This is a genomic window from Hypnocyclicus thermotrophus (genome assembly GCF_004365575.1).
Lineage (GTDB): Bacteria > Fusobacteriota > Fusobacteriia > Fusobacteriales > Fusobacteriaceae > Hypnocyclicus > Hypnocyclicus thermotrophus.
This window is the reverse complement of record NZ_SOBG01000003.1, coordinates 57,672-173,014: the sequence shown is the minus strand read 5'-3', so window position 1 is coordinate 173,014 and position 115,343 is coordinate 57,672. Positions and strand designations below refer to the sequence as shown.

At 23.1% G+C, this 115,343-nt stretch carries 104 protein-coding genes, 2 pseudogenes and 4 riboswitches (2 of these 110 cut by a window edge); of the genes and pseudogenes, 50 read left to right on the top strand and 56 right to left on the bottom strand.

Translation table 11 applies throughout. The features are described 5' to 3' along the window. From EV215_RS04350 to EV215_RS04220, 27 genes are all read left to right on the top strand, one after another. A protein-coding gene (locus tag EV215_RS04350) for a DUF262 domain-containing protein (RefSeq protein WP_134112775.1) crosses the window boundary here: on the top strand, positions 1-59 show its 3' end. The gene continues 1,633 nt to the left of window position 1, outside the view; only the last 59 of its 1,692 coding nucleotides appear in the window; the start codon falls outside the window, past its left edge; it ends in the stop codon at positions 57-59. Positions 60-68: 9 nt separating this feature from the next. Continuing rightward, positions 69-572 carry a hypothetical protein gene (locus EV215_RS04345; protein WP_134112774.1) on the top strand — a complete coding sequence of 168 codons (504 nt, stop codon included), beginning with the start codon at positions 69-71 and terminating at the stop codon, positions 570-572. Positions 573-586: 14 nt separating this feature from the next. After that, positions 587-2,518 (top strand): tetratricopeptide repeat protein, encoded by a 1,932-nt coding sequence (locus tag EV215_RS04340; RefSeq protein ID WP_134112773.1) that lies wholly within the window; start codon positions 587-589, stop codon positions 2,516-2,518. A 499-nt stretch (positions 2,519-3,017) separates the two neighbouring features. Continuing rightward, positions 3,018-3,617, top strand: a complete 600-nt coding sequence (gene plsY, locus EV215_RS04335) for a glycerol-3-phosphate 1-O-acyltransferase PlsY (RefSeq protein ID WP_134112772.1) — start codon at positions 3,018-3,020, stop codon at positions 3,615-3,617. A gap of 10 nt (positions 3,618-3,627) precedes the next feature. After that, complete coding sequence (locus tag EV215_RS04330; protein WP_134112771.1) at positions 3,628-4,629, top strand: NAD(P)H-dependent glycerol-3-phosphate dehydrogenase; 1,002 nt, start codon at positions 3,628-3,630, stop codon at positions 4,627-4,629. 28 nt (positions 4,630-4,657) lie between these two features. After that, positions 4,658-5,482, top strand: a complete 825-nt coding sequence (locus tag EV215_RS04325) for a sigma-70 family RNA polymerase sigma factor (RefSeq protein ID WP_134112770.1) — start codon at positions 4,658-4,660, stop codon at positions 5,480-5,482. A 29-nt stretch (positions 5,483-5,511) separates the two neighbouring features. Then, the gene (locus EV215_RS04320; RefSeq protein ID WP_134112769.1) at positions 5,512-5,847 is read left to right on the top strand and encodes an STAS domain-containing protein; all 336 of its coding nucleotides are present in this window, start codon (positions 5,512-5,514) and stop codon (positions 5,845-5,847) included. Between the two features lie 16 nt (positions 5,848-5,863). After that, positions 5,864-6,985 carry a DNA polymerase III subunit beta gene (gene dnaN, locus EV215_RS04315; RefSeq protein WP_134112768.1) on the top strand — a complete coding sequence of 374 codons (1,122 nt, stop codon included), beginning with the start codon at positions 5,864-5,866 and terminating at the stop codon, positions 6,983-6,985. Positions 6,986-7,009: 24 nt separating this feature from the next. Beyond that, positions 7,010-9,208: a 1,4-alpha-glucan branching protein GlgB gene (gene glgB / locus EV215_RS04310; RefSeq protein WP_134112767.1), complete on the top strand. Its 2,199-nt coding sequence runs from the start codon at positions 7,010-7,012 to the stop codon at positions 9,206-9,208. Between the two features lie 102 nt (positions 9,209-9,310). After that, positions 9,311-9,904, top strand: a complete 594-nt coding sequence (locus tag EV215_RS04305) for a hypothetical protein (protein WP_134112766.1) — start codon at positions 9,311-9,313, stop codon at positions 9,902-9,904. A gap of 255 nt (positions 9,905-10,159) precedes the next feature. Further along, the gene (locus EV215_RS04300; protein ID WP_134112765.1) at positions 10,160-10,711 is read left to right on the top strand and encodes a DUF116 domain-containing protein; all 552 of its coding nucleotides are present in this window, start codon (positions 10,160-10,162) and stop codon (positions 10,709-10,711) included. Between the two features lie 7 nt (positions 10,712-10,718). Then, positions 10,719-13,541, top strand: coding sequence for a tetratricopeptide repeat protein (locus tag EV215_RS04295; RefSeq protein WP_134112764.1), 2,823 nt, complete (start codon positions 10,719-10,721; stop codon positions 13,539-13,541). Between the two features lie 13 nt (positions 13,542-13,554). After that, the gene (locus tag EV215_RS04290; protein ID WP_134112763.1) at positions 13,555-15,234 is read left to right on the top strand and encodes a porin family protein; all 1,680 of its coding nucleotides are present in this window, start codon (positions 13,555-13,557) and stop codon (positions 15,232-15,234) included. A gap of 96 nt (positions 15,235-15,330) precedes the next feature. After that, complete coding sequence (locus EV215_RS04285; protein WP_134112762.1) at positions 15,331-15,945, top strand: MotA/TolQ/ExbB proton channel family protein; 615 nt, start codon at positions 15,331-15,333, stop codon at positions 15,943-15,945. Positions 15,946-15,955: 10 nt separating this feature from the next. Then, positions 15,956-16,399 carry an ExbD/TolR family protein gene (locus EV215_RS04280; protein WP_134112761.1) on the top strand — a complete coding sequence of 148 codons (444 nt, stop codon included), beginning with the start codon at positions 15,956-15,958 and terminating at the stop codon, positions 16,397-16,399. 9 nt (positions 16,400-16,408) lie between these two features. After that, the gene (locus EV215_RS04275; RefSeq protein ID WP_134112760.1) at positions 16,409-17,356 is read left to right on the top strand and encodes a TonB family protein; all 948 of its coding nucleotides are present in this window, start codon (positions 16,409-16,411) and stop codon (positions 17,354-17,356) included. Positions 17,357-17,368: 12 nt separating this feature from the next. Next, positions 17,369-18,832, top strand: a complete 1,464-nt coding sequence (gene dnaX, locus EV215_RS04270; RefSeq protein ID WP_134112759.1) for a DNA polymerase III subunit gamma/tau — start codon at positions 17,369-17,371, stop codon at positions 18,830-18,832. 16 nt (positions 18,833-18,848) lie between these two features. Beyond that, a complete protein-coding gene (locus tag EV215_RS04265; RefSeq protein WP_134112758.1) occupies positions 18,849-20,513 on the top strand; it encodes a HEAT repeat domain-containing protein in 1,665 nt (554 codons plus the stop codon). Positions 20,514-20,529: 16 nt separating this feature from the next. After that, complete coding sequence (locus tag EV215_RS10615) at positions 20,530-22,086, top strand: sensor domain-containing diguanylate cyclase (RefSeq protein ID WP_134112757.1); 1,557 nt, start codon at positions 20,530-20,532, stop codon at positions 22,084-22,086. A gap of 173 nt (positions 22,087-22,259) precedes the next feature. Further along, positions 22,260-22,466, top strand: a complete 207-nt coding sequence (locus tag EV215_RS04255; RefSeq protein WP_134112756.1) for a YgaP family membrane protein — start codon at positions 22,260-22,262, stop codon at positions 22,464-22,466. Between the two features lie 3 nt (positions 22,467-22,469). Next, positions 22,470-23,552: a M28 family peptidase gene (locus EV215_RS04250; protein ID WP_134112755.1), complete on the top strand. Its 1,083-nt coding sequence runs from the start codon at positions 22,470-22,472 to the stop codon at positions 23,550-23,552. Between the two features lie 18 nt (positions 23,553-23,570). Then, the gene (locus EV215_RS04245) at positions 23,571-24,365 is read left to right on the top strand and encodes an O-antigen polymerase (RefSeq protein WP_134112754.1); all 795 of its coding nucleotides are present in this window, start codon (positions 23,571-23,573) and stop codon (positions 24,363-24,365) included. 20 nt (positions 24,366-24,385) lie between these two features. Further along, on the top strand, positions 24,386-24,835 hold the full coding sequence (gene rplI / locus EV215_RS04240) for a 50S ribosomal protein L9 (RefSeq protein ID WP_134112753.1): 450 nt from the start codon (positions 24,386-24,388) through the stop codon (positions 24,833-24,835). A 15-nt stretch (positions 24,836-24,850) separates the two neighbouring features. Further along, positions 24,851-26,767: a Lon family ATP-dependent protease gene (gene lonC / locus EV215_RS04235; protein ID WP_134112752.1), complete on the top strand. Its 1,917-nt coding sequence runs from the start codon at positions 24,851-24,853 to the stop codon at positions 26,765-26,767. A 100-nt stretch (positions 26,768-26,867) separates the two neighbouring features. Beyond that, positions 26,868-28,202 (top strand): replicative DNA helicase, encoded by a 1,335-nt coding sequence (gene dnaB / locus EV215_RS04230; RefSeq protein ID WP_134112751.1) that lies wholly within the window; start codon positions 26,868-26,870, stop codon positions 28,200-28,202. A gap of 26 nt (positions 28,203-28,228) precedes the next feature. Then, a complete protein-coding gene (locus EV215_RS04225) occupies positions 28,229-29,443 on the top strand; it encodes a peptidase U32 family protein (RefSeq protein WP_134112750.1) in 1,215 nt (404 codons plus the stop codon). A 46-nt stretch (positions 29,444-29,489) separates the two neighbouring features. Then, a riboswitch (glycine riboswitch) is annotated at positions 29,490-29,563 on the top strand. Positions 29,564-29,565: 2 nt separating this feature from the next. Further along, positions 29,566-29,625, top strand: a riboswitch (glycine riboswitch). 122 nt (positions 29,626-29,747) lie between these two features. After that, entirely contained in the window at positions 29,748-31,094 is a 1,347-nt protein-coding gene (locus EV215_RS04220) for an alanine/glycine:cation symporter family protein (RefSeq protein ID WP_134112749.1), read from the top strand. 28 nt (positions 31,095-31,122) lie between these two features. On the opposite strand, the gene EV215_RS04215 is transcribed toward EV215_RS04220, so the two are convergent. Next, entirely contained in the window at positions 31,123-32,340 is a 1,218-nt protein-coding gene (locus tag EV215_RS04215) for a GGDEF domain-containing protein (protein ID WP_134112748.1), read from the bottom strand. Positions 32,341-32,435: 95 nt separating this feature from the next. Here EV215_RS04215 and EV215_RS04210 point away from each other — a divergent pair, with 95 nt between their 5' ends. Beyond that, entirely contained in the window at positions 32,436-32,798 is a 363-nt protein-coding gene (locus EV215_RS04210) for a hypothetical protein (protein WP_134112747.1), read from the top strand. Positions 32,799-32,808: 10 nt separating this feature from the next. Here the strand turns inward: EV215_RS04210 and EV215_RS04205 are convergent, their stop codons facing one another. The 3 genes from EV215_RS04205 to EV215_RS04195 are packed head-to-tail and all read right to left on the bottom strand — an operon-like array spanning position 32,809 to position 35,813. Continuing rightward, on the bottom strand, positions 32,809-33,498 hold the full coding sequence (locus EV215_RS04205) for a glycerophosphodiester phosphodiesterase (protein ID WP_134112746.1): 690 nt from the start codon (positions 33,496-33,498) through the stop codon (positions 32,809-32,811). Positions 33,499-33,506: 8 nt separating this feature from the next. Next, positions 33,507-35,462, bottom strand: coding sequence for an ABC transporter substrate-binding protein (locus EV215_RS04200; RefSeq protein WP_134112745.1), 1,956 nt, complete (start codon positions 35,460-35,462; stop codon positions 33,507-33,509). Positions 35,463-35,516: 54 nt separating this feature from the next. Beyond that, positions 35,517-35,813 (bottom strand): hypothetical protein, encoded by a 297-nt coding sequence (locus tag EV215_RS04195; RefSeq protein ID WP_134112744.1) that lies wholly within the window; start codon positions 35,811-35,813, stop codon positions 35,517-35,519. Positions 35,814-36,007: 194 nt separating this feature from the next. Between EV215_RS04195 and EV215_RS04190 the strand changes: the two genes are divergently transcribed. Both EV215_RS04190 and EV215_RS04185 read left to right on the top strand, forming a co-directional pair. Next, positions 36,008-36,694 (top strand): response regulator transcription factor, encoded by a 687-nt coding sequence (locus EV215_RS04190; protein ID WP_134112743.1) that lies wholly within the window; start codon positions 36,008-36,010, stop codon positions 36,692-36,694. After that, positions 36,695-38,116, top strand: a complete 1,422-nt coding sequence (locus EV215_RS04185) for a sensor histidine kinase (protein WP_134112742.1) — start codon at positions 36,695-36,697, stop codon at positions 38,114-38,116. It begins immediately after the preceding gene. On the opposite strand, the gene EV215_RS04180 is transcribed toward EV215_RS04185, so the two are convergent. The 3 genes from EV215_RS04180 to EV215_RS04170 form a co-directional block, all read right to left on the bottom strand. Beyond that, positions 38,108-38,680, bottom strand: coding sequence for an ACP phosphodiesterase (locus EV215_RS04180; protein ID WP_134112741.1), 573 nt, complete (start codon positions 38,678-38,680; stop codon positions 38,108-38,110). The two genes, EV215_RS04185 and EV215_RS04180, sit on opposite strands and share 9 nt — an antisense overlap. Then, positions 38,677-39,366: a pseudouridine synthase gene (locus EV215_RS04175; RefSeq protein WP_134112740.1), complete on the bottom strand. Its 690-nt coding sequence runs from the start codon at positions 39,364-39,366 to the stop codon at positions 38,677-38,679. Before EV215_RS04175 ends, EV215_RS04180 begins: the two co-directional genes overlap by 4 nt. Before the next feature lie 257 nt (positions 39,367-39,623). Continuing rightward, on the bottom strand, positions 39,624-40,307 hold the full coding sequence (locus EV215_RS04170; RefSeq protein WP_134112739.1) for a hypothetical protein: 684 nt from the start codon (positions 40,305-40,307) through the stop codon (positions 39,624-39,626). A gap of 154 nt (positions 40,308-40,461) precedes the next feature. Here EV215_RS04170 and EV215_RS04165 point away from each other — a divergent pair, with 154 nt between their 5' ends. Further along, positions 40,462-42,666, top strand: coding sequence for an amino acid permease (locus EV215_RS04165; protein ID WP_166667346.1), 2,205 nt, complete (start codon positions 40,462-40,464; stop codon positions 42,664-42,666). Between the two features lie 43 nt (positions 42,667-42,709). On the opposite strand, the gene EV215_RS04160 is transcribed toward EV215_RS04165, so the two are convergent. The 17 genes from EV215_RS04160 to treZ form a co-directional block, all read right to left on the bottom strand. Beyond that, entirely contained in the window at positions 42,710-44,122 is a 1,413-nt protein-coding gene (locus EV215_RS04160) for a hypothetical protein (RefSeq protein ID WP_134112737.1), read from the bottom strand. Between the two features lie 126 nt (positions 44,123-44,248). Further along, positions 44,249-44,368, bottom strand: a complete 120-nt coding sequence (locus EV215_RS10725; protein WP_371682584.1) for a hypothetical protein — start codon at positions 44,366-44,368, stop codon at positions 44,249-44,251. Then, positions 44,361-44,996 (bottom strand): glycoside hydrolase family 17 protein, encoded by a 636-nt coding sequence (locus tag EV215_RS10575; protein ID WP_503465904.1) that lies wholly within the window; start codon positions 44,994-44,996, stop codon positions 44,361-44,363. Before EV215_RS10575 ends, EV215_RS10725 begins: the two co-directional genes overlap by 8 nt. A 34-nt stretch (positions 44,997-45,030) precedes the next feature. Further along, positions 45,031-45,153 (bottom strand): hypothetical protein, encoded by a 123-nt coding sequence (locus EV215_RS10665; protein ID WP_306767443.1) that lies wholly within the window; start codon positions 45,151-45,153, stop codon positions 45,031-45,033. A 207-nt stretch (positions 45,154-45,360) separates the two neighbouring features. Beyond that, positions 45,361-46,155 carry a histidinol-phosphatase HisJ family protein gene (locus tag EV215_RS04150; RefSeq protein WP_134112736.1) on the bottom strand — a complete coding sequence of 265 codons (795 nt, stop codon included), beginning with the start codon at positions 46,153-46,155 and terminating at the stop codon, positions 45,361-45,363. An 8-nt stretch (positions 46,156-46,163) separates the two neighbouring features. Next, positions 46,164-46,970, bottom strand: coding sequence for a histidinol-phosphatase HisJ family protein (locus EV215_RS04145; RefSeq protein ID WP_134112735.1), 807 nt, complete (start codon positions 46,968-46,970; stop codon positions 46,164-46,166). Next, positions 46,967-47,671, bottom strand: coding sequence for a DUF2161 family putative PD-(D/E)XK-type phosphodiesterase (locus EV215_RS04140; protein ID WP_134112734.1), 705 nt, complete (start codon positions 47,669-47,671; stop codon positions 46,967-46,969). Before EV215_RS04140 ends, EV215_RS04145 begins: the two co-directional genes overlap by 4 nt. A gap of 136 nt (positions 47,672-47,807) precedes the next feature. Further along, entirely contained in the window at positions 47,808-48,035 is a 228-nt protein-coding gene (locus EV215_RS04135) for a DUF6485 family protein (protein WP_134112733.1), read from the bottom strand. 1 nt (position 48,036) lies between these two features. Then, positions 48,037-48,648, bottom strand: coding sequence for a bifunctional phosphoribosyl-AMP cyclohydrolase/phosphoribosyl-ATP diphosphatase HisIE (gene hisIE / locus EV215_RS04130; RefSeq protein ID WP_306767442.1), 612 nt, complete (start codon positions 48,646-48,648; stop codon positions 48,037-48,039). A 123-nt stretch (positions 48,649-48,771) separates the two neighbouring features. Beyond that, the gene (gene hisF, locus EV215_RS04125; RefSeq protein WP_134112731.1) at positions 48,772-49,533 is read right to left on the bottom strand and encodes an imidazole glycerol phosphate synthase subunit HisF; all 762 of its coding nucleotides are present in this window, start codon (positions 49,531-49,533) and stop codon (positions 48,772-48,774) included. Positions 49,534-49,821: 288 nt separating this feature from the next. After that, the gene (hisH, locus tag EV215_RS04120; RefSeq protein WP_134112730.1) at positions 49,822-50,445 is read right to left on the bottom strand and encodes an imidazole glycerol phosphate synthase subunit HisH; all 624 of its coding nucleotides are present in this window, start codon (positions 50,443-50,445) and stop codon (positions 49,822-49,824) included. Next, positions 50,445-51,032, bottom strand: a complete 588-nt coding sequence (hisB, locus tag EV215_RS04115; RefSeq protein WP_134112729.1) for an imidazoleglycerol-phosphate dehydratase HisB — start codon at positions 51,030-51,032, stop codon at positions 50,445-50,447. Before hisB ends, hisH begins: the two co-directional genes overlap by 1 nt. A 9-nt stretch (positions 51,033-51,041) precedes the next feature. Continuing rightward, on the bottom strand, positions 51,042-52,100 hold the full coding sequence (hisC, locus tag EV215_RS04110) for a histidinol-phosphate transaminase (protein WP_134112728.1): 1,059 nt from the start codon (positions 52,098-52,100) through the stop codon (positions 51,042-51,044). 40 nt (positions 52,101-52,140) lie between these two features. Further along, positions 52,141-53,433, bottom strand: a complete 1,293-nt coding sequence (gene hisD, locus EV215_RS04105; protein WP_134112727.1) for a histidinol dehydrogenase — start codon at positions 53,431-53,433, stop codon at positions 52,141-52,143. Further along, complete coding sequence (gene hisG, locus EV215_RS04100) at positions 53,426-54,055, bottom strand: ATP phosphoribosyltransferase (RefSeq protein WP_134112726.1); 630 nt, start codon at positions 54,053-54,055, stop codon at positions 53,426-53,428. Before hisG ends, hisD begins: the two co-directional genes overlap by 8 nt. Beyond that, the gene (locus EV215_RS04095; protein WP_134112725.1) at positions 54,046-55,182 is read right to left on the bottom strand and encodes an ATP phosphoribosyltransferase regulatory subunit; all 1,137 of its coding nucleotides are present in this window, start codon (positions 55,180-55,182) and stop codon (positions 54,046-54,048) included. Before EV215_RS04095 ends, hisG begins: the two co-directional genes overlap by 10 nt. Positions 55,183-55,467: 285 nt before the next feature. After that, a complete protein-coding gene (treZ, locus tag EV215_RS04090; protein WP_134112724.1) occupies positions 55,468-57,183 on the bottom strand; it encodes a malto-oligosyltrehalose trehalohydrolase in 1,716 nt (571 codons plus the stop codon). Between the two features lie 251 nt (positions 57,184-57,434). Here treZ and EV215_RS04085 point away from each other — a divergent pair, with 251 nt between their 5' ends. Further along, complete coding sequence (locus tag EV215_RS04085; protein ID WP_134112723.1) at positions 57,435-58,325, top strand: DMT family transporter; 891 nt, start codon at positions 57,435-57,437, stop codon at positions 58,323-58,325. Between the two features lie 77 nt (positions 58,326-58,402). On the opposite strand, the gene EV215_RS04080 is transcribed toward EV215_RS04085, so the two are convergent. The 4 genes from EV215_RS04080 to EV215_RS04065 form a co-directional block, all read right to left on the bottom strand. Next, positions 58,403-60,223, bottom strand: coding sequence for an ABC transporter ATP-binding protein (locus tag EV215_RS04080; RefSeq protein ID WP_134112722.1), 1,821 nt, complete (start codon positions 60,221-60,223; stop codon positions 58,403-58,405). After that, entirely contained in the window at positions 60,213-61,940 is a 1,728-nt protein-coding gene (locus EV215_RS04075) for an ABC transporter ATP-binding protein (RefSeq protein ID WP_134112721.1), read from the bottom strand. Before EV215_RS04075 ends, EV215_RS04080 begins: the two co-directional genes overlap by 11 nt. Before the next feature lie 65 nt (positions 61,941-62,005). Then, positions 62,006-62,440, bottom strand: coding sequence for a MarR family winged helix-turn-helix transcriptional regulator (locus EV215_RS04070; protein WP_134112720.1), 435 nt, complete (start codon positions 62,438-62,440; stop codon positions 62,006-62,008). A 162-nt stretch (positions 62,441-62,602) separates the two neighbouring features. Further along, entirely contained in the window at positions 62,603-64,399 is a 1,797-nt protein-coding gene (locus tag EV215_RS04065) for an EAL domain-containing protein (protein ID WP_134112719.1), read from the bottom strand. Positions 64,400-64,647: 248 nt separating this feature from the next. Here EV215_RS04065 and polA point away from each other — a divergent pair, with 248 nt between their 5' ends. The 8 genes from polA to EV215_RS04025 all read left to right on the top strand — a co-directional run bounded on the left by polA (position 64,648) and on the right by EV215_RS04025 (position 74,898). Beyond that, the gene (gene polA, locus EV215_RS04060) at positions 64,648-67,341 is read left to right on the top strand and encodes a DNA polymerase I (RefSeq protein WP_134112718.1); all 2,694 of its coding nucleotides are present in this window, start codon (positions 64,648-64,650) and stop codon (positions 67,339-67,341) included. 21 nt (positions 67,342-67,362) lie between these two features. Beyond that, positions 67,363-68,259, top strand: coding sequence for a DNA-binding protein WhiA (gene whiA / locus EV215_RS04055; RefSeq protein ID WP_134112717.1), 897 nt, complete (start codon positions 67,363-67,365; stop codon positions 68,257-68,259). Continuing rightward, positions 68,260-69,210, top strand: coding sequence for a bifunctional riboflavin kinase/FAD synthetase (locus EV215_RS04050; protein WP_134112716.1), 951 nt, complete (start codon positions 68,260-68,262; stop codon positions 69,208-69,210). Further along, positions 69,203-69,889 (top strand): segregation and condensation protein A, encoded by a 687-nt coding sequence (locus EV215_RS04045; RefSeq protein ID WP_134112715.1) that lies wholly within the window; start codon positions 69,203-69,205, stop codon positions 69,887-69,889. Before EV215_RS04050 ends, EV215_RS04045 begins: the two co-directional genes overlap by 8 nt. Further along, positions 69,889-71,355 (top strand): murein biosynthesis integral membrane protein MurJ, encoded by a 1,467-nt coding sequence (gene murJ, locus EV215_RS04040; RefSeq protein ID WP_134112714.1) that lies wholly within the window; start codon positions 69,889-69,891, stop codon positions 71,353-71,355. The genes EV215_RS04045 and murJ overlap by 1 nt, the downstream gene beginning before the upstream one ends. Further along, positions 71,339-72,886 (top strand): Eco57I restriction-modification methylase domain-containing protein, encoded by a 1,548-nt coding sequence (locus EV215_RS04035; RefSeq protein WP_134112713.1) that lies wholly within the window; start codon positions 71,339-71,341, stop codon positions 72,884-72,886. The genes murJ and EV215_RS04035 overlap by 17 nt, the downstream gene beginning before the upstream one ends. Beyond that, a complete protein-coding gene (locus EV215_RS04030; protein ID WP_134112712.1) occupies positions 72,886-74,439 on the top strand; it encodes an NAD(P)/FAD-dependent oxidoreductase in 1,554 nt (517 codons plus the stop codon). The genes EV215_RS04035 and EV215_RS04030 overlap by 1 nt, the downstream gene beginning before the upstream one ends. 189 nt (positions 74,440-74,628) lie before the next feature. Continuing rightward, on the top strand, positions 74,629-74,898 hold the full coding sequence (locus EV215_RS04025; RefSeq protein WP_134112711.1) for a 4Fe-4S binding protein: 270 nt from the start codon (positions 74,629-74,631) through the stop codon (positions 74,896-74,898). Positions 74,899-74,907: 9 nt separating this feature from the next. On the opposite strand, the gene murI is transcribed toward EV215_RS04025, so the two are convergent. The 7 genes from murI to EV215_RS03990 form a co-directional block, all read right to left on the bottom strand. Further along, positions 74,908-75,720, bottom strand: a complete 813-nt coding sequence (murI, locus tag EV215_RS04020) for a glutamate racemase (protein WP_243832390.1) — start codon at positions 75,718-75,720, stop codon at positions 74,908-74,910. After that, positions 75,713-76,711, bottom strand: coding sequence for an NHL repeat-containing protein (locus EV215_RS04015; protein WP_134112710.1), 999 nt, complete (start codon positions 76,709-76,711; stop codon positions 75,713-75,715). Before EV215_RS04015 ends, murI begins: the two co-directional genes overlap by 8 nt. Before the next feature lie 20 nt (positions 76,712-76,731). After that, positions 76,732-79,560: an excinuclease ABC subunit UvrA gene (uvrA, locus tag EV215_RS04010; protein ID WP_134112709.1), complete on the bottom strand. Its 2,829-nt coding sequence runs from the start codon at positions 79,558-79,560 to the stop codon at positions 76,732-76,734. A gap of 162 nt (positions 79,561-79,722) precedes the next feature. Continuing rightward, a complete protein-coding gene (locus EV215_RS04005; RefSeq protein ID WP_134112708.1) occupies positions 79,723-79,944 on the bottom strand; it encodes a hypothetical protein in 222 nt (73 codons plus the stop codon). Then, complete coding sequence (locus EV215_RS04000) at positions 79,945-80,715, bottom strand: response regulator (protein WP_134112707.1); 771 nt, start codon at positions 80,713-80,715, stop codon at positions 79,945-79,947. 84 nt (positions 80,716-80,799) lie between these two features. Next, positions 80,800-81,579, bottom strand: a complete 780-nt coding sequence (locus EV215_RS03995) for an SDR family NAD(P)-dependent oxidoreductase (protein ID WP_134112706.1) — start codon at positions 81,577-81,579, stop codon at positions 80,800-80,802. A 21-nt stretch (positions 81,580-81,600) separates the two neighbouring features. Further along, a complete protein-coding gene (locus EV215_RS03990; RefSeq protein WP_166667345.1) occupies positions 81,601-82,356 on the bottom strand; it encodes an alpha/beta hydrolase family protein in 756 nt (251 codons plus the stop codon). A 79-nt stretch (positions 82,357-82,435) separates the two neighbouring features. On the opposite strand from EV215_RS03990, the gene EV215_RS03985 reads away from it, so the two are divergent. Beyond that, positions 82,436-83,872 (top strand): sensor domain-containing diguanylate cyclase, encoded by a 1,437-nt coding sequence (locus tag EV215_RS03985; RefSeq protein ID WP_134112704.1) that lies wholly within the window; start codon positions 82,436-82,438, stop codon positions 83,870-83,872. 53 nt (positions 83,873-83,925) lie between these two features. On the opposite strand, the gene EV215_RS03980 is transcribed toward EV215_RS03985, so the two are convergent. From EV215_RS03980 to EV215_RS03940, 8 genes and pseudogenes are all read right to left on the bottom strand, one after another. Further along, the gene (locus EV215_RS03980) at positions 83,926-84,774 is read right to left on the bottom strand and encodes an MJ1477/TM1410 family putative glycoside hydrolase (RefSeq protein WP_166667344.1); all 849 of its coding nucleotides are present in this window, start codon (positions 84,772-84,774) and stop codon (positions 83,926-83,928) included. A gap of 1 nt (position 84,775) precedes the next feature. Next, positions 84,776-87,874, bottom strand: coding sequence for an exopolysaccharide Pel transporter PelG (pelG, locus tag EV215_RS03975; RefSeq protein ID WP_134112702.1), 3,099 nt, complete (start codon positions 87,872-87,874; stop codon positions 84,776-84,778). 1 nt (position 87,875) lies between these two features. Next, complete coding sequence (gene pelF, locus EV215_RS03970) at positions 87,876-88,598, bottom strand: GT4 family glycosyltransferase PelF (protein ID WP_134112701.1); 723 nt, start codon at positions 88,596-88,598, stop codon at positions 87,876-87,878. Then, complete coding sequence (locus tag EV215_RS03965) at positions 88,599-88,964, bottom strand: DUF3492 domain-containing protein (protein WP_166667342.1); 366 nt, start codon at positions 88,962-88,964, stop codon at positions 88,599-88,601. Next, complete coding sequence (locus EV215_RS03960) at positions 88,924-89,298, bottom strand: DUF3492 domain-containing protein (protein WP_134112699.1); 375 nt, start codon at positions 89,296-89,298, stop codon at positions 88,924-88,926. Before EV215_RS03960 ends, EV215_RS03965 begins: the two co-directional genes overlap by 41 nt. 18 nt (positions 89,299-89,316) lie before the next feature. After that, positions 89,317-90,291 carry a hypothetical protein gene (locus tag EV215_RS03955; RefSeq protein ID WP_134112698.1) on the bottom strand — a complete coding sequence of 325 codons (975 nt, stop codon included), beginning with the start codon at positions 90,289-90,291 and terminating at the stop codon, positions 89,317-89,319. A gap of 8 nt (positions 90,292-90,299) precedes the next feature. Further along, positions 90,300-92,123, bottom strand: a pseudogene (locus EV215_RS10610) (DUF2194 domain-containing protein). Then, on the bottom strand, positions 92,113-93,432 hold the full coding sequence (locus EV215_RS03940; protein ID WP_134112695.1) for a GAF domain-containing protein: 1,320 nt from the start codon (positions 93,430-93,432) through the stop codon (positions 92,113-92,115). Before EV215_RS03940 ends, EV215_RS10610 begins: the two are co-directional and overlap by 11 nt. 300 nt (positions 93,433-93,732) lie before the next feature. Between EV215_RS03940 and EV215_RS03935 the strand changes: the two genes are divergently transcribed. Continuing rightward, on the top strand, positions 93,733-94,191 hold the full coding sequence (locus EV215_RS03935) for a ribonuclease H family protein (protein ID WP_134112694.1): 459 nt from the start codon (positions 93,733-93,735) through the stop codon (positions 94,189-94,191). A 51-nt stretch (positions 94,192-94,242) separates the two neighbouring features. Then, a riboswitch (SAM riboswitch) is annotated at positions 94,243-94,365 on the top strand. 50 nt (positions 94,366-94,415) lie between these two features. Continuing rightward, positions 94,416-94,593: riboswitch (cobalamin riboswitch) on the top strand. A gap of 104 nt (positions 94,594-94,697) precedes the next feature. Next, positions 94,698-96,962, top strand: a complete 2,265-nt coding sequence (metE, locus tag EV215_RS03930) for a 5-methyltetrahydropteroyltriglutamate--homocysteine S-methyltransferase (RefSeq protein WP_134112693.1) — start codon at positions 94,698-94,700, stop codon at positions 96,960-96,962. 22 nt (positions 96,963-96,984) lie between these two features. Here the strand turns inward: metE and EV215_RS03925 are convergent, their stop codons facing one another. After that, the gene (locus EV215_RS03925) at positions 96,985-98,043 is read right to left on the bottom strand and encodes a LacI family DNA-binding transcriptional regulator (RefSeq protein WP_134112692.1); all 1,059 of its coding nucleotides are present in this window, start codon (positions 98,041-98,043) and stop codon (positions 96,985-96,987) included. Between the two features lie 239 nt (positions 98,044-98,282). Between EV215_RS03925 and EV215_RS03920 the strand changes: the two genes are divergently transcribed. The 5 genes from EV215_RS03920 (at position 98,283) to EV215_RS03900 (ending at position 103,230) form a co-directional block, all read left to right on the top strand. Then, positions 98,283-99,314, top strand: a complete 1,032-nt coding sequence (locus tag EV215_RS03920; RefSeq protein WP_166667341.1) for an endo-1,4-beta-xylanase — start codon at positions 98,283-98,285, stop codon at positions 99,312-99,314. Positions 99,315-99,428: 114 nt separating this feature from the next. Next, on the top strand, positions 99,429-100,733 hold the full coding sequence (gene hflX / locus EV215_RS03915) for a GTPase HflX (protein ID WP_208320328.1): 1,305 nt from the start codon (positions 99,429-99,431) through the stop codon (positions 100,731-100,733). 106 nt (positions 100,734-100,839) lie between these two features. Beyond that, positions 100,840-101,694, top strand: a complete 855-nt coding sequence (locus EV215_RS03910) for a metal ABC transporter solute-binding protein, Zn/Mn family (protein WP_134112690.1) — start codon at positions 100,840-100,842, stop codon at positions 101,692-101,694. Beyond that, complete coding sequence (locus EV215_RS03905) at positions 101,691-102,425, top strand: metal ABC transporter ATP-binding protein (protein WP_134112689.1); 735 nt, start codon at positions 101,691-101,693, stop codon at positions 102,423-102,425. The genes EV215_RS03910 and EV215_RS03905 overlap by 4 nt, the downstream gene beginning before the upstream one ends. Continuing rightward, positions 102,412-103,230, top strand: a complete 819-nt coding sequence (locus EV215_RS03900) for a metal ABC transporter permease (RefSeq protein ID WP_134112688.1) — start codon at positions 102,412-102,414, stop codon at positions 103,228-103,230. Before EV215_RS03905 ends, EV215_RS03900 begins: the two co-directional genes overlap by 14 nt. 35 nt (positions 103,231-103,265) lie before the next feature. On the opposite strand, the gene kdsB is transcribed toward EV215_RS03900, so the two are convergent. Further along, complete coding sequence (kdsB, locus tag EV215_RS03895) at positions 103,266-104,009, bottom strand: 3-deoxy-manno-octulosonate cytidylyltransferase (protein WP_134112687.1); 744 nt, start codon at positions 104,007-104,009, stop codon at positions 103,266-103,268. Positions 104,010-104,012: 3 nt separating this feature from the next. Further along, positions 104,013-104,861: a lysophospholipid acyltransferase family protein gene (locus EV215_RS03890; RefSeq protein WP_134112686.1), complete on the bottom strand. Its 849-nt coding sequence runs from the start codon at positions 104,859-104,861 to the stop codon at positions 104,013-104,015. Between the two features lie 241 nt (positions 104,862-105,102). Between EV215_RS03890 and EV215_RS03885 the strand changes: the two genes are divergently transcribed. Then, entirely contained in the window at positions 105,103-106,518 is a 1,416-nt protein-coding gene (locus tag EV215_RS03885) for a hypothetical protein (protein ID WP_134112685.1), read from the top strand. A 9-nt stretch (positions 106,519-106,527) separates the two neighbouring features. Further along, complete coding sequence (locus EV215_RS03880; RefSeq protein WP_134112684.1) at positions 106,528-107,172, top strand: hypothetical protein; 645 nt, start codon at positions 106,528-106,530, stop codon at positions 107,170-107,172. 24 nt (positions 107,173-107,196) lie between these two features. Here EV215_RS03880 and EV215_RS03875 read toward each other — a convergent pair whose 3' ends face one another. The 10 genes and pseudogenes from EV215_RS03875 to hprK all read right to left on the bottom strand — a co-directional run. Beyond that, complete coding sequence (locus tag EV215_RS03875; RefSeq protein ID WP_134112683.1) at positions 107,197-108,531, bottom strand: S41 family peptidase; 1,335 nt, start codon at positions 108,529-108,531, stop codon at positions 107,197-107,199. A gap of 99 nt (positions 108,532-108,630) precedes the next feature. Continuing rightward, entirely contained in the window at positions 108,631-109,200 is a 570-nt protein-coding gene (locus EV215_RS03870; RefSeq protein WP_134112682.1) for an acetate uptake transporter, read from the bottom strand. 118 nt (positions 109,201-109,318) lie between these two features. After that, positions 109,319-110,188: a hypothetical protein gene (locus tag EV215_RS03865; protein WP_134112681.1), complete on the bottom strand. Its 870-nt coding sequence runs from the start codon at positions 110,186-110,188 to the stop codon at positions 109,319-109,321. Positions 110,189-110,209: 21 nt separating this feature from the next. Next, entirely contained in the window at positions 110,210-111,121 is a 912-nt protein-coding gene (locus tag EV215_RS03860) for a CsgG/HfaB family protein (RefSeq protein WP_134112680.1), read from the bottom strand. Positions 111,122-111,155: 34 nt separating this feature from the next. Next, a complete protein-coding gene (locus tag EV215_RS03855; RefSeq protein ID WP_134112859.1) occupies positions 111,156-112,070 on the bottom strand; it encodes a DHH family phosphoesterase in 915 nt (304 codons plus the stop codon). Between the two features lie 59 nt (positions 112,071-112,129). Further along, entirely contained in the window at positions 112,130-112,558 is a 429-nt protein-coding gene (locus tag EV215_RS10745; protein WP_442786023.1) for a 2-thiouracil desulfurase family protein, read from the bottom strand. Positions 112,559-112,618: 60 nt separating this feature from the next. After that, positions 112,619-113,008 (bottom strand): annotated as a pseudogene (folK, locus tag EV215_RS10740) (2-amino-4-hydroxy-6-hydroxymethyldihydropteridine diphosphokinase); the annotation flags it as partial. Continuing rightward, on the bottom strand, positions 113,001-113,369 hold the full coding sequence (gene folB, locus EV215_RS03840) for a dihydroneopterin aldolase (RefSeq protein WP_134112679.1): 369 nt from the start codon (positions 113,367-113,369) through the stop codon (positions 113,001-113,003). The gene folB and the pseudogene folK, both read right to left, overlap by 8 nt. Before the next feature lie 12 nt (positions 113,370-113,381). Continuing rightward, complete coding sequence (locus tag EV215_RS03835; RefSeq protein WP_134112678.1) at positions 113,382-114,251, bottom strand: YitT family protein; 870 nt, start codon at positions 114,249-114,251, stop codon at positions 113,382-113,384. A gap of 1 nt (position 114,252) precedes the next feature. Continuing rightward, positions 114,253-115,343: the 3' portion of an HPr(Ser) kinase/phosphatase gene (gene hprK / locus EV215_RS03830; protein ID WP_134112677.1), read on the bottom strand. 883 nt of this gene lie beyond the right edge of the window; the window shows 1,091 of its 1,974 coding nt (coding positions 884-1,974); the start codon falls outside the window, past its right edge — the gene reads right to left on this strand; the stop codon is at positions 114,253-114,255.

Below are 115,343 nucleotides of genomic sequence, written 5' to 3'. Positions count from 1 at the left end.
AGTTCTATGAAAAGAGAAAGACAATTCTTACGGAAAGAATTCGTGCTTTATTGGGATAGGAGGATAAAATGATGATTAATCAATTAACAGAACGAGAAGTACTGCAGCGATTGGATATTCCCGATTTTCGACATATTACAAAAGATAAAGTGATGACCTTTGCATCTATGTTGCAGAATATGGAACCAGAAGTTGCTAAGAAAGCATTAGAGCAATTTCCGGAATTTGCAAAAATGACTCTGGAGGTATTGAAAGATTATAAAGGGGTCATGGAAAAAACTTTGGATGAAAATTCAGCGAGTAGTAAGCAGTGCTATGACATATACAATGAAGTGATGGATGCTTTGAAAAGTTGTCTGGCGAAAGATCATGTACCTTTTGATGAGAAAAAATATTACATCGAGAAAATGATGGAAATTGCAAAAATGGCTGAAAGTAAAGATACAGAAAACAAGGAATTTAACTGGAAAATGATTTCATTAGGCGCAGTGGCTGTTTTTACGGTTATTGGTATAGGGGCAAGTATTCTTGGTAGTAACACTAATATAAAGTTGCCAAAAACAAAGCTGTAGAATGAAGGTGAACGATGAAAATTGGGAGAAATGACCCATGTCCTTGTGGCAGTGGGAAAAAATATAAAAAATGTTGTATTAATAAATTATCTGAACAAAATGTAGAAGAATTATATCTCAAGCAATTGGAGTTAACAAGAGGACTTAAAAATGAGAAAAATTGTCATACAATATTAGAGATCGGGAAGCGAATTGTATCAAAAAATTCAAGACATGCTTGTATAACCGGTACATATGTGAACATGGCTTTGGCAAAACGAGTACTTTATTGTTTAAATCATAATTTATCTGACTTGAAAGATGCAAAAATATACTGTAATAAGGCACTTGAATTAAAAGACACTAATCAAGCTGCCTTAAAAAACATGTATGGTATATGTTTGGAATTAAAAGAATACCAAGATGCCTGTTTATATTTAAGTAAATATAAGGACACAAATATTTTTAGTCCGATGAGTATACAAATTATTGAAGAATATCAGAATGCAATTGAGTATGCAAATAGAGATAATTACTCTCAAACAATAAAAGAAGGATTAGATAAAATTACGGACACGTTGTTCAATAAATTTGGCATGAATGCAGGTCTGTGCGGAGTAGCGATTATGTATTATCTTGGCATTGGAAATGATACAATAAGAGCGTACGAATTGGGAAAAAGATGCATTGAAGAGTGGCCTAATTCATCAACATATAATAGCCTGGGTTGGATATGTCTAAATTCAGAAATTAAAAGAAAAGAAGATGCGATATCTTACTTTCTCAAAGCGATAGAACTTTCAAATGATGATAAACAAAAAACTCAGATAAGAGGTAATTATTTTGTTGCATTAATGGAGAACAAGCATTTTGAAAAAGCAGAAAAATTAATATTGGATCTAATTAAAATAAATCCATGCAATCAAAACTTTTCTAATTATGCAGAGTTATTGAAACGTCAGGGTCGTTTTGAAGAAGCACTAGGTTGGGGAAACAAGGCACTTTTTTTAATAGAAGATGATACTACATTATTGGTGGTTGCCGATATTTATAAAAGAATGAAAAAATACAAAGATGCAGTTGAAATGTATCAGTTGTGTCTAGGACATATAAATGCTGGGGAAAATGTTTATAAGTTTAACGATACTAACAAATATAAAATGTATTCCATTGCATCCAACAATAGTTTAGATCTGATATTATATGAAATATTAAAAGGTTTAATATCATCTTTTAATTTACTAAGAGATTATGAGAATGCAAAAGCTTATTTAGAAATTGCAAAAGAAAAACTTCCCCAAAAGAGTGATTGGGAGATATGGGATCAAACATTGCCAGAAATCGAGGTAACCTTAGAAAAACATAAAGAAATTAAAATGAAACTTACAGAAATAGAGAAGTGCATTAGTGCTCAAAAAAATTTTATTAGAAATTGGGCATTTAAACTGATGCAACTTCAAAATAATTCGGAGCAATTAAATCTCAATGAAGATGATGACTGGACAGAGTATGAAAAAGAAATGGAAAACATATTAAATGAGATGTCTAAGATAATTAATAAAGAAAGCATTGTTTATAGAAATGCAGAGACCTTTGTTAATTCAACATTCGCGCATTTAAATAATGTCGCAAAAGAATTTTTAATCACTGCTGAAACACTGTATGAAATCCATAAATTTAGCATTATTGATTTTGCACCCATTGTTGTAGAATACTGTAAAGTTGTAGAAAAACAATTAAGAGTGCTTTTAGGGTCTAGAGTTCCTAGTGATGCAAAAACATTAGGTGGTGTACTTTATACAATCAGAAACAATAGAATTAGTCCTTATAATCAGTACTTAGGAGATTTATATAGTGTCAATAAATTAAGAAAAAGTGGTGCACATACAGGTAATTTAAGAAAAAATGATGTGGATAAAATAAGAAATATATTTTATACCAATAATTTATTAAATAGGCTTATATAACATTTTTAAATTAAATACATAAATTTTAATTAGGACATCAAGCCTATCGCCACAACCTTTTGGCTATCAACGATATGCCTTAGGTAGTTTCAACAATAATTACATAATATGGTAAATATAAGAGTGAAAAGCGGTCGAAGTTATTATAATATGTTACCTAAACGAAAGTGGGTTGAGTTGACATTATATAAGTCCTCTCGAGCCATGTGGAGTGTGTGGCATTGATTAAAAAGAAATAATAAATATTAACTAGAATAGAGAAATTAGCTTTAGAAAATCTATATATAAAATAAATACTTCATGTGTAGTTAGATTAAAAAATAAAAGAATAGTATAAAAAGAATTAAAAAATAAAAAGAGATTATTATCTCTTTTTATTTTTTTTATAAATTCTCTTAAAAGCTTATATTTTCTATATATTTAAAAAAAAATATTGTTAAAATGTAAAATTACATGTTATAATTGAACAAGAAAAAAATTATTAATTTTGGAGGTTAACGTGAAGTTTTTTATTTTCTTAATTGTGTCTTATATAATAGGAAGCATACCATCAGCATTAATTGTAGGTAAAATACAAAATATTGATGTTAGAGAGCACGGTAGTAAAAATATCGGTGCAACAAATGCATATAGAGTATTAGGAAGAAAATACGGTATTATAGTATTTTTAATGGATATGTTTAAAGGAATGTTACCATTAATTTTTGCATCTACTTTTGGAATAAAAGATAACTATTTAGTATTAATAGGCTTTATAAGTGTTATCGGGCATACTTTTTCTATATTTGCAAAATTTAAAGGTGGTAAAGGAGTTGCTACAAGTTTTGGAATGTTTATATTTTTAGCACCAATCCAATCATTAATATCAATTATTATATTTATAATTATAGTATATTTGTCGAGATATATATCATTAGGCTCTATAATTAGTGCGATAATATTACCAACATTAGTTTTATTATTACCTGTAAACAAAGTGATTAGTGATAAAAGATTAATATCAGTTTTAAGTTTATTATTAGGAGCGTATGTTATATACAAACATAAAGCTAATATAAAAAGATTAATTAATCATAATGAAAATAAATTTAATTTTTAAGGAGATGAAAATGAGTAAGATAGTTGTAATGGGAGCAGGAAGTTGGGGAACAGCATTAGCTCTTTTACTAGCAGAAAATGGAAACGAAGTTGTTTTGTGGGAATTTTTTGAAGAAAGAGCTAAAGAGATGCAAAAAACTAGAAGAAACAACTATTATTTAGGCGGTATTGATTTACCAGATAATATAACAATAACAAATAAAATCGAAAATATATTAGATGGAGCAGAATATTTATTATTTTCTATACCATCACAAAATTTAAGAAACGCTATTCAGCTTGTTTCATCACAATTGACAGAGGATATTATTATTATAAATACTGGAAAAGGAATAGAAGTTTCTACAAAACTTAGACTTTCTGAAGTAATAAAAGAGGAAATTTTAGGAAAGTATCATAAAAATATAGTAGCTTTATCAGGGCCTACTCATGCAGAGGAAGTTGTAAAAAAATTACCTACTACAATTGTAGCAGCTGGAGAAGAAGAAAAAGCACAAAAAGTACAGGAATTATTTAGTAATAATTATTTTAGAGTGTATTATAGTACAGATATAACAGGAGTTGAATTAGGAGGAGCTTTAAAAAATTGTATAGCAATAGCTGCAGGAATAGTAGATGGTCTCGGTTATGGAGATAACACAAAAGCAGCAGTAATTACTAGAGGTCTTGCAGAAATATCAAGATTTAGTAAAAATTTTAATGCTTTTGAGAAAACTTTTTCAGGTCTTGCGGGAATGGGGGACCTAATAGTTACTTGTACAAGTCAGCACAGTAGAAATAGATATGTAGGAGAAGAACTGGGGAAAGGTAAAAAAATAGATGATATATTGAATGGTATGAATATGGTAGCAGAAGGAGTACCTACTATAAAAGCTGTACATGAAATATCTAAAGATAAGAATATTGATATGCCAATAATAGAGTCTCTATATAGAATAATATATGAAAATGAAAACATTTTAAAAATAGCAAAAGTTTTAATGGAGAGAGATTTAAAAGAAGAATTTTATTAGAAATCAAATGAAAAAGTGGTGAAAGCTAGTGGAGAGAGAAAAAGACTTAGTTTCATTATATTTAAAAGATATAAGAAAATATGATATTCTTACAAAAGAAGAGGAATTTGAACTTTTAAAAAAAGCACAGCAAAATGATAAAGAAGCAAAACAAAAACTTATATTATCCAATTTAAGACTTGTAGTAAATATAGCAAAATCATATACTAAAAAAGGACTTAGTTTTATAGATTTGATAAGTGAAGGAAATTTTGGACTTATTCATGCAATAGAAAGATTTGATCCTGATAGAGGCTATAGATTTTCCACTTATGCTGTATGGTGGATAAAACAAGCTATATCAAAAGCTATAATAAGTAAAGGAAGAGAAATAAGAATTCCATCATATAAACATGATTTATTAAATAAAGTAAATAAATTTATAATGAATTATATCACTAAAAATAGTTCTTATCCTACTATTCAAGAAATTTCAAAAGGAACTGAATTAAGCATTGAAAAAGTGGAAAAAGTTATGCTAGAATTTCAAGAGATGATGTCTTTAAATTCTGTAATAGGTGAAGACATTTATTTAGAAGATACTATAAGTGATGATGATGAAGAAACACTAGAAGAAAAGATTATTAATCAAATTGCTAGAGAAGAAATAAACAAAATATTATCATTTTTAAAGCCAAGAGAAAGAGAAATAATAATATTAAGATATGGACTTGAAGGTAATGAAATGCATACTTTAGAGGAAGTAGGGCGAAAATTTAATATTACTAGAGAAAGAGTAAGACAAATAGAAAAGAAAACGCTTCAAAAGCTAAGAGATAAGTATAGTGATAAATTAAAAATATATTTGAAATAAATTTTAAAGTATAAAATAGGAGGTAATTAATGAATATAACAACTACAGATATAAATGAAAGTATAAAAAAAATTGATATTCAAGGTGAAATAGATGTATATACTTCTATTGATTTAAAATTAGAACTTAACAATTTAGTAGATAATGGTAGTCATAAACTAATAATTGACTTAGAAAATGTAACATATATGGATAGTTCAGGGTTAGGAGTATTAGTTGCTTTATTAAAAAGAATAAAAACAGAAGAAGGACAATTAAAACTTTTAAATTTACCTCCTAGTGTAGCTAAAATATTTGAATTAACAAGACTTACTAAATTTTTTGAAATCTATAATGATTTAGATAATGCTATAAATAGTTTTTAATTTTTAGGAGGAAATAATGCTAAATATTACTGTAAATAGAAATAAATTTATAAAAGCACTAAAAATAGTAGAAAAAGCAGTAAGCGAAAATAAAATAAGACCGGTTTTATCGGGAGTTTATTTAGAAGCAATAAATAATAAAATATATTTAAAAGGAACTAATTTGGAAATGACAATTAGTGCTTTTATGTTTGGTAAAATATTTGAAGAAGGTGCAATAGTTTTTTCACCTAGTTTAATAGATGAATATTTAAGAGAAATAAATGATGAAGAAATAAATTTATATGTTGAAAATAATATATTAATTATTGAGACAGAAGATTCATCATCAGAATTTTCTCTTTTTGATGTAACAGAATATCCAAAATTAAAAGAATTTAAAGAAGGAAAAGAGTACGAAGTATCGAAGATGTTATTAGAAGAAATGTTTGAAAAATCTAAAATTGCTGCAGCGACATCAAATGAAAATCCAGCAATTAATTGTGTTAGATTAGAATTTGAAGAAGGAAAAATAAAATTTGTGTCTTCAGATACATATAGATTACTTTATTTAGAAGATGATTTGGACGAAGCATATGGTGAATCATATAAAATAAGTATACCCCTTTTAAGTGTTGAAGCTCTTATTAAGACTTTAAAATCAGTAGCAGATGATTTTGTTAAAATTTTAATAAATGAAAATCAAATAGCGTTTAAGTTTGAAAAAGAAGTGTTTCAAACTCGGCTTGTTGATTTAGCATTTCCAGATTATGGGAATATATTGAGAAATATTAATTCTAATAAAGAAGTGTTAGTAGATACAGAAAAATTTATAGCACTTTTAAAAAGAGTAAGTGTATTTGTAAAAAATAATAATGAAAATAAAAATAGTGCTATATTTAAATTTAAAGATAATAAATTGATTGTAAAAGGAGTATCAGATATAGCAAAAATTATTGATGAAGTAGATATAAATAAAGTAGGAGAAGATTTATTGATATCTCTTAATGTAAAATTTTTATTAGATTATCTTCAATTTTTAGATAAAAACGAAAAAACAGAAATAAAATTATACGATTCTAAAAGTGCAGTAACAATAAAAAGTGTGAGTAATCCAAAAAGTATATATATAGCAATGCCTTTAGCATTAAGAGATTAAAGGCGACATGAAGGGGGAAGGAAAATGCAGTCAAGTAAAACAAATATAATATTATTACAAGAAGAGATAGAAAGGATAGTAAATGCATCACTTGCAGATCCATTTTTATTTTTAGGAATGCATAAATTAAATGAAGAGCAAGTTGTTGTAAGAGTATTTAATCCAGAAGCAAAAAAAGTGAGATTTTATTCTGATATAGAAGATAGATATCTTACTAAAATAGATGAAAGAGGATTATTTGAAGAAGTATTTGATTCAAAAAAAGTTTTTAAATATGAGATAGAATATGAGTATTTTAGTGGAAATACATTTAGAACAAGAGATCCTTATTCTTTTTTACCAGTTCTTACTGATTATGATTTATATTTATTTAATGAAGGAAATCACCATAAAATATATGAAAAATTAGGAGCACATGTAATTACTCATGAAGGAGTGAAAGGAACTCAATTTGCTGTATGGGCACCTGAAGCACAAAGAGTAAGTGTAGTAGGGAATTTTAATAATTGGGATGGAAGAGTTCATACAATGAGAATTCTTGGTGCCACAGGAGTATGGGAAATATTTATTCCTGAAGTATGTGAAAATGATATATATAAATTTGAAGTGAAAACAAAATCAGGAGCAATTAATTTAAAATCAGATCCATATGCGTTTAAAGGAGAAAAAAGACCATCAACAGCTTCTATTGTTTATGATATTGAAAATAAACACGAATGGAAAGATGAAAAATGGATGAATGAGAGGCCAAAAATTAATTGGTTAGAAAGACCAGTATCAGTATATGAATTGCATTTAGGCTCTTGGAAAAGAAAAAATGAAAATGAATTCTTAGATTATAAAGACTTGGCACATCAAATAATGGAATATGTTAAAGAGAATAATTATACACATATAGAAGTAATGCCAGTAGCAGAACATCCATTAGATGAATCATGGGGATATCAAGTAACAGGATATTATGCGGTTACTAGTAGATTTGGAGAACCACATGAATTTATGTATTTTGTAGATCTTATGCATCAAAATGGAATAGGAGTTATTATGGACTGGGTTCCAGGACATTTTCCTAAAGATGCTCATGGATTAGGGAGATTTGATGGTTCGGCATTATATGAACATGAAGATCCTAAACAAGGTGAACATATGGATTGGGGCACATATATATTTAATTATGGAAGAAATGAAGTTAAAAACTTTTTGATTTCAAATGCTTTATTTTGGATGGATAAATATCATATAGATGGATTAAGGGTAGATGCTGTTGCTTCTATGTTATATCTAGATTATTCTAGAAAAGATGGAGAATGGATACCAAATCAATTTGGTGGAAGAGAAAATTTAGAGGCAATTGAATTTTTGAAATACTTTAATTCAATAACACATCAGTATCATCCAGGGATACTTACAATAGCAGAAGAATCTACTTCATTTCCAGCAGTAACAAAGCCTACATATTTAGGTGGACTTGGATTTTCATTAAAGTGGAATATGGGATGGATGAATGATTCGCTTGAATATATATCTAAAGATCCTATATATAGAAAATATCATCAAGGAGATTTAACTTTTTCATTAATATATGCATTTTCTGAAAACTTTAAATTAGTTATATCTCATGATGAGGTAGTACATGGAAAAGGAAGCTTAATTAATAAAATGCCTGGTGATGATTGGCAAAAATTTGCAAATATGAGATTATTTTATTCTTATGCATATGCACATCCAGGGAAAAAGCTTTTCTTTATGGGAAGTGAATTTGGTCAATGGAATGAATGGAACTGTAATCAAAGTATAGACTGGCATTTATTACAATATGAACCTCATAAAAAATTATTAGAATTTGTAAAAACATTAAATAAAGTATATAAAGAAAACAAAGCATTATGGGAAATAGATTTTAGTTATGAAGGATTTGAATGGATAGATTTTAATGACTCAGATAATTGTATAATTTCATTTGTTAGAAAATCTAAAGACGGAGAAAAAATTATATGTGCGTTTAATTTTACGCCAGCAGTTCAAAATGATTATAGAATAGGAGTTCCTGAATCAGGATATTACGAAGAAATATTAAATAGTGATTCAGAAATATTTTATGGATCAAATGTTGGAAATTTAGGTGGAGTTTATTCAGAACCAATTCCTATACACGGAAGAAATGATTCAATAAGAATAAATATTCCTCCTTTGGCAGGAGTTTATTTTAAATTAAAAAAATAATTTTATAAGCAGGCTACAAGTCTGCTTTTTTTATATAGATATTAAAAAAAAAGAAAAAATGACGATAAATATATAGGAATATTAAGAAAGTAGGTGAAAATAATGAAAAAAATATTAATACTTTTTTTATTAATTGGAAGCATAAGTTTTGCAAAAATAAACATAAACATTAAAGCGGGATATCCGATAATGCAAAATGTTGCAGTAGATACTGCAGGAACATCAGCTATTCAAAAAGCGGATAGTTTATCAAAGTTAGCATTTGATACAGAACTTTCTATTCCTACAGGAGGGCCAACAGAATTTTTATTAGGTGCTAAAACAAGTTTATTTAGAATATCTAATACAGTGTCCTCGTTAGGAGAAGACTTAAAAATATTAGATGTTAGTCCATATGGTACATTTAAATTAAATGTATATGGGTATAATGACCAGGGTGAGGATTTGAATATAATTCCTTATTTTTATGGAACAGTTGGAAGGCCGGTTTTAGTAACAAATAGTGTAACTGGAGGAAGTGTAACTCTAAAAGGAGTAAGTTTTTATGAAATAGGAATGGGGATAGAATATTATGATATAATGTTAGAAGCGAGTTATTCAGAATCTAAATATGATATAACGACAGCAGCAGCGTTAACTTATCTTTCGTTAAAAACTTTAAATTTAAAATTTGGAATTAAATTTTTCTTTTTTTAAAAATATGGCCGTGAAATTTTTTTCACGGCCATATTTTTGTTTTGTATAGTTTTTTAATATTTCTTTTAAACTTAATTTATAAGTTTTTCTATTAAATAATTTAATAATTTAGTAATTTGAACTTATTTTTCACAACTATATAAATATTCTTTATAATATTTTTTAAAAATAAAAAATTCTCTTTTTAAACTCTAGAATATTGAGTTTAATTATGGTAGAATAAAACTAGTGTAAAAAATAAAGTGGGTGATAAAAATGAAAAAAATTAATATTATTCTAATTAAAATACTGTATTCTTTATATTATATAATTATATTAATTTTCATAAAAATTAGAAAAGAGGATTATACAAATTCTAATATATCAGAAAAATTTATTCAATTTAATAATAAAAGGGTAATGAAAATAATTAAGAATAAAAAAATAAAAAGCAATGAAATAGCATTATTATTGCCACATTGTTTGCAAGCATATGAGTGTACATTTAAAATAACTAGTGATATAGAAAATTGTAAAGAGTGTGGAAAGTGTGTAATAGATAAAATCATTAAATTAAAGAAAAAATATGGTATTAGTGTAAAAGTAGCTACAGGTGGAACTTTAGCGAGAATATTCTTAAAAAAGCATAGACCAAAATTAGTAATAGCTGTAGCTTGTGAAAGAGATTTAATATCAGGTATTTATGATTCAATTCCACTTCTTGTTTATGGAATATTTAATACAAGAGAAAATGGGCCTTGCATAAATACTAATGTAAATGTTGAAGAAATTGAAACTGTAATAAAAACTATAAGTGAAAAGGAGTAATAGCTATATGAAGAAAAAATTATTATTATTAATTTTATTTAGTTCTTTATATATTCAAAGTTTATCATCTGATTTAGATGATATGAAATATATACAAAAGTTATATCAAAATAAAGAATACGAAATAACATTAATGGAATTAGAAAATTTTATTTTAAAATATCCAAATTCAAAATATTATTCAACTGCAGTATATATGCTAGGAAACACTTATTATATTACAAAAGATTATGAAAATGCAGAAAAAAATTATAAAAAAATTTTAAATTCTGAATTTTCTGATAAAGCATATTATTATTTAAGTGTTATATATATTAATGAAGATAGAGAAGAAGATGCGAAAGTAGTACTAAAAAAAATATCTAGAGACAGTAAATATAGAGAAATAAGTACATATAATTTAGCACAATATTTATATAAAAAGGGTAAAGTAGACGAAGCAGAAATTTATTTTAAATCATTGATATCATTACAAGGAGAAAATAAAAAACAGGGGTTATTAAACTTAGGAGTAATTTCATATAATAAAGGAGAGTATATAAAAGCAACAGTTTATTTAGAAGAGTACATTAGTTTAGAAAAAAATGATAAAGATAATATAGCTAGAGCTTATTACATGCTAGGAGTATCTTATAAAGAATTAGAAGATGTTATGTCTGCTATTGATTATTATGTGAAAATAGAAAATGAATATAAAAATAGTGTTTATTATAATGAGACGCTTAGAGATTTAATGCTTATATACCGTGAGTTAAAAGATTATAAAGAGTTTGAAAACTATGCATTAAAATTAAAAGGTACAAAATATGAAATGCTAGCTAATATACTGTTAGCTGATTATAAATATGATATAAAAGAATATGCTGAAGCAGAAAAATACTATAGATTTGTATTAGAAAAAAATGAAAATGAAGATATAAGATTAAAATATTCATTAGTATTGCTTAATGAGAATAAAAAAAATGAAACTATTGAAAGTTTAAAAAAATTAAAAGATACAAAATATCATTATGAATATTTATACTATACAGCATATCTATTATATAATGATAAAAAATATAAAGAAGTACTAACATTATTAGAAGGATATGACAGTAATGGAAATGTAAAGTATGAAAATTATTTAGATATATTTTTAGCTGAATCTGCTTATGTATTGAAAGAATTTAATTTAGCAAAAAAATATTATAATAAAATTTATACAAAAAGTAAAAATTTAGAAGATTTATATAAATTAGTATTAATAAATTCTAGTTTAGAAAATTTAGATGAACTTGAAAATTTATATAATGAATACAATTCAAATTTTTCTAATGATAGAAAGTATAGAAAAGAAATATACTTGACAATAGGGAATATATATATAAAAAATAATGAATTAGAAAAAGGAGAAAAAGTTTATAAAGAATTTTTAAAAATTCAAGATGATAGCGTAATTTTAGAAAATTTAATCACAGTATTATTAAAACGAGGAAAATACAAAGAATTATTAATTTATTTAGATAAAGAAGAAATAGATGATGAGAATATATATTTAAGAGGAATAGCAAATTTAGGTTTAAGTAATTTTAAAGAAGCTGAAAAAGCTTTTTTATCTTTAATAAAATCGGAAGAAACTTCTGTAAAAGAAAAAGAAAGAGCAAATGTAAAATTAGTTGAAGTATATTTATTAACAAAGCAATTTGAAAAAGTTATAAAGTATGCACAAGAATATGAAAAAAATCAATATAAACTTGATTATAATACTATTATGCAAAATAAAGCACTTGCGTATTTTAGATTGAATCAATATGAAAATGCTAGAAATATATATAAAGAATTAGAAAAAAATAATGATTATAAAGACTTAGCTACTTATATGATAGCAGAGACATATTATAATGAAAAAAATTATAAAAATGCTAAAATATATTATGAAAAAGTTATAAAGAATTCAAAAAATGAAAAAAATATAGAAAATTCTAAATATTGGTTAATAAATATAGAATATATAAATAATAATTTTGATGTAGCATTAAATAAAATAAAAGAGTTTGAGGATAATTATAAAAAAAGTGAATATTTAAATGATATTTCTTATATTAAAGCAAATATATATTTAAAACAAAATGAAAATAAACTTGCAATAAAAGAATATAAAGAGATATATTCAAAAACAACAGATTTAATAAAAAAAGAAACAACAGCTAAAAAAATAATGGAATTGTACTATGCTGAAAATGATATACAAAATGCATTAAAATGGAATAATTTATTAAAAGATAAAAATTACAAAACTTTATATAAAGGATTTATTTATGATAAAGCAAAACAACCTAAAAAAGCATTTGAAGAATATTTAAAAATAACAAAAGATAAAAAATACGGAGATATTGCAAATTATTATATAGGAAACTATTATTTTAATGATAATGACTATGAAAAAGCAAGAGAATATTATGAAAAAGTATTGTCATTTGAAATAAGTGAATACAAAGATAAAGCCTTATTTAAAATAGGAGAATCTTATGAATTAGAAAATAATTATTTAAAGGCAATATCAGCATTTTTAAAAATAAAATTAATTTATACAGAAAGTAACTTGCAAGATATAGTATTGATTAAATTAGGTGAACTTTATGAGTTAGATGGTAAATTTAATAAAGCACTTTTAAGCTTTAAAGAATATTATGACAAATATAAACATGGAAGTGATTATCCATATGTTGTAGAAAAATTGATGGTTTATTATATTAATAATAAAAAATTAAATGTAGCAAAGAACTACTATATAGAGCTTAAAAAATTAAACAAAGAAAATGCTTCTAAATATAAAGAATATTTTAATTAAGGAGGAAAGAATTTTGAATAAAAAAATATTATTATATTTATTGATAAGTAGTATTATATTTGCAAATGAAACAAAAGATAATGAGTATGATATATCAACCGAGGTAAAAGGAGAATTAAAAAAAGTTTATAATGTTGGTAGAGATTTAAAAGATGGTATAAAGGATATAGATATAAAAGATATAGAATTGAAAAATTTAAATATAGATACAAAAGTAGATATTGAAAATTTAACAGCTGAAACAAAAGAAACGGCATTAAATGTAAATGATGATTTAAACGAAATAAATATTGATGATATAATTGAAAATGTAAAAAATTTATCAAATACTAAAAAAGATAGTAATATTTTTTATATGGGAATAGGAGGTTATAAAAAATTAGATGCATTTAATTATGGAATTAATTATACAAGTAAATATGAAAATATAAATTATATAATAAACTTAAAGAGAGAAGTTGCTGGAGAATATAGAACTCATAGTGATAAGAGTACTGATTATTTTAGTATAGATATGGATATGGATAAATATAATGTGAAAATATCTCATGAGTTATTAAATCAAGATTTTGAAGGAATTAAAAATGTAGGGACAGGAACTGATAAAAAATATAGTAATACTGATTTTGATTTAAAATATGAATTAAAAAATGAGGCAAAAGAGTCTATATTTTTAGGGACGAATATGTATATAAGTGAATCTACTTCGACAGAAGTTTTAAGAAATTTTAGTAACTATTTTATAAAATTATATGGAGAATACGAAGCTGTTATTAATAGTAATCAATTTAATCATATTTTATTAACTGAAGGAGGATACTATATAGATAGATTTGATGAGTCGGGAACAGGTGTGTTGTATGTTGATGTAAATGATAGATTTAAATATGATAAATATAAAGATATAGATTTTAAAGCAACTGCAGGGCTTGAAATAGCAAATAGGCAACATGAAAAAAGTGAAACAGGCTTGAATTTTGGATTTGAAGGGACAAAACCATTAAAAAATAATATTAGTGTTTCAGCATTTATTAATAATATAAATAAAAATAGTAATTATAGAAATTTAGTAAATAATTTTAAAATAGCAGATGATATTATAGAAATAGTAGATGCAAGTAATAATCAAACAGAACTTTTAACAGAAAAAAACTTTAACATAGGAACGGGAATTAATTATATAAAAGATTCTCTTTATTTAGAAGGAAAATTAAAAATAAATAATGCAAAAAATAAAATAGTATATCAAGAAAAATCGATATCAGCAACAGAAAATGCGATAGAGATATATAATTATAGTTCAAATATTAATTGGATAGAACTACTTTCAAAAGCTACATATACAAAGGATAATTATAAAGGAGAATTTATACTTGATTTATCGACTCTTGAAAAAATAGCTTATTCACCAAAATCAACTATAAAATTAAATGGTAGTTATGAAATGGGGAAAAATATGTATGAGTTATCACTTGTAAATTATGGTAAGTTTTATACAACCGATGCTAAGGACACAAGTAGATATTTAATAAAATCATATAATTTAGTAAACTTTAAATATAATTATAAATTATCACCAGAGATGAAAATTAGTTTTAATATAAATAATTTATTTAATAATAAGAGTGAAGAAATGAAAGGGTATACTATAAACGGAAGAAAACTTATGTTGAATTTTGAGATGCAATACTAAAAAATATTGACAAAAAGTTATTATTTTTGAAGATCAAACTAACTTAAATAATAATTTTTTTTATAATTAAATAAAGAGAGGATAGAAAGGAGAAAAATGTTAGAGATATTTAAGTCGGGTGGACCATTAATGTATTTAATAGCAGCATTATCAATATTAGGATTTGCTGTAATAATAGAAAGATTTATATATTTTTTTGTACATGAAAGAGGGAATACAGATATAATAAAAGAGGAATTAAAGGTATATATAGAGAAAAGAGATATAGAAAGAGCTCAAGAGTTATGTACTTTATATAATAATTCAAGTATCATTGTATTAAAAGGAATATTAGAAGAAGTAGAGTATGCTCATGAAATAAATATAGAAAATCTAGAAGAAAAGGCAAGAGAAATAGCCTTACATAGAATACCTAGTCTAGAAAAAAATATGTGGTTATTAGGAGTAACAGCTACAGTAACGCCACTTGTAGGATTATTGGGTACAGTATCAGGAATGATAATAGCATTTAGAGAAATAGCTAAAGTTGGGACAGGGAATCCAGCAGTACTTGCAGACGGTATATCACAGGCCTTGATAACGACAGCTGCAGGATTGACAGTTGCTATACCAGCTGTTATATTTTATAATTTTTTTAATAGAAAAATAGAACAAAAAATAAATGAAATGGAAAAAGTATCAGTAGAAGTAATAAATATCTTAAGAAAGTAGGAGTGAATTTATGAAAATAAGAAAAATAAGAGATAGAGATAGAAAAATGCTTACAATAGATTTAACTCCATTAATAGACGTTGTTTTCTTATTATTAATATTTTTTATGGTGGGAACAACTTTTATAGAAGTAAATACAGGAATAAAAATAGAATTACCAAAATCAACAGTAAAAGAACTTTCTAAAATAAAAGAGATAATAATATTAGCTGATAAAAATGAAAATGTACAACTTTTAATAAATGAAAAAAATGGAAAAAGAAATACAGTAAATATAAAAAAAACAGATGATCTTAAAGAAATATTAGCTAAAAAATTAGCTAATAGTGAAAATAAAAATATTATAATTAAAGCTGATAAATCTTTGTCACATGGTTTTATTGTAGATATAATGACTAAAGCAAAAGATGCAGGTGCATTGTCACTAGATATAGCTACTGAAAATAGTAAGTAGGTGATAAAAATGTATTATGAAAAAACAAATAATAACTTATTTTATATCGTACTTGTTTTTTCTATGGTAATTCATTTATTAGGAATAATTTTTTTACCAGGTTTTAGGGAAAAAGAAATAGAAAAAGATCAAGAAATAAAAACAATAAAAGCTGGGATTATTTCAATAAAAGATGATACAAAGAAAAAAAGTACTGTACCTAAGAAAATAATAGAAAAAAAGAAAATAGCTCCACCTAAAATAACAAAAATAGAAAAAAAACTTGAAAAAAGTCCAAAAAAAAAGGAAAATAGTAAGGAGAACTTAAAAAAAATACCAGTAATATCTGTAAAAAGAAAAAGTAAAAGAAATATAGATGATATAAAGATTTTAAGTACCAATGTAGATGGAGCTTTAACAACAAGAAAAATAAACGTAGAAATACCAACAACGAGTGTAGATGATACTATAAATAGAGATATTGTTGTATTAGAAAAAGAATCTACTCAAGAAAAAGTAAAAATGATTGAAGATTTGAAACTTGATGTAAAAGCAAAAGAAGTAGATTATATAAATACAAATACAAAAAATATAGGAACTAAATTTGATATAAATGATAGGGTTATTGATACAGAAAATATTTTAGAATTAGATGGGACAGAAGAAGAGATAGCTATGCCTAAAAATATAACTTCACAAGTATTAGAAGGAAATGGAAGGGCTATATGGTATGAAGGAAATGAATTGCCTAAATATCCTAGAAAAGCTGAATTAAAAGGATTAAATGGAAATGTTACAGTTATATTTACAGTAAAAGGAGCAAAAACTATTTATGAAGGAATAGAAAGAAAAAGTGGAGAGTCGGAAATAGATAGAGCAGTGGAAAAAGTAGCTAGAGATTGGAAAATTTCAATAGAAAGTGATAATGGAATATTAGTAGATGGGAAAGTAAAAATAAAAGTAGATTTTAATTTTTAGGAGGATTTTTTAATGAAGCATGTGACGTTATACAGAAAATATAGACCTACAAATTTTGATGAAGTGGCAGGAGAAAAGGATATTATAAAGACTATAAGAAATTCATTAAAAAGAGATTCGTTAGCACATGCTTATCTTTTTACTGGTCCAAGAGGAGTAGGGAAAACTACAACTGCTAGGCTTATAGCAAAAGGAGTAAGTTGTTTAAGAAATGGTATAACAGATACACCATGTAATGAGTGTGAGAATTGTATAGATATAAATAATAATAATTTTATTGATTTAATAGAGATAGATGCAGCTTCAAATAGAGGGATAGAAGAGATAAGAGCATTAAAAGAAAAAATAAATTATCAACCAGTAAAAGGAAGAAAGAAAATATATATTATAGATGAAGTTCATATGCTTACAAAAGAAGCATTTAATGCACTTTTAAAAACATTAGAAGAGCCACCAAGTCATGTAATATTTATACTAGCAACAACAGAACCAGAAAAAATACTTGATACAATTATATCTAGATGTCAAAGATATGATTTTTCCTCATTATCATTTAGTGAAGCATCAGAAAAATTATTAGAGATAGCGGCAAATGAAAAAAAAGAGATAGATATAGAAAGCTTGAAATTAATATATAAAAAATCTAGTGGAAGTATGAGAGATGCTATCTCTATATTAGAAAAAGTTATATCAAGTAGCATAGAAGAAAATATAGTATTAGAATCAGTTGAAAGAATACTAGGGATTATTCCAAAAGAAAAAATAGAAAAATTTATTACAATTATAAAATCTAAAAATATTAAAGAAGGGACAGTATTTTTAGATGAATTATGGAATAAAGGATATGATTTAGAAGGATTTTTTAAAGATTTAGCATATTATATAAAAGACATGTTAGTGTCCGATAATAAAGAATTTGAAATAAGTGAATATATAAAAATAATAGAAATAATATTTGATGTATTAAATAAATTTAAAAATGAAGAAGATAAAAGGTTATTAGGATATATTATATTTTATAAAATATTGTCAGAGAATAAAACTGATATAAAAATAATTAGAGAAATGAAAGAAACAACAATAAATAAAAATTTACAAATGAATACTAAAGAAATATCAAAAGAACTAGTAATAAATAATAATATTACTTTTGAAATGATAAATGAAAAATGGAAAGAAATACTAAATGTAGCATATTCAAATAAAATTTCATTAAAAGCAATGTTATTTACTGCTAAATTATATAAGTATTCTGAAAATATTATATATATTTCATTTCCTAAAGAATCAGCATATCATAGAGATATGATGATAAGAGATGAGTATTCTTCAATATTAGAAAATGCTATAGAAGAAGTATTAAAGATAAAAATTAAAGTGAAATACGTATTATTAGGGAATAATAATATTAAAGAAAAAACAAAAGATGATTTTGTAGAAAAATTAATAGAGTTTTTTGATGGTGAAATAAAATAGCCAAAGGGGGATTATTATGTCTAAGTATTATGAATTTATGTATGTAGAAAAATTAGGTAAAAATGTTTCAAAAGATGAAAAAGTAAAAGCAATAACAGAATTAGGGAAAATGAAGAGTATAGTAGCTAAAGATAGTTTAATTAAAATAGCTAAAAATGAAAATGAGAGTTTTTCAGTAAGAGAATCAGCAATACACGCACTTATAGAAATAGGAGATGCTAGTTTTTTAGATAATTTTTTGCCATTATCCAAAATACAAGATGAAGATATATTAGAATTATTGATTTATGGAATAAAAAAATTAAAAGCAGAAGAATATGTGAAATATTTTAAAGATTTTATTGATAATGAAAATATAAATATAAAATTAGAAATAATAGATACATTAAATATTATTCATACAGAAGAAGCGATAAAATTACTTTTAAAATATTATAATTCAAAAGAAAAAGAGATAAAAAATTTAATAAGATTATATATTCAAGATTCTAAGGTTTTCTTAGATTATATAGAAAATATGAGTGAAATAGAACTTTTAAATATTCTAGGACTAATTCCAGCAGAAAAAGCTTTAGTAGTATTAAAAAAATTAATATCTGAAGTTACAGATAAGAATATTATTAAAATATTAATTTCAAGTATAGCAGACCTTCATATAAAAGGAACAGGAGAATTATATGAAGAGTTATTTGACAAATTAGAAGAAAAAGAAGATAAAATAAAATTAATAGAATCACTTGAAAATGTAGAAAATAATGAAAAAAACAAATTTTTATTAAGATTATTAGATAATAGTGATAGAGACATTAGAGCAAAGGCATTGACTTCATTTACAAATATAGAAGAAGAAGAGATATTAGAAAAATTAAAAACAATGCTTTTTACTGAAAATGAATGGTGGTTAATAAAAAAACTTGTTATTATGTTATTAGGAAAATCTAAAAATTTAAATATATTTAAACAATTTGTATTGCTATTATCAGAAGAAAGTGATGAAAGAATAATTAGAACTTTAATTGTTGAATTGGGAAACCTAAAAAATGAAAAAGCTATTCCTTATATAAAAAAATATATAACTAGTAATAAACAGGATATAAGGAAAGTAGCAATTGAGTCTTTAGCTAAATTAGGCTATAATGAAATATTAGAAGATGTTTTAAAAGAAAATAATGTAATTGAAAACATAAAATTTGAAACAATTGATATTTTATTAAATTATAAAGATGAAAGAGTAGAAAAAATATTAATAGAAATACTTAATAAAAGAAGATATGAAAAACCTATTATGGAAAGAGCTATAAAAATGGTAGAAGAATTTCAAATACCATTTAAATTATTTAAAGATTTTGTTATAGATAAAAAAGTTGATAGAGAAATAAGAGCAAAACTAATAGTAAATGCTGTAAAATATGATAAAAATAGTGTAGAAAAATTATTTATGAAAATATTAGAAACTGATGATGAATGGTGGATGTTAAAAAAAATAGTTTTATTGGTTGTAAAAGACATGAAATTGTATAACTTAATAGATATAGTTATTAAATATGTAAATAATATAGATGAAAGATTATCAAAAACAGCAAAAGATGTAGCTAAGAGTTTTTATGGTGCGTTATTAGTAGAAAAATTAAAAGACGAAGATATAAAAAATATAGCAGAAAAATTTATGAAAATAATATAATAGGGAGCATAAGGGCATGGTGGAAAATGATATTCAGGAAAAATATAAAAAACTAGAAGAAGAATTGCAAGAACTAAAAAACAAATATTCTGAGAGAAGTTTTAAGATAATGGCATTAAATCAACTTACTCAAACTATAGCTTTAGAAAAAGATTTAAATACATTAAAATATGTGATTTGTGATATGTTTTTTGAAGTGAATTTGGTTCAAAAAGCTTTTGCATTTAGTATAACAGATAAAAAACTAGAAATATTAAATAAAAAAGGGATAAACATAGAAAATAATAATGTTAAATTAAATTATAATGAAAAATTTTTAGAAGAACTAGTAAAACAAAGAGTAATATCAATAAATATAGCAAAACAAAGAGGATTTTTATCAGAGATAACAGAAAGTTTTTATAAAGGATATATTATTTCTTTTAAATTAATAAAAGGCGAAGAAATAGAGTATTTTATAATAATTATAGGCGAAAAATCATTAGGTGATTATACAGATGTAGATACAGAGTTTTTAACTACAGTATCAGGACAAATATCTATAATACTTGAAAATTCATCATATACATATCAAATGGAAGAAAAAAATAAAGAATTAAGTAAAACAAATTTTAATTTAACAGTTTTAAATTATGCTTCAACATTACTTAATAATACTCTTGATTTAAATGAATTAATAAATTATGTTATAGATATATTTTTCGAAATTTATAAAGCAAAAAAATTTATTATATTTAATTTTGATGAAGATAAATCAGAATTTAAATTACATTCAAGTAATGGTTATGTATTTTTAAATGATAATAAAACTTTTTATATTAATGAAAATTTGAAATATAGAATACTTTCAAGTGCAAATATAAAAAATTATAAAGAATTAAAAAATAGTGAAATTATAGAAGGATTAGAAAAAATTATAGAATTAAATGAAAATACATATTTAATACCTTTTGTAAATAAACAACTTATTGTAGGTGCTGCTATAATTGAAAGTGAAGAAAAGATAGATACGGATTTTTATAACACCTTAAAATTACAAATAACAACAGCATTAAATAATTCGAAATTGTATCATTCTGCTATAACAGATGGACTTACTAATTTATATAATCATATCTTTTTTGAAAGACAATTAAAATTAGAAATGTATAAGCATGTAAAAACAAGTCTTTTATTGATAGATGTAGATAATTTTAAAAGATTTAATGATACATATGGACATGTAGCAGGAGATAAAGCATTAAAAACATTAGCTCAAACAATAAAAGCATATATAAGAAAACAAGATATTGCAGCAAGATATGGTGGAGAAGAATTTGTTGTACTTTTTCCAGACACTGAATTAGAAGAAGCTTATGAAATAGCAGAAATAATTCGAAAAGGAGTAGAAGATGTAATTATAGAATATGAAGGTGCAAAACTCAAAATAACTATAAGTATGGGAGTTGGTGAATATAACAAAAGCATGAATATAGATATGTATAAATTTGTTAGTAATGTAGACTCAGCTTTGTATAAGTCAAAAAGAAATGGTAAAAATATGGTAACAAAATATATTAAGGATATTGAATAAGGTTGTAAAATTTATAAAAATTTTGTAATATATAAATGCGATTGTAAAAAATAACTGAATAAGAAGTTCTCATATTAAGTTTTAGAAACTTTTAAAAATAAAATTTTTTTAATAAATAAAAGAAATTAGAGTTTTACAATTATTAGTAATCATAACTAAAGGGAGGGGAAAGAATGAAAAAAAACGAAGGTAAATTAGATAGAATAATAAGAATAGTAATAGGAGTAATTTTTTTATTAATATCATTTATATCTAGTGGAATTTTATTTTGGATATCTTTAATTTTAGGAATAATATCATTAGTTACAGGAATTTTAGGATGGTGTGGATTATATCAATTGTTTGGTATAAATACTTGTAAAATAGATGATCAGGAGTAAAAAATGAAAAAAATTATAATTAATGAAGATGAATTACTTACGCATTGTGAAGCTTTGATAAAAAAATCGAATGGTGATTCATATCAAATATTAAAGGCACAATATGTACAGCAACTGTTATATGCATATGGGCTAAAAGATATAATTATTGATGAAAAAGGAAATGTAATAGGTAAAATAATAGGTAAGAAAAAAGATGATATTATAGTAATAAATAGTAATTTAGATAATGGAATAGTAGACGAAGAACCTCTTTTTACTTTTAAAAAAATTGTAGGAAAAGGAGTAATAGAGGCTTCTGTACCTCATTTTATTTTAGCAAGTCTTGCAAGAAGATTAAAACTAGAGAAATTGGAAAATACAGTATATTTTATAGCGACAACTGACTCTAAAAAAGGAAATATTGGATTAAATTATTTTCTTCAAAAATATAAACCTCAAATAAAAGCATTTATAAATCTTGAAGGTTTATCTTTAGGAGAAATAAATACAAAGTGTGTAAATATAAAAAGAGGCGAAATTCATATAAAGGGAAAAGGTGGACATGTCTGGAAAGATATAGGAGTAGGAAATCCTATAAATGCAATATATAAAATAATAGGAGAAATTAATAAATTAACTTCAGAAGATATAATCTTTAATTTGTCACATATTGAATCTAAAAGTAGTTTTGATATGTTAGCTGATACAGGATTAGTGAAATATGAAATAAGAGGATTTAATATTGATATATTAGATGAAACAGAAAAAAATTTTATAAAAGCATTAAAAGAAATTTCTAAAGATGAAAGAGTAGAAATAGAATTAAAAAATAAATTAGAATTTAAAATAAACGAACCTAATATAGAGAAAAAAATAGGAAATATTGTTACCAATACAGCTAAATTTTTAGATATACCTAGCTATAGTACATCATCACATATTGAGATTATACCGGTTCTACAAAATGGTATAGATGCTGTATCTATTGGAGTTATAAAAGGGGATAAATTAGGTAGAGATGATGAATTTGGAATAATAAATTCGATTAATAAAAGTATGGAACTTTTATATTTATCAATATTAGAAATCGACAAAATTATTTAGAAGGAAAAGAGGCTAAAAATGATACTTACATTAATACTAGGAGTTGTATATTTCTATTTGGGACTTTTTGCTCCTTTATTTTCTTTTGTATTTCCATTTTTTATGATTAATCAAAAGAAAAAATTTAAAAATAGTTATATAAAATTTAATATATATACATATATATTAATATTGCTATTATCATTTACTGCAAAAGAAGATAAAATAATTGTAGTGATTTTTGTAGTAAATTATGTTATAATACAGATTGTATATTTCTTTATTAATAAAATAAACAATTTTGAAAAAATATTTTTGTCATCAGTATTAAGTAGTTTTAATTTTTTAATTTTTTATTTGATTCAAAAAGATTTTTTTGATAAAAATTTAAAATTATTACAAGAAGTATATATAAATTATTTTAAATTAAATCAACAAGAAGTTATAAATTATTTTAAATTTTTTAAAAGTAATTCGTTATATATAATATTTATATATATGTTTTTAAATGTATTAATACTATATTTTTTAATTAACAAAAAATATTTTTCTAATATAAAATTTAAATATTATTATTTAATATTTTTTATAATAAGTATTATTTATTTAAAATATATAGGCTATAATTATATTTTAAATAATTTATTACAGATAATTCAATTTACATATATGATATATGGGGTATATAAAGCTTATAGTATATTAAAAATTAAAAATAGATTTATGTCGTTAAGTATTGTTATAATGATATTTTTGATTTCTCCATTTATATATTTTTTATTTGGAGCATTTGAAAGTTTTGATTTAAATATTTTTAATAAAAAGAAAGTTTAGCAAAAGAAAGGAGCATAATTATGTCAAAGATTAAAGTGATTTTAAAAGAAAATATAAAAGGACAAGGTAAAAAAGGTGAGGTGATTTCTGTATCTGAAGGATATGCTAAAAATTTTTTATTTGCACAAAAAAAAGCAATATTAGCTACTCCAGAAGAATTAAAAAGATTAGAATCTAGAAAAGAAAGAGAAGCTAAAAAAGAAGAAAAAGAAAAAGAAAAAGCAAAAAAAAATAAAGAGTTATTAGAATCAAAGCCATTGGAAACAACTATAAAAGTTGGAAATAATGGTAAAAGTTTTGGAGCAATTACTTCAAAAGAAATAGCTATATTAATAAAAGAAAACTTTAATTTAGATATAGATAAGAAAAAAATAGATGCACATTTTAAAAATATAGGGACACATATTGCAGAGGTAAAATTACATAATGATGTAAAAGCTAATGTAAAAGTAGTCGTAAAAGGAAAATAGAAAAGTAGGTAGAAAATGGATAAATTATTAGATAAAATAAGAGGTATTAAAGATATAACTTTTTTTAAAGATGCTTCAAAAGCAAAAAAAAGTGAAAAAAAAATAGATGTATTATATGGATTGTTAGCAAATGTATATGGTGCAAAAAATATGGTGGAAATAGCTAAAACTAAAGGTGTTTTAGAAGAATTAAAATCATTAGATGTAAAAGAGAGAGCGTATGCTTTACTTGTAATTACAGCAAATAATAATACACATACAGACATAATTGTTACTGAAAAAGAATTAGATAAAGCTCTTGAAGTATTAGAAGAAAGAGCTGCAGAGATTATTTCATTAAAAAGTATAGAAAAAGAAATTACTTTAAAAGTAAATAAACTAATGGAAGAAAAACATAAAGAATATTTAAGAGAAATGAAGAAAAAAATAATTTCTGAAGAGATAGGGCCAGAATCAGAATTTAGTAAAAACAAGTTAAAAGAGATAGAAGAATTAGAAAGTAAGAAAAAACTAAAAACGGTAATGGAGACACTTAGACCACAAAAACTTAGTGAGATTGTTGGTCAAGAAAAAGCTATACAAGCTCTTTTAACAAAATTAGCTACGCCATATCCACAACATGTTATATTATACGGTCCACCAGGAGTAGGAAAAACTACAGCAGCAAGATTGATATTAGAAGAAATAAAAAAATTAGATTATACTAATTTTGAAAAAGATGCACCATTTGTAGAAGTGGATGGAACAACATTAAGATGGGATCCAAGAGATGTAAGCAATCCTTTAATAGGTTCTGTACATGATCCTATTTATCAAGGCGCACAAAAAGATTTTGCTAGTGATGGAATTCCAGAACCTAAAATAGGTCTTGTAACAAAAGCTCATGGCGGAGTTTTATTTATAGATGAAATAGGTGAAATTGATATAAAATATCAAAGTAAATTATTAAAAGTATTAGAAGATAAAAGAGTAAATTTTGAATCAGCATATTATGACCCTGAAAATCCTAAAATACCAAAATATATAAAACGTTTATTTGAAAAAGGAGCACCAGCAGATTTTATTTTAATAGGAGCAACAACAAGTGAACCAAAAGATATAAATATAGCACTCCGTTCAAGAGTAGCGGAGATATATTTTGAGCCATTAAATAGTATACATATAAAAAAAATAGTTCAAAATGCATGCGAAAAATTAAATGTAGAAATTGAAGAGGATGCTTTAGATTTAATATCAAATTATACTATTGAAGGAAGAAAGGCTGTAAATATTTTAGCTGATGTGTATAGTTCTTTATTATATAAAAATTATAAAAATAAAAAAAGTGATAAATTTATAATAAAAATGAATGATGTAGAAAAAATAATAAAAATAAATAGACTAAATAGATTTTCTCGTAACAAAGGAAAAGACAAAAAAGAAATAGGACGAGTTTTTGGTTTAGGAGTGTATAGATATTTAGGAAGTTTAATAGAATTTGAAGCAGCTATTTTTGAAAATAAAGAAGGAAAAGGACGAGTTAGATTTAATGAAACAGCTGGTTCTATGACAAAAGATTCTATTTTTAATGCATTAACAGTAGCTAAAAATTATACAAAGTTAGATACTGAAAAATATGATATTCATATAAATATAATAGGAGGTGGAAAAGTAGATGGGCCTTCAGCGGGCGCAGCTATAACTACTCTAATTATATCAGTATTAAAAAATTTACCAATGAGACAAGATGTTGCTATAACTGGAGAGATATCTTTGATAGGTGATATAAAACCAGTAGGTGGAATAGTTGAAAAAATTTATGGTGCAAAACAATTTGGAATGAAAAAAGTATTAGTTCCTTATGAAAATAAAAATGATGTACCAGAACATATAGAAGATATAGAAATAAAATTAGTTAAAACAATTGATGATGTAATAAAAGAATTGAGTTAATTAAAAGGGAGATAAAAATTTCAAAATATTAATTAGTAATAATTTAAATTTTGAAATGATATCTCCTTATATATTCTAAGAAAAAATAAATGGAGGAGAAATGGAAGTAGAAAGTTTAAATCGTGTACCTTACAGTGAAGAGGCAGAAAAATCTGTTTTAGGAGGTATTTTACTAAAACAAGATGCGTTATCAGATATTATAGACATATTAAGACCTAATGATTTTTATAAATTATCACATAAGTACATATATGAAGCAATGTTAAATATTTACTCTCATGGTGAAGTAATAGATCCGGTTGTTTTAATAAATTCACTTAAAAAAATGGATAGATTTGATGAAATAGGTGGAGAAAATATTATTTATGAAATATTGGATGAGGTGCCTACAGCGGCTAATATTTTAAGTTATGCTAAAATTGTAAAAGAAAAATCAATATTAAGAGAACTTATAAATGTAGGTAATAAAGTAGTAGAATTAGCACAAACAGGATATGAAGAAGTAGATAGTATTTTAGATAAAGCAGAAGGTCTTATTTTTAAAATCTCTGAATCTAAAGAAAATAAAGAAGTAGTGAGTATAAGTAGCTTGGTAAATGAAGAATTTGAAAGACTAGAAAAAGTAGTAAAAAATAGTGGTGCAACTACAGGTATATCGTCTAATTTTAAAGAATTTGATCAAATGACTTCTGGATTTCATCCTTCGGATTTAGTAATAATAGCAGCAAGGCCAAGTATGGGAAAAACAGCTTTTGTACTTAATTTGGCTTTAAATGCAGCTTTAAATGAAAATAAATCAGTTTTAATATTTTCACTTGAGATGTCAAATTCTCAAATATTTCAAAGATTATTAGCAATTGAATCAAAAATTCCATTAAATAAAATAAGAAATGGATTTATTTCAGAAGATGAATGGGGACATATAGCATTAGCTACTGGGAAATTAGCTAATACAGATATACAAATAGCTGATGTACCTAATGTTACTGTACTTGAGATACGTGCTATGGCTAGAAGACTTAAAGCTGCAGGTAAATTAGATATGATACTTATAGATTATTTACAATTGATAAAAGGATCTGGTAGAACAGAAAGTAGACAACAGGAAATCTCTGATATCTCAAGATCATTAAAAGGTATAGCGAGAGAGCTAGATGTACCTGTAATAGCTTTATCACAGTTATCGAGAGCTCCTGAGCAAAGAGCGGATAGAAGACCAATGTTATCAGATTTGAGAGATTCTGGAGCAATAGAGCAAGATGCAGATATGGTAGTATTTCTGTATAGAGATGAATATTATAATGAAGATAGTGAAGATAAAGGTTTAGCAGAAATAATTATAGGAAAACAAAGAAATGGACCTGTTGGAACAATAACTTTAAAATACTTTAATGAAATAACAAAATTTGCAGATTATACAGCACAAATTAAATAACTTTAAAATTTAGAAAGGGTAAAAAAATGAAAAAAGCGGAATTATTAGCACCTGCTGGAAATATGGAAAAATTAAAAATGGCATTTCATTACGGAGCAGATGCATGTTTTTTAGGTGGAAAATTATTTAATCTAAGATCTGGAAGTAATAATTTTTCAAATGAGGAGATAAAAGAGGCAGTTGAATATGCACATAATATAGGGAAAAAAATATATGTAACATTAAATATAATAGCTCATAATCAACAAGTAGATATGATGGTTCCATATATTAAATTTTTAGATGAAGTAGGAGTAGATGGAGTTATAGTAGCTGACCTTGGAGTATTTCAACTTGTAAAAGAAAATAGTAATTTAAAAATAAGTGTGAGTACTCAAGCAAGTAATACAAATTGGCGATCAGTAAAAATGTGGAAAGAACTTGGTGCAAGTAGAGTAGTGCTTGCTAGAGAAGTTTCACTAGAAGAGTTAAAAGAAATAAGAGATAGAGTGCCAGATATTGAAATAGAAGCCTTTGTACATGGAGCAATGTGTATATCAATATCAGGGAGATGTCTATTAAGTAACTATATGACAGGAAGAGATGCTAATGGTGGCGATTGTGCACAGGCGTGCAGATGGAACTACAATTTGGTTGAAGAAAAGCGACCAGGAGAATATTATCCAATATATGAAGATGAGACAGGAACACATATATTTAATTCAAAAGATTTATGTACAATAGAATTTATTGATAAAATACTTGATATTGGAGTAGATAGTTTAAAAATTGAAGGAAGAATGAAAGGGATATATTATGTAGCAAATGCTGTAAAAATATATAGAGAAGCATTAGATAGCTATTATAGTGGAAATTATCAATATAATCCAAAATGGTTAGAAGAATTACAGACAATAAGTCATAGATTATATACGCATGGATTTTATTTTGGAACGCCAGATGAAAGTGCTCAAAATTATAACGATAGAAATTCATATAGTCAAACACATAAATTGGTAGCAAAAGTTTTAGAAAAATTAGATAATAATGAATATATATTGGGAATAAGAAATAGATTGGAAGTTGGGGAAGAATTAGAAGTAGTAAAACCATCTAGTGAAATAGAAAAAATAATATTACCTAAAATGATAAACATGAAAACTGGAGAAGAAATTAATAAAGCACATCCTAACATGACTGTAAAAATAACACTAGAAAACGATTTAAATGTAATGGATATGATACGACAAAAAATATCTTGACACAGTAATAAAAAATTAGTATAATTGTCCGTATAATAGAATACGGTTGAAGGTATAGGGAGAGAACTTTTAAGTCACCGAAGAAGTAAATCTTTCAGGTAAAAGGACCTATATTGGACGAGCCTCTGGAGAGATCCAAAAGGACACCGAAGGAGTAACACTCTCAGGTAAAAGGACAGAGGATTTGGCAATTATAGTATTTATAATATTTTTATAGTTGTTAAATTTTAGAGGCTAAATAATTATATTTAGCCTTTTTTTATTTATAATCGTTTATTCTAATAAACATATTTAGGAGGGAAAAATGTTAGAATTACTTAACAAAATTGATTCAATAATTTGGGGTCCACCATTACTTATTTTACTTATGGGAACAGGGATATATTTAACTGTAAAATTAAATTTGCTACAAATACTAAAATTACCATTAGCATTAAAGTATATTTTTATGAAAAATAATGATAAAGAAGAGGGAGATGTATCTAGTTTTGCAGCTCTTTGTACTGCATTATCAGCAACTGTTGGAACAGGAAATATAGTTGGTGTAGCAACTGCAATAAAATTAGGTGGTCCAGGAGCTATGTTTTGGATGTGGCTAGCCGCATTTTTTGGAATGGCTACAAAATATGCTGAAGGACTTCTTGCAGTAAAATATAGAAAAATTGATGAAAATGGACAGATGTCTGGCGGTCCAATGTATTATATTCAAAATGGATTAAATAATAAAGTATTGGCAAAAATGTTTGCTATATTTGGAATAGCAGTAGCATTTTTTGGGATAGGAACTTTTGCACAAGTAAATGCAATTACAACTGCTTCTACAATATTATTTAAAGTATCTCCAACAGTTGTAGGAATAATACTAACAATTTTAGTAGCATTGGTAACTCTTGGTGGAATAAAAAGTATATCAAAAGTAGCAGAAATAGTAGTACCTGTGATGGCAATATTATATGTATTAGGTTCTTTGATAGTAATAATAATGAATTTTGATAAAGTACCTGGAGCGATAGGGCTTATATTTAAAAGTGCTTTTACTAAAACGGCAGCATTTGGAGGATTTGCCGGTTCTACACTTATATTAGCATTAAGAAGTGGAGTTGCAAGAGGAGTATTTTCAAATGAATCAGGGCTTGGATCTGCGCCAATAGCTGCAGCTGCAGCTAAAACAAATTCGGCAGTTAGACAGGGTCTTATATCTATGACAGGAACATTTTTTGATACAATTATTATTTGTTCTATGACAGGGCTTATACTGGTTCTTACTGGTGCGTGGACTAGTAAACTTAAAGGTGCAGAATTAACAAGATACGCATTTTCTATTGGTTTAAATAATTTTGGAGAAATAGTAGTTTTACTAGGATTAATATTTTTTGCATTTACAACTATAATAGGGTGGAATTATTATGGTGAAAGATGTACAGAGTATTTATTTGGTGTAAAAGGTATAAAAGGATATAAATATATATTTATAATTTTGATAGCAATAGGTCCATATTTGAAATTAGATTTGATTTGGATATTAGCAGATATTGTTAATGGATTAATGGCTATTCCAAATTTAATAGCAATATTAGGTTTACGAAAAATTATAATAAACGAAACAAATATGTATTTTAATAATTTAAAATATAGTTATGTAAACAAATAAAAAGTTCCCCTAATTTTAGGAGAACTTTTTATTTATTACTAATTGAAGTTGCATTTTTTATAAGATCATCAAATTCATCAAGACTATAAGGTGAAAGTTCTATACTGCTCATATTGTACTCTAAAATATAATCTTTTTTATTTTTTGTATTAAAATTTTCTAATTTAGATTTTATTCTTTTATAGACAATTTTTGCTTGAGGTTCTCTACATCGTGATAATGCAATAACAAATTCGTCACCACCCATTCTAAAAGCTATGTCAGAATCTCTAATAGACTCTAATAAAATTTGACCTGTTGTTGCTAACACTAAATCCCCTTCACTATGACCATAATCGTCATTTATTTTTTTTAAATTCTTTATATCTATAAAAAATAAAGTCATATAATCTTTACTTCTTTTTAAAAGTTTACGATTTAATTCAAAAATATCTATTCCACCTTGTCTATTGTATACTCCTGTTAAAGCATCATATACAGTATTTTTCTTAAGTTCATAAGATAATTTATTTGATTTTGATATATAATATGAAATCAAAAGAGATAAAAGTAAAATAAAAATTAAAGTGTATCTATATATAGTTGTTTTATTAAATATTAAATTATTTAGTGTATTAGTTAGATAATTTGAACTATATCTTGAAACTAAATATATTATATTAAAATTATTATTAGAGAATATATTTGAATTATCAATTTTTTTACTACTAATAATTCCATTTTGTGTCTCAAATTGTGATTTTTCATAAGAATTAATTTTTTCCCATTCTTCTTTAAATTGTGTTTTAAAATTATAAATATTATTATTAATAAAATTTCCATCTTTATTTAAAAAATAAATTTGACTCTGACTTTTTTCAAAATATACAGATAATTCTTTAAAAAAAGTTTCTAAATCAAAATATATAGTTATATCTTCTTTTGAAAATATAATAAAATTTTTTTTTGAATTATTTTTTAATGTATAATATTTATTTAGAGTTATAAATTTTATTATACTTGATTTATTAGATAGTTGTGATATGTAGTTAATATCATTTTTAATTTGTATAATTTTATTTTTTATTAAATTTTCAATAAAATATATATCTTTTTTTTGTTCTAAAATAATATTTTTTTTATATAAATTAAATTGAGTATCTATAATTTGCCAAAAAAATAATCCAGATAAAGAAAAAAGAATAATAAAAACAATTAAAAAGTTTATAAAAAATTGTAAAAAAGAAAATTTGATTTTAGAATTCATTATGCTCACCTCGTAAATAAAATTTGAAATCAAAAAAAATTAAATGTATAATTAATAAAAGGTATTTTACCATATAATATAAGGAGGGTATGCCTATGTCAAGTCAATATTCATTTATTCAATATGAAAAAAACTATCAACATCAATTTAGAAACAAACTTAATAATGCAGAAGAACCCGTAGAAGTATTAAAGATATTCTCTCAAATTATTTCATTAATGCTTAATGAAATATTTGAAGAAGAAATAAAGGTAGAATATGAAGATATTAAACTCTTACCTAACGACGATACTGAATATAAAATAAGTGATAAATTATTAAGCAATCCAAAAGTAAATGAAATATTTAATAATTCAGATATAAAAAATATTATTTTTAGATTTTCTAATACAGCAATACATAAATATCGTAGTTTAAATAAACACAATGAAAAAACAAAATTAAAAATAAGAAATTAATTCCGACTTTTTAGTCGGATTTTTTTATTATATTAGAAAAAATTGCATCAATATTTAGATTTTCTAAAAATTTTTCTTCATAAATAGTATTTGTAGAATAAACCCATATTTTATTATTATTAAAATGAAGAAATTCAACTATTTCTTTTGAAACATACTCTTTTGATAAATTAATAGAGTAGGGAACAAAATTAAAATCAATATATTTATTAAAATTATCCATTTCATTAGCAAAAATAGGAGATAAATTTATAGTATTATCTAATAAAAAAATTTCATTTAAAAGATTATGATTAAAAGAAGAAATCACTATATTATCTTTATTTTTTATTTTTTTTAAAAAATCTATAATTATCTTTGCGAATAATTTATGTTTATTTAAAAAAGAGGGTAACTTTAATTCAATATTTATAATTATATTTTTTGGTAAAAGATTCATGACGATATCTAAAGTAGGAATATATTCTTTATTGATTAAAGGGATTTTCTTTAATTCATCATAATCTAAATTAAAAATATAATTAGTTGAATTTGTCAAACGTTTTAAGTTATAGTCATGAAAGATAATAAGTTTATTATCTTTTGTTAATTGGACATCAAATTCGACACCATCAATTAAATAACTTTCTAAGTTTTTAAAACTAGATATGGAATTTTCTAAATAATCATTTGATGCTCCTCTATGAGCTAATATAAACATATTCTCACCTATTTTTTTAATTTTATGATGAATTCTGTTTTTAGTGTTGAAGAATTTATTATAAAATATCCATTGTATTTTTTTGTTATTTGTAATATATTATATAATTTAAAATAATTTTTATTTTTTAAATCAGATATATAATTTAAATTATCTAGATTTTTTATTACATCTTGAGGTATTTCAATATTATTATCAGTTAATTTTATTATAACAAAATTTTCTTCTTCTTTTGTAGAAATATTTAATTTAAAATAATTTTTTATTCTAAGAAGAATAATGTTTAGTATAGTTTGTTTTATTTGTGATTCATCACCTAATATTTTAGGGATATTATTTAAATCCAAAATAATTTGTGTAGAGTTATTTAATTTTAGATTAGATAAAATATCGTTTATTATTTTATTTATATCAATATAATTTTCAGTACCAAGTATTCCTAGATAATTTTCTTGTAATTTTATTACTCTTTTTATATGATCCAATTCTTTTTCTAAAAATTTTAATTTTTTTATTTCTTCCTCTTTTTTTAGTTTTAATGCAGATAAAAAATCGGGGAAAATATTAATTATTTTTAATAGATTGTTATTTGGATTTTTTATATTTTTTAATTCATTATAAACAATATTATTTAAAAATTTAATATCTCGATTGTTATCACTTTCTTTATTAGCAATTTCATTTTGAATTGATAAATATATTGGATTTATAATATTTCCTAAATTATGCATTAATCCAGATTTGACTTTTACTACACCTTTTTCATATGCTTCTTTAATAAGTTTTTCTTGTTGTTCTTTGATTTTTTTATTAGCTAAATTTAATTCTTTAATTTTGTTTTCTACTTCTTTTTCTAGTTTTTGATTTATTTCTTTAATTTTTTTATTAGCAATAGAATTGTAATAATATTTTAAAGCGATAATAAAAAAAATTATAAGAGTAAAAATAATATAAAAAAGTAATATTTTTATATTCTTAATAAAATAATTTTTAGGTTGATTAATAATAATACTGTCTTTAGGTAAAAGATTTATATTAATATTATATTTTTTTAATAATAAATAATCAAATTTATAAATAGGTTTTAAATTTTCAATAATATTAATATTTTTAGCTTGATATCCATTTAAAATTTTATATGTTATTTCAGCAGCTACTTTACCATGTAATTTACCGTCTATAATGACTCCTCCAACTACTGCATTATTAAAATAAAAATCCCAAGATGTATATACTGGAACAGAAGAATAACTATTAATAAGTTCTTTCATATAATTATATGATACAAAAGATAGATCTTTTGTTTGATTTGTAGGAAACAAATAATAGAGAGTGTTTTTATCACTATTATTTAGTTTTAATTTTAATTCACTAATAGTAAAATTATCAAAAATTTCAAATTCAATATTTTTAAAGCGACTAAAATATTGTTTTACTTCATTTTTTAACTGATTACCAGTTAGAGTATTGTCTGCAATAATAACAATTTTTTTTGTGTTTGGATGAAGTGTAAGCATAAGTTCAATATTTTCAAGATAATTAACTTTTTCAATAATACCAGTCATATTTTTGTATGTATTTAATAAATTTTTATTGAAATTATTTATACCAACAAAAACAACAGGAGTATCTTTAAAGATTGAAATACCTTTATTTAAATAAAAATCTAAAGCATAATTATCAACTAATAAAATAGAATCAAAAGTATAATTTTTAGTTTTTTCTTTTATGAGTTCATATATTAATTTTTTATAATTATCACTATAGTTACGTTTTAAATCAAGATATTCATAAAAAATTTCTACATTAGGAGAATCTTTAAAAACAGAATCAAATCCTTCTGAAATACTATCACTCCAATAAAATCCCTTATGATAAGATTGAATAACTAGGATTTTTTTATTTGCAAAAATAGTAATTGAAAATAGCATAAAAATAAGTATAGATTTTAAAAAAAGTCTCATTTTAATTATCACCTTTAAATTATATATTTATTAATATTATCATATAAAATGAGATTATTCTATATCAATATTAATATTTTTTAATTCATCATCTTCTGGAAAGATAGTTTTTAATATTTTAAGAAGTTCTTTTTGTTTGGTAATATGTTTATTATATTCAGAAAGCTCCATTTCAAAAACGTTATCAGGCAAATGTTTCTTTTGATCTAATAAAATACTCTTATTTAAAATTAATTCAGATTTATATTTGTTTTTTAAATTTTCTAATTCTGGTTTTGAAAGTTTTTCTTCTATAAAGAGTTCAATTTCTCTTATTGTTATATGTTTTTTTCTATTATGAAGTTTTCCCATTGAAATCACCTCAATTAAATTTTAACGGAATCCTATATAATAATTATACATTATAATACTATCTTTTGTCATTTAAAAATAAGTATAAATTGAATTTTTTTAAAAAAAAATGATATAATATAAAAAACTAATAATATTTTAATAGAAAAATACTAATATAATTAATAGTAAAGTAAAAAAAGAAAGGGGTTTAAATGGAAAAGAAAGAAAAAATTTTAATAGTTGAAGATGATATAAAAATTTCTAGAATAATAGAGTTACAGTTAAAACATGAAGGGTATAATACAGATATAGCTTTTGATGGAATAGAAGCTATAAAAAAAATAGAAAATAATAACTATGATTTGATATTATTAGATTTAATGATACCTAAAATGAGTGGAATAGAAGTTTGCCAAAGAACAAGAGAAATAAGTGATGTACCTATAATAATGGTAACTGCAAAAGATGAAATAGATGATAAAGTAAAAGGACTTGATATGGGGGCTGACGATTATTTAACAAAACCATTTGAATTTAAAGAATTATCAGCTAGAATTAGAGCTAATTTAAGAAAAGTAAGAAAAGAAAAAAATAAAGAAATAGTAAAAGTAAATGATCTTATATTAAATAAAGATACTTTTGAAGTTTTTAGAGGTGGTAAAAAATTAGATTTATCAAGAACAGAATACGATTTATTATACTTGCTAATGGAAAATAAAGGAATAGTACTTACAAGAGAAAAAATTCTTAATAAAATATGGGGATATGATTATTACGGAAGTGATAATATTTTAGATGTGTATATAAAATATTTAAGAGATAAAGTAGATAAACCATTTGATAAAAAACTTATACAAACAGTAAGAGGGGTAGGATATATAATAAAAGAGGTAGATTAAATGAAAAATATTTTTAATAAAATAAGCGATAAAGTATATTCATTAAAGATATCTTATAGGATAACATTTATTTATACAATGTTTTTCTTAGTTATATTGCTTTTTATAAACATAATAGTTTCAAGTTTAACAAATGTAATAATACTCGGAATGATGAAAAATGAGTTAATAAATCAACGTAATTATGTATTTGCACAGCTTCAACAATATAATACTTTTGGTGGAAGTGTAATAAATTTAAAAAATTTATTGCTTAGTTTAAACAGAGAAGATAAATATATCTATAGCAATATAAAATATCAGAAGAATGATTATTATTGGACATATAAAAATATGACAATAAAAATACCTTTAGAAAAGAATTTAAATAGCATAAATGTTTATAGATTAGAAGATGGAACAACCTTTTTGTATCTTAATTCAAAATATGAAAAAGGAGATTTAAAAATAAATTTACAACTTATAAAAGATATAACAGAGTTGAATAATTTTTATACAGTATTGAGAATGATACTTTTTATTACATCAATAATCTCGCTTATAACATCAATATTTTTAGGAAAAATATTAACTAAAAGCATATTAACACCTATTAAAAATATAACTAATACATCAAAAGATATAACAGTAAAAAATTTAGATAAAAGAATAACATTACCTGAAAATGATGACGAGATAACAGAGCTTATAAATGTAATAAATACAATGATAGAAAGGTTAGAAATTTCTTTTAAAAATCAAAGTAAATTTATTTCAGACGCATCACATGAGCTTCGAACACCATTATCAGTAATAAATGGTTATATAGATATATTAGATAGTTGGGGTAAAGATAACAAAGAAATATTAGATGAGTCAATTGTTACAATAAAAGATGAAGTAATGAATATGACGAATCTTATAGAAAGACTTTTATTTATTGCAAGAGAAGATAATAAAAAAATTCAATTAAATCTAGATAAAATAAATGTAAAAGAACTTATTGATAAAATATCAAAAGATACAAAATTAATAGATAAAAATAAGCATAACTTTATAATTAAAAATGAAATAGAGTATTTTATTTATGCAGATAAAAAATTAATCTTACAATTAATACGTATAATATTAGAAAATAGTATAAAATATACAGAAGCTGGAGGAGAAATTAAAATATATACTTACTTAGAATCCGAAAATAGAATAGCAATAGTTATAGAAGATACAGGAATAGGGATTCCAAAAGAAGATATTCCGAATTTATTTAATAGATTTTATAGAGTAGACGAATCAAGAGCAAAAAAAACAGGTGGAACAGGGTTAGGACTCTCTATTGCAAAATCAATAGTAGATATGCATAATGGGAATATTTTTATAGAAAGTGAGCTTGGAAAAGGAACAAAAACAACAATTATATTAACAAAAAAAAGAGAATTAGAGTAAATATTCTCTTTTTTTTGTTAATAAATTAAAGAACTCAAAGAAATTATTATCAATTATTTTATTATTCTTCTTATAGATTTCGATACTAGTTGATAAATCAATGTTTTTAAATCTATAAGATATACCATTGAGAGTATATTTGATGAAATCAATATCTTTATAATAATAAAGAGAATTATTTTTTATTAACCAATTAAGTTTTGATATATTTTCTTCGGATAAAAATTGTTTATTAGTTATTGCTAAATTAAAAATATATTTTGAAGATTCTTTTAGAGAATCATTAAAAAGTTTTTGGTAATTTTTTGCTAAAAAATGATCAAAATATATATCTAAAAGTATCTTTTTATATAATTTATATTCTTTAAAAAAAATAGTGTTTTTCAGGTATATATTATTATTATCAACAAAGCTATCTAACTGTCTATGTAAGATAATTCCATTAATTATATTTTTTGGTAAGTCTAGATAAGAGGGATTTCCTTTAAAAAAATCTCCAAATATATTTCCAAAATCTTTTTCAGGAATATGTGTAGTTATAATAGAATGCCCTAAATAATTCATATAATATCCTCTTTATTTATTTCGATGACTTCACCAGTTGTAATATTTAATTTATCTAGAGAAAGATTAGCAAATTTTATTCTTTTTAAATAAACGACCTCATTATTTATTGCTTTTAGCATCTCTTTTACTTGATGAAATTTTCCTTCTATAATAGTTAAAAGAATTTTATTACTTTTTAATTTATTTACTTTAGAAGGTTTAGTTAAATAATTATTAAGAATTATAACACCATTTTCTAGCTTATAGATATCATCCTTAGAAATTTCATTTTTTAAATGTACTTCATAGGTTTTTTCAATATGTTTTTTTGGTGAAAGAAGAGAATGAGCAAATTTCCCGTCGTTAGTAAGTAATAATAATCCTTCGGTATCAATATCAAGTCTACCAACAGGGAAAAGATTTTTTTTAATTACAAAGTTAGGTAAAATGTCTAAAACAGTTCTGTGTATATTATCTTCAGTAGCACTAATGACTCCATTAGGTTTATTTAATACATAATATCTAAATGCTTTATATTTTAGAATATTATTATTATAGGAAATAATATCTTTATTTTCATTAATTTTAATATTATTATTTTTTATAATAATATCATTTACTTTAATTTTTCCAGATTTTATAATATTTTTCACTTCACTTCTTGTACCTATTCCACATTCAGTTAAATATTTATCTAATCTCATATAATCTCCTTTATTGTTACAATCAAAATTTTTATATTTATAAACACAATTTGTTATATTATTAGGTTTAACATTATATTTAGTTTACAATTCTTTATAAGATAATTTATGTTTTGACTTTTCGAAAATTATTTTTATTACAAGCTCTTTATCAGAATTGTTTTATTTTTTGTTTTCAATGCTATAAAAAACGCACCTCCATTTAGTAATAGACAGTTTTTTCTTTTTCTTGCCTAGTAAATGGGGTGCATTTTCGATTAGTCTCCTAATTTTTTTAATATTATATCTAAATTATATCTTTTTTTTATATCTTTTTGTAAATCTTTTGCTAAATTTTCAGCAATTAGATACTTTGAAACTAATAAAAAATTTTTATTATGTTGAATAATTTGAGTATCAATAATAGTATTTATTTTATTATTAATATTATAAACTTCATTTTTATCTTTTGATTTTAAAAAGATAACTTTATAGTTATTTTTCCAAATAACAGGATTATATTTATAATTTGATTTTATCTCTTTTGCTAAATCACTAGCTAATTTTATAGAATATTGTTTTTTTGAAAAAAGTCTATAAAAATTACCAATTTTATAAATTTGAGTATCAATAATAGTAGCTAAATTTTTTTGAACTTTTTTCGGGATATCAATACTATTTGAAGATATAATTTGAATTTGATAAAAATTATCAGGTATATCAAATTCAAAAGGAGTATCTAAATTAGATTTTATAGAATCTTCAGTAGTTAAAGCACTTGAGGTAGTAGATATAGGAATATTAGAAATATTTTCAATCTCATTAATAATATTTTTATTATTTTCAGATTTTATATGAGATTGTATAGGAATATTGATTTTTTTAGGCTTTGAATAATGAAAAATTATTCCTCCCAAAATAAAACCAAACCCAAGTCCTAGTAAAAAGTATATTTTTCGCATTTTTCCTCCATAGTATTATATATAATATAAATCAATTATATAATATTTTTATATTTTTTTCAAATAGAATAAAAAGATAAACTAATAACAAGGAAAATAAAAAAAATATCGAATATAATTATACATAAAAAATTTTTTAATGCTGGAGGAGATTATGGAAAAGAGATTTAATTCATTTAATGGAGTATTTTTACCTACGTTTCTTACTATAATAGGAGTTATATACTTTTTAAGACTTGGATGGGTAGTAGGAAATGCAGGATTGTTAGGGGCAATATCAATAATTGTACTAGCTCATATTATTACAGTAGCAACAGCACTATCTATGGCTTCTATCTCTACAAATATGAAAGTAAAAGGTGGCGGAGCATATTATATGATTTCTAGAAGTTTAGGACTAGAAATAGGTGGAAGTATAGGAATACCATTATACCTCTCACAAGCTATATCAGTTTCTTTATATGTAATAGGATTTATTGAATCTATAAAGCAAATATTTCCATCATTTTTTGAAAAAAGTATGAAAATATCACTAGGATTTATAAATACAGATTTAAATACTTTAATATTATCATTAATAATAACTATATTGATAGGAGCAATATCAATAATAGGAGCAGATTTAGCAATTAAAGCACAATATTTTATTTTTGGGATTTTAATTTTAGCACTTATAAATATTATTATTTCTGGTAATTATAATAATGATATTGTATTAGTGGGTAATTTTAGTGAAAGTAAAAATTATTTTCAGACTTTTGCAATATTTTTTCCAGCAGTAACAGGGATATTAGCAGGCGTGAGTATGTCGGGAGATTTAAAAAATCCTAAAAAGGATATACCAAAAGGAACATTTTGGGCAATAGGAATTACTTTTGTAATATATTTATTTCAGACATTTTGGTTTAGTAAAAATATAAGTGTAGATGCATCAATGGATAAACTAATTTTAGTAAGAAATGGAATAACGAAATTTCCAATTATAGTAATATTAGGAATATGGGCAGCAACATTATCATCAGCTTTAGGAAGTATAATCGCAGCACCACGGACAATGCAAGCATTAGCAAGAGATGGAGTACTTCCAAATATACTTGGTAAAGGTAGTGGAAAGAATGACGAGCCTAAAATAGCAACAGTTATAACATTTTTTATAGCATTATTTTTTATATTAATGGGAAAACTTGATATAGTAGCACCTGTAATAACTATGTTTTTTTTGAATACATATGGTGCTGTAAATCTAGTATCTGGACTTGAAGTTATAGTAGGAAATCCAAGTTTTAGACCTACTTTTAAAACGCCATGGTATATATCTTTAATAGGAGCATTAGGTTCTTATATGGTAATGTTTTTAATTAATAAAACAGCAACAATAGTTTCTATAGTTATTATATTAATTATTTATTTCTATTTAAGTAATAAAAATTTTAAAACAACATGGGGCGATCTAAGAACAGGAATATGGGCAGCAATTGCAAGATTTTCACTATTAAAAATAAGATTTGATACTGATGTAGAGATTAATATAAAAGAAAAAAATTGGAAACCAAATATTTTAGTATTTTCAGGAACTCCAAATCAAAGACAAAGACTTGTTTATCTTGCAGATGTACTTTCAAAAGGTAAAGGAATTATTATATTACTTACTTATATAATTGGTGAAATAGAAAACAAAATAAAAACAAAAAAAATAGTTATGGAAAATATGAAAAAGTATATTCAAGAAAACAATATATTGGCATTTCCAGAGGTAATAATAGCAAAATCTATGAGAGAAGCTAGCACTTATGCAGTACAAGCAAATGGTCTTGGGAGTATAAAGTCTAATACTGTTTTATTAGGAGTTACAGAACATAAAGAACATTATAAAGATTATGTAGGTTTTTTAATTGATATGATAAATATTGATAGAAATATAATTTTATTAAAATATGATGAAGAAAGAGAATTTGGAAATAAAAAACAGATAGATATATGGTGGGGAGGGCTAGAAAATAACGGAAGACTTATGTTAACTATAGCACATATATTTTCTCTTAATGATGAATGGAAAAATGTAAATATTACTTTGAAAAGTATAATAACAAATAAAGAAACACAAGAAAGTAAAAAAGAAAAATTAGAACATATGTTAGAATATTTAGGAATGAAAGCAAAAGTAGAAATGATACATATTAATGGGAAAAAAGTAAAAGATATTATACATGAAAATTCAAAAAATGCTGATTTAGTAATAATGGGACTTGCCAATCCTATATTTGGTTTAGAAGAAGATTATATAAATAGGATATATGAATTAACAGAAACATTACCAACAACATTACTTGTAAAAGGAGTAAATTTAATAGAAAAATAAAATAAAACCACTCAAAATATTTATTGAGTGGTTTTATTTTTAATTAAAATATACCTTTATTTTCATAAGATAACATATAAGTTCTTTGATTATCCCACTTGATACCAAATTCTAAATTACTTCCATTAGATACATTTATATTTAATTTTGTAGCAAGAGAAGCAGAATTTATATCAAAATTATTGTCAATGTTACCTTCTATTCCTAAATTAGCTTTTTCATTTAATAAAAATGCTAAAGTAGTATATAATTCTTCATATTGTTTATTATTATTTTTCTCTAAATAAAATCTATAGTCTATGTTTAATAGAGTGATATCTGAAATGTAATAATCAACTAAAGCATCTAAAGTATTTTGTAATCCTTGACTTTTAAAAGTATATTTTGCTCCAAAAATATATTTTGCATAAGAATAATATGGTGTTTCTACAGGTATACCTAATTTGATACCAAATTCTGTATAATTATTATTTGCAAAATATTGCTTTAGAGATAATTCTGTAAAATCAAATATTCCGTATTGTAATGAAATATTATTATTCCCCTTAAAATTAGTTTTAATTTTTAGAAAATAATTATGAGGTTTTAAAGAAGTAGATCTTTCTATTTCGTTACCAGTAGAAAAATAAGTTGTATCTAGTGGATACTTTGATAATTTTCTTTCTTTTTTTAATTTCTTTTTATAATTGTATAACTCTTTATCAAATCCACTATAGATAGCTATATTACCTTTTTTTATTGATAATAATTTAGTAAGATTGATAATTTTTGCATTACTTGTAGTATTAAATACTTCTGTTATTTCAATTTCGCCAATTTTTTCTTTAGCAAAATCTTCAGTTTCATTTGTTACAGCATTTTTTAATTTATTAGAAAGTTGATATACATTATATATTTGATGAGGTTTTATATTTCTATTTTTTCCATAATTTAAAGTAACAGTATTTAATTTTTTGTCTACAATAACTATTTCATCTTTATATTTTAAGATGTTTTCTTTATATTTTTTTTCATTAAGATTATTATTTTTAATAAAATTATTTAATTTTTCTTGTTCAGTATTATTATTTAATTCAACTAACCATACATAATAAAAATCATTATCTTCATAACTATCAACTAAAGTTGGTGATAATTCTTCTTTTATATTTTCTTGAGTAGTGATTTTAGTCTTAGTGCCGTTATTAGTTCTTTCAGTATTTAATTGTGATTTAATCATGACTTTTTTATTAGCAGCTAGTTCTACTCTAGCGCTAGTTATTGCTTCTTTTCTAATTTGATCAATTGTTTTATTAGGTGATTTAGCAGCAGAACCAATAGCAGAATTTACACCAGTAATAATATAATTATTTAACCACCAAGGAGCTTTATTTTGAATTTTATAGATATGAAAAGTATCCTCAGAAAAAGATAAAGAAAACATTAAGATGAATAAAAATAAAAATATTTTTTTCATTAAATTACCTCCATTTAATTTCTAACTATTATAATAATACACTATATTTTCACATTTTTAAATTAAATATTACTTAAAAAAAATATTTTTATTTAATTTTAATCTATTAATTGTACGATATATATTTTAATATAAGTCTTGTATTACTTTTTTAGGTTTTCTATCAATTGTAAATAAACCCCAATGTTTTTCAGGTTCTAATGGATTATTTGAACCTTTCCAATCTTCATCAAAAGCTTCAAAAATAAAATATTTCTATATTATCATTTTTTGCCCAAGTATAGGTATCAATAAAATATTTCATTGCATTTTCTCTTGATGGTATAGCCCCCCAAGTACTTGAACCAATATTTGGCCACCCCGTTTCAGTAATTATAACTTTTTTATTTTTAGCAGCTTTTTTGGCTCGCGCATACATATCTTTCATATATGGAAGAGCATATTCTCTAGCACATCCTTCCCAAAAAGGATAACAGTTTGCTAAAATAAGATAACATGCGTCAGCTATTTCTGGTTTTTCTTCAAATTCATAATAAGCATCAACATATCCTACTTCAATATTAGGAACTTCACTTTTAGCTTTATTTATGTATTCTATTAATTCTTCTTTTGAAATATCTTCTCTAAGCATTACTTCATTACCTATTGCTAAAATATCTACATATCCTTCTTTAGCTATTTTTATAGCATTTTCTATTTCAATATGATTTTTTTCTTTTTCTTTTCCAATCCATGCTCCTACTAAAGTTTTTAGTCCCATTTCTTTGGCAATTTTGGGGATTAATTCATTACCTTCAGTACAAGAAAAAATTCTTATCCATTCTGTATAAGGTTTAATAATTTCAAGTCTTTCTTTTATCTGTTCTTCAGTAATTTTATCTCCAGGTTTTTGATTTTTTACATAAGGACTAAAACATATACCGTGTAATTTTTTTTTTTAAAATTTCAGAAAATTGATTTCTTAAATCACTATCTTTTACTTTTATATTACCTCCAACTAAATGCATATAACCATAATTTTTACTAGACATAATAAAACCTCCCCAAATTTTAATGATTTTAAAACTTTGTATTGAGTAAATTAATATTTAATAATAACAAAGTATATTTATTACTATGTATAATACACTGTTTTTGAAAAAAATAAACCCTAAAAGTATTATTTGAACCAAAACAAAAAAATAGATACTAAATATAGTTAAACAAAATAAAAAGTTCCTGTATTATACAGGAACTTTTTATTTTGTTTTTATAAATTCAGGTTTCCTATTTTTAAAGTTACAAATATAATTTACACCAAAATTATTTAATAATTCATATACATCTTTTGCATAATTTCCTAAAGTTGTAGGTGAATGAGAATCAGTACCAAAAGTAATTATTTCACCACCAAATTCTATATATCTTTTTATAATTTCAGAATTTGGATGGAATTCTTTAAAACCTTTATTTCTAAAAGAAGTATTTATTTCTATGCCTTTTCCTTTTGAAATAAGTAGTTTTAATATTTCATCTAAAACATCTTGGAGGTCCTTATATTTAAAACCTTTTTTATCAAAATCACCATATCTAATAATGTAATCTAAATGTCCATAGCAATCAAAATTATCAAAATTTTTAATACTTTCAAGCATATATAAAAAATATCTTTCATATCCTTCAAGTTGTGTTATTTCATCCCAATATTCTTCCCATAGAGCACTTATATAGTTCACTCTATGAGTAGAAGCAAGTACATAATCAAATTTATGAGTTTTAACAATTTTATCAAATTTATCTAATTTATCTATTAAAAGGCCCATTTCAATACCAAGACCCATTTCAATTTTATCAGAATATTTTGATTTTAGTTTATTGTATTCAATAACATATTGATTATAATTTATTTTTTCAATATCTTTTAAGAGCTCAAAATGATCAGTAAATACTATTTTATTGATCTTTTTATTAATAGCTGCTTCTAAAATTTCTTGCATAGTAAATTTACCGTCATGAGACCAATTTGTATGAACGTGATGATCAGCAATATACATAAGTCCTCCTATATTTCTATTTTTATAAATTCAGGTTTTTGTTTATTAAATTTTGTAATATATTTAAATTCAAGTTCATTTAATATTCTCATTACTTCAAAATAATGAGCACCTAACCTATCAGGGAAATGTGCATCAGAACCATAAGTAATAATTTCGCCACCAAGTTCTTTATAAATTTTAAGGATTTCAATGCTTGGATTAATAGATTTTAAAGGATAAAACAATCCGCCAGCATTAACTTCAATTCCCTTATTATTTTTTATTAAATGATTCAGAATCATTTTAATAATCTCTTCTGAATGAGTTATATCATAATCAGCAACTTCTTTTGAATAACGACGAAGTAAATCCATATGCCCTATTACATTAAAATTGTTGTAATGAGTAATATTATAATACATTTCTTCAAAATATTTTGTATAAATTTCATCGACAGTTTTACCTTTAAAAAACTTTTTTGTATAAAGATCTACATTTTCTACACAATGTTGTGAAGCAATTATAAAATCATAATCTTTATTATGTGTAAACATTTTACATTCATCAATTATATGACTTTGTAAACCAATTTCTAAACCTAATTTTAATGAAATTTTATTGTTGTACTTTTCTTTTAGTTCATTAAATTTAATAAAATATTTTTCGTCATTAAGTAAAAAATTAAAATTTTCTTCTGGATAATCAATATCATGATGTTCTGTAAAACAAAGTTCTGTAATATTTTTTGTGATAGCTCCTTTTATCATGTCTTCCATATCAATATTACAATCTTCTGAAAAATTACTATGTGTATGATAATCATAAATTTTCATTTTAATCCCCCATTTTCTTTTATCATATTTTCAAAAATCTTTTTTAATTCGGAATATTCTAGTATAAATTTTTCTAAATATTTTTTTCCATTATTACTTAATCCATATACTCCACGGTTAATATGAGTATAAAAGTTATAAAAATTTGTATAAAGTATTTGGCCACTTTTTTCTATTTTAGTAATTTTTTTTATTTTTTTTGGTGAAAGATTACCATATTTTAATAGAACATAAGCTATAAAAAGAGCTTGTTCTCTATATGCAGTAATAATTTTAGTTTTATTAGTCCCACCGATATTTAGATTATTTTTTCTAGTCAAAATTTCTTTTTTTATTTTATTTCTTTTAGATTTATTGTTATAGAAATTATACTCTTCAAAAGGTGATATTATTTCTTCTAATTTATTATTTTTTATAATAAATAAACCAATATTTAGACGTTTTAGAAGTGTTAATATTTTTCTTCTAGTTTGTAAATTTTTAGGAAGTTTAGGAGTAGCTACATATACATAATCAGCAACTTTTTGTCTTTCTATTGCTTGTAAAATTAAAGTAAGATTAATAGAAAGTTTCATTTCAATTACAATTAATTCTTCTTCTTTTAAAGCTACGAGGTCACAGTTTTTAACCTCACCTTTAACAATATATCCTTTTTCAATAAAATATTTTTCAATGGGTTTGTATAATTCTGTTTCATTCATATATAAGCTCCTAGTAATTTTGATATAATTATATCATATTTAAATACAATTAAAAATATAAAAATCTTTTCTATTAAGAAAAATTTTAATTTTAAATCAATCTATTTATAAAGATAAAAAACAGGATTAATTTATATTAATCCTGTTTTTTATCTTTTTTCTTTGACATTACTAATTTAGCAAAATTTTCAATAGAAAAATCATTTATATCAGTTAATTCTTTTTTGATGAGTTTGAAAAAACAAGCAGGGATTTCTCGATATTTAAGGTTTTTTTGTATACATAAATCACAATTATTTATAAATCCATTTTTAGGATTAAACTTACATTCTGTATCTACACAATTACAAAAATGATTTGACATCTTATTTTACTCTTTTAGATAATTCTTCTTTAATATCTTGTATTTTAATACCTTTTTCTATCATAAGAACTAAAGTATGATAAACTAAATCAGCTATTTCATATTTTAATTCTGAAATATCTTCATTTTTTGATGCAATAATTACTTCTGCGTTTTCTTCTCCTACTTTTTTTAATATTTTATCAAGCCCCTTATCAAATAAATAATTTGTGTAAGAACCTTCTTTAGGATTGTTTTTTCTATCTTCTATAACATTGTATAAAATATCTAGAGAAAAGTTTATTTTATAATCATCAGTTTTATATAGTTCATTAAAAAAACATGAATATTTACCAGTATGGCAGGCTACTCCAGTTTGTTCTACTTCAATTAAGAGAGTGTCACCATCACAATCATAACTTATTTTTTTAACATTTTGTACATTTCCAGAAGTGGCTCCTTTATTCCATAATTCCTGTCTAGAACGACTATAAAACCATGTTTGCTTAGTTTCTAGAGTTTTTAATAAACTATCTTTATTCATATATGCCATCATAAGTATATCTTTAGTATTTATATCCTGTATTATTGCAGGGATTAACCCTTTTTCATCGAATTTTATTTTATTCATCATGATTATATCCTCCATATTGAAACTTTATTATTTTTAAAACAATTAAATTAAAAATTTTATATTAATTTAAGTATAAAAATCATTTTGATTTTCTATATTAAATTCATCTATAAAATGGATTGTTTATTTAGTCATTCTTATATTAACACCTTGTTCTTTTAAATATTTTTTTAAATTTGGTATTTCAATTTCACCATAATGAAATACAGAGGCAGCAAGTCCTGCATCTACTCCGGGAATATCAAAAACTTCTTTAAAATGCTTCATTGTTCCAGCACCCCCAGAAGCGATAATTGGAATTTCTACTTTTTCTGATATAGCTCTTAAAAGGTCTAAATCAAATCCAGCTTTAACTCCATCAGTATCCATACTATTGATTACAAGTTCTCCTGCCCCTAATTGTTCTCCAGTGATTGCCCATTCAATAGCGTCAATACCAGTATCTTCTCTACCACCTTTTGAAAATACTCTCCATTGATTTTCTACTTTTTTTATATCCATAGAAAGTACTACACATTGACTTCCAAACTTTTCTGCAGCTTTTTTAATTAAATTAGGATTTTTAATAGCTCCAGAATTTACACTTACTTTATCAGCACCAACATTAAGTACTCGAGAAAAATCTTCAAGTGAATTTATACCACCACCAACAGTTAGAGGTATAAATACTTCACTTGCTACTTTTTCTAAAATATTAGTAAACAATTTCCTTTCTTCAAAAGAAGCAGTAATATCATAAAATACAAGTTCATCAGCACCAAGTGCATTGTATTTTTTTGCTAAAACAACAGGATCTTCTACGTCTTTTATGTCTTGAAATTTTTTTCCTTTAACTACTCTTCCATCTCTTACATCAAAACACGGAATAATTCTTTTGGTTAACAATACTCTCACCTCACTTTATTTTCCTTTTTAAATTATACAAAAATTTTTGGAGCAAAATAAATTAATAAATATAAAGATATTGAAAAAAACTATAGTAATAATTTAATGGGATTATTACAAAATTTTTTAAAATTGAAATTAATAAAATAAAAAAAATACCTAAATCAATATAATTTTTATATTGAATATCCCTGAAAAAATAACCATATATTACTAGTAAAATAGAAACCCCTAAAAAAACTAAATCAAAAATAATAGTTTTTTTAGTCATTATACACCTCTTTTTTTTTATTTTAATACAATATTTGCGTAGGCTTTTAATAAATTTAAACCTACAGTACCACTTTTTTCTGGATGAAATTGCATTCCAAAAATATTTTTATTGTTTACAATAGCTGGAATATTTATATTATATTTAGTATATCCCACTACTTCAGAAAAATCTGACTTTACATAATACGAATGTACAAAATATACATAGTCCTCTTCTTTTATATATTTTGTAATAAGATTATCTTTTTGTTTGAAAATAAGATTATTCCATCCCATATGAGGAACTTTTAAATCTTTATTTATTAAATCCTCTTTAATTGAACAAATATCACCTTTTAAAAATCCAAGTCCTTCATATTCTCCAAATTCGTAACTTTTTTCATATAAAAGTTGCATTCCAAGACATATTCCAAGTAAATATTTTCCTTTTTTAACTTCTTCTTTTATAACAGGAATAAGTCCAGTTGCTTTTAATGAATTTATTGCATCTCTAAAAGCGCCAACACCAGGAAGTATAAGTGCTTTAGCTTTTCGAATATCTTCTTCATTATTAGTTATAATATTTTCAACTCCTAAGAAATCAAGGGCACTCTTTATAGAATGTAGATTTCCAACACTATAATCAATTATTGCAATCATTAAATTACCCCCTTAGTAGATGGAATTTCGTTTATAATTCTAGTATCAATTGATGTAGCAAAATCCATTACTTTAGCAAAACCTTTAAACATAGCTTCTGAGATGTGATGTGAGTTTTCTCCGTGTATGAGTTTTATATGTAAATTTATACCACATTCTCTTGAAAATCCAAAGAAAAATTCTTTAATAAGCTCACTTGACATTGTTCCAAGAAATGGAGAAGGAAATTTAGCTTCAAAATGTAAATAATTTCTACCACCCAAGTCTACAGCTACTAAACAAAGAGTTTCGTCCATAGGAAGATAAATATCTCCATATCTTTTAATTCCTTTTTTATTACCTAAAGCTTTTTTAAAAGCAGCTCCAAGAGCAATTCCGATATCTTCTACAGTATGGTGTGCATCAATATATAAGTCGCCATCACATTTTATATTTAAATCAAATAATCCATGTTTTGCAAATAATATTAACATATGATCTAAGAAACCGACACCGCTATTTATATTATTTTTTCCTGTACCATCAATATTTAATGAAATATTAATTTTTGTTTCTTTTGTAATACGATTAATTTCTGCTTTTCTCATAAATATCACCTACTTTAATATTTTTTCTTTTAATATTCTTATCATTTCATCCATTTCCTCATCTGTTCCAATACTTACTCTTAAATAATTATTGATTTTAGGTTTATTAAAATATCTTACAAGTATACCATTTTCTTTTAGTTTTTTAAAAATATATTCACCTTTAAAAGAGTTATGTTTTATAAATAAAAAATTCGATTTTGAATTAGTACTCTTAAATCCTAATTTATCAAGCTCTTTTTTTATTCTATCTCTTGTAGCTATAATTGTATTTCTAGTTTTATTAAAATATTCTACATCAAGCATTGCAGCAGCACCAGCCTTTATTCCTATTGTATCAACTGTATAAGGATTATAAGAATCTTTAATAATATGTAATGCTTGAATTAATTCTTTATTTCCAATTGCAAATCCAATTCTAAGGCTTGCAAAACTTCTTGATTTTGAAAAAGTTTGAATTACAAGTAAATTTTCATATTTATTAATTAATTTTACAGCACTTTCAGCACCAAAATCAACATAAGCTTCATCAACTATAATTAATTTATCTAAATTATCTTTTATGATAGATTCTATTTGATCTAAAGTAAGTGCAATTCCAGTAGGTGCATTTGGGTTTGTAATAATAATTCCTTTTGATTTTTTATTAAAACCTTTTAGATTCATAGTAAAGTCGTCATTTAATGGATTTATAATTTCTTCTATTTCATATAATTTTGAATATACAGGATAAAAACTATATGTTATATCTGGATAAACTATTTTATCACCTTTATTAAAAAATGATTGATAACTAAAAGCTATAACTTCATCAGAACCATTTCCTATAAAAATTTGTTTCTTTTCTACATTATAAACTTTACTTATTGCTTCTTTTAGTTCATTACATGTAGGATCTGAGTATAATTTATAAATGTTTTCATCAAGATTTTTAATGATTTTTATAGCTTTTGGTGACGGAGGATATGGATTTTCATTTGTATTTAGTTTTATATATTTTTTATCTTTTGGTTGTTCCCCATAAGTATAGGGAGATATTGATTTTGCTTTATTTGACCAAAATTTCATATTATCACCTTTTTAATTATTTTTATTTAATATTCTAACTTTATTTATCTTCAAATCTTATTTTTATAGAATTAGCATGAGCATCAAGACCTTCACTTGTAGCAATATTGATTATATCGTTTTTTAATTCTTTTAAAGCATTTTTATCATAATATATGATAGAAGATTTTTTTATAAAATCATCTACTCCAAGTGGCGAAGAAAATTTTGCAGTACCACTAGTTGGTAGGGTATGATTTGGTCCAGCCATATAATCACCGAGTGGTTCAGGTGAATATTCACCCATAAAGATAGCTCCTGCATTTTTAATATATCCTAATATTTCAAATGGATTTTTTACAGCAAGTTCTAGATGTTCTGGAGCTATTTTGTTTGCAATATAACAAGCATCTTTTATATCATTTACAATTATGATTCTACCTTGATTATTAATAGATGTTTCAGCTATTTCTTTTCGAGGAAGTTGATTTAATTGTATTTCTATTTCCTTTTGTACTTTTTTAGCTAATTCTTCTGAAGTGGTTACTAAAATACTAGTAGCAAACTTATCATGTTCTGCTTGTGATAATAAATCAGCAGCTAAATATCTATAATTAGCAGTTTTGTCAGCAATAATTAACACTTCACTAGGACCAGCAATCATATCAATATCAATTTGACCATAAACCATTTTTTTAGCCATAGCTACATAAATATTTCCAGGTCCTACAATTTTATATACATTCGGAATAGTCTCAGTACCAAAACTAAGAGCTCCAATAGCTTGTGCACCACCAACTTTAAATATTTTATCAATGCCAGCAATTTTAGCAGCAGCTAAAATATTTGCAGGAACTTTTCCGTTTTTTCCAGGAGGAGTAACCATAATAATTTCTTTACAACCAGCAATTTTAGCAGGTACTGCATTCATAAGTACTGTAGAAGGATAACTAGCAGTACCACCAGGTACATAGATTCCTACTTTTTCTATTGGATTAATTAATTGTCCGACTATTTTATTTGGCGTATTTGTATCTATAAAAGAATTTCTTTTTTGTTTTTCATGAAATTCTTTTATTTTTTTATGGGCAAGTTCAAGAGAGTTTCTTAATTCAAGAGATATATTATCAAAATATGCTTCATCTATTTCTTGTTTAGTTACTTGAAGAGAATTAAGTTTTACTCCATCAAATTTTTCGTTATATTCTAATACAGCTTTATCTCCATTTTCTTTTATATTTTTTAATATTTCAATTACAGCTTTATTTACTTCATCATATTCAAATTGTGTAGTATTATTTAAAATTTCATCTAAAATAAATTTATTATCTTTATAAGAAACTATTTTAATCATTTTTTATCTCCCCCTTGATTTCTTTAATTAATTTATTTATAATATTATTTTTAAATCTATAACTATTTCTATTAACAATAAGTCGAGCACTAATATCACAAATTTTTTCTCTTTCTTCTAAATTATTTGCTTTTAAAGTACTTCCAGTTTCTACAATATCTACAATAACATCAGATAAATTTACAAGTGGGCCTAACTCTACAGAACCATTTAGTTTTATTAAATCAATTTCTCTTTCTTTTTTTTCAAAATATTCTCTAGCAACATTTATATATTTTGTAGCAACTACAAGTTTTTTTTCATAATTATCAATAAAATCTATAGGAGCAGCAACAGCAAATCTACATTTACCAAAACCTAAATCAAGAATTTCATAGACATTTGCTTTACTTTCCATTAATACATCTTTTCCAACTACTCCTATATCGGCAGCGCCTCTTTCTACGTATACAGGAACGTCACTTGCTTTCACTAAAAAATATTTTATTTTTTTATCTACATTTATAAATACTAATTTTCTATCTTTATTTTCGTAATCTTTTGATGAATATCCCAATTTTTTCAAAATTTCATAGGATTTTTCTCCAAGTCTTCCTTTTGGAAGTGCTATATTTAAATACATGATTTTAGTTCACCTCCTACATATTTACATATATTTTTATATTTTTTATGCAATTCTTCAATTGTTTTATTAGTAAGTTTTTTATATGGAGATATTTTTACTGTTTTTCCTTGTTTTCTTAGATTATCTATATCTTGTAGAAATTTTACAGATTCTTCTGTATAGAAAATAAGATAATCAGCTAAATGATGTTTGATATCTAATTTTTTTATTAAACTATCTAAGTCAATAGCAAATCCAATTGCAGGAAAAGCTTTTCCAAATCGTTTACTTAAATTATCATATCTACCACCAATTATTATTGGATTATTTATATCTTCTACAAACCCTTGTAAAATAAGGCCAGTATAATATTCTAAACTATTTGATATAGAAAAATTGATTTTTATTTTTTTTAATTGTCTCTCACCAATATAAAGTTTTAAATTATTAAAATAATTTAGAGAATCTTTTAATTCATTATATTTTGATAATTTTATTAAAATATCATTAATACTACCATAGCAAGTTGTAATATCATCTATTATATTTTTATAATTAGTTTCAATTTTTAAATTATCAAGAAATTTTAATAATTCATCACGATTTTTTGTAAAAATAAATTTAAGAACTATATTTTTATCATCTTCTGTAATATTAATATTTTTAAAAATACTTTTTAAAAGTTCTACATTTGAAATCTCTAAAATATAATTATCAGATATAGTTTCTAAACTATTTAATGCTAAAATTATAGTTTCAACATCATTGAAAATACCATTAGTTCCAAGATTTTCTATACCAACTTGTCTTTTTTCTTTTAAACCACCATTTATTCCGAATTCATTTCTAAAAATGTTGTCATAATAATAAACTTTTTCAGATATATTAATATCTTTAGTTTGAAAATCATTAGCAAATTTTTTAGCTATTATCATAGTCATATCAGCACGTAATGCATACAAACTACCATTTGGATGTATAATTTTTAATACTTTTTCATTATTTATAATATCTTTATTTTTAAAATAAGTATCATAAGTTTCAAAAGTATTTACCTTAATTTTTTCATAACCATAACTTTCAAAAAGTTTTCTAAATTTTATTATTAAAGTTTCCTCTAAATCAAAATTTTTAAATTCTTTCATATATTCCCCCTTATAAAAAAAACCATCCTAAATATCTAGGATGGCAAAATTTTAAATTTCATAATTTTCCACCATAGACACAATTTATTTGTACTACAAATCGGCTTGTATCTATGTGGTATCACAAAGTTACAAACCTTTACTAATGTCTATGATGATGTAATTTTATTGTTATATTTATCTTCATAATTTTTACCTCGAATTTATAATTTAATTTATTTTAACAGTCTAAAGATGATTTGTCAATTTTATTATTCATATAGATATTATATATTTTATATATAATTAATATTCATACAGTACGAATCCATAAGGTTGTAATTTGATATTATTTTCAATTTTTCCAATTAAAGAGTAGTTGTTTCCTGAAAAAATAACTTTCATATCTTTAAATAGAGTATAATTTGTTTCTTTATCAGAAAAATTCATTAATGCAAAACTATTTTTATAACAATTTTTTATATAAATAATTTTAGTTTCTTCATCTGCATAAACCTCAACTTTGCTTCTATTATTATATCCTAATATTTTTTCTTTTTTTAATTGTATCATAGTTTTATAAAAGTTAAATGTTTCAGAATGTTTTTTATTTGTTAATTTTTCAAAATCTAATTTTGAACTATAAAAAGTATTAATATCTTGAGAATCGGGTATGTCTTCATCTAAAAACTCAAATTCTTTTTTTCTTCCTGCTCGAACACCTTTAATTACCTTTTTATCACTAAATGAGGTGAAAAATAAAAATGGATTTGTTTCAAAGTATTCTTCGCCCATAAATAACATAGGAGTATAAGGCAAAGCAAACATTGAGAAAGCTGCTAATTTATATTGTTCATAAGTAATTAAATTACTAAGTCTATCACCAAAAGGTCTATTACCTATTTGATCGTGAGTTTGGATTGATATAATTAATCTATATGGTTCACTAAAATATTTATTTCGCCAAAATTCTGTACAATAACCATTTTCAAACATGTCCTTAATTTTGTTAAAACTACCATATTCTCTGAGATAAGTATGTGTTTCACCTGTAAAATATGAATGGATACTGTGATGAAAATCTTCTTCCCAATGTCCATCGAGTTTTATTTTATAATTTGATTTTATTGTATGATAAGGATTTTCAGAAATAACATTTATAATTCTTTTTTCTTTTATTTCAGTATCTTTTACCAGATCATATAAATCATCTAAAAAATGAGATTCACTAAAATCATAAATAGATAAAATCGCATCTAATCTAAATCCGTCAATTTTTACATCTTCTAACCAAAATTTTACATTATCTAAAAAGTATTTTTTTACATGTTCACTATTTCTACCGTCAAAGCTAATAGCACTTCCCCATGGTGTTGAATATCTTTTAGTAAAATATTGACTATAAATACCTAAATAATTTCCTTCAGGCCCAAAATGATTGTAAACAACATCTAAAATTACGGCAATATTATTTTTATTACATTCATTAATAAATCTTATAAATTCTTTTACTCCACCATAACTTTCATCTACAGCATAAGGATATACTCCATCATATCCCCAGTTTCTATCTCCAGGGAAGCTAAAAACTGGCATTATCTCAACAACATTTATTCCAAGTTTTTTTAAATAAGAAATCTTTTTAATTGCTGCATCAAATGTACCTTCTTTAGTAAAAGTTCCAATATGTATTTCATAAATAATAGCATCTCTTAAATCAATTCCTTTAAATTGTTTTGGTTTATCTTTATTTTTTACATTTATAATTTCTGAGTATTTATGTACCCCTTTTGGTTGAGATTTTGAAGCTGGATCAGGATAAAGATTTCCATCAGCAGTTTGAAAATAATATTTTGTGCCTTCTGGTAATTTTGAACATTTATATTCAAAATAACTTCCTTTTAATTTTTCCATGTCATGTTCTCTATCCAATTCTGGGAAAATTATTTTCATTACATTGTGTCTATTTGCCCAAACTACAAATTTTGAACAGTCTTCTTCATAACTATGACCTAATTTCATTTTTCACCTCTCTAATATTATTCTTATTTTAATTTTAAGATATTATTTTTATATATTCAAATTTTTATTTTCATGAATTTATTTAAGTTTCTCATAAATTCACTTCATGAATTTATTTAAGTTGTTTACACGATACAACGTACAACATTTTTTTTATTATGTCAAGAATTATTATAAGTCTTGACATAATTCAATAATTTTAATATCATAATTTGAGTATATGTTTAAAATATAAAGATTTGGGGTGAAAAATGAAAAGAAAGCAAATTTTATCAGAAATTGGTTTAGTTTATGCAGCTGCTATTTGGGGAAGTACTTTTTATGTAGTAAAAGATAGCCTTGCATTTATAAATCCATTATTATTAGTTAGTTATAGATTTTTATTGGCATCTTTAATTTTTTTGATTTTTTTAATTATAAAAAAAGAAAATATTTTTAAAAATTTTAAATATGGAATAACTTTAGGTGTTTTACTTGGTTCCTTATATATGTTTCAAACAGTAGGCTTAAAATATACGACAGCTTCAAATTCTGGATTTATAACAGGTCTTTTTGTATTATTTATTCCTATTTTTGGATATATAATTTTTAAAGAAATTCCTACAAAATTTAAAATAATATCAGCAGTATTAGCTACAATTGGGTTATGGATATTAACAGGTGGAATGAAATCTATAAATATTGGTGATTTATACACATTAATTGCAGCAATAGCTTATTGTTTACATCTTTTATATTCAGGAAAATTCATGAAAAATAATATAAGTCCTTATTTAATGAATTTTCAACAGTTTTTAGTAGTAGGATTATTTAGTTTATTTTTATCAAAAGTTTATTATAATGAAGTTTTTAATATAAATATTAATGCATTGAAAAGTATTATTTTTTTAGCAATATTTCCTACTGCATCTGCTTTTATTATTCAATTAAAAGCACAAAAATTTATAGATGATTTTAGAGTAGGAGTAATTTTTTCTTTAGAACCAGTTTTTGCTGCTATATTTTCTTGGACTTTAGGAGGTGAAGTATTTACAATAAAGGGTATTATAGGTGGCAGTTTTATTGTAACTGCAATGATTGTTTCAGAAATGAAAATAAAAGATAAACTAATATATGAAAAAATAAAAAATGAAAACAAATAAAAAATATAAGATATACGCATTATATATATTTTTATAATGTGTATATCTATATAATTTTTTTAGTAATTTTTAAAAAATTATTTTAAATTAAAATTTGTTTGAGTGGTATATAAATTATAATAAAATCCTTTTCTAGTAAGCAAATCATTATGAGTTCCTATTTCAACTATTTCTCCATTATCAATAACTATTATTTTATCAGCTTCTTTTATAGTGCTTAATCTATGTGCAATTATAAAACTTGTTTTACCTTTCATTAGGTTAAGCATTCCTTCTTGTATATGTTTTTCTGTAATTGTATCAACATTGCTTGTAGCTTCATCAAGTATTAAAATATCATGATTTGCTAAAATAGCACGAGTAATAGAGATTAATTGTTTTTCACCTTTACTTAAATTTCCACCTTCTTCACTAAGTATCTCATTGTATTCATTTGGTAATTTTTTAATAAACTTATCTGCATTTGATAAACTAGCGGCTTTTTGAATTTCTTTAAACGTTGCTTCTAAATTTCCAAATTTTATATTTTCAAGTACAGTATCCGAAAAAATATAGGTATCTTGAAGGACTATACCTAATCGTTTTCTTAAAGATTTTTTATTCATATCGTTAATATCAATTCCATCAATTAAAATTTTTCCTTTATTGATATTATAAAATTTTGTTAATAGATTGATTATTGTAGTTTTACCAGCACCAGTAGGACCAACAATAGCTATTGTTTCTCCTTTTTTTACATTAAAGTTAATATTTTTAAGAACTTGTTTTTCTTTTTCATAAGAAAAATAAACATTTTGAAATTCTACATTTCCTTCAAGTTTATCAACAATAATTTTTCCGTCATTATCAAATTCACTTTCTTCATCAATTATTTCAAATACACGTTCAGCTCCAGCTATTGCACTTTGAAAATTATTATATAATTGAGCTAATTGAATAAGTGGTCTATTAAAATTACGTGAATAACTAAGAAAAGCAACAATAATACCTATAGTAGCTTTGTCAATAGTAATGAGATAACTGCCGACTAAAATAATTACTAAAAATATTAAGTTACTGATAAAATTCATAATAGGGCCCATTATTCCAGAAAAAATTTGAGCTTTAATTATATCATTTTTTAAGGGCAGATTTTTTTGAGAAAATTTATTAATAATAGGCGTTTCTTGTGCAAAAGCTTTTACTATTTTTATACCCGTAATTTGTTCTTCAATAAAGCCATTTAATTCACCAAGTTTTTTTTGTGTGCTTTTAAAATATTTTCCTGTAAATTTTGCTACAAATGAAGTAAGTAACATAGTAATAGGTACAGTAAATATCACAGTTAAAGTAAGAATAATATTTAGTTTAAACATAAAAAATAGCGAACCAATAACTAAAATAACACTTAATATTAATTGTGTTATAGTTTCATTAAGAGTATTACTGATATTTTCAATATCATTTATAAGTCTACTTATAAAATCTCCGTTTTCATTTTTATCAATAAATTCTATTTTTAATATTTGAATTTTTTTAAATAAATCTTCTCTTAAATTTGCAATAGTTTTTTGAGCAACATCTATTACGAAATATGAATTAAGCCACATTGATATATTTTTTAAGAAATATATCATAAGTAACATATAAATAGAAGGCATAATTATTTTTATTTTGTTAATAGTATTAAATTTATCAAAAATTATTCTTAAATAATCTGGGGCAAGCGTTGAAAAAGTAGCTTCTAATATAATAAAAATAAATACTAAAAACATTTTAAAATTTTGTTTTTTAATATAGTGCCATAATCTAATCATAGTTGGAAATGGATTTTTAGCTTTTTCTTTTTGAAAATTTCCATGAAATCCACGCCTTCTCATTCCACCAATATTTATTTTATTTTCTTTTTTATTTGACATCTATATCACCGCCAATTTGTAGATTAAAAATTTCATTATAGAGTTTACTATTTAATAATAAGTCATTATGTTTTCCAATATTTTCAATTTTTCCATTATCTAGTACAATTATTTTATCAGCATTCATTACACTACTAATTTTTTGAGATATAATTATTTTAGTACAATTCTTAATATTTTCATTTATTTGAGTCATAATATATTTTTCTGTTTCTGCATCAAGAGCACTTGTAGAATCATCAAAAATAATTATTTTAGGTTTATTAGCAAGAGTTCTGGCAATGGATAATCTTTGTTTTTGTCCACCAGATAAATTAACTCCTCTTTGTCCAATAATACTATCATATTTTTTTTCTAAGTTCTCAATAAATTCATCTGCTTTTGACATTTTTGCATATTTTTTAATATCTTCTATAGAAAGATTTTTATTTCCAAAAGTTATATTTTCTTTTATACTTCCAGAGAAAATAATATTATCTTGAAATACAAATCCTATATTTTTTCGTAATATATCTAAAGAGTACTCATTTATGTTCTTGTTACCAATATAAATATTTCCCTTTTGAGGAAGTAAAAATTTTGGAATAAGAGAAACTAAAGTAGATTTTCCAGAACCTGTAACACCTATTATACCGATAGTTTCATTTTCTTTTATTTTAAAAGATATATTTTCTAAAATATATTTATTGTCTTCGAAAGCAAAATATATATTTTTAAAAGTAATATCACCAGATATATTATTATTATTTGTTGATAAATATTTTTCCTCGTTTAATTGTAAAATTTTTTCAATTCTATCCACTGAAACAATACTTCTAGATAAATTTATGAGAATCATAGAAGTCATAACAATAGAGAAAATAATTATTTCTAAATAATTTATATAAGCTATAATTGTACCTAAATTTTCACTTTTTGATATAACTCCTTTTCCACCAAAATATATTATTAATAATACACCAAAATTTAAAAACATCATGATTAAAGGTCTTTGAAGTGAAATAATTTTTGAAGAAGTAATTATATTGTTCATAAAATTTCTATTAGCTGTAGAAAATCTATTTTCTTCATATTCTTCTCTCGAAAAAGATTTTACAGTTTTTATTCCAAATAGATTTTCTTGAGAGATTTTATTTACTATATCAAGTTTATTTTGTATTTTATAAAACAAAGGGAAACTCTTTTTTAAAATTAAATACATTAAAAAAATCATAATCGGAATGATAAATATTAAAACTAATGAAAGTTTTTTACTTGTAATGATAGCCATAATAAGACCACCTATAAATAATAAGGGAGCTCTCACAACTATCCTAGTACCGGCTAATATAAGACCTTGAATTTTAGAAATATCATCGGTAAGTAGAGTAATAAGATTTCCTGTTTTTAATTTTTCTAAATTAAAAAAATCTAATTTTATAATTTTAGAAAAAAGTTTTTCACGTAAATCAGTTGATGTAGAAATAGCAGCTTTTGCAGCAAATACAGAACACATTATACCACCAAAAGCACCAATTAAAGTAGTTATTAACATAAGTAATCCCATTTTAAAGATATAAGCTGTATCATTATTTACTATTCCAATATTTATTATATTTTTAGAAATAAATGGTAAAAATAGATCAGCAATAACTTCAACCATCATAAATAAAGGTGCTAATAGAGTAAATAATCGATATTTTTTAGTATATTCAATTAATTTTTTTATTTTATCCATAATTCTCCTTAATTTTTATTTGATTATAAAATTTTATTTTTATCCATAATTTTATTATTTAGATTTTAAATATTTTTTAAATTAAAGTATATTTTTAATAATAATGATTTCATTAATTTTTTTTCTTCAACAGAAAAATTTTTAAAAGATATATTATTAATATTTTTAAATTTTTCATCAATTAAAGGTTTTAATTTTATACTTTTTTCAGTAATATAAACCCGAGTAATTCGTTTATCATTTTTATCCTTTATTCTTTTTATAAATTCATTTTTTTCCATTCGTTGTAGCATTTTACTAAGAGTAGCTTTTGAAACGTGTATTTTTTCAGCAATTTTATTTTGAGGTAATCCATTCTTTTTGTATAGCATAAAAAGAACTGGTGGTTGACCTTTATATAGACCTATTTTTTCCAATTCTTGAATTACGGTTTTAAAATGCATTTTTGAAACTACATGAAAAAGTTCTTCAATATTTTTATTATAAATTTCTTCATTCAAAATATTCACCTCCTATTTTAGTTAGCTGGCTAATCAATTTTTAACATAATATATAATGTTTGTCAATAAAAATATATATTTAATTAAATATTTAAAAATTGCAAGTTTAATTGTACAAAAAATAAATAAATAAAAAAAGAGGTTAATACCTCTTTTTTTTGTTTATTTATCTATTTTGTCAATTGGTTTTGATAAATAATAACCTTGATAATAATCTAAATTCATATCTTTTAGTTTATCAAAAATTTCTTTATTTTCTACAAATTCAGCAACTACTTTTAATTTTTTATGTTTAGCCATGATAACAACAGTATCTACAATAAGCTCAATTGACTTGTCATTTAAAATTTCTTTAATAACATGTCCATCAATTTTTAAAATATCTGTAGGCATTTCTATAAATTTAACAATATTAGAATAACCAGCACCAAAATCATCGATAGCTATTTTATAGCCAATCTTTTTAGCTATTTCAATATTATTTATAGATTTTTTCATATCTAAAGCTTCATCTTCTTCAAGAATTTCTAAAATTATTTTATTAATGTTTTCACCTAACTCAAATGACTTTTCTTTTAGATAAAATAAAAAACTATCATTAGCAATATCATTGATAGATATGTTAATAGATAACATTTTATTTGTATTTTTTGCTTGTTCAACAGCATTATTTATAACAAAACGAGATATTTTTTCATAAATTCCAAGAGCTCTAGCTAGTTTTAAATAATTGAATATAGATTCATATTCATAACGATCATTTCTTATTCTTAATAAACATTCATACCACTCGATTTCTTTGTTACTGTTATAAATAGGTTGATATACTACTTTTAATCTTTCTTCGATATTAATTAATAAATTTATTTTAATTATATTATTTAAAAAATTTTCTTTATTATCATCTGACTGATGATACATTGTAATTTCTTTATCTTTATGTTTTTTTAAAGAAATATCAGCGTTTGAAAGAGCTTTTTCACCGTTACCATTTTCTATAATAGTTATACCAAATCTTAAAAATAAATTAATAGGTAATTTTCCCCATTTTAATCTATTACGAGATAATTTTTTTTGTATTAATTCAATATCTTTATATATTTTTTCTTTTGGATTGTTTTTTTCTATTTCAAATAAAAGAGCAAATTCATTATTAATAAGTCTAAAAGGTAAAAAATTGTATTCTTTTTCAATACGATTTATCTTTTTTGCTAAATAATAAAGAATATTTTCTGAAAACTCATATCCAAAAATACTAATCAAATTTGAAAAATTCTCAATTCTAATAATTGTTAAAATATAATTTTTAGTTTTATCTAAGTTATTAAAAAGGACATCTTGTTTTGGGAAATTTGTAATATCGTCATATACAATTTTTTCAATAACTCGATCGAAATATTTTTCGTGATATTTTTCAGAAATATAAATAAGAATTAAATTAATGATAAAAGAAAAAAATATTACAATACTTTCCATTGGATTAAAAGTAAAAGATATATTTTTTATAAAATTTAATTGATAAAGAAAAATTATCGTTAAAAATAAAAGTGAAAATACAATTAAATAATCGAGAGCTCTTTTTACACCTTGAGTGTAAAATGCAAGCGGAATAGCTCCAAAAATAATAATAAGCCAAGAATTATATGTATCTGGTAATAATAATGAAATAATTAAGAAAAATAATGACGCAATAATTATCACTGTTTTTAATTTTTCTATATTTTTTGTATAAAATGAAAAAATAAGAAGACTAAAAAAAAATAAAACAGATAAAATAAAAGGTATAGAAATATGTTCTTTTGTAATAAATTTTTGGATTAAAAAAATAAAAGGAATAGTGCCAGTTATAATAAAAGAGGCTCTATATAATTTTTTGGTATATTCATTTTTTTCATCAATTATATGTTTAAACATTTTCATTTCATTTAGATTTAATTGAATTTGATGTTTGATTTCCATTTTTAACCTCTATCATTAATTAATAAAATATGATATATTTTAAACAATTTTTTTTAAAAAAACAAGTTTTTTTAAAAAAAAAACTAAAAAAATTAAGTAAATATGCTTACTTACATTAGTTATTTTAAAGATGTTCCTATTATATAATACTACATAAAATATTAAAAAATTCTTAAATAAATATTATATTAAAAAAGTAATTATGTTATAATATAAAAAATGTAATAAGAATTATTTGGAGGAATATTATGCAAAAAGCAGTTATTTTAGATACAAGTGCAATAATGTATAGGTCATATTTTTCGCTATTAAATATGAGAAATAAAGAAGGTGAGCCAACAGGAGCAGTTTATGGTACAGCAAATATTATATCAAGTGTTATAGATGAGATAAAACCTAATTATATAGTAGCTACATTTGATGTAAAAAGAAAAACATTAAAAAGAACTGAAAAATATGAAAATTATAAAGCAAATAGAAAACCTATGCCAGATGATTTAGTAGTACAATTACCACTAATAGAAGAACTTATGGATAGTTTTAATATAAAAAAATTTAAAGTGGCTGGTCACGAAGCTGATGACGTTATGGGAACTATTTCTAAAAATTTATCAAAACAAGGAATAGAAGTATATATTATTACAGGAGATAAAGATATAGCACAACTTGTTGATGAAAATATTAATATTGTATTACTTGGAAAAGGTGAAGGTAAAAATAGATTTAAATATATAAAAAATGATGATGATGTAATAGAGTATTTAGGAGTAAAAGCTAATCTTATTCCTGATTTATTTGGAATGATAGGTGATACAAGTGATGGAATACCTGGAATAAGAAAAGTAGGAGAAAAAAAAGCTATTCCCTTATTAAATGCTTTTGGAAGTTTAGAAGGTGTCTATGAAAATATTGATAAATTAACAGAATTTAAAGGGATTGGTAAATCTCTTGTTCAAAATTTTATTGAAGATAAAGAATTAGCATTTTTAAGTAAAGAATTGGCAACTATAAAAATAAATTTAGATATAAAAATAGATTTAAATGAAATAAAGTATAAAGATATTAATAAAAAAACTTTTAAAAAATTATGTCAAAATCTTGATTTTAAGTCATTTATAAAAAAATATGATTTAGATAAAATAGATGAAAGCGGAAATTTATCACTTTTTAATAATGATAATAAAGAATTTAATAATAAAAAATTAAATAACAAAGAAAAAAAGGTTGTTTTTATAAATAATAGTAATGAAATAAATAACTTGATTGAAAAATTAAAAAAGTTAGAAGAAGAAGTTATATTTTTATTCAATGGAGTAGCATTTTTATTTTTAATTGATGATAATATTTACTATATTTCATATAAACATAATTATATTGGTGCTCAAAATATAGAAAAAAGTGAGATTCAAAAAATATTTAATTTAAATAAAAAGTTTGTTACCTATAAATTTAAAGATATATTAAATGAACGATTTAATATTAAAATAGGATTTGATATAATGTTGGCACATTATTTATTATATGCTAATTTAAAAGATGATTTAGATACACTTATATTTAATGAAATAGGAGAGGCATTTGAATCTCAAAAAGATATTTTTGGAAAAACAGCTATTTCACAACTTGAAAAAGAAAAATTAGCAGATTTTTTATCTAAAAGAATATTAGCATTAAAAGAAATTTATAAAATAGTTTTAAATAAATTAAAAAAAGAAAATCTTGAAAAACTTTTAATAGAAATAGAACAGCCATTAGTTCCAGTACTTAGTAATATGGAGTTAGAAGGAATTACTTTAGATAGAGGTTATTTGAGTAAATATTCTATTGAATTAAAAGAAAAAATAGAACAATTAAAAAAAGAAATATATAAAATAGCAGGAGAAGAATTTAATATAAATTCACCAAAACAACTTGCTGAAATTCTTTTTATAAAATTAAATATAAATCCTATAAAAAAAACAAAAACAGGTTATTCTACAAATGTAGATGTTTTAGAAAAATTAGTTAGAAGTGGAGAAAAAATAGCAAAATATATATTAGAGTATAGAAAGCTCACAAAATTATTAAATACTTATGTAGAAGCATTGCCAAAATTAGTTGACAATAATTCAAAATTACATACAAGTTTTAATCAAAATGGTACAGCAACTGGAAGACTTTCATCAACAGATCCAAATTTACAAAATATTCCTTCAAAAACAGAAGAGGGAAGAAAAATAAGACGAGCATTTATAGCAAAAGATGGTTTTTCTCTTGTATCATTTGATTATTCACAAATAGAATTAAGAGTTTTAGCTGAAATAAGTAAAGATACTGAACTTATAAATGCTTATGAAAATGATTTGGATTTACATGCTATAACTGCTATGAAAATATTTGACTTGGAAACTTTAGAGGAAGTAGATTCGATAAAAAGAAATATTGCTAAAATTGTAAATTTTAGTATAATATATGGTAAAACACCTTTTGGATTAGCTCAAGAATTAAATATTACAGTAAAAGATGCAAAAGAATATATTGATAAATATTTTGATAAATATAAAAAAGTAAAAGACTTACAAAATGAAATAATAAAATTTGCAAAAGAAAATGGATATGTAAAAACCTTGTTTGATAGAAAAAGAAAGATAATAGGAATTGATAATAAAAATAAAAATATAAAAAATCAAGCTGAGAGAATGGCGGTAAATACAGTTATACAAGGCAGTGCTGCAGATATTCTAAAAATGGTAATGATTGAGTTATTTGATAAAATAGTTGACAATAAAGATGTGTATATGTTACTCCAAGTACATGATGAACTTATTTTTGAAATAAAAGATGAAAAACTTGAAGAAATGATACCAAAAATTAAAGAAATAATGGAAAATAAAATAAGATTACAAAATGTAAAATTAAAAGTAAATTTTGCATATGCAAAAAATTGGAGTGAAGCAAAATAAAAAGACGTTAAGGAGATAAAAATGTCTTATACAAATATAGTAAAAGAAGAAGTATTTTTAAAAGAAATAGAGATAGAAAAAGAAAAACATTATGAATTATTAGCAATTTTAAAATGTAAAAATGCTATTTTAAATAATAAAATTTTATTGAAAATTGAAAATTTAAATTTAGCTAACAGAATATATAAATTTTTAAAAGAATTTTCAAGTTTAAGGATTCATATAAAATATTCTATAACAAAATCTTTTGGCGAACATAAAGTATATATTATAGAGATACCGTATCAAAAAGGATATAATGAGTTTATTGAAAATTTAAATAAATTAGAAGATAAATTGGTTAGAAGGCTTGCAGATAAAGCTGTGATTGGTTTTACTAGAGGAGCTTTTTTAGCTACAGGATATATAAAAGAACCAAACAAAGAGTATGCTCTTGATTTTTTTATTGATTTAGAAGAAGGAGCTAAACTTTTATATAAAGTACTTAGAAATACGGGAAGAAGAGTGTTTCTTACACAAAAGAAAAATAAACATTTAGTTTATTTAAGAAATTCTGAAGATATAATGGATATTTTAGTAATGATAGGTGCTGTGAAATCATTTTTTGAATATGAAGAAATAACAATGGTAAAAGATATTAAAAATAAAACTATTCGAGAAATGAATTGGGAAGTAGCTAATGAAATGAAAACTCTTGATACGGCTCAAAAACAAATTAATATTATAAATTATATTTCTGAAAATTATGGACTAGATAACTTATCATCAGTATTAAAAGAAGCTGCAATAGTGAGATTAAATAATCCAGAAGCAAGTTTAACTGAGATTGCAAATAAAGTAGGAATATCAAAATCAGGAATTAGAAATAGATTTCGTAGATTAGAAGAGCTATATAATGAACTTATTGAGGAGAACTAAATGGAAATAATTATAGGATTAGAAAACTATAAAAAAGATTATAAAAATGTGTGTTTAGCACTTGGTACTTTTGATGGAATACATAAAGGTCACAAAAAATTAATAAAATCATCTGTAGAATGTGCAAAAAAAAATAATGGAACAGCAGTTGTAATGACTTTTAGTGAACATCCTAAAAAAGTATTTCATAATGAAAATAGAAGAATACTTATAAACAATGAAAAAGAAAAAATACATTTATTGAAAAAAATAGGGGTAGATGTACTTGTAATAGCCCATTTTACAGAAGAGTTTAAAAAGCTTACACCTTATGAATTTGTAAGTGAAATAATTTATACAAAACTAAAAGCAAAACATCTTTTTGCGGGATTTAATTATACATTTGGAGCAAAAAGAGCAGGAAAAGCAGAAGATCTTATACAAATGGCGAAAGATTTTAATATAAAAACTACTATTATAAAGCCAGTAACTATTGACAATACAATTATTAGTAGCACTTTGATTAGAGAATTGATAGAAAAAGGTGAAATGGAATTAGCTGAAAAATATTTAGGGTATCCATTTTTAATAATGGGAGAAGTAATTCACGGGAAAAAAATAGGTAGAAAAATAGGATTTCCTACGGCAAATATAAAAACATATAATAAAATATATCCACCAAATGGTATATACGGAGTAGAAGTTATTGTAGAAGGAGATAATAATATTTATGATGGATTATTAAATATAGGACATAATCCTACTGTAAACGAAAATATAGAAAATGAATATCATATAGAAGTACATATTTTGAATTTCGATAAAGAAATATATGGGAAGGAAATAATGGTAAAAGTAAAAAAATATCTACGAGAAGAAAAAAAATTTGACACAATGGAAGAATTAATAGAAGCTATAAAAAATGATATAATAATATGGGAAAATCATCTTAAGGTGAAAGAAAATGAATAATGATATAAATGTTAAAATAGAAAATTTTGAAGGTCCTTTAGACCTTCTTCTTCATTTAATAAATAAAAAAAAGCTTAATATTACGGAAATAAATATATTAGAATTAATTGAAACTTATTTAGAAATAATAGAAAAACTAGAAATAGATAATATACCTTTAAAAGCAGATTTTTTAGCGATGGCTGCAGATTTATTAGAGATAAAAGCACTTTCAGTATTAAATTATTCTTTACATAAAAAAAGAAAAGAAGAATTAAGTATAAAACTTTTAGAATATCAACAATATGTGGAATTGAGTCAACTTTTAAAAGAAAAAGAAAACGAATATAATATTTCATTTACTCGAGCTGGATTAAAAGAAATAAATGTTGAGAATAATGAAGTGGATTTGAGTGATTTAACATTGGAAAAGCTTTTTATTGCATATAAAACAGTTGTTGAAACTTCACAAAAAGAAGAATTAAAAATAGTAGTAGAAAATATTTATAGTTTAGAAGATGAAATAGAAAAATTAATAAAAAATATTGAAAATAATCAAAAAATAAATTATATTAATTTGTTTCAAAGTGCAAATGATAAAATGCATAGAGTATACTTGTTTTTAGCAATATTAGAATTATATAGATATGGTAAAATAGATATAAAAGAAGATAAATATATAGTAAAAAAGGAGAATTAATGTTTAGAACTGGAATTATTGTAATGATAATTACAATGCTTAGTAGAATACTTGGGTTAATTAGAACTATAATTATAGCTACAATTTTTGGAGCGAATTATACAACAGATGCATATTTTTCTGCTTTTAAAATAGCAAATTTATTTAGACAACTTTTAGGTGAAGGGGCTTTAGGAACGGTATTTATACCTTTATATAATGAAAAAGAGGTTAAATTTGGAGAAAAAGAAGCTAAAAATCTTATTTTTTCGGTATTAAATTTATTATTTATATTTTTAATACTTATCACAGCATTAAATTTATTTTTTTCAAAAAATATAATTAGTTTCATAGCAAATGGATATGATGAAAAAACAAAAAAATTAGCATCAATTTTACTTAAAATAATGTCTAGTTATATATTATTTATTGGTCTTAGTGGAATGATATGTGCCATACTTAATAATTTTAAAAAATTTATTATTCCGGCATCTACATCTCTTTTATTTAATATATCTATTATTATATTTGCTATTAGATATAGTAAAAATTTAGGAGTATACGCGCTTGCAACAGGTGTAACAGTAGGTGGTATACTACAGTTAGTTATTACATTACCAAGTTTTTTTAAAATAGTAAAAATATACAGTTTTAAAATAGATTTTAAAGATGAGTATTTAAAAAAAATATTTGTTTTAATTATTCCGATGTTAGCGGGAATATTTGCAAGGCAAATAAACTCCGTATTTGATGTATATTTTGCTTCATATTTAAAAAGTGGTTCAGTCTCAGCATTAGAAAATGCTACTAGAATATATAATTTACCACTAGGTGTATTTGCAATATCATTATCTACAATTATTTATCCCCATTTATCAAAATCTATCGAAAAAAAAGATCTTAATGAAGCAAAGTCATACATTGAACAGGGATTAAAAATACTTGCATTTTTTATTATACCTAGTATTTTTATTCTTACATTATATTCAAAAAATATAATATTTTTAATATTAGGATATGGAAAATATACTAATGAAGCTATTAAGTTAACGAGTGAATCGCTTTTTTATTATGTATTAGGTTTATATTTTTACTCTGCAATACATTTACTAAGTAGAGCATTTTACAGTATGAAAAATACAAAAACACCTGTAATATTTTCTATAATTTCCATTTTTATAAATATAATATTAAATTATTTATTGATAAAACAACTAAAACATATAGGACTTGCACTTTCTACATCAATATCTGCAATGATTAATTTTTTGTTATTATATTTTATTTTTAATAAAAGGTATTTTAAATTAAATTTATTTAAAATAGTTAGATTTATTTTAATAGTTAGCTTGATTGCAACAATAGCATTTATTGTATCATTGTATTTTAATAATATTTTTATAAAATTATTTTCATTTGTGACAATATATCTAATAATTTGGAGTTATCCAATAAAAAGAAAGGGAAAAAATGTATTTAAATACTAATAGTAATTATAAAGTATATACACCTCAAAAAATATCTAGAGATATGAGTGCCATATCACTAAGATATTTTTTTTCTAATTATAAAAAATTTGGGTTTCAAGATAGAAAAAAAGCTTTAAAAAACTTAAAAATTGTTGATTTATCATGTGGTTCAGGTAATTTATTAATTGATTTAATAGAATTTTTAATAAAATTGCATAAAAGATATTTTGGATATTATGATTACATAAGTACTTGGATAGAAGGTTATGATATAGATAAAGAAGCATTATCTGTATTAAGATGTAGAATAAAAAAAATACTTGATAAATATAAATTAGTAAATAAAAAAATAAAACTTTATCAAACTGATTCTCTTTTAAAAAATTTTGATAAAAAATATCATATTGTTATAGGAAATCCACCATATTTAGGCGAGAAAAATAATAAAGAAATATTTGATAAAATAAAAAAAACTGAATTTGGTAAAAAATACTATGAAGGAAGAATGGATTATCTTTATTTTTTCATAGAAAAAGGAATAGAAATATTAGAAAAGAATGGAATTTTAACGTATATTACTACTAATTATTGGTTACAAGCTGATTATGCTAAAAAATTAAGGACTTGTATAAAAGAAAATTGCAGTTTTTATTATATAAATAATATTAATAAATCTGTATTTAAAGATGCTATTGGTCAACATAATATAATATTTTCTATAACAAAAAATAATATTGAAAAAAATATAAAAATAATATCAAATAATCAAGAGTTTAAATTAAATAATAAATATTTATTTAATTATAGAAATAAAATAGTAATTGCAAAAGAAAAGGAATTGTTAAAATTAAATACTATTTTTAATAAAAAAACTTATTTTTTAGATGATATTTTATATATTAATCAAGGAATTATTAGTGGTTATGATAAAGCATTTATTTTTAAAGAATTTAATGAAAAATTTAAAAAATATTTAAGACCTTTTTATAAAAGTCCAGATATAAATATATATAATATTGATGAAAGAAATAAATATTGGATACTTTATTTAGATAATAAAATTAAGATAAATAATGAATTAGAAGAATATTTAAGACCTTTTTACGATAAATTAATTGAGCGTAGAGAAGTAAAAACTAAAAAAATAAACTGGTATGAATTGCAATGGGCTAGAGATGAAGAAATATTTAAAAAAGAAAAAATTGTTTCACGTCAAAGATGTAAATTAAATATGTTTGCTTATACTAAAAAAGATTTTTATGGAAGTGCAGATATATATTATTTAACAAAAAAAGAGAGTAGTATTAATCTTTTTTATATACTTGGATACTTAAACTCATCTACATTTTATAAATGGTTTTATTATAATGGAAAAAGAAAAGGAAAAAATTTGGAACTCTATGCGACACCATTAAAAGAAACACCAATTTATTATCCTAATGATGATGAAAAGGTAAAATATATAGAAAAATTAGTAAGAAAACAAATAAAATCGTATAGTGATGAAATTCAAGAAAAAATAGATAAATTTTTTGAAGGAGAAATTTAATGAAAATAAAAGTAGAAAATATTAAAATTCCTGTAAATATAAATCAAAAAAAAGGAATATATGAGTATTTAAAAAAAAATGGAATAAATAAAAATTGTATAAATAAAATAGAATATAAAAAACGTTCGATTGATAGTAGAAATAAAAATAGTATTTTTTTATTATATAATGTAGAAATTGAACTAAATAAAAAGATAAATACAAAATTTGAAGAAGTAAAAGAAAAGAAATTAAAAAAAATAAAATCAAAAAATATAGAAGGAATAATAGCGATAATAGGAACAGGGCCTGCAGGTTTATTTGCTGCATATAGACTTTGTAAATTAGGCTATAAACCTATTATTTTTGAAAGAGGGAAAAAAATAGATGAAAGAGATAGAGATATAGAGTTATTTATAAAAGAAAATGAGCTTAATTCGAATTCGAATATACAATTTGGAGAAGGTGGAGCAGGAACGTATTCCGATGGTAAATTAACAACAAGAGTAAAGAGTATATATAAAGATGAAATATTTAAAACGTTAGTAGAATGTGGTGCTCAAAAAGAGATTTTATTTGATTATAAGCCACATATAGGTACAGATGTATTAAAAGTAGTAGTTACTAATTTAAGAAAAAAAATAGAATCTATGGGTGGAGAATTTTATTTTAATTCTATTTTAACAGACATAAAAATAAAAAATAAAAAAATATCACAAATAGAAATAAATAAAAATGAATTAATAGATATTGATTATTTATTTTTAGCAATAGGGCATAGTTCTAGAGATACATATTATATGTTAAATAAAAATAATGTGTTTTTAGAAAATAAAGATTTTGCAGTAGGAGCGAGAATTGAAAGTCCTAGATATGATATTGATAGAATGCAACATGGAAAATTTTATAATAGTGAAATATTGGGAAGTGCAACGTATAATTTTACTTATAATAACCAAAATGAAAAGAGAGGTGTATTTTCATTTTGTATGTGTCCAGGTGGTGAAATAGTTAATGCTGCTTCTGAAAAAAATACATCACTTGTTAATGGAATGAGTTATAGTCAAAGAGATGGAAAATTTTCTAATTCCGCTATTGTTGTAGCAATTCGAGAAAATGATTATGGAAATAAATTATTTGACGGTATGAAGCTTCAAGAAAAACTTGAAAAACAAACATATGAAATAATATCTACTTATGGAGCTTTATATCAAAGTGTAAATGATTTCTTAAAAAATAATAAAACCAAACAAGAAATAGAATCAAGTTATAAAATGAACTTATATTCATATAATTTAAATAATTTTTTTCCAGAAGTTATCAATAGAAATATGATAAATGCATTGAAATATTGGCAGAAAAAAATGCCACTTTTTACAAAAAATGCTAATCTAATTGCACCAGAAACTAGGACATCAGCACCTATAAGAATTACAAGAGATAAAACAGGAAAATCAATTAATATAGAGAATCTTTTTCCTATTGGTGAAGGAGCAGGATATGCTGGTGGAATTATAAGTGCTGCAATTGATGGAATGAAAGTTGTAGATATGAATTTTGGAGAATTTGAATAAAATAATTTTTGAAAAGAGCCTTATATCATTAAAAATTTAAAAGAGAAATATAGAAAGAATAATCTCTATAAATATATATAATGAAATAAATATAAAATTTATTTTATTGTTTTGACAAAAGAAAATAATTATACTATAATAAATTATAAAATCATAATATTATAATATAATTATATTTTGGAGGAGAAAATGAAAAAAATAAAATCTAAAAAATTTAAAAAATCAAAAAAAGTAGCTGTAATAGACCAAAATCAATGTGACAAATCGCCATTTTGTCCAGTGAAAAGAGTATGTCCAGTAGGGGCGATAATTCCTTTAAAAAAAGGAGAACAACAGAAAAAAAGAAGTATTTTTGGATTTTTAATACCAAAAGGATATAGAGTAGATGAAGAAAAGTGCACTGGATGTGGTATATGTGTAACTTCATGTCCAATGCAAGCTGTATCAATAAAAGCCTAAGCAATTTGCTTAGGCTTTATATTCTTCTATATCTATTTCTTTTACATTTTTTATCTTATATCCAAGAAAAAGACTACCATACTCTATAAATTTATCTCTATCATCACTTACATAAAATTCTAAAGTTCTATTTACATTATTTGCTAATTGATTATTTTGTTTTAAAATATTAAAAACTTCTTCTGCAACTTCTTCGGCAGGATTTATTATATTTATATTTTTATTATAAGTATTTTGTATACTTTCCTTTAATAATGGATAATGAGTACACCCAAGTAAAATCGAATCGATTTTATCAATATAATTATCTAAGTATTTTTTTATTGATAAAATAGTAATTTTATCATCAAGCATTCCTTCTTCTACAAGAGGTACAAATAAAGGACAAGATTGTTGATAAACATTTATATTATTACTAATACTATGAATTTCTTTTTTATATACTTCACTTTTTATAGTTCCTTTAGTTCCAATAACCAATATATTTCCTTTTGATTCTCTACTAGCACATCGACTACCAGCTTTTATAACTCCAATTACAGGAATATCACTGATTGATTGAAGAGTATCAAGAGCAAAAGACGAAGCAGTATTACAAGCTATAACTATTAATTTTACATTTTTCTTTTTTAAAAAATTATATATTTCTTTACTATATTTTATAATTGTTTCTTTAGATTTTGAACCATAAGGAAGTCTAGCAGTATCACCAAAATAGATTATATTTTCATTTGATAATTTTTTTTCGATTTCTTTTAATACAGTAAGGCCTCCAAATCCAGAATCAAAAATTCCTATTGCACGGTTATCAGTATTAATCAATAATATCACCTTTTCTATGTTTTTTTAATATAAGTATCTCAATTCCTAATGCTACTGGGGCAATAAAAGCTAACATTAAAATAATGTACATTAAAACTTTATTTACTCCTAATGAAAATCTATATTTTAAATCTTTGGTATTAAAAACTTTTACTACACTATTAGTTGTATCAGCTATATAGAAATATTTATCATTTACCCAAATACTTTTTATTGATCCAAATTCTGTTTTACCAGTTCCTTTAGATCCAAATTTATATAAAAGTTTAAAATCTTTATTATAAACTGATATTTTAGATGAACCTGAATCAACAATATAAATATAATTTTTATATACAAAAATATCATTAGGAGCTATAAATGCTCTTACATCATTTCCTTTTTCATCTTGTATATTTCTTTCATATAGTCCAGATTTATCAAAAACTTTTATTTCGCCAGTATCTTTATCAGCTACTAAAAAATAATCATTAATTCTAGAAACACTACTAATATCAGAAAATGCAGTATAAAATAAACCTTTATATCCAAAATCACGTACAATTTTAAAATCAGTAGTAAGAAGTTGAATTCTATTATTACCACTATCAGCAATAGTAATATATTCATCATCTACATAAATAGAAGTAGGTTTATTAAATTCACCAAGTAATTTTCCTTTATTATATTGATGTTTTTCTAATAAATTACCATTTGTATCAATAACATAAATTTGTTCTTTAAGTGAAAGAATGTATAATTTTCCTTTATAATAGAATATATCGGATATAGTTTTTAGATCATCATAGTAATAAGACTTAATATATCTTCCTTTTTTACTGTATTTCATTATTTGATCAGCTATAGAATCAACAATAAAAATTTCACCCGAATTACTTACAGCTACGCTTTTTGGCATAACTTTACTTTTAAAAAATTGATATCTACTTTTTCCAAAGCTAATAGTAGTTATTAGAAAAAATATCGACATAAAAATATATATTTTTTTCATAGTGCACCTACTCCTTACGTTTATTTAGAGAGATATTTTTTTAAATACTTAGCAGTGTAACTTTTTTTAGATTTTATAATTTTTTCAGGTGTTCCTATTGCAATAATCTCTCCACCTTGATTTCCACCTTCAGGACCTATATCAATTATATAATCGGCAATTTTTATAACATCTAAATTATGTTCTATGATAACTACGGTATTTCCTTTTTCTACAAGTTTATTTAATACTTCTAATAATTTTTTTATATCATCAAAATGTAATCCAGTAGTGGGCTCATCTAATATATAAATTGTTTTGCCTCTAGATTTTTTTGAAAGTTCAGTGGCTAACTTTACCCTTTGTGCTTCACCACCAGAAAGAGTAGTAGCAGGTTGTCCAAGTTTAATGTATCCAAGTCCTACATCTTTTAAAACTTTTAGTTTTCTTTCTAACTTTGGAATGTTTTTAAAAAAATTATATGCTTCATCAACGCTCATATTTAATACTTCATCAATATTTTTTCCTTTATAATATACTTCAAGTGTTTCTCTATTATATCTTTTTCCTTTACATACGTCACAAGTTACATATACATCTGGTAAGAAATTCATTTCTATTTTAATAATTCCAGCCCCTTGACACGCTTCACATCGCCCACCTTTTACATTAAAAGAAAATCTTCCTTTTTTATATCCCCGAAACTGAGAGTCTTTTGTTTGGGCAAATATATCACGGATTTCATCAAAAATTTTAGTATATGTAGCAGTATTTGAACGAGGAGTTCTTCCTATAGGACTTTGGTCAATATCAATTATTTTATTTAAATGTTCTATTCCTATTATTTCTTTATACTCTAGAGGATAAAGTTTACCTTTATTTAATTTATTAAATAAAATAGGATATAATGTTTGATTAATTAAAGAAGATTTACCACTACCACTTACTCCAGTAACAAGGGTCATTACTCCTAAAGGAATTTTAACATTAATATTTTTTAAATTATTTCCTTTAGCGCCTTTTAATTCTATATATCCAAGAGGTTCCCTTCTTTTTTCTGGAACTTTTATAATGTTTTCACCTTTTAGATATTTCCCTGTTTTTGAGCTTTCATTATTCATTATTTCTTCGGGAGTACCTTTAGCTACGATATTTCCGCCATATTTACCAGCATGAGGCCCCATATCTATAATATAATCAGCTTGAAGCATAGTATCTTCATCGTGTTCTACTACAATAAGAGTATTTCCTAATTTTTTAAGTCTATTTAATGTACCTAATAGTTTATCATTATCTCTTTGATGTAATCCTATGCTAGGTTCATCAAGTACATAAATAACGCCAGTAAGTCCCGAACCTATTTGTGTTGCTAATCTAATACGTTGTGATTCACCACCGGAAAGAGTTTTTGTTTCTCGAGCAAGCATTAAATAGTCTAATCCAACATTTACTAAAAAGTTTAATCTTTCTTTTATTTCTTTTAAAATTTCTTTTGCTATTTGTTTTTGTTTTTGAGTTAATTTAATCTCTTTAAAAAACTTTAAGGATTCTCTTATACTTATAAAAGAAACGTCCATAATATTTTTATTATTTATGTGTATAGATAGAACTTCATCTTTTAATCTTTTTCCATTACATTTTTTACATACTCTTTCTATCATATACTTATTTTCAATTTCCTCTTTTATAGCTTCAGAAGTAGTTTCATAATATCTTCTTTCTATATTCTTTACTATTCCTTCAAAAGATTTCATGCCGTTATAAGAAAAATTTTCCCCAACATAATTTACTTTAAATTTTTTTTCTTTAGTTCCATAAAAAATAATATCTTTTTCTCTTTTAGTTAAATCTTTAAATGGTTTATTTAAGTCAATATTAAAAGCCAATGTCATTGAATAAAAAACATTCCATACATAACCTTTTTTACTATTTGCACCAGGAATATAAACTGCTCCTTCATTTAAAGAAAGATTTTCGTCAATTATAAGATAATCTTCATTTACCTCTAATTTTTTCCCAAGACCATTACACTCAGGACAAGCACCATAAGGAGCATTAAAAGAAAATAATCTAGGATTAATTTCAGGAAAACTTATATTGTGATCAGGACAAGTAAAGTTTTCACTAAAGAAAATATCAGTGCCATTAATATTTGCAATAACGTTACCTTCGGCTAATTCAACAGCTGTTTCAATAGCATTTGTCAATCTTTGTAAGAATTCTTTATCATCTTTTTTTAATATAATTCTATCAATAACTACTTCTATATTGTGTTTTTTATTTTTGTCAAGTTCAATACTATCTTCAAGATAAAGTATTTCATTATTTACTCTTGCACGAACATAACCTTTTTTTAATAAATTTAAAAATAAATTTTTATGAGTTCCTTTTTTATCTTTTATAATAGGAGCTAGTATTATCATTTTATCTTTTTCATTATTAGTTTCAATAATTGTATCAACTATTTCTTGAACACTTTGACCTTTAACCCCTTTTCCACATATAGGACAATGAGGTTCTCCTATATGTGCCCATAAAAGTCTCATATAGTCATATATTTCAGTAATTGTTCCTACGGTAGAACGAGGATTTTTATTAGTAGTTTTTTGTTCTATAGAAATAGCAGGGGAAAGTCCTTCGATACTATCTATATCTGGTTTTTGCATTTGTCCAATAAATTGGCGAGCATAAGCGGATAGACTTTCTACGTATCTTCTTTGTCCCTCAGAATAAATGGTATCAAAAGCTAAACTTGATTTACCACTACCACTCACTCCAGTAATTACAACAAATTGATTTTTAGGAATTTCTATATTTATATTTTTTAAGTTATGTTCTCTAGCACCTTTAATTATGATTTTATCACTCATTTTATCACCTTTCTTTTATGGTTATATTATAAACTTTTATAATATATTATACAATTATTTTTTTAGAATTTTTATCACGATTTTTTTTATTATGAATTTTTCCATTTAAAATAGGAAATAAAAAAGAAATAAAAACATAGGATGAAATCCTATGTTAAAAAATTAGAAATAACCATAAATACCGTGAACTTGAATAAGTTTCTTATGGTAGTATTCCATTTCTTCTTTATTATGAAGGATAGTCACAATGTTTCCTTTTTTATCAATTATTTCAATTATTTTATTGTTTTTACAAGCTTCTATCATTTTAGAATATATTTTATCATATTCTAAATAATTTTGATCTTTTAATATAGATTTTATGTTATCTAAAATAAACTTCATTTATTTAAGGAACTCCTTTATAACAAGATAATTACGAAGAGCTATTTCCATTCTAGCAAGTAAAACCTCTTGAACGTAAGGTTTTACAATATAATCATTTGCACCAGTTAATAATACATGTGATATAGTTTTAGCATTTGCTATAGAAGATACTGCTATTATTGGGCAATACTTATTATTTTCTCTTATTTTAAGTATCATATCTTCACCAGAACGATTTTTTAATACCATATCAATAAGATAAATATCGTATTGTTTATTAGAATTTTCTAAATCTTCAATCTCAGTATAAAAATCTATATTTTTAATATTATTTGCTTTAAATATATCTTCTAGTCTCATTATTTCAAATTTACTATCATCTAAAACAGCAATTTTTGCTTTTCGAAGTTCTTGTAAAAGTTCTGATTCACGAGTAAAAGCTAAAATATTTTCTACAATTTCATCAATAGGAGTATTTTTTAATATATAATCAACAATACCTAAATTAAAAATCTCTATTCTTTTTTGTGTAGAAGTATTTCCAGTTATAACAAAAATAGGTATATTTTTATATTTACTATCACTTAATTCATATATAAATTCTTCTATATTTTCGTCTTCGAATTCTACTGCTGTTAATATAATATTTATTTTAGGATCATACATAAGTTCATTTCTTGCTTCTGAAAGAGATGAGACACCAATATAATTTATACCCTCGCTTTCAAATTTATCTTTAAAAATTTTTCTAAAAAAATAACTAGAATCAATATGTAATATTGTATACAATTAAAATACTCCTTTCTATTAAAAAAGACTTTCTTTTTTATTATACTATATATTATTATAAAATAACAAAATTTTTTTATTAAATTAATTTATTTCTTGTTGCATTTTAAATACAGAAAGAAGTTTTAATTTTTTTGGAGTAAATGGAAGAAGTAAAAACATGATTTTTTGAGAAAATGTAATACCAGAAACTATATCTAATTTACCACGAAGCATACCGTTATATCCGTCAAGCGCTACTTTTTTAGCAGAAGCAGTTTTGTTAAATAAAATTGTTTTATCCATGCCAGAAACTTTTCCAAACCCTGTATTAGTAGCGCCTGGCATTAGATTTGTTACTGTAATATTTGTATTTTTTAATTCTTGAGAAAGTGCATTACTAAATGAAGTAACAAAAGATTTTGTTGCATAATATACAGCTTGTAAAGGTCCAGGTAAAAGACTAGCAGTAGAAGAAACATTTAGTATTTTACCACTATTTTTTTTAGTGAAATCTTGTAAAAATAAATGTGTAAGAGCAGTAAGTGCAACTATATTTACATTTATCATAGATAAATCTTTAGATAAATCCCTTTTATGAAAATATCCAATACCGCCAAATCCAGCATTATTAATTAAATATTCAATATCAATTTTTTTTTCTTTTACTTCATTATATATTTCAAAAGGTGAACTTTGGATACTTAAATCTTTTATTATTATATCTACTTTAACTTTATATTTTGATTCAATATCTTTTTTTATATTTTCTAATTTATCTTTACTTCTAGCCACAAGAACTAAATTACCACCATTTTTCGCATGAATATATGCTAATTCTTTACCAATACCACTACTTGCACCTGTAATTAAAGCTGTTTTCATTTATTACCTCCTAATATTTTTTTATTGATTTTTTATTTTTAATATTTGATTAAACTTTTTGATTACAATATCAAACATTTCTTCGTTTTGAAAATGACCATAATCTAATAAATAAAACTCTAATAAAGAGTTATTATTATTATGATTATACTTTTTTTTAAGTGTTTTATAAAGTTTTTCATTAGAGTGATAAGGCATTATTTTATCATATTTACCATTTATCATTATTAAATGGTTATTATAGTTTTTTATTATATTATCAAAAGGATTAAAATTTTCGATTATTTCAGTAGTAATTTTATCAATTTTTTTTATTATATTATTTTTATTATAATGTAATATGAATTCATCAATATTACTGCAACCTACTATTGGAGCACTAGCAAAAACAGTATATTTAGAAATATATTTAAAAATTGTCATAGCACCAAAAGAGATTCCTGTAAGAAATATTTTATTTTCATCTATATTTTCTAACTTTTTAAAATAATTAATTACTTTTTCCAAATCAACAACATTTTTTTTCAAAAGATAAAAGAACATATCATGATTATTGTCTATATTGTATTTATTTCGTTCACCATGATTTGGTGCATCATAAAGCACGGTATAATATCCATTATTTGCAAATTTTTTTCCAATATTTAATCTTTTTTCTAAATTGTTTTTACTTCCGTTATATCCATGTAAAACAACGACTAAAGGTATTTTTTTTGTAGTATTTTTATAAAAAATACTACAAGATATATCTTCAATGAAATTTTTTTTTATATTCAAATTGACACCTCCTATAAAACCATGTATTATAATTATATAGTAAAAAAATAAGATTAGCAATATAATTAGGGAGATAAATATGAATAAAAAAAAGGAGTTACAAATAAATATTATTAGTTTTTTATTAGTCATAATAATAATAACTGCTTCATATGTTATTGTAAGAGAAAAAGTATATAAAGAGATAAAAAATAAAAATGTGATTAATTTTTTAGAAATAACGAAAAGACAGGATAAAGAAATATCGCATAAACTTGAAAAAACACTTTATGCAGTAGAAATAATTTCTAAAAATAATGAATTAATAAATTATTTAAAAGAAACTAAAGAAAGAAGAGATATTTTAAGAACTGAATATAATAGTATTTTAAAAACATTATTAGAATTAGAAAAAATAGATGATGAAGTTTATCTTGTGTGGTTGGCAAATGATAGCGCAAATTTTTATATTGATAGTAATGGAACTATAAGTGATAAAAATTATGATGTGAAAAAACGTCCGTGGTATAGTTTTGCACAAACTAGTAATAAAGCTGTTTTTACCACTCCATATAAAGAGTACACTACAAAAAAAATTGGAATGACAGCAGTTAAAGCTATAAGAAAAAATGATCAAATAATTGGATATATTGGAGCAGATATATTGATAGATAGTTTTGAAAATGATTTAAAAAATTATGTGATTGGTATTCATGGATTTAATTTTTTACTATATAATAATGAAATAATATTAAAAAGCAAAAAAAATATTAATTTTAATAAAAATATAATAAACGAATTGAATAAAAAAGATTATTTAGAATATTTTATAGATGGAAATAATTTTATTTTTATTAAGCAAAAAACAAATATAGATAAATTAGATATTATTCAAGCTATGTCATTAGATGAAGTTATGCAAAGTAGTGAAATCAAAATAAAAGAAATAGGGGCTATTTTTATAACAACAACTATTTTGATTGTATTTATTTACTTGATATTAATTTTGCAATATATATTAAGTAATAAAAAAATTAAAAATGAAGCATTAACAGATTATTTAACAAAAACATTTAATAGAAAAGGTTTTTTAGAAGAAACTGCTAAAAGAATAGTAGAATATCAAAAAGAAAATACTTTTATTGCTTGTTGCACTATAGATATAGATAATTTTAAATCAGTTAATGATACGTTTGGTCATGATATAGGAGACAAAGCTTTAATTATAGTAACTAATATAATTAAAGAATTTTTAAAAAATGAAGATATTTTATCAAGATATGGAGGAGATGAATTTGTAGCCATATTTTTTGATAAGAAAAAAGAATATATAATGGATAAATTAGAAAAGATTCGTCAAAAAATTATGTCAACATATATTACAGCAGATGAAGAAATATTAAAAATAACACTTAGTATAGGAGTAGCTTTTCTTGAAAAGGATGATAATATAGAAAGATTAATAAAAAAATCTGATGAAGCCCTTTATAAAGCAAAAGAAGAGGGAAAAAATAAAATTGTAGAATATAAAAAATAAGAATAGATGCCACAATTTTTTATTTTAAAGTTGTGACGTTATTCTTATTTTTTTTAATTTATTTCATCAAGATCTGAGTCAGGTTTTGCTATATAATAATAAAAATTATTTTTAATAGCAAGTTGTTTTGCAGTATAAATATTTTTATTTATATATTCTATTACATAAATAAATTTTCCTTTAGATTGTAATTGTCTTAAAAATTTTAATCGATAATCAGTATTTTTTTTATCTTGAGGTTTATTTTTATAAAACCATAAGCTTTCTACACCAACACCATCAATGCTATTTAAAAATTTATTTTCTTTATCATATTTTAATAAATCTTCAGAATTTTGTGGAATAATTAAAAAGTTAGGATTTTTAGATTTTGTATATATGGAAATTTTTTCAATAAATTCTATCATTTTTTCAGCATTATAATTAATATTAGAATCTAAGTATTTATAAGCATCAATAACATCAAGATAGACACCATCAAAACCAATTTTTAAAATTTTATCAAGATAAATATAGATAATATTTTCCCATTCTTTATTCCAATATTCTACTTTATAATTACCTTTCCAATCTGGATTTTCATATTTTATCCAAATAGGATATTTTGTATTCCAAGAATTTTTCCAATAAAATCTATAGTCTTCGGCTTCTCCAATACTCAAATATGAGATTACTTTTATATTATGATTTTTGAGTTTATCTATCTCTGATTTTGTAAAACTATGCATATCACTACCATCTTTTGAATAGTCAATTATTACTGTTTTATAGTTACTCTTAATTATATCATCAATATTAATATTTTGATATTGTACAAGCCAGCTATTATTATCATTATTTTGTTTTATATCATTTCCAGAACAACTTATAAATATTAAGCTTATTAATAGTAGTATTATCACCTTAAAACTCCTTTTTAAAATTTAAATAAAAATAAAATTTATTATCTTCATTGATTCTCCAACTATCCCATACAGAATAAAAAGGAGTATTTCCGATTCCTAAATTAATGTCAACATTATTATTAATAACAAATTCTTTTCCAAGATTATAAATGAAGTTATAGTTATTATTAGAGATTTCAATTAAAGAATAAACATTATTATTATAAAATTGTTTATTATTAATAAAATATTTGTTTGAATCGTAGTTATAATTTAAATAAATGTAATTTTTATAATTTTCACTATAATAAGTTGTTAAACTTTTATTTAAAAAATCATTTTCAATATAAAAAATATAATCTTTTAAAGATGCTATTGTGTTTTTGTAAGCGATAAAATGAAGGAATTTATAGTTATAAATTCCTAAATTATATTTTTTATTATGTATTTCTTTAGCAAATATTATTTCATCTTTATTTCCATCATCAAATTTTGAATTATTATCTATGTCACGGAATACATTTTTATAAAAATAATTTATTAGATTTCTTGGAATATAAAAAACGCCAAAATTATTATTAAATTTATATTTCAGAGTAAAATTTTTAAAATAATATAAATTTTCTTTTGAATAGTAAGTAGCAATTTTAAAATTTTTATTAATAAAATACAGTGAATTTATAAATTCTGTATTAATATTTCCATAATCATTATTTTTGACCGAATATAAATCTCTATAAATTAAGCTATCTACTAAAAATATATCATCATATTCTTTTAGTACTGATAATTTGTTTGATTCTCCTATATTCCCAATAGAAAAGCTATTTTTATAACCAAAAATATTATTATTTTTAATGTATTCTAGATAAAATCTATTATACAAGTAATTAGAATTACTATTTAAACCTAAAAAAGTATTTGATAAAAATTTTAAATTATTTTTGTTATAGTTAAATATATTATTTAAACCTTCATCATAGTATAAATTTTTTTGAAAAGTATTATATCCGTAAAGTTTATTTACAATAGATATATTTTTTTCTTTTTTCTTTATTGAATCAACGATAATATTATTTTCTATTTTCTTATCTTTTTGAATATTTTGGGAGTTTTTAATATTATTATTAGTTTTTTTATTGTTTTGAAGTGATTCTTCGCTTAGTTTGCTATTAATAATTAAATTATTTTTTTGATTTATATCCTCTTGTATCTTACTTTTTAATGTTTTAACATCTTTTTTTGTGTTATTAAAAATTTCATTTGAATCTATATCATTATTTATTTTTGAAAAAAGGTTATTATTTTTAAAGTCAATAGATAATTCATTAGGTAAATTTTGAGATGGTTTTGTAGATAAATTATATGTATTAAAAATAATTGGATTTTTTTGAATAATTGTTTTGTTTTTATTATTTTTATTACTGTTTTTATTATTAATTATAAGAACACCACTGTTAATATTTGTAAGATTTTTTCTTTCACGCCCTAAAATAACTGAAGGTTTATTTTTTTCTAAAAATATATTTAATTTAGTAATCAAATCTTGTTTTCTTTTTTCAGCATTATCAGGATCATAATATACTATTGCAGAATAAGATATTAAAAATCCTAAAAGAATTAGTGTTATTAACGATACTTTTCTATTTGAAAAAAAAGTTTTAAATTTTAAAATGATATTGTTTATTCCATTGAAATTGAAATTGTTTTTCTTAATGACTGAAAATATTGGTTGTCTAAAAAAAGTATAATAATTTATTTCTTTTAGAGAATAAACTAATAAAATCAGGGCAATTATTAAAGTAGTAAATGTAGCAATAAAGTATCCAGCACCAAAAAAATTACTACCAAATGGTATAAAAATTAAAGTAAAAAAAGTATTAAAAAATAAAAATAAAAAAGCAATAAATAATGCTTGTTTTCGATATTCAAAATATAGCATTATTAAAATAATTATTAAAATAAATACATTACATAAAGAACCAAGTGCTGAAATTTTAAATATTTGTACTAATAATAAAGGTAAATTAAAAATGGCAACAACTTTATTTACTAGAACAATAGCAGTAATAGTAATAATAGTTTGTATTTCAAAGAGATGTATTAATTCTTTATATAATGTAGTTTTCATATCTTTTCTTGCAGACTCAATATCGTCTAAATTACCATTATGTGAAATTAACGAAAAATATTTTTTATATTTATCATAAAAACTTACTTCCATTTTTATTACAAAAAGTACATAAGATGGAATAGTAATAAAATAAGCCCAAAATATAGCAGTATCATAAAGCGGTGAAAATCTAAAAATATTTTTTATGTTAATTCCTAAAAAACTAAACCAAATTAAAATGTCATCTATCCATAATCCAAGTATATAAAAAAGTCCTATAAAAAATATTGAAGGAAATTTTGATAAATATCTAATAAAATCAAATTGTTTTCCTGATTTTTCTGAAAAGGTATTGAAAAAACTATAAACAAGTCCCATATATGTAAAAAACATGCCTATGGTATAAGCAAAAAGCATATTTGTAGAGCTTTTAAATATAACAAAATTAATTGGATATTTTAAAAATATTATTTCCAATATTATAGCTATTGTACCACCTAATATAAATGAATTTGATATAGATTTATAATTTTTTATACTACTTAAAAATACCATAATTATCCATGTAAGTGAAGTAATTACAAGTAATGAAATAGATATATATTTGTAATAATAAGGAATATCTTTATTAAGATAATATAAATAACCTGTTAAAAATGATAAAATAATTACAATTTTAGTTAATCCAATAAATGAAGCTTTTATGTTGCTATAACGTTTTATGTAAAGTTCATCTGATATGTATCTAGTAATTAACATTTGCCAAGGTGTTGTAATTATTTGAGAAAATATAAAGCTATAGACTATACTTCCCATAAATAAACTCTTTTCAACTAATTCACTAAAAAAAGAATTTGAAATAATTGAAAATATATTTAAAACTAATATAGTTATTATCCAGGGTCCAGCTGATACAAATGTAGAATAAGTATAGGCTTTTACTCTTTTAGTTAATGTATCATCTTTTCCAAACATTTTTTTTAATTCAAAACCAATCCCTGCCATATTAATTACCTATTTTCATGTATAAATCTCTATATTGTTTAATAAAAGATTCTTTTGTATAATATTTTTCAATTCTTTTTCGACCAATCTTACCCATTTTATAGAGTAACTCTCTGTTTTTATATAATTTTATAATAGCTTCACTCATTTCTTTTGGAGAAAATGGCGGGACAATTATTCCTGCCTTTCCTAATTTGTCCTGTTCATTTCCATACAATAATTCTTTACAAGCACCAACATCTGTAGAAACAAAAGGAATTTCAGAAGCAAGTCCTTCTAAAATTACAAGTGGTTGTGCTTCTGAAATAGAACTAAGTACAAGTAAATCTATTTTTTTTAAATATTCACTTACGTTAATTATTCCTGTAAATATAACTAAATTTTCTAGATCTAAAAATTTAACTAAATCTACACATTCTTTATAATATTCCAAGTTTTCTTCGTAAGGCCCCATAATATATAATTTTATATCAGTAGTTTTTAATTTGTTTATTACAATTTTAAAACTTCTAATTAATGTTTTTATATCTTTTATAGGGACAACTCTAACGACAGCACCAATATTAAATTTTTTATGTTTAATTTTTTCAATATTATATCTTTTTAAATCAACTCCATTTGGAATAACTATAGTACTTTCTTTTTTACTACCATATTTTAATTGTATTTTTTTATTGGCATTAAATAATGAAATAGTTACGTCGGCATTTTTATATGCACCAATTTAAATAAAATAAAATAAATCTATCCATAATTTTTTATATTTTTTTCGAATCCAATCAGCTTTTATAATGTCTTCTTCTCTCTCTCTTGCATAAATTCCATGTTCAGTTAATATAAATTTTTTATTATAACTTTGAGAAGCAATTAGCCCTAATAATCCAGGATAACCAGTAGACACCGCGTGATAAATATCAGCTTTTGGGAGATTATGTTGCATAACAGTTATAAAAAATAAAAACATTGATGATATTGTCCAATAAAACTCATTAAATCCTTCTTCTGGAAATTTATCTTTATAATATTCAATAATTAAATTCCAAAAGATTTTACTTTTTAAAAAATCTACACTGGTTCCTATTTTTTTCAATATTTCTAATTAAGTTAGAAAAAGTTTTCCAATTAATAGAAGGGTCAAATCGTATAAATTTTTTTAATGTAATTAATTCTTGTTTTGATAATTTTATTTTTTTTTCTTTTGGTGTAGCAGAAAATTTTTTAAAATCTTGTAAATAAAATGTATCAATAGAAATTATATTTTTAGGAATTTTATATTTATATTCAGTAAATTCTTTATCAGAAGGCATAATAGATATAATTTTAAAATTAAATTCTGGTAATTCTGAGATTAATTGATTTATCCATGAAGATACACCACCCGCAATATATGGATAGGATTCTGCTAATAAACAAATTGTTTTCATCTTGTATCACGTCCTAATCTATTTCCATGTTATCCAAAATTTTATGATTTCTTTATATTCTTCGGGAATATTATCTTTTAATTTTGGAGTATTAAATATATAGTGTGCTATTTTTTTAATTTTTCGCCATTTTTTACTGTTAAATAATATCTGTAATTTTAACATATAATATTCAATAGTTTCATTTTTTTCCAATAATTTATTTATTAGTCGATAAGCTTCTTTACATCTATTCAATTTAAATAGTATTCTTGCTTTGTTAAATAAAATATGTTCTTTCTTTTTAATTCTTTCATCGGCTAATACAAGATCTAAAAATTTTAAATACTCGTAATAATAGTTTTGGATTACTTCTTTTTCTATAATTTCTGATTCTAAATATTTATTATAATAATCTATAATATCATTAATAACTTCAATTTTATTGTCAATGTGATATTTTTTTCGAGCATTTTCTATTAAATTTTCAAAATTTTCAGATAAAAAACTAAGGATAGTACTGGCATAATGTGCTATCTCTTTATCATCTGAATTAATAGATTTTTTTAGTATAGAAACTTTTATATCAGTATTATCAGTTATAAATTTTATAAATTCTTGTTTTCTATCATCTTCATTTTTTACATTAAGAGAGTTAACTAGACTCATTATATTTATCTCTTCAAAAACATTTACTTTTTCAAGTTGATTTCTGTTATTTATATATTTCAAATATTTTTCATAATCATCAATTATATCATTTTGTATAGGGTATTTAGTAAAAAGTTTATTTAAAATAGTCATAAAAAAACCAAATATTGGTATACACAATGCAAAATAGTTAAAAAAAGTAGTATCTTCATTTAATAAATTAGAAACTAAAATATAGATAAAATATAAAAGTAGATGTATTAATAGATAAATTTGTATATCATAATAAAAAAAATAAAATGCATCAATAGTAAATTTTATATCTAATAAAAAAAATATAGCAAGTAAAATAGTATATAACATATAATCACCTAATTTTCTAATTCGATTACAACATCATTAGAAGTAGATGTTATTAAATAAAGATAGTATTCATCATTTGAAAATAATAATTTATAGTTTCCACCAGTAATTGATTTTATTTTTTTATAATTTTTAAAATAATGATGTACAGGAAATACGGCCATTTTATAATTTAGAAAAATTTTATTGTTTTCTTGTTTTGAATAAACCTTTAATTGTTTATTAGACTTATAACTATTATAAAATTCTATTGTAGTCATAGGTCTTAAAAAAGAAAATGATTTATGAACATCATTTAAAAGTAAAGAGAAATTTTTATACAATTCTCTCCAAGTCATATTTTTAGAACGTTCTTTAGATAATAAATCATCGGGATGAATAAAATGATTAAAATATCCAAATTGAGCAATTACATTGTATATATTCCATAATTGAGAATTATCATAAATATATCCAGAGCTTATTCTAGGTAGATTATAGACACCATTAACTATTTTATTTGGTCCAAATTCTTGTAAAAGAACACCTTTTTCTTGTGAAGCAATGTAAAGTCCAGCATATACCTTTATTTCTGGAAATACATTTTTGATTGCTTTTTGTCCTTTAATTCCTATAATATTTGAAGGGGGAACATATGAATAAATAGGTATTTTACCGTATATTGAATAAATTAAGTCTTTAAGTTTTCTAAGTGATTCTTCCATTTTTTCTTGTGAAGGCCACGGATTGTATCCATAATCTTTAAAGTTCATTTCAGTATCTGTAGCTAATGAATTGTGATTGTAACCATGTATACCAAGTTCACTATTAAATTCTAAAAGTTTTCTTCCTAAATAATTTATATCATTTATATCACTTTCATAAAAATCAGGGAAATTATTTACATCTAAATTATATTGTCCTATAATAAATGCTGTAGGTTTAAAGTTATATTTTTTAAATAAATTAAATACATCAGATAATCAAATATTTTTAAAAAATACACTATTATCTATCCCATATTCTTTAAAAATTATGTCATCTTTTCCTTGTTTTATTGGAGCTGGGAAATCATCAATATGTATAAGTTTTGCATTAAATATAAAGGGTAAAAAATTATTATTTATAGAGGTAATCAATTGAAGCATTAATCCACGGTTTAATTTGTCTTGAAAAAGGCTAGAATTAACAAATAAAATTTTACTTTTATTATATTTATTTATCCAAATAATAGGATTATTTTCTGCAGTCTCTGCTATTATATCAATATTTGAATTAAAATCATTTTTTGTTATATTTAAAAGTGAATGTAAAATAACATCCGAATTCAAAGAGATATCACTTAATTTTGGAAATATATTTTTTTTGAATTTTATTCCATTTTTTATATTATATTTATAAATTTTTGGTTTTATACCAATAAATTCTTGTATATTTTTTTTGCTGGTTCTAATTAAAAACCCAATATTTACTCCAATATTAGTTAAATTTCTAAGATTTTTTTTAGAGATGTTAATTTTTTCTGTTGTTATTAATAATAGATCATTTTTCTTAATTTTTGGGAGTGGATCATTTATTTCTATGTTGATATACTCAATTTTTGCTTGTTTTAATACTGTTATTAAATTATAATAAACACTATTAATATCAGTATTATTTTTATTAAATAAAATATATATTTTATCATAGTTTTTCAATTTAGATTTACTAGAAGAATAAGAAAAATTATTTTGAGTTTTAGGCTGTTTTACCTTAAACAAACTATTTGTATTTATTATACGAAATAATTGAATAGAAAAACCAGTAATAAAAATAGTAATAATTAATATTAAGACTTTATTTTTATTTTGCATGATATACCACCAATTCAGAATCTAATTTTGATTCTATTCTTTCTTTTATTATATCCAAATATTTTATATTAGTTGCAGGTAATAAAATAGAAATTATTTTTTTATCTTCATCATATCCTAAAATATCCACATCTCGTATTACTTTTCTAAATTTTTCTTCAATTTCAAGTATAGAAAAATTTAAATTATTTTTACATTCTAAAATAATATAATTTAAATTATATTTAATTTTTCTTTCTTCTTCTAATAATACTCTTTTATTAAAATATTCTTTTTTATAAATTTTAGTGTTTTTATAATATTTTTCTATTTTTACCTTTCCTTCTGATGCAAGTTTATAGTTTTCTGCTTTTTCTAAAGCATTATTTGTCCAATCAATTATTATTTTAAATAGATTAAAAGTATATTCCGTTGTATATTCAAAATCCAATTCTTCTATATTTATTATTCCTAGAATTTCATTTCCTGCTATAATTGGCGCACTCATAATAGGAGTATCATTATTGTTATTAGAAATTTTATAATAAGATCTATTCTCTATAATGTTTTTTAAATAAGAAAATTTTTCATGTTTGATATCAATAGATGAAGGCAAAGTAAAATTATTACCGTAACGTATTTTTAATCTAAGAAAATTTTTATAATTATTTAATGTATAATATGAGACAGTTTTAGCTTTTAGAAATTTTATAATAACACCTATTATCTCTGTGAAAACTTCTTCTGAATCGAGTTTTTCCATTGAATTAGCTATTTCATAAAGAGAAAAAATACTTTCTTCTGATGTTATAATTTGTTTTTTCAATTCTTTTTTTATAAATTCGTTTTTATCAAATGTATCACGTAATTTATCATAATTCTCTTCTAAAATTTCAATTTTTTTTGTTAAAGTATTTATTTTGTCTGTATGATCATCTTTTACTTTACCAATAAAAATACCTGTAATATAAAACATTAACAAAAATTTATAATGAGAAAAATCATTAAAGAAAATAATAATATCTTTGTCTAATAAATAATAACTAAAAATAAAAAATCCACTTGCAATAGTACTTGAGATTAATGTTAGATAATTTCCATATCGAATAGCAATTAATGCAATAATTATTATATAGGGATGAATATTTAAATTAATAAATGTTTCTTTAAATGGTGAAAAATAAAAGTAATAAGTAAAAATACCTCCAAAAAGAATAATTGATTCAACTATAAGGAATATAATTTTTTTTATAATATTATTTTTTTCAGAATTAATTTCTATATTTTTGTATTTGATATTACCAATTGAAATTGATTTTATTTTTTTCATTTAAAACTTTTTGAGTGTTTTTGTCATAAGAAAAAATAAACATTGAACTAATAAATAGATTATTTATATTTTTGTCATTTATTTTTAAATTGTTTAAAATGATATTTTTAAGATGGAAAAATTTTTTTTCATATAAGATGTCTCCTTAAGCTATAGGTTATTATATTAATATACTAAAGTCTTTTAATTATTATATTTGATAAAATAGTATAAATCAAGTATAATATTATATTATAAACTAGTATAATATTATATTATAAACTGTTGATATTAAGAAAATATTAAAAAAGGAGATTTATTTTGGAAGAAATTATAATATATACAGATGGAGCATGTGCAAATAATCAAGAAAAAGAAAATACTGGTGGTTATGGTGCTGTATTGATGTATAAAGGTAAAATAAAAGAAATATTTGGTGGATATAAAAATACTACAAATAATAGAATGGAATTAATGGCGGTAATAGAAGCATTAAAACAATTAAAAAGAAAAGATATTCCAATAAAAGTATATTCAGATAGTAGTTATGTGGTAAACGGAATAAACATATGGATACATGATTGGATAAAAAAAGGAAAAATTAAAAAAAATTATGATTTATGGATGAAATTATATAATTTAAAAAAAGGTTTTAAAAAAATAGAATTTTTTCATGTAAAAGGACATAACGGAGATAGATATAATGAGATAGCAGATAGATTAGCTGTAAAAGGGAGTCAAATGTATGATTTGTTAGTTGATGAAAAAAATCTTGACTAATTTCACAAAAAGTTGTATTATTTTTATAATATAATTTTAAAATTTAATAAATTCTTATCAAGAGAAGCGGAGGGAACGGCCCTTAGATGCTTCAGCAACCTACCATTTAAGGTGTGGTGCTAATTCCGGGAATTATTGATTAAAAGTTTAAATCAAAAAATTCGAAGATGAGAGGTAGTTTATTTAGTAAAACTCTTTCATACTCGAAAGAGTTTTTTTATTAAAAATTATATATAAAAATAGGTGTACTTGTGCATAACAAGGAAGTTGGTGAGAATCCAGCACAGCCCCCGCTACTGTATTGTGGACGAAACCTTAAAAAAGTCACTGGAAGAGATTCTGGGAAGACAAGGGAGTAGGATGAAGCTAAGTCAGGAGACTTACCTATTTTAAAATTCTTCGGAGGGAAGGTGATATAATGAGGTTATTTTATGACGGTTCCTATTAATAACACTAAGATTTAAAGTTGTAATTTCAATGAAATAAAAATTAATAGGAGGAAAATTATGTATAAAACATCAGTGATAGGATTTCCTAGAATTGGAGAAAATAGAGAATTAAAAAAAATAGTAGAAAATTTTTTAAAAAAAGAAATAACAAAAAACGAATTATTAAAAGAAAGTAGTAATATCAGAAAAAAACATCTAAATATTTTAAAAGAAAATAGTATAGATTATATAACTATTAATGATTTTTCATTATATGATAATTTTTTAGATACGATATGTCTTTTAGGTGCGATACCCAAAAGATATAACGAATTAGAATTAGATGAATTAGATACTTATTTTGCAATGGCTAAAGGATATCAAAAAAATGATAAAGATGTAAAAGCACTTGCGATGAAAAAATGGTTTAATACAAATTATCACTATTTAGTACCAGAATTAGATAAAAATATTAGCTTTAATTTAAATCTAAAAAAAATATTAAGTGAATATAAAGAAGCAAAAGATTTAGAAATTACTCCTAAAATTTCTATAATTGGTCCTTATACTTTTTTAAAATTATCTAATATAAAAGAGGGAGATTTGGAAGATTATATTAATGATATCAAAGAAATTTATATAGAACTTATTCAAAATTTAAATAAACTTGATATTAGTTATATTCAGATTGAAGAACCAATTTTAGTAACAGACTTAAATAATAAAGATATTATTAATTTTGAAAATATATATAAGGAAATATTGAATGTAAAAGAGAAAAAAATATTACTTCAAACATATTTTGGTGATATTAGAGATATTTATGAAAATATCATTAAATTAGATTTTGATGCGATTGGTCTTGATCTAATTGATGGAGAATATAATTTTGAGCTTATAGAAAAATATGGAATAAATAATAAAGAGATATTTGCAGGGATTGTAAATGGGAAAAATATTTTTATAAATGATTATAAAAAAAGTATAGAAATTATAGATAGATTAGGAATAGAAAATTTAGTTTTATCGTCTTCTTGTTCTTTACTTCATTTACCATTTACAATAAAAAATGAAACTAGTTTAGATGAAAAATATAAAATTCTTTTATCATTTGCTGTAGAAAAATTAATAGAACTTAGAGAGCTAAAAAATATATTAGAATTTGAAGATTTTGAAAATCATAATAAATACAATGAAAATCAAAAAAAAATAAAATCAAAACAAAATTTAACAGAATTTTTAAATAATGAAGTAAAAGAAAAAGTTAAAAATTTAAAAGAAGAGGATTTTTATAGAAAAGAAAAATTTGATGAAAGAATAAAATTACAAAAAAAATATTTAAATTTACCAAAACTACCAACAACAACAATTGGTTCTTTTCCACAAACGTTGGAAGTTAGAAAAATAAGAAACAAATACAGAAAAAATGAGATAACAAAAAATAAATATAATGAATTTATTTATTCTAAAATAGAAGAAGTAATAAAATTACAAGAAAACTTAGAAATTGATGTGTTAGTACATGGTGAATTTGAAAGAACTGATATGGTAGAATATTTTGGTGAAAATTTTGAAGGTTTTTTAATAACTAAAAATGGTTGGGTACAATCATACGGTACTAGATGTGTAAAACCACCAGTAATATTTGGAGATATATCTAGAAAAGATAGTTTTACAGTGGAATATATAAAATATGCTCAAGAATTAACAAATAAGTATGTAAAAGGGATGCTTACAGGTCCGATAACGATTATAAATTGGTCATTTGTAAGAGAAGATTTATCAATTAGAGATATCGCTTATCAAATTGCTTTGGCGCTTCAAGATGAAGTTCTTGATCTTGAAAAATCTGGTATTAAAGTGATACAAATAGATGAAGCTGCACTTAGAGAAAAATTACCATTAAGAAAAGAAAATTGGAAAGAATATTTAGATATTGCAATAAAAGCTTTTCGGCTCACAAATAGTAAAGTAAAAGCAGATACTCAAATACATACACATATGTGTTATAGTGAATTTAAAGATATAATTAATGAGATAAAAGAATTAGATGCAGATGTTATTACAATTGAAGCAGCTAAATCAGATCTTTCCATGATAGATATATTGAATGAAAATAATTATGATAAAGAAGTAGGGCCTGGTGTTTATGATATACATTCACCAAGAATACCAAGCGTAGAAGAGTTTGAAACTGTTATAAATGAATTAACTAAGAAAATAGAAATAGAAAAATTATGGATTAATCCAGATTGTGGTCTTAAAACTCGAGGTAATAAAGAAACAATAGAAAGTTTAAGAAATATGGTAGTAGCAACAAAAAATATACGTAAAAATTTATAAAAAATCTTATTTTAAAAGCCCCTTATTTTGGGGGCTTTATTGTTTTTCTATTGATATAATTTGATTTTATTTTTTCTTGTTTAATTTTTGATTTATCATCTAAATAGATAAAGGTTATTAAAGAATTAACGGCTTTTATAGCTAGTTCACCTATTGGTCTTGAAATAGTAGACAAACCACCAAGTAATATTTCAGCAAAAGAATGATTATCAAAACCTATAATGGAAATATCTTGTGGAATATTAAAATTTTTTTCTTTAAAATATTCAATAGCTTTTACAGCCATTAAATCATTAGCAATAAAAATAGCTGTTGGCATATTATTTTTATTTTTTTCGTAAAGTTCTTTAGCTGCATTATAACCTGATTTTAGAGAAAAATCACCTTCAATAATATAATTTTTATTTAATTTAATTCCATTATCGATTAAACAATCTTTAAAAGCACGTAATCTTTCTCTAGCATCAAATTTTTTTAAATTTCCTGTAATGTGAGCAATTTTTTTATGACCAGCTTTTATTAATTCTTGTGTAGCAGTATAAGCTCCTTCATAATTTTCAGAATAAATATGAATAATATTATCATATTCACCATCTAAATATTCATCTATAAATACAGTTTTTATTTTAGAACTAATTATTTTACCAAGTATTTCTTTATCAGTTTCTCCACCAACAATTATAGCACCGCTAATAATATCTGATTTTATTAATTTGTCAAATTTATTTTTTTTAGACTGGCTATTTATAACGGATATAAGAATATTGAAATCATTATTTTCGGCAGCATCAGTAACATAGCTTATAAGTTCTGATAAATAAGGAGAATCATGAATAGAATACATCGGATTATTTGGATCAATATTCTTATTATAAAATTTATCAAAAATAAAAAGACCAATTATATTATTTTTTTTACCTGCTAAAGTTCTAGCAATAGAATTTGGGGTATAGCCATATTTATCAATAACAGCTTGTACTTTTTGTTTTGTTTTCTCGGGAATGTTAGGATAATTATTGATTACACGAGAAACAGTACTTCTAGAGACCCCAGCTAATTTAGCAATATCTTCACTTTTCATAGCAACCTCCGTTAAACGCGTGTTTATAAATATAATAAGAGATATCAAATAATTTGTCAATACTAAAAAGAAAAGTTATAAAAAAACAATGTAAGTTTAAGATTTTTATTTTTTTAAAATTTCAAAATAAAAAATTGTATTAATTGTTTTGAAATGGTAAAAAAAAACAAAAAATAGACATGATATAAAAAATGATGTATAATCGACTTAATAAAATTAAAATTTTTATAGGAGATTATATGTTTAAAAAATTTTTTTGTTTTATAATTCTTTTAGTTTTTAGTAATTGCAATAAAATAATAGATAATACTGAAGATAAATCATTAAGAAAATATGCTAAGAATTCTAATATTTTAATAGGAACAGCTATAGAAAGTATTCAACTTGAAGATATAAAATTTGCAGAGACATTAAAAAGAGAATTTAATTATATTACTCCAGAAAATAGTATGAAATGGGGATTTATTCATTCTAAAAGATATGAATTTGATTTTGATAGGGCAGATAAAATAGTAGATTTTGCGTTAAAAAATAATATGAAAGTAAGAGGTCATACTTTAATATGGCATATTGAAAATCCTGAGTGGTTATTAAAACTTGAAAATGATACATCTGTTAATTTTGAAAATATCCTTGCATATCATATAAAAACAGTTGTAAAACATTATAAAGGAAAAGTATATGCTTGGGATGTTATAAATGAAGCATTGGAATATAATAGATATAAAGAAACTTTTTGGTATAAAAATATTGGTGAAGATTATATTGAAAAAGCTTTAAAATGGACTCATAAGGAAGATCCAAATGCAAAACTTTTTATAAATGATAATATGATAGAGGAAATAAATCCAAAATCAGATTTTTTATATGAATTAGTAAATAATCTATTATCTAAAAATGTTCCTTTAGATGGAATAGGATTTCAATTTCATTTAAAATTAAATAATTCTTTAGATATGGAAAGTGTTGAGAAAAATATTAAACGATTTTTAGAATTAGGATTAGAAATAAATTTTACTGAAGTAGATATAGAAACTGAGGGAGAATTAACAGAAGAGAAATTAGAAAAGCAAGCAACAATTTATAAAAAATTAATGATATTAGTAAAAAAATATGATAAAGTAACAGCATTTACAACTTGGGGATTAAGTGATAAGTATTCATGGATTGTAAGAGAGTATGATAACAAAAATCCTGGCCTTATTTTTGATGAAGAATTTAATCCAAAACTAGCATATTATAAAATAAAAGAAATATTACAATTACCATAAAAAATTTTAAAATTATGATAAAGAAAGATCATAATTTAAAAATTTTTTTATTTATTGACAAATAGAGTATTAAAAATATACAATATAACATAGTATAAACAAAATAAAAATGGAGTGATTAAAATATATAATATTTCTGAGGAATTAAATCCAAAAAAGGCATTAATAGTAGGAGTAGAACTATTTAAAGAAAAAAATAATATTTCTATTGATGATTCATTAAATGAATTAAAAGAATTAGCCAATGCTATAGGTTATGAAGTAGTACAAATTATAAAACAATCAAAATCAAAAATAGAAAGTGCAACATATTTAGGAACAGGAAAAATACAAGAAATAAATCTTTTAGTAGATAGATATGATATAGATATTGTTATTTTTGATGAAGAATTATCTGGAATTCAAATAAGAAACCTTGAAAAAATAGTAAAAACTGATATTTTAGATAGAACAGGACTTATATTAAATATTTTTGCTGATAGAGCAAAATCAAAAGAAGGTAAACTACAAATAGAATTAGCCAAATTAAAGTATCAGCTACCAAGACTTATTGGATGGGGAAAAATGCTTTCAAGAACAGGTGCTGGGATAGGAACCAGAGGTCTTGGAGAATCAAAATTAGAATTAGATAGAAGGTATATTTCAAAAAAAATAAGTGATCTTGAAAAACAATTGAAAGAAGTAAAAAAACATAGAGAAATACAAAGAGCAAAAAGGAAAAGGAATTCTATTCCTACTGTAGCACTTGTAGGATATACGAATTCTGGAAAATCTACTCTTTTAAATTATTTTATGAAGTTAGATAATAATCATATTGAAAGAACCGAATCATTTGCAAAAGATATGTTATTTGCGACTCTTGATCCATTTCATAAACTAATAAAATTAGAAGGGAATTTAGAATTTTTATTAATTGATACAGTTGGTTTTGTGAGTAAATTACCTCATTTTTTAGTAGAAGCTTTTAAATCAACGCTTGAAGAGATAACAGAAGCAGATCTTTTAATATATGTACTAGATATATCGCGTAAAGATTATAAACATCAATTAAAAGTCACGAAAGATGTAATAAAAGAGTTAAATGCAGAAGATAAAACTTATATAACAGTTTATAATAAAATTGATAAATTATCTCAAGATGAATTAAAAAAAATTGTTATTCCAATGGAAAATTCAATTGAAATATCTGCATTAAGAGGAGATGGATTAGAAGAGCTAATTAAAAAAATAGAAATTAATTTATTTGAAGATGAGAAAAAAGTTGATATGCAAATTCCATTTATTAAAGGTAGCATAATATCATATATACTTGAAAATAGTAGAGTAATTTCAAAGGAATATAATGAAAATGGGATATTAATAACAACTTTTTTAAATAAAAAAGATTATAATAAATATAAAAAATTTATTATTAAATAAACTATTGACAGTAATTAAAAAACAATATAAAATTATTTTGAGAATCAAAATTTTATAATCTCTATAAAATGGTTTGAAATATTATAATAAAAAAGGGGTGGATTATATGATAAAAAAAATTTTAATAATATTAAATTTTATACTTATTTCAACTTTAGTATTTTCAAGTACAGATAAATTAAAAATTTATACAAGTATTTTACCACAAAAATATTTTGTTGAAAAAATAGGTGGTGATAAAGTTATAGTTGATTCTCTTGTAAAAAAAGGAATGAGTCCAGAAACATTTAAACCAACAACAAAGGATATTATAGCATTAAGTCAAAGTAAGATTTATTTTACAATTGGCTTAGAATTTGAAGAGAAATTTAAAAATAAATTAATTAAAACTATTAAAGATTTAATAATAGTAGATATATCTAAAGATATAAAGAAAAGAAAATTCAAATCAGAAGCTGGTGAACATCATCGAGGTATAGAAGATCCTCATATATGGATGTCACCTATATTAGTAAAACAGGAAGTAAAACATATATATAATACTTTAATACAATATGATACTAATAACAAAGAATATTATACTAAAAACTATATAAAATTTTTAAATGAATTAGATGAATTAAATAATTTTGTGAAATCAAAATTAGATAAATATAATGGTAAAGTAATATTAGTATATCATCCTTCTTTTGGATATTTTACAGATGAATATGGCTTAATTCAAAATTCCATTGAAGTAGAAGGAAAAGAACCAACTTCAAGAGAGCTTTTTAATATAATAAACCAAACTAAGAAATATAAAATAAATACAATATTTACTCAACCAGAATTTTCACTAAAAAGTGCTAAAATAATCGCAAATGCTATAAATGGAAAAATGGAAGTTATCAATCCTTTAGAATATGATTATATAAATAATATAAAAAATATAACTCTAAAAATAGAGGAGAGTTTAAAATGAAAAATATTGTAGTAGAGTTTAGAAATGTTAGTTTTTCATATGAAAAAGAAAGGGTATTGCAAAATTTAAATTTTAAAATATACGAAAATGAAATGGTAACAATAGTAGGGCCTAACGGTGGGGGAAAAACAACTCTTATAAAATTAATTTCAGGACTACTTATTCCGGATTTTGGAGATATTTTCTTATCTACTTCAAATATTGGATATGTATCTCAACATTCTGATTTAGATAATAAATTTCCAATTTCTGTATTTGAAACAGTTTTATTAGGAAGAGTAAAAAATTTTGGACTTATAAAAAAAGAAGATAAAGAAAAAACTATAGAAGCATTAAGAGAGGTTGGACTTGAGAAAATAAAAAACAAATCTTTTAATAGTTTATCTGGTGGTCAAAAACAACGTGTTTTAATAGCTAGAGCATTAGCAACAGAAGCAAAAATACTTCTTTTAGATGAACCAACATCAAATATTGATGTTGAAATTGGAAAAAATTTAAATTCACTTTTAAAAAAATTAAAAGAGAAAATGACAATAATTCTTATTACTCATGATACATCTTTTGTATCAAATATAACTGATAGAGTTTTTTGTATAAATAAACATTTTAAAGAGCATCCTCTTGATGTAAATATTGATAATATTATAAAGTCATCATATGATAATGATGTAGCATTAGTTCGACATGATGTAAATATAAAAGAAACAGGAGGAGAAAATGAACTTTATTGATATACTTATGAGTCCAGATATTCCTTTTTTACGTTATGCTTTTATTATAGCTATTATCGTAAGTATAAGTCTTGGAATATCAGGAAGTATTGTAGTAGTTAAAAATATGAGTTATGTAGCGGGTGCTATAAGCCATGCTATTCTTGGTGGAATAGGAATAGCACTTTATTTAGAGATAGCGCTTAATATAAAATATATAAATCCTACAATAGGAGCTCTTGTATTTGCTATTTTATCGGCATATATTATAAATTATGCTATTACAAAAGGTAAAGAACGAAAAGATACGATAATTGGTATAATTTGGTCAGTAGGAATGTCTGTAGGTGTATTATTTATATCAATTACACCTGGATATGTAGATCCAATGAATTATTTATTTGGGAATATTTTACTTATAAATAAATCAGATATTTTTTTAATTTTAGGATTAAATATACTTATATTAATATTTTTATACTTTTTTTATCATCAAATTTTATTAGTAATGTTTGATGAAGAATTTGCAAAAACTAGAGGAATAGATACAGAAAAAATACAACTTCTTATGATGATATTTATAGCTATTACAGTTCTTATGCTTGTAAGAATAATAGGTATATTAATGGTTATAGCATTACTTACTATTCCACCAGCAATAGTACAAAATGATAATAATAGCTTAAAAAAGTTAATTATAAAATCTATATTTATAAATATGATTGTATTAGTTATAGGTATATTTCTTAGTTTTTATTTAAATGTATCTGTTAGTGTAATAACTGTACTTTTACTTGGGATATTATATATAATTAGATTAAAATAAAACCTAGAAATTTTTAAAATTTCTAGGTTTTATTTTTATTTATTTATTTTTATATCTCTATCAATTATTATTTGTTTTACTTTTTCGAGATCTTCTCTTGTATCAACACCATGTATTTCACATGTAGTTTCTAAAACTTTTATTTTATAACCATTTTCTAGTGCTCTGAGTTGTTCTAGTGATTCTGATTTTTCAAGGGGAGTTTGTTCCATTTTAGCATAACGGAGTAAAAATTCCCTGTTATATGCATAGATACCAATATGTTTATAATAGTTATCTATGTCAAGATGTCTTGGAAAAGGAATTATACTTCTTGAAAAATAGATAGCATAATCATTTTTATCACAAATAACTTTTACAAAATTTTCATTTTTAACATTTTTAAAATCTATAATTTTATGTTTTAAAGTAGCCATTTTTAATTCATTTTCATTTTTAAAAGCATTTATTAAAGAGTTAATCATCTCTTTTTCAATTATAGGTTCATCACCTTGTATATTAATTATTACGTTATAATCACTATATTTTTCAGCTATTTCAGCTATTCTATCAGTACCAGTATTATGTTTAGTTGATGTCATTTCTACTTTACCACCAAATTTAGTTACAGTATTGTATATTCTAGAATCATCTGTTGCTACAATTACTTCATCTAAATTAGATAATTTAGCTTTTTTATATACCCATTCGATCATAGGATGACCATGAATATCAGCTAAAGGTTTCCCTTCAAACCGAGTAGAACCGTATCTAGCAGGTATAACACCTAAAAATTTCATAACTTACCTCCATCTTTTATGTAGCCACATCCATTGTTCAGGATATTCTCTAATAATATTTTCATATTCTTTTATTATTCTTTTCATATTTAATATTATATCTTTTTCTAAATTACCAGTTTTAAATAAAATAAATTCTTTTTTTATATGAATAGTAGATGTATTATCTTCATTTAAAGTATTAAAAAATAACACAATAGGAGCATTATATTTTAGAGCAATAGTAATAGCACCTGTTGACATACGAGTAGGTTTACCAAAAAAATCTAATTCTATTCCTCCACTATCATAATGATCAGAAAAAAGAGATATTAAATTCTTATTTTTGATTGCTTTAATTAATTCTCTTATTGTTGTTTTACCTTTGTATATTAAATTAATTCCAGTTTTTCTTCTATTATTATTTATGAAATCATCTAAATAGGGGTTTTTTTGCCGTCTTATTACATCATATGTTTTATAATATTTTGCTAATTTTAAATTAGCCTCAATATTTCCCATATGTAGTCCAACTAAGATAACTCCTTTATTTTTATTATATATATCGTCTAAAAGTTTTTTGTTTTTTATTTTAACTTTATCAGTTTCTATTATATTAGGAGTCCAAAATCCAGCTAGAAAAGTTTTTCCTATAATTTCAAAAGATTTTTTAGCTATTTTTTCAAGTTCTTCTTCAGATTTTTCAGGAAAAGCAATTTTCAAGTTTTTATAAGTTATTTCTCTTCTACTATTAATATATTTATATGCAAGCTTTCCTAAAAATCCACCAAAATTATATCTAGAATTTTCAGGAAAAAGCATTAATAGTTTATATAATAACTTAATAATAATAATTTCAAATTTATGTACCAAAGATTATCACCTCATATTTTTTTATTAAATGATATCATACTATATGAAATATATCAATAAAAATTACTATATTACTTGTAATCATTGGATAAATAAAGTATAATTTAAAGAGAATAACTGCTTAATAATTTTTATTAAATAAAAATATATATAATAAAAAAATTTAAACTACTAAAATTAATAAAGAATTAGAATTTTAGGACAAACTAAAAAAAAATAAATACTAGAAAGGAGTAGATGAATGAAAAAAATATTATTATTTATCACTTTTTTAATTTTAACAATATCATGTAGTAATACTCAAAAATCATTTAAAACAAAAATTGATGAGAAAGTAAAAACAACTGAGAATTTAGATATAATTGATTTAGGCATAAAAGAGGTTAAAAAAAGTGAAAATAGCTATTGGTATGATAATTTTTCAGCATTTAGAGAAAGTTATAAAAAATTCAAAATAAATTCTGATTTATTTTTAGGAATAGGTGGAATATACCTTACACAAGAAAAAGCATTAGAAAGTGCGAAAAAAAATGGTGAAGAAAATATAAAAAATTCATTATCTGTGAGTGGATTAACAAAAGAAAATTTTGGTAATATAATTGATACAGTATTAGAAGTACATAATGTTAAATATAAAGGAGAAGAGGTTTTAGGGTATAAATATACAATTTTATTAGAAGTAAATAAAGTTAGTGCTGTACAAAAAGTTGAAGAAAGAACAAAATTAATACAAGAAAGTAAAAAAGCTTTAACTGAAAAAGAAAAAAAAGCTTTGGAATATGAAAATAAAGGAGACATTAGTTTAAAAGAAAAAAATTATTTAAAAGCAATTATAAATTATAAAAATGCTAAAGCAATATATGCAGAGATAGAAAATGATGAACAAGAAAAGAAAATTGATGAAAAAATAGCACTTGTAAATCAAATTAAGCTAAAAGAAAAAGAAGAATATGAGAAAGAACAACTTGAATATAAAAAACAGATAAATAAATTAGAACTTTTAACAAATCCAAATAAATTTGATTTGATTAGATTAAAAGATTTATATTTAAAAACAAGACAGATAAAACAAGCTGAAGAAATAGAAAAAAAGATTCAAGACATAATAGAAAAAGAAGAGGTTTTAATTAAAAAAAATGAAATTAGAAATTATATAAAATCTTTTACAAAAGATGGATATTATGAAAGTAATTATATTGTATATTTTGATAATTATAAAAAATATTTTGATGATAATATTTTAAATAAAAAATTATTAAAAAGTGAAATAGAAAAAGAGATATTAGAAGATAACTTAGCGATTGTATTTCCTAAATCAATATCTAATACGAAAAATTTAGATATTTTTATTGATGAATTATCATATAAATATAACAAATCTCCTTCTGCATATGAATCAGACGATAGAATAAATGATTATTCGATATATAAATATAAAACGTGGAATATAATAAAAGTAGAAAATTTAAAAATAATAACAGAAAAGGGAAGGTATGGTTATAAAGCATTGTTTTCTGTAAGATATACATATTTTGATTTTAAAAATAATACAAAAAAAGAGGTTAATATACCATTAACTAGGTCAATATATACTGATTATACAACTGAAGAACAAGCTATATTAGAAGTTATAAAAAATTTACTTTCAAAATATTAAGGGGCTCGTATGAAAAAAATTATTCTTTTTTTTATAATCTATTTATTATCATTTGCTTCATTCGATAATTTGTTGAATACAGAATTAGAAAAAAATAGTGATGTAATAATAAAAAAATTATTAGAAGAAAAAAATAAAGGAAAAGAATTAGATGTTGGATTTTTTTCTAAAAATAAAAATAAGATTTCAGAAAAAATAATAACAAAATTAAAAGAAAAGTTAGTTTTAAAAAATAAAGATATAAATATTTTAAGTGAAAATTATGAAGAAGTAGATGAAATACTAAAAAAAGAAAATAATGATTTTTATGAAGATAAAAGAGTAGTAGGAATATTAAAAAAGACAAAATATGTAATAAATATAAAAATTAATGAATACACTATTAAAAATTATTTTTATCTTAAAAAAGATGAAAAAATTAATTTTGATATTGAAATAATAGATCTTAGCTCTAAAAAAACTATTTTTAATAAAAATAGTAATATAGAATTTAATAAAAAAGTAAAAAACTATAAGATATATCTATTGTCATTATTTTTATTTGTTTTTGGTTTACTTATATCATTTATAACTAAAAAATATTATACAATAAAAATAATGAGTATAACGGTATTTTTAATAATAATTTTAAATATTTATTATTTGATAATATAAAAACCCCCTTTAATTAGGGGATTTTTAATTAGAACTATTATTTAATAAAATATCATTTAAAACAAAATTCAGTTTATTGTCAATGAATTCAGTTTCTGTATTATCATCATAAATAATATTATCAGGAATTAATAAATAATAATTATTAATTCTTTCAACATATTTATAAGGAATAGAAATAATAATTTTACTTTTAGGTAATAAATAAATAATATTACTATTTATAGATTTTAGTTTAAGATTTTTCTTGCTATCTTCTCCTATTATAACAGCATTACAATATTTTTTTAAAAAAATAGAAAAATCTATTGAAGAATTTTCACTAAGAGTATTTTCTAATATATAAATTTTACCATTATATTTTTCATAATTTCTATTTATTTTATTGTTATTTTGCTGAATATAATGCTTATTTGAATTATTAAAAAATAAATTTTTTAAATTATAAAAATCATTATTTTTTTTATAATAAATATCATTAAAAGTATAATTATTTATTATATGTTCTTTGTAAAGTTTTTTAGTTTTTAAAAAATAATCCGTGTAAAAATATTTTGTATCTTTTATAAAATAAGATAATATATTAGTTATATTAGTATTGTCAAAATTATTACGAATATCAATAATTAAATTTTTTTTATATTTAAATTTTTCAAAATATTTATTAAAATTATTAATATCATAATCATAAAATTTTATATAAGCTATATCATTTGAAATTTCTTCGTAAGAAATACTGTTTTCATATTCTATAATATTTATTTTTTTTGGATTTAAAGTTATATTTCTTTCGATACCATTCAATTTATAAGTTATATTATAGCTATTAAAATCACCATAAAAATATTTAAAAAATAAGGAAAAATTATGATTGATTTCTAAAGAGCTATAAGGAAAAATTTTTGAATATGAACTAGATTCATAAATTGATAAATTTTTAAGTATTGTATCAATATCAATATTATTAATTTTAGTGATTTCTCCATTAAAAGGTAAATTTGAATTTATTGTTTTATTAATTATTTTTCCATTTATATTTTTTATATTTAAATTTAAGTAATTATTATTTAATAACTTATTTTCAATAAAAGTTGGGTGATTAATTTTTATATTATGGTCTTTTAAATTATGTCTAATTATATTTAGCGATTTATATAAATAAAAATAATCATTTTGAAAATTATTTAAAATATTATTCTTTAATTTTAAATATTCATTTTTAGATATATTATTTTCTAATAAAGGATAATTAGTTTCTAAAATTTTAGTAAATAAAATAAAATCATTTTTATAGCTACTCAAAGAATAAGAAAAATCAAAGTAAATAAACATGATTAAAATCAAAATAAATTTTTTCATTAATAAAAACCCCTTTAATAAAATTATATCTACATAATAGCATATTTTAATAATATAAATCAAATAAAAAAACTGCTAAAATTAGCAGTTTAAAAATCATTATTTTTTTCCAAGTGGAATAATATCTTTTTTTAGTGATTCATTAATAATTTGTCCAAATGCATCATAGATAGCTAATGCACCAGTTAATATTCCTTCGTAACCAGCAATAGTATGTAAAGTATGACTTCCTGTAAAATCAGATATAGCAAGTAAAACAAATAATATTGTTAAACTTAAAAATACAAATTGACTAATTTTTGCAGCATTAAGAGTAGCTATAAACATACCAAAAGTCATAATTCCCCACATTAATAAATACCATCCCATAGCAGTTGGAGATGCTTTAGGTAATCCTAATAAAGGAAGAGTCCATATAGCAACTAAAGTTAACCAAAATGCTCCATAAGAAATAAAAGCAATAGCTCCAAAAGTATTTCCTTTTTTACTTTCTAGTATACCTGCTATAAGTTGTGCTATTCCACCATAAAAAATACCCATTGCCATAATCATCACATTCAATTCAAAAAAACCTGCATTGTGTAAATTAAGTAATACAGTAGTTAATCCAAAACCTAATAACCCTAAAGGTGCTGGATTTGCAGTTGTGTCTTTAATTATTCTTTCCATTATTCCTCCCAATTTAAAATAAAATATAAAAAATACAGAAATTATTATAGCATAATGGACATTATAAGTAAACTTTTATTTTGTCTTTCACGTAAAAAATATAACGAAGATAATAAAACTATTTATTATTTATTATATCTATATCATTTTTTGTTTTTATTATATTAATCCCTTGTTCTTGTATCATTATTTCGTATTGTTTTCTGATTTTATTTTTTTCTTCTTTGGGAACTAATTCTTCATTATTTTTAGCTTTTAAATGAAGTTCTTTAAGTTTAGAGTCTACTTTTTTCCAATATTTATTATTACTACTTCTGCCTCTAGGAATAACAGAAATGATTTTATTTACAACCATTTTCATTTCAGGTTTTAATTCATGTTCAAATAATGTTGCAATACCGAGCTTTACAATTACTTGAGTTGTTACAGAATCACCAGCTTTTTTAAAAGCTTCTTTAACTTTTCCTTGTGATATATTATCGATACTATCTAAAGCTCCTTCGATATCAATATGTCTATTATTAATATTTATTACTTTTTGCCAAATAAATTTTTCAAAATTATAAAGACGAACATTTAAATAAATATATCTAGAATTGTAAAAAGGCAATGATTTTATTCCCATATCATAAATATCAATATATAACAAACCATCAACATCAAGTATTTCGCAAAGTTCTAAAGGATGAAATGCACTTAATAATGCGCCATCTGTTATTCCAGCATTTATAAGTCTTTCATTTGTAGTTTTTATATTTTGAATTAAATATCCTTTAGGATTTTGCTTTAAACTTTTATAGAGAAGGTTTCTTTGAACATATCCACCAAGAACATCATTAGAAAAATTATTAGCTGGTAAAATAGCAAGTCTAGCAGGTGGAGGACCACCATCTACCTGCATAATAAAAGTTTTTTTTGGTTCGCAAGATATAAAATTTATAATAATTAAAAGTATATAAAAAGTTTTTAAACTAGAATTTTTAATCATAAAATTCTCCAATTAAGTAATTTATTTTTTTAATCTTACAATGGCAGGAATGTGAAAGAGTTTTCCATTATAAGTACATTTTGAAGCATCATCACCTAAATAATCTGAGACAGTTGCTGTTCCTACATATTTTTCTTCATAGCCAAGAAGTTTTCCATCAAGTTCAATTGCTTCTCCTTGTTCATATACTTCAAGTTTAGCCCCAATTGGTAAGTTACTTTTTATTCCAGCATTTATATATATTTCTCTTGGATTAGCTTTTGCTACTCTTGCACTCCAAGGTCTCTTATCTACTGTTTTAACAAAAGAGTCTAATACATCAACTACAGCAGCTCTTAAAGCATCATTTTCTATACTTGAATTATAGCTATTTGTTTGTCCCATTCCAAGAGTAGTTTTAGAATTAGTACTACCAGAGCCTTCACCTACATCAGCTAATACCACTTCACCGGTTCTTACGTCAATAAGTCTTAAATCAAATGCTACTTCTATTGATTGGGATTTTTTATTTGAAACTAAGCCTTTTTTTCCAGATATGTTTACAGCATATTTAGTAACAGCACCAGTTACAATATAGTCAGCATCTAATAAATTTTGTTCACTGGCTATTTTACCTTGTCCAAGTCCTTCAGAAAAATTAATTTCTTGCATTATTTTATCTACAGAATCTCTTTCTAAAACTATAAACCTATTAGTTTGAGTAAGTTCAGTAGACAAAATATCACTTAATAATTCACCTACATTTCTTTTTTTAGCTAATGGAATAGCAGAGCTAAAAGTAGAAATAGCTATTTTAGTTTTAGGTACTATAGCTTCTTTTTCAGTTTTGTATTCACGTAATGTAGTTAAATTATCTTCTTTTTTTATTGTAGGACTATTACTACAAGAAATAATAGTTAGCAATAACATTAATGTTAATATAATTTTTTTCATATGAATTCCTCCTAAATAACTAAATTAAAATCCCTTATAATTCATTTAAAACTATTTTTAATATTTCTTCTTTTGATAAATCAGTATTAAATCCTGCTGCTTTTTGATGACCGCCACCATTAAATATTTTGGCTATTCTATTTACATCTTTTTCATTAGAACGAAAACTTCCTTTTATATCACCATTTTCTGTTTCTCTTAAAAATAAAGAAACTTCAGCTTTATCATAATCTCGAAGTGCTTCAACAATTCCTTCTGTATCTTCTTTTTTTCCATTATATTTTTTTAATGTTTTTTGAGATAAATAATAAAAACTAAGTTTTTTTTCTTCAAAAAATTCAAAATTATTTAAAGCTTCACCAAGAAGTTTTATTCGAGCATAACTTTTTTTATTAAAAAATTCTCTAACTACTTTTTCATTATCAAGACCAAGTTTTTTAAGCTCAGCGACTACCATTAAAGTATCATAGCTTACATTATTATATGCTAAATTACCTGTATCATTTACAATTCCCATATAAATAGATTCAGCAATATCAAGATCAATTTCTATATTTAATTTTTTTATAAAATTATATATTATTTCAGAAGTTGAAGAACTTTTAGGATCAACATAATTTAAATCTCCGTAATTTGTATTACTTATATGATGATCAATATTTATTAATGTAGTATTTGCAGTAATAAATTGCTTAATTTCATTACCAAGTCTATCAATAGAAGCACAATCTACAGCAATAACTGTGTCAAATTTATATTTTGTATTTATATATTTAGCTTTTTCAATAAGAATAGAATGAGTTAAAAAATTTGTAGTATCAGGTGCTTTATCTTGTAATATAAATCTAATTATTTTTTCGTTATCTTTATTTAATTTATTTATTGCTAAAGTTAGAGCTAAACCAGCACCTACACAATCTCCATCTGGATTTATATGACCAGTTATCATTATTCGGTTTGCAGAATTTATTTGAGCAATTATCTCTTTCAAAATGTTTCCTCCTTATATTATGATGAAATAATCTTAAAATTTTCTTTAAGTAAAAAAATTGTTGTAATTCCATTTCCTTTGATTAATTTTCCACTAAAACTCCCATCATATATTTCTCTATATCCACATGATGGACTTTTAGATTTTAAAATTGCTATTTCACAATTATTTTTATTAGCTATATCTAATGTTTTTCTAGCACCATTAATGAAATTAGTTGTTACATCTTTTCCTGTTTTATCAATCACTTTATTATTATTTTGTATTTCTGCGGGTGGTCTAGGTATTTTTAATTCTCCAAAAGTTTCAGGGCAGACTTGAAGAAAATCAAATTTTAATAGACGAGAATAAAGGTATCTATAATTATGACCACCATTATATTTACATCTATTTCCCATTAAACAAGAACTAATTAGTATTTTTTTTGGATAATTATATTTTTCTATATTTCCTTTAGCTTGTTTTATAAAAGGTATTATTTTATTTTTATTATCTATAATGTCAAGTAAAGGATATAATACAAAATTTCTTTTTTTGTATTCTTTATGAGGGATAGTGAGTTTATTAGTCTCAATTTTTAAATTTTCATAAAAAATTATATCAATATCGATATTTCGAGGCCCCCATTTAATTTCTCTTTTACGTCCCATTTTTTCTTCTTCTATTTTATTTATTTCTTTTAAAAGTTCAAAAGGGAGTAATGAAGTTTCTATTTTTATACAGCAATTAATAAAATTGTCTTGAGTTATATTACCATAAGGTTCTGTTTTATAAAAGTCAGAAATTTTTAATATTTTTGTATTTTTTAATTTAGAAATATATTCAAAAGCTTGAATAAGGTTATAAATAGGATTATCAAGATTTGACCCTAAGCTTAAATACACTACATTATTCATAATCTTTCTTCTCTCTTTCTAATGTAATAGATACATAATCAAATATTCCAGGAATTGGTGCATTTGGTTTTTTTATTTCAATAATGATTTTATTCATATTATATTTTTTAAAAAGTATTTTACATATATTTTCACCAAGTGCTTCAATTAGTTTATAATTCTTTTTTGTAGCGATGTTTACAATATCATTATATACGTAGCCATAATGGATAGTCTCTTCTAAATTATCATTTATTCCAGCTTTTTTTAATGAGGTATACATATCAATATTAATTATAAATTTTTGTCCTAAAACATTTTCTTCTTTTATAGCACCATGATACCCGTAAACAACTATATTTTTTATTGAAATTTTATCCATAAACACTCCATTCTAAAAAGGGGTAAAACCTTCACCAAGTACTTCATAAACTTCTGATATAATCACAAAAGCATTTGGATCAATTTGTTTTACATAATTTTTTAATTCATGTATTTCATTATTTTTTAAAACTGTCATTATGATTTTTTTATCTTTATTTGTATAAAGTCCATTTCCATATAATCCAGTGCCACCTCTATCAAAATCATGTAATATAAGATTTTTTATATCTTCATGATAATCACTTATAATATATATCATTTTTGAATAACTAACCCCTTCAAATATTTTGTTTATTGCAACAGCACCGGCATAAAGTGAAATTATAGCATAAAGTCCTTTTTCTATACCAAATACAGAACTACCAGCTAATAAAATCAAACCATCTATAAAAATAAATGAATAACCAAGAGGTATTTTGAAATATTTATTTATTATCTGAGCAACAATATCAGTTCCTCCAGTACTTCCACCAAACTTCATTATTAAACCTACACCAATTCCAGTAATAACTCCACCAAATATAGGTGCAATAAGTGCATTACTTGCTTTATCAAAATCAATAATATTATTAGCATTAGGAATAATAAATCTTAATAAATCAATATAGACAGATAAAAATACAGTTCCAAAAAAAGTTTTTACTCCATATGTTTTACCAAAAATTTTTAATCCTATTAAAAACAAGGGAATATTTAATGCTAACATTACTAAACCAACAGGTAAATTAAATGTATAATATAAAATTGTAGCGATACCAGATACACCACCAGAAACAATCTTGCCAGGAACTAAAAATAATCCAATTCCTATTGCTGAGATTACTAAACCAAAATTTATAAAAAAATAATCAACAAGTATATCCTTAAGTTTGTTTTTCAATTTATTCCTCCTCTTTATTTTTAAACCTTTTATTCATGATTTCTTGATTTTTTTCCATTTCAACTTCTTCAATTTCACGAAGTATTTTATTTTTTAAATGATATTCTTTCTTTGAATCATAACCAAGTTTTTTAGCACGAAGTTTCATAGTAGCTATTTCAACCATTGAAGCAGCATTTCTTCCAGAAGAAATATATAAATCAACTTTTTGAAAAGGTGTATCCATAATTGAAATAGTAGATTCTGTATAATCAGCTTTTGTTAAATACTCATCTTCTTTTAATTCTTTTAATTCTATAATAATATCTAATTTTTTAGATCTTCTAACAGCTCCAAGGCCATATAAAGTTTTTATATCAATTATCCCAAGGCCCCTAATTTCCATAAAATAAGGTACTTTATCTGCTCTTCCAACTACTCTACCGTCAGGATATTTTGTAAGCTTAACCATATCATCAGCTATTAATCTATGACCTCTATGGATAAGTTCAAGAGCAGTTTCACTCTTTCCTATTCCACTCTTACCTTTTAATAGAACTCCAAATCCATATACTTCAACCATAACGCCATGTAATGTAATTGAAGGAGCAAAATAAACTTCTAAATATTCTAGTAAATCTATATATAATTCAGAATATTGTTTAGATGAATAAAGAACAATCTGATTGTATTTATTTGCTATATCAAGGAAATATTTAGGAACATCTTCTATTCCGAGTAAAATAACTGCGGGAAAATCATAAGACATATATTTATCTAAAATATCAATTCTAATATTTTCATCAAGCATTTCTAAATATTTAAATTCAGAATCAGTAATTATCTGTAACTTATCCTCACCATTTTCTTCCATTAATTCATAAAAACCAGAAAATTCTAATGAAGGTTTATAAATATTTGTAGAAGTTATAAATCTGTTATTTAATTTATTTTCTCCAAGTATAATATCAAAATTAAATTTTTGTTGAAATTCTTCAATTGATAAAGCTTTAAAAAATCCCATATCATTATCTCCAATTCTTTTTTTTCTATTTTTTTTTATTAGTTTTTGTGTTTCTTCTAAGAAGTATTTTGCGGGGTTTTGGCCATTTT

Coding starts and splice junctions, on each gene's coding strand:
- EV215_RS04345 (WP_134112774.1), top strand. CDS start 69: ATGATGATTAATCAATTAACAGAACGAGAAGTACTGCAGCGATTGGAT.
- EV215_RS04340 (WP_134112773.1), top strand. CDS start 587: ATGAAAATTGGGAGAAATGACCCATGTCCTTGTGGCAGTGGGAAAAAA.
- EV215_RS04330 (WP_134112771.1), top strand. CDS start 3,628: ATGAGTAAGATAGTTGTAATGGGAGCAGGAAGTTGGGGAACAGCATTA.
- EV215_RS04320 (WP_134112769.1), top strand. CDS start 5,512: ATGAATATAACAACTACAGATATAAATGAAAGTATAAAAAAAATTGAT.
- dnaN (WP_134112768.1), top strand. CDS start 5,864: ATGCTAAATATTACTGTAAATAGAAATAAATTTATAAAAGCACTAAAA.
- glgB (WP_134112767.1), top strand. CDS start 7,010: ATGCAGTCAAGTAAAACAAATATAATATTATTACAAGAAGAGATAGAA.
- EV215_RS04305 (WP_134112766.1), top strand. CDS start 9,311: ATGAAAAAAATATTAATACTTTTTTTATTAATTGGAAGCATAAGTTTT.
- EV215_RS04300 (WP_134112765.1), top strand. CDS start 10,160: ATGAAAAAAATTAATATTATTCTAATTAAAATACTGTATTCTTTATAT.
- EV215_RS04295 (WP_134112764.1), top strand. CDS start 10,719: ATGAAGAAAAAATTATTATTATTAATTTTATTTAGTTCTTTATATATT.
- EV215_RS04285 (WP_134112762.1), top strand. CDS start 15,331: ATGTTAGAGATATTTAAGTCGGGTGGACCATTAATGTATTTAATAGCA.
- EV215_RS04280 (WP_134112761.1), top strand. CDS start 15,956: ATGAAAATAAGAAAAATAAGAGATAGAGATAGAAAAATGCTTACAATA.
- EV215_RS04275 (WP_134112760.1), top strand. CDS start 16,409: ATGTATTATGAAAAAACAAATAATAACTTATTTTATATCGTACTTGTT.
- dnaX (WP_134112759.1), top strand. CDS start 17,369: ATGAAGCATGTGACGTTATACAGAAAATATAGACCTACAAATTTTGAT.
- EV215_RS04265 (WP_134112758.1), top strand. CDS start 18,849: ATGTCTAAGTATTATGAATTTATGTATGTAGAAAAATTAGGTAAAAAT.
- EV215_RS10615 (WP_134112757.1), top strand. CDS start 20,530: ATGGTGGAAAATGATATTCAGGAAAAATATAAAAAACTAGAAGAAGAA.
- EV215_RS04255 (WP_134112756.1), top strand. CDS start 22,260: ATGAAAAAAAACGAAGGTAAATTAGATAGAATAATAAGAATAGTAATA.
- EV215_RS04250 (WP_134112755.1), top strand. CDS start 22,470: ATGAAAAAAATTATAATTAATGAAGATGAATTACTTACGCATTGTGAA.
- EV215_RS04245 (WP_134112754.1), top strand. CDS start 23,571: ATGATACTTACATTAATACTAGGAGTTGTATATTTCTATTTGGGACTT.
- rplI (WP_134112753.1), top strand. CDS start 24,386: ATGTCAAAGATTAAAGTGATTTTAAAAGAAAATATAAAAGGACAAGGT.
- lonC (WP_134112752.1), top strand. CDS start 24,851: ATGGATAAATTATTAGATAAAATAAGAGGTATTAAAGATATAACTTTT.
- dnaB (WP_134112751.1), top strand. CDS start 26,868: ATGGAAGTAGAAAGTTTAAATCGTGTACCTTACAGTGAAGAGGCAGAA.
- EV215_RS04225 (WP_134112750.1), top strand. CDS start 28,229: ATGAAAAAAGCGGAATTATTAGCACCTGCTGGAAATATGGAAAAATTA.
- EV215_RS04220 (WP_134112749.1), top strand. CDS start 29,748: ATGTTAGAATTACTTAACAAAATTGATTCAATAATTTGGGGTCCACCA.
- EV215_RS04215 (WP_134112748.1), bottom strand. CDS start 32,340: ATGAATTCTAAAATCAAATTTTCTTTTTTACAATTTTTTATAAACTTT.
- EV215_RS04210 (WP_134112747.1), top strand. CDS start 32,436: ATGTCAAGTCAATATTCATTTATTCAATATGAAAAAAACTATCAACAT.
- EV215_RS04205 (WP_134112746.1), bottom strand. CDS start 33,498: ATGTTTATATTAGCTCATAGAGGAGCATCAAATGATTATTTAGAAAAT.
- EV215_RS04200 (WP_134112745.1), bottom strand. CDS start 35,462: ATGAGACTTTTTTTAAAATCTATACTTATTTTTATGCTATTTTCAATT.
- EV215_RS04195 (WP_134112744.1), bottom strand. CDS start 35,813: ATGGGAAAACTTCATAATAGAAAAAAACATATAACAATAAGAGAAATT.
- EV215_RS04190 (WP_134112743.1), top strand. CDS start 36,008: ATGGAAAAGAAAGAAAAAATTTTAATAGTTGAAGATGATATAAAAATT.
- EV215_RS04185 (WP_134112742.1), top strand. CDS start 36,695: ATGAAAAATATTTTTAATAAAATAAGCGATAAAGTATATTCATTAAAG.
- EV215_RS04180 (WP_134112741.1), bottom strand. CDS start 38,680: ATGAATTATTTAGGGCATTCTATTATAACTACACATATTCCTGAAAAA.
- EV215_RS04175 (WP_134112740.1), bottom strand. CDS start 39,366: ATGAGATTAGATAAATATTTAACTGAATGTGGAATAGGTACAAGAAGT.
- EV215_RS04170 (WP_134112739.1), bottom strand. CDS start 40,307: ATGCGAAAAATATACTTTTTACTAGGACTTGGGTTTGGTTTTATTTTG.
- EV215_RS04165 (WP_166667346.1), top strand. CDS start 40,462: ATGGAAAAGAGATTTAATTCATTTAATGGAGTATTTTTACCTACGTTT.
- EV215_RS04160 (WP_134112737.1), bottom strand. CDS start 44,122: ATGAAAAAAATATTTTTATTTTTATTCATCTTAATGTTTTCTTTATCT.
- EV215_RS10665 (WP_306767443.1), bottom strand. CDS start 45,153: ATGTCTAGTAAAAATTATGGTTATATGCATTTAGTTGGAGGTAATATA.
- EV215_RS04150 (WP_134112736.1), bottom strand. CDS start 46,155: ATGTATATTGCTGATCATCACGTTCATACAAATTGGTCTCATGACGGT.
- EV215_RS04145 (WP_134112735.1), bottom strand. CDS start 46,970: ATGAAAATTTATGATTATCATACACATAGTAATTTTTCAGAAGATTGT.
- EV215_RS04140 (WP_134112734.1), bottom strand. CDS start 47,671: ATGAATGAAACAGAATTATACAAACCCATTGAAAAATATTTTATTGAA.
- EV215_RS04135 (WP_134112733.1), bottom strand. CDS start 48,035: ATGTCAAATCATTTTTGTAATTGTGTAGATACAGAATGTAAGTTTAAT.
- hisIE (WP_306767442.1), bottom strand. CDS start 48,648: ATGATGAATAAAATAAAATTCGATGAAAAAGGGTTAATCCCTGCAATA.
- hisH (WP_134112730.1), bottom strand. CDS start 50,445: ATGATTGCAATAATTGATTATAGTGTTGGAAATCTACATTCTATAAAG.
- hisB (WP_134112729.1), bottom strand. CDS start 51,032: ATGAGAAAAGCAGAAATTAATCGTATTACAAAAGAAACAAAAATTAAT.
- hisC (WP_134112728.1), bottom strand. CDS start 52,100: ATGAAATTTTGGTCAAATAAAGCAAAATCAATATCTCCCTATACTTAT.
- hisD (WP_134112727.1), bottom strand. CDS start 53,433: ATGATTAAAATAGTTTCTTATAAAGATAATAAATTTATTTTAGATGAA.
- hisG (WP_134112726.1), bottom strand. CDS start 54,055: ATGTATTTAAATATAGCACTTCCAAAAGGAAGACTTGGAGAAAAATCC.
- EV215_RS04095 (WP_134112725.1), bottom strand. CDS start 55,182: ATGAAAGAATTTAAAAATTTTGATTTAGAGGAAACTTTAATAATAAAA.
- treZ (WP_134112724.1), bottom strand. CDS start 57,183: ATGAAATTAGGTCATAGTTATGAAGAAGACTGTTCAAAATTTGTAGTT.
- EV215_RS04085 (WP_134112723.1), top strand. CDS start 57,435: ATGAAAAGAAAGCAAATTTTATCAGAAATTGGTTTAGTTTATGCAGCT.
- EV215_RS04080 (WP_134112722.1), bottom strand. CDS start 60,223: ATGTCAAATAAAAAAGAAAATAAAATAAATATTGGTGGAATGAGAAGG.
- EV215_RS04075 (WP_134112721.1), bottom strand. CDS start 61,940: ATGGATAAAATAAAAAAATTAATTGAATATACTAAAAAATATCGATTA.
- EV215_RS04065 (WP_134112719.1), bottom strand. CDS start 64,399: ATGGAAATCAAACATCAAATTCAATTAAATCTAAATGAAATGAAAATG.
- polA (WP_134112718.1), top strand. CDS start 64,648: ATGCAAAAAGCAGTTATTTTAGATACAAGTGCAATAATGTATAGGTCA.
- whiA (WP_134112717.1), top strand. CDS start 67,363: ATGTCTTATACAAATATAGTAAAAGAAGAAGTATTTTTAAAAGAAATA.
- EV215_RS04050 (WP_134112716.1), top strand. CDS start 68,260: ATGGAAATAATTATAGGATTAGAAAACTATAAAAAAGATTATAAAAAT.
- EV215_RS04045 (WP_134112715.1), top strand. CDS start 69,203: ATGAATAATGATATAAATGTTAAAATAGAAAATTTTGAAGGTCCTTTA.
- murJ (WP_134112714.1), top strand. CDS start 69,889: ATGTTTAGAACTGGAATTATTGTAATGATAATTACAATGCTTAGTAGA.
- EV215_RS04035 (WP_134112713.1), top strand. CDS start 71,339: ATGTATTTAAATACTAATAGTAATTATAAAGTATATACACCTCAAAAA.
- EV215_RS04030 (WP_134112712.1), top strand. CDS start 72,886: ATGAAAATAAAAGTAGAAAATATTAAAATTCCTGTAAATATAAATCAA.
- EV215_RS04025 (WP_134112711.1), top strand. CDS start 74,629: ATGAAAAAAATAAAATCTAAAAAATTTAAAAAATCAAAAAAAGTAGCT.
- EV215_RS04015 (WP_134112710.1), bottom strand. CDS start 76,711: ATGAAAAAAATATATATTTTTATGTCGATATTTTTTCTAATAACTACT.
- uvrA (WP_134112709.1), bottom strand. CDS start 79,560: ATGAGTGATAAAATCATAATTAAAGGTGCTAGAGAACATAACTTAAAA.
- EV215_RS04005 (WP_134112708.1), bottom strand. CDS start 79,944: ATGAAGTTTATTTTAGATAACATAAAATCTATATTAAAAGATCAAAAT.
- EV215_RS03995 (WP_134112706.1), bottom strand. CDS start 81,579: ATGAAAACAGCTTTAATTACAGGTGCAAGTAGTGGTATTGGTAAAGAA.
- EV215_RS03985 (WP_134112704.1), top strand. CDS start 82,436: ATGAATAAAAAAAAGGAGTTACAAATAAATATTATTAGTTTTTTATTA.
- pelG (WP_134112702.1), bottom strand. CDS start 87,874: ATGGCAGGGATTGGTTTTGAATTAAAAAAAATGTTTGGAAAAGATGAT.
- EV215_RS03960 (WP_134112699.1), bottom strand. CDS start 89,298: ATGAAAACAATTTGTTTATTAGCAGAATCCTATCCATATATTGCGGGT.
- EV215_RS03955 (WP_134112698.1), bottom strand. CDS start 90,291: ATGTTATATACTATTTTACTTGCTATATTTTTTTTATTAGATATAAAA.
- EV215_RS03940 (WP_134112695.1), bottom strand. CDS start 93,432: ATGAAAAAAATAAAATCAATTTCAATTGGTAATATCAAATACAAAAAT.
- metE (WP_134112693.1), top strand. CDS start 94,698: ATGTATAAAACATCAGTGATAGGATTTCCTAGAATTGGAGAAAATAGA.
- EV215_RS03925 (WP_134112692.1), bottom strand. CDS start 98,043: ATGAAAAGTGAAGATATTGCTAAATTAGCTGGGGTCTCTAGAAGTACT.
- EV215_RS03920 (WP_166667341.1), top strand. CDS start 98,283: ATGTTTAAAAAATTTTTTTGTTTTATAATTCTTTTAGTTTTTAGTAAT.
- EV215_RS03910 (WP_134112690.1), top strand. CDS start 100,840: ATGATAAAAAAAATTTTAATAATATTAAATTTTATACTTATTTCAACT.
- EV215_RS03905 (WP_134112689.1), top strand. CDS start 101,691: ATGAAAAATATTGTAGTAGAGTTTAGAAATGTTAGTTTTTCATATGAA.
- EV215_RS03900 (WP_134112688.1), top strand. CDS start 102,412: ATGAACTTTATTGATATACTTATGAGTCCAGATATTCCTTTTTTACGT.
- kdsB (WP_134112687.1), bottom strand. CDS start 104,009: ATGAAATTTTTAGGTGTTATACCTGCTAGATACGGTTCTACTCGGTTT.
- EV215_RS03885 (WP_134112685.1), top strand. CDS start 105,103: ATGAAAAAAATATTATTATTTATCACTTTTTTAATTTTAACAATATCA.
- EV215_RS03880 (WP_134112684.1), top strand. CDS start 106,528: ATGAAAAAAATTATTCTTTTTTTTATAATCTATTTATTATCATTTGCT.
- EV215_RS03875 (WP_134112683.1), bottom strand. CDS start 108,531: ATGAAAAAATTTATTTTGATTTTAATCATGTTTATTTACTTTGATTTT.
- EV215_RS03870 (WP_134112682.1), bottom strand. CDS start 109,200: ATGGAAAGAATAATTAAAGACACAACTGCAAATCCAGCACCTTTAGGG.
- EV215_RS03865 (WP_134112681.1), bottom strand. CDS start 110,188: ATGATTAAAAATTCTAGTTTAAAAACTTTTTATATACTTTTAATTATT.
- EV215_RS03860 (WP_134112680.1), bottom strand. CDS start 111,121: ATGAAAAAAATTATATTAACATTAATGTTATTGCTAACTATTATTTCT.
- EV215_RS03855 (WP_134112859.1), bottom strand. CDS start 112,070: ATGATAACTGGTCATATAAATCCAGATGGAGATTGTGTAGGTGCTGGT.
- folB (WP_134112679.1), bottom strand. CDS start 113,369: ATGGATAAAATTTCAATAAAAAATATAGTTGTTTACGGGTATCATGGT.